The sequence below is a fragment of the Enterobacter sp. CC120223-11 genome, assembly GCF_900215375.1.
Lineage (GTDB): Bacteria > Pseudomonadota > Gammaproteobacteria > Enterobacterales > Enterobacteriaceae > Scandinavium.
On sequence record NZ_OBEF01000010.1, the window covers coordinates 56,478 to 171,820 of the forward strand.

The 115,343-nt window shown below is 57.3% G+C and carries 106 protein-coding genes (2 of these 106 cut by a window edge); 76 read left to right on the plus strand and 30 right to left on the minus strand.

From position 1 onward, the window contains the following. The 19 genes from CRO87_RS13075 to acpT all read left to right on the plus strand — a co-directional run. Positions 1-255, plus strand: partial view of an AI-2E family transporter gene (locus CRO87_RS13075; protein WP_097163382.1) — the end only. It extends 795 nt beyond the left edge of the window; 255 of the gene's 1,050 nt are visible here — the last part of the coding sequence; its start codon lies beyond the left edge, outside the window; it ends in the stop codon at positions 253-255. Between the two features lie 362 nt (positions 256-617). Then, the gene (locus CRO87_RS13080; protein ID WP_097163383.1) at positions 618-1,010 is read left to right on the plus strand and encodes a hypothetical protein; all 393 of its coding nucleotides are present in this window, start codon (positions 618-620) and stop codon (positions 1,008-1,010) included. Positions 1,011-1,243: 233 nt separating this feature from the next. Next, the gene (locus CRO87_RS13085) at positions 1,244-1,966 is read left to right on the plus strand and encodes a beta-ketoacyl synthase chain length factor (RefSeq protein ID WP_097163384.1); all 723 of its coding nucleotides are present in this window, start codon (positions 1,244-1,246) and stop codon (positions 1,964-1,966) included. After that, positions 1,945-2,748 carry a 1-acyl-sn-glycerol-3-phosphate acyltransferase gene (locus CRO87_RS13090; RefSeq protein WP_097163385.1) on the plus strand — a complete coding sequence of 268 codons (804 nt, stop codon included), beginning with the start codon at positions 1,945-1,947 and terminating at the stop codon, positions 2,746-2,748. The genes CRO87_RS13085 and CRO87_RS13090 overlap by 22 nt, the downstream gene beginning before the upstream one ends. A 32-nt stretch (positions 2,749-2,780) precedes the next feature. Beyond that, positions 2,781-3,038 (plus strand): phosphopantetheine-binding protein, encoded by a 258-nt coding sequence (locus CRO87_RS13095; RefSeq protein ID WP_097163386.1) that lies wholly within the window; start codon positions 2,781-2,783, stop codon positions 3,036-3,038. Positions 3,039-3,051: 13 nt separating this feature from the next. Then, entirely contained in the window at positions 3,052-3,303 is a 252-nt protein-coding gene (locus CRO87_RS13100) for an acyl carrier protein (RefSeq protein ID WP_097163387.1), read from the plus strand. 5 nt (positions 3,304-3,308) lie between these two features. Next, positions 3,309-3,890, plus strand: a complete 582-nt coding sequence (locus CRO87_RS13105) for a hypothetical protein (protein WP_097163388.1) — start codon at positions 3,309-3,311, stop codon at positions 3,888-3,890. Beyond that, positions 3,887-5,236: an AMP-binding protein gene (locus CRO87_RS13110; RefSeq protein WP_097163389.1), complete on the plus strand. Its 1,350-nt coding sequence runs from the start codon at positions 3,887-3,889 to the stop codon at positions 5,234-5,236. Before CRO87_RS13105 ends, CRO87_RS13110 begins: the two co-directional genes overlap by 4 nt. Then, positions 5,233-5,586, plus strand: a complete 354-nt coding sequence (locus CRO87_RS13115; protein WP_097163390.1) for a beta-hydroxyacyl-ACP dehydratase — start codon at positions 5,233-5,235, stop codon at positions 5,584-5,586. The genes CRO87_RS13110 and CRO87_RS13115 overlap by 4 nt, the downstream gene beginning before the upstream one ends. After that, positions 5,577-7,256 (plus strand): glycosyltransferase, encoded by a 1,680-nt coding sequence (locus CRO87_RS13120; RefSeq protein WP_097163391.1) that lies wholly within the window; start codon positions 5,577-5,579, stop codon positions 7,254-7,256. Before CRO87_RS13115 ends, CRO87_RS13120 begins: the two co-directional genes overlap by 10 nt. Before the next feature lie 3 nt (positions 7,257-7,259). Continuing rightward, positions 7,260-7,682: a thioesterase family protein gene (locus CRO87_RS13125; RefSeq protein WP_097163392.1), complete on the plus strand. Its 423-nt coding sequence runs from the start codon at positions 7,260-7,262 to the stop codon at positions 7,680-7,682. Next, a complete protein-coding gene (locus CRO87_RS13130) occupies positions 7,679-8,284 on the plus strand; it encodes an outer membrane lipoprotein carrier protein LolA (RefSeq protein ID WP_097163393.1) in 606 nt (201 codons plus the stop codon). Before CRO87_RS13125 ends, CRO87_RS13130 begins: the two co-directional genes overlap by 4 nt. After that, on the plus strand, positions 8,253-10,574 hold the full coding sequence (locus tag CRO87_RS13135; protein ID WP_097163394.1) for an MMPL family transporter: 2,322 nt from the start codon (positions 8,253-8,255) through the stop codon (positions 10,572-10,574). The genes CRO87_RS13130 and CRO87_RS13135 overlap by 32 nt, the downstream gene beginning before the upstream one ends. A 130-nt stretch (positions 10,575-10,704) precedes the next feature. Beyond that, positions 10,705-11,289: a DUF3261 domain-containing protein gene (locus CRO87_RS13140; RefSeq protein WP_097163395.1), complete on the plus strand. Its 585-nt coding sequence runs from the start codon at positions 10,705-10,707 to the stop codon at positions 11,287-11,289. A 1-nt stretch (position 11,290) separates the two neighbouring features. Further along, positions 11,291-12,460, plus strand: coding sequence for a beta-ketoacyl-[acyl-carrier-protein] synthase family protein (locus CRO87_RS13145; RefSeq protein WP_097163396.1), 1,170 nt, complete (start codon positions 11,291-11,293; stop codon positions 12,458-12,460). Next, positions 12,457-12,933, plus strand: coding sequence for a 3-hydroxy-fatty acyl-ACP dehydratase (locus tag CRO87_RS13150; RefSeq protein ID WP_097163397.1), 477 nt, complete (start codon positions 12,457-12,459; stop codon positions 12,931-12,933). Before CRO87_RS13145 ends, CRO87_RS13150 begins: the two co-directional genes overlap by 4 nt. Beyond that, positions 12,930-13,661 (plus strand): 3-ketoacyl-ACP reductase FabG2, encoded by a 732-nt coding sequence (locus CRO87_RS13155; protein ID WP_097163398.1) that lies wholly within the window; start codon positions 12,930-12,932, stop codon positions 13,659-13,661. Before CRO87_RS13150 ends, CRO87_RS13155 begins: the two co-directional genes overlap by 4 nt. Further along, a complete protein-coding gene (locus CRO87_RS13160; RefSeq protein ID WP_097163399.1) occupies positions 13,658-14,887 on the plus strand; it encodes a beta-ketoacyl-ACP synthase in 1,230 nt (409 codons plus the stop codon). The genes CRO87_RS13155 and CRO87_RS13160 overlap by 4 nt, the downstream gene beginning before the upstream one ends. A 2-nt stretch (positions 14,888-14,889) precedes the next feature. Then, the gene (acpT, locus tag CRO87_RS13165) at positions 14,890-15,468 is read left to right on the plus strand and encodes a 4'-phosphopantetheinyl transferase AcpT (protein ID WP_097163400.1); all 579 of its coding nucleotides are present in this window, start codon (positions 14,890-14,892) and stop codon (positions 15,466-15,468) included. A 49-nt stretch (positions 15,469-15,517) separates the two neighbouring features. On the opposite strand, the gene CRO87_RS13170 is transcribed toward acpT, so the two are convergent. Beyond that, on the minus strand, positions 15,518-16,117 hold the full coding sequence (locus CRO87_RS13170) for a YhgN family NAAT transporter (protein WP_097163401.1): 600 nt from the start codon (positions 16,115-16,117) through the stop codon (positions 15,518-15,520). Between the two features lie 199 nt (positions 16,118-16,316). Here CRO87_RS13170 and asd point away from each other — a divergent pair, with 199 nt between their 5' ends. The 6 genes from asd (at position 16,317) to glgP (ending at position 27,059) form a co-directional block, all read left to right on the plus strand. Further along, complete coding sequence (asd, locus tag CRO87_RS13175) at positions 16,317-17,423, plus strand: aspartate-semialdehyde dehydrogenase (RefSeq protein WP_097163402.1); 1,107 nt, start codon at positions 16,317-16,319, stop codon at positions 17,421-17,423. A 248-nt stretch (positions 17,424-17,671) separates the two neighbouring features. Continuing rightward, positions 17,672-19,858, plus strand: a complete 2,187-nt coding sequence (gene glgB, locus CRO87_RS13180) for a 1,4-alpha-glucan branching enzyme (RefSeq protein WP_097163403.1) — start codon at positions 17,672-17,674, stop codon at positions 19,856-19,858. Beyond that, the gene (glgX, locus tag CRO87_RS13185) at positions 19,855-21,843 is read left to right on the plus strand and encodes a glycogen debranching protein GlgX (protein ID WP_097163404.1); all 1,989 of its coding nucleotides are present in this window, start codon (positions 19,855-19,857) and stop codon (positions 21,841-21,843) included. The genes glgB and glgX overlap by 4 nt, the downstream gene beginning before the upstream one ends. A gap of 22 nt (positions 21,844-21,865) precedes the next feature. Next, on the plus strand, positions 21,866-23,149 hold the full coding sequence (gene glgC, locus CRO87_RS13190; RefSeq protein ID WP_097163405.1) for a glucose-1-phosphate adenylyltransferase: 1,284 nt from the start codon (positions 21,866-21,868) through the stop codon (positions 23,147-23,149). 11 nt (positions 23,150-23,160) lie between these two features. Next, complete coding sequence (gene glgA / locus CRO87_RS13195; protein WP_097163406.1) at positions 23,161-24,594, plus strand: glycogen synthase GlgA; 1,434 nt, start codon at positions 23,161-23,163, stop codon at positions 24,592-24,594. A 17-nt stretch (positions 24,595-24,611) separates the two neighbouring features. Next, positions 24,612-27,059, plus strand: coding sequence for a glycogen phosphorylase (glgP, locus tag CRO87_RS13200; protein WP_097163407.1), 2,448 nt, complete (start codon positions 24,612-24,614; stop codon positions 27,057-27,059). Between the two features lie 115 nt (positions 27,060-27,174). On the opposite strand, the gene glpD is transcribed toward glgP, so the two are convergent. Continuing rightward, positions 27,175-28,683, minus strand: a complete 1,509-nt coding sequence (gene glpD / locus CRO87_RS13205; protein ID WP_097163496.1) for a glycerol-3-phosphate dehydrogenase — start codon at positions 28,681-28,683, stop codon at positions 27,175-27,177. Between the two features lie 297 nt (positions 28,684-28,980). Between glpD and glpE the strand changes: the two genes are divergently transcribed. The 3 genes from glpE to CRO87_RS13220 are packed head-to-tail and all read left to right on the plus strand — an operon-like array spanning position 28,981 to position 30,972. Then, positions 28,981-29,307 carry a thiosulfate sulfurtransferase GlpE gene (glpE, locus tag CRO87_RS13210; protein WP_097163408.1) on the plus strand — a complete coding sequence of 109 codons (327 nt, stop codon included), beginning with the start codon at positions 28,981-28,983 and terminating at the stop codon, positions 29,305-29,307. Between the two features lie 44 nt (positions 29,308-29,351). Then, positions 29,352-30,182, plus strand: coding sequence for a rhomboid family intramembrane serine protease GlpG (glpG, locus tag CRO87_RS13215; RefSeq protein WP_097163409.1), 831 nt, complete (start codon positions 29,352-29,354; stop codon positions 30,180-30,182). A 31-nt stretch (positions 30,183-30,213) separates the two neighbouring features. Next, positions 30,214-30,972 carry a DeoR/GlpR family transcriptional regulator gene (locus tag CRO87_RS13220; protein WP_097163410.1) on the plus strand — a complete coding sequence of 253 codons (759 nt, stop codon included), beginning with the start codon at positions 30,214-30,216 and terminating at the stop codon, positions 30,970-30,972. Positions 30,973-31,077: 105 nt separating this feature from the next. Here the strand turns inward: CRO87_RS13220 and malT are convergent, their stop codons facing one another. Then, a complete protein-coding gene (malT, locus tag CRO87_RS13225; RefSeq protein WP_097163411.1) occupies positions 31,078-33,783 on the minus strand; it encodes an HTH-type transcriptional regulator MalT in 2,706 nt (901 codons plus the stop codon). 568 nt (positions 33,784-34,351) lie between these two features. Between malT and malP the strand changes: the two genes are divergently transcribed. Then, the gene (gene malP, locus CRO87_RS13230; protein ID WP_097163412.1) at positions 34,352-36,742 is read left to right on the plus strand and encodes a maltodextrin phosphorylase; all 2,391 of its coding nucleotides are present in this window, start codon (positions 34,352-34,354) and stop codon (positions 36,740-36,742) included. Between the two features lie 9 nt (positions 36,743-36,751). Continuing rightward, positions 36,752-38,827: a 4-alpha-glucanotransferase gene (gene malQ, locus CRO87_RS13235; protein ID WP_097163413.1), complete on the plus strand. Its 2,076-nt coding sequence runs from the start codon at positions 36,752-36,754 to the stop codon at positions 38,825-38,827. Between the two features lie 124 nt (positions 38,828-38,951). Here the strand turns inward: malQ and nfuA are convergent, their stop codons facing one another. Both nfuA and gntX read right to left on the minus strand, forming a co-directional pair. Beyond that, complete coding sequence (nfuA, locus tag CRO87_RS13240; RefSeq protein WP_097163414.1) at positions 38,952-39,527, minus strand: Fe-S biogenesis protein NfuA; 576 nt, start codon at positions 39,525-39,527, stop codon at positions 38,952-38,954. A 58-nt stretch (positions 39,528-39,585) separates the two neighbouring features. After that, on the minus strand, positions 39,586-40,260 hold the full coding sequence (gene gntX / locus CRO87_RS13245; RefSeq protein WP_097163415.1) for a DNA utilization protein GntX: 675 nt from the start codon (positions 40,258-40,260) through the stop codon (positions 39,586-39,588). A gap of 37 nt (positions 40,261-40,297) precedes the next feature. On the opposite strand from gntX, the gene bioH reads away from it, so the two are divergent. Beyond that, positions 40,298-41,071 carry a pimeloyl-ACP methyl ester esterase BioH gene (gene bioH / locus CRO87_RS13250; RefSeq protein ID WP_097163416.1) on the plus strand — a complete coding sequence of 258 codons (774 nt, stop codon included), beginning with the start codon at positions 40,298-40,300 and terminating at the stop codon, positions 41,069-41,071. A gap of 118 nt (positions 41,072-41,189) precedes the next feature. Continuing rightward, complete coding sequence (locus CRO87_RS13255) at positions 41,190-41,459, plus strand: YdgH/BhsA/McbA-like domain containing protein (RefSeq protein ID WP_097163417.1); 270 nt, start codon at positions 41,190-41,192, stop codon at positions 41,457-41,459. Between the two features lie 57 nt (positions 41,460-41,516). On the opposite strand, the gene feoC is transcribed toward CRO87_RS13255, so the two are convergent. The 5 genes from feoC to greB all read right to left on the minus strand — a co-directional run bounded on the left by feoC (position 41,517) and on the right by greB (position 47,587). Further along, the gene (gene feoC / locus CRO87_RS13260; protein WP_097163418.1) at positions 41,517-41,753 is read right to left on the minus strand and encodes a [Fe-S]-dependent transcriptional repressor FeoC; all 237 of its coding nucleotides are present in this window, start codon (positions 41,751-41,753) and stop codon (positions 41,517-41,519) included. A gap of 9 nt (positions 41,754-41,762) precedes the next feature. Further along, the gene (feoB, locus tag CRO87_RS13265) at positions 41,763-44,084 is read right to left on the minus strand and encodes a Fe(2+) transporter permease subunit FeoB (protein WP_097163419.1); all 2,322 of its coding nucleotides are present in this window, start codon (positions 44,082-44,084) and stop codon (positions 41,763-41,765) included. Between the two features lie 29 nt (positions 44,085-44,113). Next, complete coding sequence (gene feoA / locus CRO87_RS13270) at positions 44,114-44,341, minus strand: ferrous iron transporter A (protein ID WP_097163420.1); 228 nt, start codon at positions 44,339-44,341, stop codon at positions 44,114-44,116. 341 nt (positions 44,342-44,682) lie between these two features. After that, positions 44,683-47,013 carry a Tex family protein gene (locus CRO87_RS13275; protein WP_097163421.1) on the minus strand — a complete coding sequence of 777 codons (2,331 nt, stop codon included), beginning with the start codon at positions 47,011-47,013 and terminating at the stop codon, positions 44,683-44,685. 100 nt (positions 47,014-47,113) lie between these two features. Then, positions 47,114-47,587, minus strand: coding sequence for a transcription elongation factor GreB (gene greB, locus CRO87_RS13280; protein ID WP_097163422.1), 474 nt, complete (start codon positions 47,585-47,587; stop codon positions 47,114-47,116). A 226-nt stretch (positions 47,588-47,813) separates the two neighbouring features. Here greB and ompR point away from each other — a divergent pair, with 226 nt between their 5' ends. Next, the gene (gene ompR, locus CRO87_RS13285) at positions 47,814-48,533 is read left to right on the plus strand and encodes a two-component system response regulator OmpR (RefSeq protein WP_001157751.1); all 720 of its coding nucleotides are present in this window, start codon (positions 47,814-47,816) and stop codon (positions 48,531-48,533) included. Beyond that, positions 48,530-49,882: a two-component system sensor histidine kinase EnvZ gene (gene envZ, locus CRO87_RS13290; RefSeq protein ID WP_097163423.1), complete on the plus strand. Its 1,353-nt coding sequence runs from the start codon at positions 48,530-48,532 to the stop codon at positions 49,880-49,882. Before ompR ends, envZ begins: the two co-directional genes overlap by 4 nt. A gap of 54 nt (positions 49,883-49,936) precedes the next feature. On the opposite strand, the gene CRO87_RS13295 is transcribed toward envZ, so the two are convergent. Beyond that, on the minus strand, positions 49,937-51,418 hold the full coding sequence (locus tag CRO87_RS13295; protein ID WP_097163424.1) for a PLP-dependent aminotransferase family protein: 1,482 nt from the start codon (positions 51,416-51,418) through the stop codon (positions 49,937-49,939). Between the two features lie 114 nt (positions 51,419-51,532). Here CRO87_RS13295 and CRO87_RS13300 point away from each other — a divergent pair, with 114 nt between their 5' ends. Together CRO87_RS13300 and CRO87_RS13305 are read left to right on the plus strand one after the other, a co-directional pair. Beyond that, positions 51,533-52,798, plus strand: a complete 1,266-nt coding sequence (locus tag CRO87_RS13300) for a 4-aminobutyrate--2-oxoglutarate transaminase (protein ID WP_097163425.1) — start codon at positions 51,533-51,535, stop codon at positions 52,796-52,798. A 206-nt stretch (positions 52,799-53,004) separates the two neighbouring features. After that, entirely contained in the window at positions 53,005-54,102 is a 1,098-nt protein-coding gene (locus CRO87_RS13305; protein ID WP_141398699.1) for a branched-chain amino acid ABC transporter substrate-binding protein, read from the plus strand. A gap of 168 nt (positions 54,103-54,270) precedes the next feature. On the opposite strand, the gene panM is transcribed toward CRO87_RS13305, so the two are convergent. Continuing rightward, complete coding sequence (gene panM / locus CRO87_RS13310) at positions 54,271-54,654, minus strand: aspartate 1-decarboxylase autocleavage activator PanM (protein ID WP_097163427.1); 384 nt, start codon at positions 54,652-54,654, stop codon at positions 54,271-54,273. A gap of 422 nt (positions 54,655-55,076) precedes the next feature. Here panM and livK point away from each other — a divergent pair, with 422 nt between their 5' ends. The 10 genes from livK (at position 55,077) to ugpQ (ending at position 65,484) form a co-directional block, all read left to right on the plus strand. Beyond that, on the plus strand, positions 55,077-56,186 hold the full coding sequence (livK, locus tag CRO87_RS13320) for a high-affinity branched-chain amino acid ABC transporter substrate-binding protein LivK (protein WP_097163429.1): 1,110 nt from the start codon (positions 55,077-55,079) through the stop codon (positions 56,184-56,186). A 51-nt stretch (positions 56,187-56,237) separates the two neighbouring features. Continuing rightward, positions 56,238-57,164, plus strand: coding sequence for a high-affinity branched-chain amino acid ABC transporter permease LivH (livH, locus tag CRO87_RS13325; protein WP_097163430.1), 927 nt, complete (start codon positions 56,238-56,240; stop codon positions 57,162-57,164). Then, positions 57,161-58,438, plus strand: coding sequence for a branched chain amino acid ABC transporter permease LivM (gene livM, locus CRO87_RS13330; protein ID WP_097163431.1), 1,278 nt, complete (start codon positions 57,161-57,163; stop codon positions 58,436-58,438). The genes livH and livM overlap by 4 nt, the downstream gene beginning before the upstream one ends. Next, positions 58,435-59,202: a high-affinity branched-chain amino acid ABC transporter ATP-binding protein LivG gene (gene livG / locus CRO87_RS13335; RefSeq protein WP_097163432.1), complete on the plus strand. Its 768-nt coding sequence runs from the start codon at positions 58,435-58,437 to the stop codon at positions 59,200-59,202. The genes livM and livG overlap by 4 nt, the downstream gene beginning before the upstream one ends. A gap of 1 nt (position 59,203) precedes the next feature. After that, a complete protein-coding gene (gene livF / locus CRO87_RS13340; protein ID WP_097163433.1) occupies positions 59,204-59,917 on the plus strand; it encodes a high-affinity branched-chain amino acid ABC transporter ATP-binding protein LivF in 714 nt (237 codons plus the stop codon). A 454-nt stretch (positions 59,918-60,371) separates the two neighbouring features. Beyond that, the gene (gene ugpB / locus CRO87_RS13350) at positions 60,372-61,688 is read left to right on the plus strand and encodes a sn-glycerol-3-phosphate ABC transporter substrate-binding protein UgpB (protein WP_097163435.1); all 1,317 of its coding nucleotides are present in this window, start codon (positions 60,372-60,374) and stop codon (positions 61,686-61,688) included. A gap of 254 nt (positions 61,689-61,942) precedes the next feature. Then, entirely contained in the window at positions 61,943-62,830 is an 888-nt protein-coding gene (ugpA, locus tag CRO87_RS13355) for a sn-glycerol-3-phosphate ABC transporter permease UgpA (protein ID WP_097163436.1), read from the plus strand. Beyond that, on the plus strand, positions 62,827-63,672 hold the full coding sequence (gene ugpE / locus CRO87_RS13360) for a sn-glycerol-3-phosphate ABC transporter permease UgpE (RefSeq protein ID WP_097163437.1): 846 nt from the start codon (positions 62,827-62,829) through the stop codon (positions 63,670-63,672). Before ugpA ends, ugpE begins: the two co-directional genes overlap by 4 nt. Before the next feature lies 1 nt (position 63,673). Beyond that, complete coding sequence (locus tag CRO87_RS13365; RefSeq protein ID WP_097163438.1) at positions 63,674-64,747, plus strand: sn-glycerol-3-phosphate import ATP-binding protein UgpC; 1,074 nt, start codon at positions 63,674-63,676, stop codon at positions 64,745-64,747. Then, the gene (gene ugpQ / locus CRO87_RS13370; RefSeq protein ID WP_097163439.1) at positions 64,744-65,484 is read left to right on the plus strand and encodes a glycerophosphodiester phosphodiesterase; all 741 of its coding nucleotides are present in this window, start codon (positions 64,744-64,746) and stop codon (positions 65,482-65,484) included. Before CRO87_RS13365 ends, ugpQ begins: the two co-directional genes overlap by 4 nt. On the opposite strand, the gene CRO87_RS13375 is transcribed toward ugpQ, so the two are convergent. Then, entirely contained in the window at positions 65,481-65,888 is a 408-nt protein-coding gene (locus CRO87_RS13375) for a DUF2756 family protein (protein WP_097163440.1), read from the minus strand. The genes ugpQ and CRO87_RS13375 overlap by 4 nt on opposite strands. 123 nt (positions 65,889-66,011) lie before the next feature. Between CRO87_RS13375 and ggt the strand changes: the two genes are divergently transcribed. After that, the gene (gene ggt, locus CRO87_RS13380) at positions 66,012-67,784 is read left to right on the plus strand and encodes a gamma-glutamyltransferase (protein ID WP_097163441.1); all 1,773 of its coding nucleotides are present in this window, start codon (positions 66,012-66,014) and stop codon (positions 67,782-67,784) included. A gap of 87 nt (positions 67,785-67,871) precedes the next feature. Here ggt and yhhY read toward each other — a convergent pair whose 3' ends face one another. Beyond that, a complete protein-coding gene (gene yhhY / locus CRO87_RS13385; RefSeq protein WP_097163442.1) occupies positions 67,872-68,372 on the minus strand; it encodes an N-acetyltransferase in 501 nt (166 codons plus the stop codon). Positions 68,373-68,813: 441 nt separating this feature from the next. On the opposite strand from yhhY, the gene CRO87_RS13390 reads away from it, so the two are divergent. The 5 genes from CRO87_RS13390 to gntU all read left to right on the plus strand — a co-directional run bounded on the left by CRO87_RS13390 (position 68,814) and on the right by gntU (position 73,771). Further along, positions 68,814-69,851 (plus strand): oxidoreductase, encoded by a 1,038-nt coding sequence (locus tag CRO87_RS13390; RefSeq protein ID WP_097163443.1) that lies wholly within the window; start codon positions 68,814-68,816, stop codon positions 69,849-69,851. A 124-nt stretch (positions 69,852-69,975) separates the two neighbouring features. After that, positions 69,976-70,671 carry a pirin family protein gene (locus CRO87_RS13395; RefSeq protein ID WP_097163444.1) on the plus strand — a complete coding sequence of 232 codons (696 nt, stop codon included), beginning with the start codon at positions 69,976-69,978 and terminating at the stop codon, positions 70,669-70,671. A 103-nt stretch (positions 70,672-70,774) separates the two neighbouring features. Then, positions 70,775-71,770, plus strand: a complete 996-nt coding sequence (gene gntR, locus CRO87_RS13400) for a gluconate operon transcriptional repressor GntR (RefSeq protein WP_097163445.1) — start codon at positions 70,775-70,777, stop codon at positions 71,768-71,770. Between the two features lie 130 nt (positions 71,771-71,900). Then, positions 71,901-72,431, plus strand: a complete 531-nt coding sequence (gene gntK, locus CRO87_RS13405; protein ID WP_097163446.1) for a gluconokinase — start codon at positions 71,901-71,903, stop codon at positions 72,429-72,431. Further along, positions 72,431-73,771 carry a gluconate transporter gene (gene gntU, locus CRO87_RS13410; protein WP_097163447.1) on the plus strand — a complete coding sequence of 447 codons (1,341 nt, stop codon included), beginning with the start codon at positions 72,431-72,433 and terminating at the stop codon, positions 73,769-73,771. The genes gntK and gntU overlap by 1 nt, the downstream gene beginning before the upstream one ends. Before the next feature lie 77 nt (positions 73,772-73,848). Here gntU and pckA read toward each other — a convergent pair whose 3' ends face one another. The 5 genes from pckA to CRO87_RS13435 form a co-directional block, all read right to left on the minus strand. Further along, complete coding sequence (pckA, locus tag CRO87_RS13415) at positions 73,849-75,465, minus strand: phosphoenolpyruvate carboxykinase (ATP) (protein WP_097163448.1); 1,617 nt, start codon at positions 75,463-75,465, stop codon at positions 73,849-73,851. Between the two features lie 470 nt (positions 75,466-75,935). Next, positions 75,936-76,814: an Hsp33 family molecular chaperone HslO gene (gene hslO / locus CRO87_RS13420; RefSeq protein ID WP_097163449.1), complete on the minus strand. Its 879-nt coding sequence runs from the start codon at positions 76,812-76,814 to the stop codon at positions 75,936-75,938. Between the two features lie 23 nt (positions 76,815-76,837). Beyond that, positions 76,838-77,239 carry a ribosome-associated heat shock protein Hsp15 gene (gene hslR / locus CRO87_RS13425; RefSeq protein ID WP_097163450.1) on the minus strand — a complete coding sequence of 134 codons (402 nt, stop codon included), beginning with the start codon at positions 77,237-77,239 and terminating at the stop codon, positions 76,838-76,840. A 10-nt stretch (positions 77,240-77,249) separates the two neighbouring features. Beyond that, positions 77,250-77,918, minus strand: a complete 669-nt coding sequence (gene yrfG / locus CRO87_RS13430) for a GMP/IMP nucleotidase (RefSeq protein ID WP_097163451.1) — start codon at positions 77,916-77,918, stop codon at positions 77,250-77,252. Positions 77,919-77,987: 69 nt separating this feature from the next. After that, positions 77,988-80,132: an intracellular growth attenuator family protein gene (locus tag CRO87_RS13435; protein WP_097163452.1), complete on the minus strand. Its 2,145-nt coding sequence runs from the start codon at positions 80,130-80,132 to the stop codon at positions 77,988-77,990. A 318-nt stretch (positions 80,133-80,450) separates the two neighbouring features. Between CRO87_RS13435 and nudE the strand changes: the two genes are divergently transcribed. Then, entirely contained in the window at positions 80,451-81,011 is a 561-nt protein-coding gene (gene nudE, locus CRO87_RS13440) for an ADP compounds hydrolase NudE (protein WP_097163453.1), read from the plus strand. 54 nt (positions 81,012-81,065) lie between these two features. On the opposite strand, the gene mrcA is transcribed toward nudE, so the two are convergent. Next, positions 81,066-83,618: a peptidoglycan glycosyltransferase/peptidoglycan DD-transpeptidase MrcA gene (gene mrcA / locus CRO87_RS13445; protein WP_097163454.1), complete on the minus strand. Its 2,553-nt coding sequence runs from the start codon at positions 83,616-83,618 to the stop codon at positions 81,066-81,068. A 118-nt stretch (positions 83,619-83,736) separates the two neighbouring features. Between mrcA and pilM the strand changes: the two genes are divergently transcribed. The 12 genes from pilM to trpS all read left to right on the plus strand — a co-directional run bounded on the left by pilM (position 83,737) and on the right by trpS (position 93,809). Further along, entirely contained in the window at positions 83,737-84,459 is a 723-nt protein-coding gene (gene pilM / locus CRO87_RS13450; RefSeq protein ID WP_097163455.1) for a pilus assembly protein PilM, read from the plus strand. A 1-nt stretch (position 84,460) separates the two neighbouring features. Next, a complete protein-coding gene (locus tag CRO87_RS13455; RefSeq protein ID WP_176504311.1) occupies positions 84,461-85,000 on the plus strand; it encodes a PilN domain-containing protein in 540 nt (179 codons plus the stop codon). Then, positions 84,984-85,415, plus strand: a complete 432-nt coding sequence (locus tag CRO87_RS13460) for a hypothetical protein (protein ID WP_097163457.1) — start codon at positions 84,984-84,986, stop codon at positions 85,413-85,415. Before CRO87_RS13455 ends, CRO87_RS13460 begins: the two co-directional genes overlap by 17 nt. Further along, entirely contained in the window at positions 85,405-85,806 is a 402-nt protein-coding gene (locus CRO87_RS13465; protein ID WP_097163458.1) for a HofP DNA utilization family protein, read from the plus strand. The genes CRO87_RS13460 and CRO87_RS13465 overlap by 11 nt, the downstream gene beginning before the upstream one ends. Then, positions 85,724-86,956, plus strand: coding sequence for a DNA uptake porin HofQ (gene hofQ, locus CRO87_RS13470; RefSeq protein WP_097163497.1), 1,233 nt, complete (start codon positions 85,724-85,726; stop codon positions 86,954-86,956). The genes CRO87_RS13465 and hofQ overlap by 83 nt, the downstream gene beginning before the upstream one ends. A 266-nt stretch (positions 86,957-87,222) precedes the next feature. Then, the gene (gene aroK, locus CRO87_RS13480) at positions 87,223-87,744 is read left to right on the plus strand and encodes a shikimate kinase AroK (RefSeq protein ID WP_097163459.1); all 522 of its coding nucleotides are present in this window, start codon (positions 87,223-87,225) and stop codon (positions 87,742-87,744) included. A gap of 170 nt (positions 87,745-87,914) precedes the next feature. Next, positions 87,915-89,003, plus strand: a complete 1,089-nt coding sequence (gene aroB / locus CRO87_RS13485) for a 3-dehydroquinate synthase (RefSeq protein ID WP_097163460.1) — start codon at positions 87,915-87,917, stop codon at positions 89,001-89,003. A gap of 89 nt (positions 89,004-89,092) precedes the next feature. Continuing rightward, entirely contained in the window at positions 89,093-90,415 is a 1,323-nt protein-coding gene (gene damX, locus CRO87_RS13490) for a cell division protein DamX (RefSeq protein ID WP_097163461.1), read from the plus strand. Between the two features lie 120 nt (positions 90,416-90,535). Continuing rightward, on the plus strand, positions 90,536-91,360 hold the full coding sequence (gene dam, locus CRO87_RS13495; protein ID WP_097163462.1) for an adenine-specific DNA-methyltransferase: 825 nt from the start codon (positions 90,536-90,538) through the stop codon (positions 91,358-91,360). A gap of 20 nt (positions 91,361-91,380) precedes the next feature. Continuing rightward, positions 91,381-92,058 carry a ribulose-phosphate 3-epimerase gene (gene rpe / locus CRO87_RS13500; protein WP_097163463.1) on the plus strand — a complete coding sequence of 226 codons (678 nt, stop codon included), beginning with the start codon at positions 91,381-91,383 and terminating at the stop codon, positions 92,056-92,058. Continuing rightward, positions 92,051-92,812 carry a phosphoglycolate phosphatase gene (gph, locus tag CRO87_RS13505; RefSeq protein ID WP_097163464.1) on the plus strand — a complete coding sequence of 254 codons (762 nt, stop codon included), beginning with the start codon at positions 92,051-92,053 and terminating at the stop codon, positions 92,810-92,812. The genes rpe and gph overlap by 8 nt, the downstream gene beginning before the upstream one ends. Beyond that, positions 92,805-93,809 carry a tryptophan--tRNA ligase gene (gene trpS, locus CRO87_RS13510; RefSeq protein WP_097163465.1) on the plus strand — a complete coding sequence of 335 codons (1,005 nt, stop codon included), beginning with the start codon at positions 92,805-92,807 and terminating at the stop codon, positions 93,807-93,809. The genes gph and trpS overlap by 8 nt, the downstream gene beginning before the upstream one ends. A 159-nt stretch (positions 93,810-93,968) precedes the next feature. Here the strand turns inward: trpS and cysG are convergent, their stop codons facing one another. The 3 genes from cysG to nirB all read right to left on the minus strand — a co-directional run bounded on the left by cysG (position 93,969) and on the right by nirB (position 98,275). Beyond that, positions 93,969-95,342 (minus strand): siroheme synthase CysG, encoded by a 1,374-nt coding sequence (gene cysG, locus CRO87_RS13515; protein WP_097163466.1) that lies wholly within the window; start codon positions 95,340-95,342, stop codon positions 93,969-93,971. A 66-nt stretch (positions 95,343-95,408) separates the two neighbouring features. Next, entirely contained in the window at positions 95,409-95,735 is a 327-nt protein-coding gene (gene nirD / locus CRO87_RS13520; protein ID WP_097163467.1) for a nitrite reductase small subunit NirD, read from the minus strand. Beyond that, entirely contained in the window at positions 95,732-98,275 is a 2,544-nt protein-coding gene (gene nirB / locus CRO87_RS13525) for a nitrite reductase large subunit NirB (protein ID WP_097163468.1), read from the minus strand. The genes nirD and nirB overlap by 4 nt, the downstream gene beginning before the upstream one ends. A gap of 240 nt (positions 98,276-98,515) precedes the next feature. Here nirB and CRO87_RS13530 point away from each other — a divergent pair, with 240 nt between their 5' ends. After that, positions 98,516-99,832, plus strand: coding sequence for a cytosine deaminase (locus CRO87_RS13530; protein ID WP_097163498.1), 1,317 nt, complete (start codon positions 98,516-98,518; stop codon positions 99,830-99,832). An 8-nt stretch (positions 99,833-99,840) separates the two neighbouring features. Here CRO87_RS13530 and tsgA read toward each other — a convergent pair whose 3' ends face one another. After that, positions 99,841-101,025: an MFS transporter TsgA gene (gene tsgA / locus CRO87_RS13535; RefSeq protein WP_097163469.1), complete on the minus strand. Its 1,185-nt coding sequence runs from the start codon at positions 101,023-101,025 to the stop codon at positions 99,841-99,843. 279 nt (positions 101,026-101,304) lie between these two features. On the opposite strand from tsgA, the gene ppiA reads away from it, so the two are divergent. The 5 genes from ppiA to CRO87_RS13560 all read left to right on the plus strand — a co-directional run bounded on the left by ppiA (position 101,305) and on the right by CRO87_RS13560 (position 104,635). Further along, positions 101,305-101,877: a peptidylprolyl isomerase A gene (ppiA, locus tag CRO87_RS13540; RefSeq protein ID WP_097163470.1), complete on the plus strand. Its 573-nt coding sequence runs from the start codon at positions 101,305-101,307 to the stop codon at positions 101,875-101,877. A gap of 106 nt (positions 101,878-101,983) precedes the next feature. After that, positions 101,984-102,151, plus strand: coding sequence for a YhfG family protein (locus CRO87_RS13545; RefSeq protein WP_097163471.1), 168 nt, complete (start codon positions 101,984-101,986; stop codon positions 102,149-102,151). Next, entirely contained in the window at positions 102,141-102,743 is a 603-nt protein-coding gene (locus tag CRO87_RS13550; protein ID WP_097163472.1) for a putative adenosine monophosphate-protein transferase Fic, read from the plus strand. Before CRO87_RS13545 ends, CRO87_RS13550 begins: the two co-directional genes overlap by 11 nt. A gap of 31 nt (positions 102,744-102,774) precedes the next feature. After that, positions 102,775-103,338, plus strand: coding sequence for an aminodeoxychorismate synthase component 2 (pabA, locus tag CRO87_RS13555; protein WP_097163473.1), 564 nt, complete (start codon positions 102,775-102,777; stop codon positions 103,336-103,338). Between the two features lie 79 nt (positions 103,339-103,417). Continuing rightward, positions 103,418-104,635: an aspartate aminotransferase family protein gene (locus CRO87_RS13560; protein ID WP_097163474.1), complete on the plus strand. Its 1,218-nt coding sequence runs from the start codon at positions 103,418-103,420 to the stop codon at positions 104,633-104,635. On the opposite strand, the gene CRO87_RS13565 is transcribed toward CRO87_RS13560, so the two are convergent. Both CRO87_RS13565 and crp read right to left on the minus strand, forming a co-directional pair. Beyond that, positions 104,636-106,708 (minus strand): YccS/YhfK family putative transporter, encoded by a 2,073-nt coding sequence (locus CRO87_RS13565; RefSeq protein WP_097163475.1) that lies wholly within the window; start codon positions 106,706-106,708, stop codon positions 104,636-104,638. 53 nt (positions 106,709-106,761) lie between these two features. Continuing rightward, positions 106,762-107,394, minus strand: a complete 633-nt coding sequence (gene crp / locus CRO87_RS13570) for a cAMP-activated global transcriptional regulator CRP (RefSeq protein ID WP_049839093.1) — start codon at positions 107,392-107,394, stop codon at positions 106,762-106,764. A gap of 305 nt (positions 107,395-107,699) precedes the next feature. Between crp and CRO87_RS13585 the strand changes: the two genes are divergently transcribed. Next, entirely contained in the window at positions 107,700-108,104 is a 405-nt protein-coding gene (locus tag CRO87_RS13585; protein WP_097163476.1) for an OsmC family protein, read from the plus strand. An 80-nt stretch (positions 108,105-108,184) separates the two neighbouring features. Here the strand turns inward: CRO87_RS13585 and CRO87_RS13590 are convergent, their stop codons facing one another. From CRO87_RS13590 to CRO87_RS13605, 4 genes are all read right to left on the minus strand, one after another. Further along, the gene (locus CRO87_RS13590) at positions 108,185-109,048 is read right to left on the minus strand and encodes a phosphoribulokinase (protein WP_097163477.1); all 864 of its coding nucleotides are present in this window, start codon (positions 109,046-109,048) and stop codon (positions 108,185-108,187) included. 36 nt (positions 109,049-109,084) lie between these two features. Then, complete coding sequence (locus CRO87_RS13595; protein WP_097163478.1) at positions 109,085-109,303, minus strand: YheU family protein; 219 nt, start codon at positions 109,301-109,303, stop codon at positions 109,085-109,087. Further along, complete coding sequence (locus tag CRO87_RS13600) at positions 109,300-110,322, minus strand: hydrolase (protein ID WP_097163479.1); 1,023 nt, start codon at positions 110,320-110,322, stop codon at positions 109,300-109,302. Before CRO87_RS13600 ends, CRO87_RS13595 begins: the two co-directional genes overlap by 4 nt. Before the next feature lie 98 nt (positions 110,323-110,420). Next, positions 110,421-112,325 (minus strand): ABC transporter ATP-binding protein, encoded by a 1,905-nt coding sequence (locus tag CRO87_RS13605; protein WP_097163480.1) that lies wholly within the window; start codon positions 112,323-112,325, stop codon positions 110,421-110,423. Positions 112,326-112,505: 180 nt separating this feature from the next. On the opposite strand from CRO87_RS13605, the gene kefG reads away from it, so the two are divergent. The 4 genes from kefG to slyD form a co-directional block, all read left to right on the plus strand. Next, positions 112,506-113,057 (plus strand): glutathione-regulated potassium-efflux system ancillary protein KefG, encoded by a 552-nt coding sequence (kefG, locus tag CRO87_RS13610; protein WP_141398702.1) that lies wholly within the window; start codon positions 112,506-112,508, stop codon positions 113,055-113,057. Continuing rightward, a complete protein-coding gene (kefB, locus tag CRO87_RS13615) occupies positions 113,057-114,862 on the plus strand; it encodes a glutathione-regulated potassium-efflux system protein KefB (RefSeq protein WP_097163482.1) in 1,806 nt (601 codons plus the stop codon). Before kefG ends, kefB begins: the two co-directional genes overlap by 1 nt. Before the next feature lie 11 nt (positions 114,863-114,873). Then, positions 114,874-115,074 (plus strand): YheV family putative zinc ribbon protein, encoded by a 201-nt coding sequence (locus CRO87_RS13620; protein ID WP_097163483.1) that lies wholly within the window; start codon positions 114,874-114,876, stop codon positions 115,072-115,074. 94 nt (positions 115,075-115,168) lie between these two features. Then, positions 115,169-115,343 carry the 5' portion of a peptidylprolyl isomerase gene (gene slyD, locus CRO87_RS13625; RefSeq protein WP_097163484.1) on the plus strand. 407 nt of this gene lie beyond the right edge of the window, so the window shows 175 of its 582 coding nt (coding positions 1-175); its start codon is at positions 115,169-115,171; its stop codon lies beyond the right edge, outside the window.

Sequence of the window (115,343 nt, forward strand, 5' to 3'; positions counted from 1 at the left end):
GCTCTGTTCCTCGCGGTGCACATGGTGCTCGGTAATATCCTCGAACCGCGGATGATGGGCCATCGCCTCGGCATGTCGACGCTGGTGGTGTTTCTGTCGTTGCTGATCTGGGGCTGGCTGCTCGGGCCGGTGGGTATGCTGCTGTCGGTGCCGCTCACCAGCGTGTGTAAAATCTGGATGGAAACGACCCAGGGCGGCAGCAAGCTGGCAATCCTGCTGGGGCCCGGACGACCGAAAAGCCGACTGCCCGGTTAGTGACCCGCCAGCCTATAAAACTACCCAATCGGGTAGTTTTATTTTTTAATCTGCCACAAATTAATATCAGCCTAACTAAAATTCCGGCCCAATAATTCAGCGCATACGTAATATTAATGGCAAGAAATATTATCATCATATTAACACCCATTTTGGTTGCAGCACGGCAGGTACTCCCTTATCATTTTACAACTCATCACTATTAACAACGGCGGCTTAAAAAGCGCATCCGTATTTAACGTTAAAATAACGAACTCACGCTCAAATAATGTAAAACCAGGAATTTCCGCTCACGTTGACGTCTGGTTTGAATATCGCTTGTTTTAATCACGCATCGAATTGCGTATTGAATGGAGTAAATGATGAAGAAGTTTGTGAAGTGGTTAGCGGCTGCGGCCGTTGTGGGTGCGCTGGCAGGGTGCGTCTCCCGCACCGCCCCGATCGAAACCGTGCAGAGCCCGGTTGCGTCCGGTCATACTGAAGCCCAGGTGCGTAATGCTATTTTAAAAGCCGGTCTTAACCGCCAGTGGATTATGACTGATGCAGGCCCGGGTGTGATTAAAGGCCGCCAGCAGGCGCGCGACCATACCGCCAATATTCTTGTGCAGTATTCCGCCAACAGCTACATCATCAAATATGACGGCAGCACCAATCTGATGGCGTCAGGTGGTCAGATCCATAAAAACTACAATCGTTGGGTGCATAATCTCGATAAAGATATTCAGATTAGTCTTTCCAGCGCGGTACAGCAGTAATCATTATCGCGGGATATCCGTCTGTATCAGGCTGATATCCCCGCTGTATTGTTCGTTCTTGAGTGAAAATGTCTTAATTTGAGAACACTCTGCCTTACAGATATTCGCCAGCCTGCCGACAACATTGTAGGATGTGCGCGTCAGCAGCGGCCTCCCTGCAACTTGCCGCGTGAATAAAACCATAATTAATGGCATAACCTTCTTTAAAAGACTCGACAGACCAGGCTGCACAAATGAATTTTGCATTACATCTTATCGACTGGCAGGCCCGCGCGCCTGGCTTAAGCGACGCCGCACAGTGGCTCGAATGGGCGACTCACGTCCGGCCAATTGACCCGCAGGCACCCCAGGCAAAACTCACTGCGCTGCCGATGATGACCGCACGTCGTCTGAGCTCCGGCAGCAAGCTTGCCGTGGAATGCGGGCTGTCGATGCTGCAAAAACACGCCATTGATGCAGTGCTCTACACCAGCCGCCACGGCGAGCTGGAGCGTAACTACCGCATTCTGGAAGCGCTGGCCACAGAACAAGCCGTTTCACCGACCGATTTTGCGCTCTCCGTCCACAATTCCGCCGTCGGCAATCTGACGATCGCCGCGAAGCAGCCCGTTGTCTCTTCGTCACTGGCCGCCGGGAAAGACACATTCCAGCAGGGATTGTGCGAAGTCATCAGCCTGTTGCAGGCAGGCTATCAGCGGGTTCTGATGGTCGATTTTGACGGTACGCTGCCCGCGTTTTATCACGCCAGCGTCCACGCCGAAATGCCCACCTGGGCTTACGCCTGCGCAATGGTGTTTGAAGCGGGGGAGACCCTCAGCTGTAACACGCAGCCCGGCGGAAGCGAAGCAGAAAGTGGTCTGCCGCAAAGCCTGACGTTTTTGCGTCACTATCTGAATAACGATCGCCAGTTCGCCATTGACGGTGAGGTGGCGCAATGGTGCTGGAGCCGCAAATGACAACCGTCAGCTCCCGTCTGAACCGTCTTTGGCGTATTTTCGCCACCGGGTTTTGCTTCTCGCTGTTCGGCCTTGGTGGCCTGCTGCTGTCGCTCATCTGGTTTAATATCCTGTTAGTTTGCGTGCGCAATCCCTCGCGCCGCCGACGCATTGCCCGGCGCAGCATCTCGCAGAGTTTTCGCTTTTTCCTGTGGGTCACGAAAGTGATGGGAGTGCTGGATTACCGCTTCCACGGCGAAGCGATTTTGCGTCAGGAAAAAGGCTGCCTGGTGATCGCCAATCACCCGTCGCTGCTCGATTACGTCATGCTCGCTTCGGTGATGCCGGAAACCGACTGCATGGTGAAAGCGGCGCTCTTGCACAACCCGTTTATGAGCGGGGTGATTCGCAGCGCGGATTATTTAATTAACAGCCAGGCCGACAGCCTGCTGCCCGCCTGCCAGCAGCGCCTGGCCAAAGGCGACACCATTTTGATTTTCCCGGAAGGGACCCGCACCCGCTACGGTGAACCGATGACGCTCCAGCGCGGTGCGGCAAATATCGCCGTCCGCTGCGCAAGCGATGTCCGAATTGTGACGATCGGCTGTAGCGAACGTATGCTCGATAAACAGAGCAAGTGGTATGATGTGCCACCGGTGAAGCCCGTATTCGACGTGACGGTAGGCGACCGCCTCGCCATCACCGATTATTATGATGCAAACTTACAAGAACCGGCGCTGGCTGCCCGGCAGCTTAACCGGCTGTTTTTATCGCAGTTACAGCAGTCCCACCCGGAAACCTGACCGGGAAAGATCTCTTTTGGCAGGAATTAATGATGCAAGCTCTCTATCTTGAAATAAAAAACCTCATCATTCAGACCCTGAATCTTGATGAGTTGTCAGCGGATGATATCGACACCGATGCCCCTCTCTTTGGCGACGGCTTAGGCCTGGATTCCATCGATGCGCTGGAGCTGGGACTGGCGGTAAAAAATCAGTACGGCGTGGTGCTTTCAGCAGAAAGTGAAGAGATGCGCCAGCATTTCTATTCCGTCGCCACACTGGCGTCCTTTATTCACGCCCAACGCGCGTAAAGACGAGTCCGTTATGACTGAACAAGAAACCATTTACCAGGAAGTCACTGAACTTCTGCACAAACTCTTTGAAATCGATCCTCAGGAAGTCACCCCTGAGTCCCGGCTGTATGAAGATCTGGAACTCGACAGCATCGATGCCGTCGACATGGTCGTCCATCTGCAGAAAAAAACCGGCAAGAAAATTAAGCCTGAAGAGTTTAAATCTGTGCGCACCGTTCAGGATGTGGTCGACGCCGTCAGCCGCCTGCTGCACGGCGAGTAACCTGCGTGTCCGGCTTACGTTCGCTGCCGCTGATGCGGCTGGCGACAGGCGCCATTGTGCTGGCCTGGCCGCTGCTGGTCGGCTTCGGGCTGGCGCATAACGGCCTGCACTGGCTGCTGCCGGTGATGGCGGCGCTGCTGCTTCTGCGTCTGTTTCAGGTACGCAAACAGGCCGGGCCGATGCGCCGGGTGCTGCAAAGCGTGGCGCTGGCAGGCATTGCCCTTTGCGTCGCAAGCAGCGTGCTGAAGGCACACCAGCTGCTGCTGTTCTATCCGGTGGTAGTGAACCTGGTGATGCTGACGGTGTTTGGCGGCTCGCTGTGGAGCGCAATGCCGCTGGTGGAGCGCCTGGCGCGCTTGCGCGAGCCGAATCTGCCGCCGGAAGGCGTGCGCTACACCCGTCAGGTGACGCGCATCTGGTGCCTGTTTTTTATTGTGAATGGCTCCGTCGCCCTGTTCACCGCGCTGTACGGTGATATGCGGCTATGGACCGCGTGGAACGGCGTTATCGCCTACCTGCTGATGGGCAGCCTGATGGCCGGAGAATGGCTGGTTCGCCGACGCTTGATGAAAAGAGAACAACCATGAAACACCCCCTTCCGCTGTCACAGTGGCTGAACCCTTCACGCCCCGACGATACCTGCATAGCGTGGCTGGGCGCACGCGAATGGCGGCTGGGCGAACTGCGCCATGACGTAGTGACGTTACTGCAAGCGCTGGAGAATCAGCCCGGCGAGCGCTGGGCGCTCTGTTTCGAAAACAGCTACCTGTTTATTGTCGCGCTGCTGGCCACGCTGCATGCGGGCAAAATTCCAGTGATCCCCGGCCACTGCCGCGCCTCGCTGCTGAACGAACAGCAGGCGTTGTTCGACGGCATCCTGAGCGAAGCGTGGCTCGACTGCGAATGTCCACAGCTGGTTGTCGCTTCCGCAGAAGATGCACCGCACAACGACATCACGCTGCCGCAGATAGCGGCCGACAGTTACGTGGAACTGTTTACCTCCGGCTCCACGGGGCAGCCGAAGAGGATCATCAAGCCGGTTGCCCTGCTCGATGCGGAAGCCAGAATGCTTCACGCGCGCTTTGAGCCGCGCCTCGAAGGCTGCCGGGTGGTGGCCTCCGTCGTGCCGCAGCATCTTTATGGCCTGACGTTCCGCATATTTTTGCCGATGGCCTGCGGTCTGCCGCTGCATGCCGCCATGCTTTATTACGCCGAACAGCTGAGCGCGCTGCCGGCGGAACATCGCTATGTCTTTATCAGCAGCCCGGCGTTTCTCAAACGGCTCGACCCGCAGCTCACGCCGCCGCCGGTGGGGATGATCCTTTCCGCAGGCGGCATGCTGCCGTGGAAAGAGGTGAAAGAGACGCAAAGCTGGATCAACGTCTGGCTCGATGAAATCTACGGCAGCACTGAAACCGGGATCATTGCCTGGCGTCAGCGCATCGACAACGGCACCTCGTGGCAGCTATTCCCGGACGTAACGCTGCGGGCCGAAGGCGAAGAATGGCGCTTGCTTTCGCCGCTGCTGAATGATGAATCAGGCCTGCTGCTCGACGATATGATTGAACTGGTCGACGACGGATTCCGTCTCGCCGGACGCCGTGGCCGCGTTGTAAAAATCGAAGAGAAGCGTGTTTCCCTGAGCGAAGTGGAAAAGCGGCTGATGGCGCTGGAAGGCATTGTGGATGCCGCTGCGCTGCCCGTGTCGCGTGGCGGTCGTCAGGGCATCGGCGTGGTGCTGGTGCTCACCGAAAGTGCGCGTCAGCAGTGGCTCTCTACGGGCGGCAAAGCCCAGGAGCAAGCGTGGCGTCTGGCGCTGCTCCCGTGGCTGGAATCCGTCGCGGTGCCGCGCTACTGGCGGGTAGTTGATGAAATCCCGGTTAACAGTATGAATAAGCGCGTTTACGCGCAGTTGCAGGAGTTATTTTCGTGAAGCCTCGTGTACTTGAGCATCAGCAAGCAGAGCCGCAGTCGCTCTCCCTGACGCTGTTCCTGGACCCGGACCTGTTCTGGTTTCAGGGCCATTTTGAGGTGCAGCCGCTGCTGCCCGGCGTGGCGCAGCTCGACTGGGTGATGCACTACGCCACCACGCTGCTGGCCCCCGGCTTTCGCTTTCACAGCATTCAGAACGTGAAGTTCCAGGCCCCTTTGCTGCCGGAAACGACCGTCACGCTCCAGCTTACCTGGCAGACGGAAAAGCAAATTCTGACCTTCAGCTATGCACGCCACGAAGGCGAAGCGCGTCACACCGCCAGCAGCGGAAAGATTCGGTTATGTCGATAACCTTTGCTCCCTGCATTCTGATCCCCTGCTACAACCACGGCGCGATGATGGCGGGTGTGCTGGCGCGGCTGTCCGGGTTTCAGCTGCCCTGCATCATCGTGGATGACGGCAGCGACAGCGCCACGCGCGAGGCGCTTGACGCACTCGCAGCAGATAATGAGCACGTCACGCTGGTGCGCCTGCCTGAAAACGCAGGCAAAGGTGCCGCCGTGATTCGCGGGCTGGAAGAGGCACAGCGCGCAGGCTTCAGCCATGCGGTGCAGGTGGACGCCGACGGCCAGCATGCGATCGAAGATATCCCGCGCCTGCTCGCGCTTGCTGAAAAACACCCGGACACGCTGATTTCCGGCCGGCCGGTTTACGATGACTCCGTGCCGCGCTCACGCCTTTACGGGCGCTACGTGACGCACGTCTGGGTATGGATCGAGACGCTTTCTCTCCAGCTGAAAGACAGCATGTGCGGCTTTCGCGTTTACCCGGTCGAGCCCACGCTGAAGCTTGCCCGCCGCGTGCCGCTCGGTAAGCGGATGGATTTCGACACCGAAGTGATGGTGCGTCTCTACTGGCAGGGCAACACCAGCTATTTTGTGCCGACTCGCGTGACCTATCCCGAAGATGGCCTGTCGCATTTCGATGCCCTGAAGGACAACCTGCGCATCTCCTGGATGCACACGCGCCTGTTCTTCGGCATGCTGCCGCGCATTCCCTCTTTGCTGATGCGCCGCCGCACGCAGCACTGGGCGAAACAGCCTGAAGCCAAAGGCTTATGGGGCATGCGCCTGATGATTTGGGTGTGGAAAACTTTTGGCCGCGGTGCCTTTTCGCTGCTGCTGTGGCCGGTGATTGCCGTGTTCTGGCTCACCGCAAGCGCCCCTCGTCGCGCGTCGCAGCAGTGGATTGACCGAGTGAAGAGAGAGCTCGCCACCCGCAATCTGCCGCAGCCCGCCCGCTTTAACAGCTTTCATCACTTTATGGGCTTCGGTCACGCCATCCTCGACAAAATCGCCAGCTGGCGCGGGGAGCTGAAGCCGGGCCGCGATATCGTTTTTGCGCCAGGTGCGCAGGACGCGCTGGATATGTCCGCCCCCAAAGGCAAGCTGCTGCTGGCCTCGCACCTCGGTGATGTCGAAGCCTGCCGCGCGCTCTCCACGCGGACCATTAACGCGCTGGTGTTTAACGAAAATGCCCAGCGTTTTAAGCAGGTGATGGAAGAGAACGCCCCGCAGTCGGGCATCAACCTGATCTCCGTCACCGACGTTGGCCCGGACACCGCGATGCTGCTGAAAGAGAAGCTGGATCAGGGCGAATGGGTGGCGATCGTCGGTGACAGAATTGCGGTCAACCCGCAGCGTGGCGGCGACTGGCGCGTTATCTGGAGCGAATTTATGGGCTCGCCTGCGCCGTTCCCGCAGGGGCCGTTCATTCTGGCCTCGGTGCTGAAGTGCCCGGTGCTGATGATTTTTGCCCTCAAGCAGCAGGGCAAGCTGCACGTGCACTGCGAGCCTTTCGCCGACCCGCTGGTGTTGCCGCGCGGTGAACGCCAGCAGGCCTTGCAGAATACCGTCGACCGCTATGCGCAGCGCCTGGAGCATTACGCGCTCTCGTCGCCGCTCGACTGGTTTAACTTTTTTGATTTCTGGCAGCTGCCGGACGCGACCGAGAAGGAGTGACGGGTGCTCAACGATCCCCGCTTTACCACCGAAGTTGAAATTACCGTGCCGTTTCACGACGTCGATATGATGGGCGTGGTGTGGCACGGCAACTACTTCCGCTATTTCGAAATCGCCCGTGAGGCGCTGCTCAATCAGTTCGACTACGGCTATCGCCAGATGAAAGAGTCTGGCTATGTCTGGCCCGTCGTGGATACGCGCGTGAAGTACCGCGACGTGGTGACCTTTGAGCAGACCATTCGCGTGCGCGCGAAGCTCGAAGAGTATGAAAACCGCCTGCGCATCGGCTATGAAATCTTCGACGCCGCCAGCGGCAAACGCACCACCACTGGCTATACCATTCAGGTGGCAGTGGAGGAAAAAACCAAAGAGCTGTGCTTCGTCAGCCCGGCGGTTCTGTTTGAACGAATGGGAGTGGAATCATGAAGCTCTGGCCTCTCGTTGTCCTGCTATTAGCGCCATTGGCCCACGCCATCACGCTCGAAGATTTGCAGCAACGCTTTACCGAACAGCCGCTGGTGCGCGCCCATTTCGACCAGACCCGCACCATCAAAGAGATGCCGCAGCCGCTGCGCTCGCAGGGCGAAATGCTGATCGCCCGTGACACCGGGCTGCTGTGGGACCAGGCTTCGCCGTTCCCGATGCGCCTGATGCTCAACGACTCGCGGATGGTGCAAATCGTTAACGGCCAGCCGCCGCAGACCATCACCGCCGATAACAATCCGCAGATGTTCCAGTTCAACCATCTGCTGCGCGCGCTGTTCCAGGCGGACCGCAAAGTGCTGGAGCAGAACTTCCGCATTGATTTTCAGGACAAAGGTAACGACCGCTGGACCCTGAAACTGACGCCGACCACCACGCCGCTGGACAAGATTTTTACCTCCATCGACCTGGCAGGGAAAACCTATCTGGAAAGCATCCAGCTGAACGATAAGCAGGGTGACCGCACCGATATCACTTTGAGCAACCAGCGCCTGACGCCAGCGACTTTGACCGATGACGAACGTAAGCGCTTTGTCGCCGAGTAACGCCCGCCGCGCGGCCTTCGGCTGGCTGGCGCTGTGCCTGATTCTGCTGGTCGCCCTGGCGCTGATGCTGCCACGCGCTCGCCTGAACAGCAGCGTGCTGGCGATGTTGCCTGCCCAAAGCCTGGGTGCGATCCCACCTGCGCTCAGCGACGGCTTTATCCAGCGCCTCGACGGCCAGCTGGTGTGGATGGTCAGCCCCGGAAAAACCGCCGATCCGTCAGTGGCAGCACGCTGGCAGACACTGCTGGCAGGCTCCGGTGCGCTGAGGGAAGTCAAAGGCCAGATGGATGCCCAAAGCCAGCAGGCCTGGGGCACCTTTTTCTTTCAGCACCGTAACGGCCTGATTGACCCAGCGACGCGCGCGCGTCTGGAACAGGGCGGCGAAGCTCAGGCGCAGTGGATTTTGTCCCAGCTTTACTCGGCGTTTTCCGGCGTCAGCGGCAAAGAGCTAAACAACGACCCGCTGATGCTGATGCGCGGCTCGCAGCTGGCGCTGGCGCAGAACGGTCAGAAGCTGCGGCTGATGGACGGCTGGCTGGTGGCGCAGGATAAGGCGGGCAACTACTGGTATCTGCTGCACGGCGAGCTGAAAGGATCGTCGTTCGACATGCAGCAAACCCACCAGCGCGTGAAGGAATTTGCCGCGCTGGAAGCGGAGCTGAAAACCCAGTTCCCGCAGGCGAAGGTGCTGTCGCGCGGCACGATGTTCTACAGCGACTACGCCAGCCAGCAGGCAAAGCATGACGTTTCCACCCTTGGTTTGGCGACAATTCTCGGCGTGATCCTGCTGATTGTACTGGTCTTCCGCTCGCTGCTGCCGCTGCTGCTGTGCCTGATTTCCATCGGCATCGGCGCTGCCGCTGGCACGGTCGTCACGCTGCTGCTGTTCGGCGAACTGCATCTGATGACGCTGGTGATGAGCATGAGCATCATCGGCATCTCCGCCGACTATACGCTTTACTATCTCACCGAACGGATGGTGCACGGTGAGCAAAGTTCACCGTGGGAAAGCCTGCTCAAGGTACGCAATGCGCTGCTGCTGGCGCTGCTGACCACCGTGGCGGCGTATCTGATCATGATGCTGGCCCCGTTCCCCGGCATTCGTCAGATGGCGGTGTTCGCGGCGGTGGGCCTGAGCGCCTCCTGCCTGACGGTGATTTTCTGGCATCCGTGGCTGTGCCGCGGCCTGCCGGTGCGTCCGGTGCCGCTGATGACCCTGATGCTGCGCTGGCTGGCGGCATGGCGGCGCAATAAAACGCTCTCCGTTGGCCTGCCGGTGGCGCTGACGCTGTTCGCGCTGGCGGGGCTTTCCCAACTGCGAGTGAACGATGATATTTCGCAGCTTCAGGCGCTGCCGCCGCACCTGCTGGCGCAGGAGCAAAAGATTACTGCGCTCACCGGGCAAAGCGTCGATCAGAAGTGGTTCGTGGTGTACGGCGACTCCGCGCAGCAGACGCTGGAACGGCTGGAAGCCTTCACGCCGCAGCTTGAGAAAGCGCGCGCCGCCGGTGATTTTGCTCAGTTCCGCACGCTGCCGCTCAACTCTGTCGCGCGCCAGCAGCAGGATTTGGCTTTACTGAAAGAAGCTGCGCCTGCGGTGGTAAAAGCGCTGAACAGCGCCGGGCTGCAGGCCGTCACTCCGGATTTGTCGCCGATGCCGGTAAGCGTGGAAGCGTGGCTGAAAAGCCCGGCCAGCGAAGGCTGGCGGCTGCTTTGGCTGACGTTGCCTGACGGCAAAAGCGGCGTGCTGGTGCCGGTGGACGGCGTGAAGAACAGTGCCGCGCTGCAAAAACTTGCCGATAACAGCCAAGGTGTGGCGTGGAACGATCGCAAAGCCTCGTTCGACAGTCTGTTTACGCTCTACCGCACTATTCTAACGGCGCTGCTCGGCGTAGCGCTGGCGGTGATTGCACTTGGCGCGATGCTGCGTCTGGGCTGGCGCAAAGGGCTGATTAGCCTTGTGCCGTCGCTGTTGTCGCTCGGCTGCGGGCTGGCTGTGCTGGCATTCACCGGGCATACGGTGAACCTGTTCTCCCTGCTGGCGCTGGTGTTAGTGCTCGGCATTGGCATCAACTACACCCTGTTTTTCAGCAACCCGCGCGGCACGCCGCTGACGTCGCTGCTGGCGATTACTTTGGCGATGATCACCACTTTGCTGACGCTCGGCATGCTGGTTTTCAGCGCTACTCAGGCCATCAGCAGCTTCGGCATTGTGCTGGTGAGCGGCATATTCACCGCCTTTCTGCTGTCGCCGCTGGCGATGCCGGGCAAGAAACGCAAGAAAACATGAGTTTTGCCCGGCGGCGCTTCGCTTGCACGGGCCTACAAAATAATCGAACCCCGTAGGCCGGGTTTGTAGGCCGGGTAAGCGCCAGCGCCACCCGGCAATCGCGCCATCCGGCAACACTGTTTTGAGGTAAATGATGATTCGCACTTTTTTAAAGCTCGCAGCCCTGGCGGCGATGCTTATCCTGACCGGCTGCAGCCATTCATCACAAAATGAAAATGGCCGCCCGCAGGCGTGGCTCCAGCCAGGCACGCAGGTCACGCTGCCTGCTCCCGGTATTACGCCTGCTGTCACCTCACAGCAGCTGCTGACCGGCAGCTTCAACGGCAAAACGCAGTCGCTGCTGGTGATGCTGAACGCCGATGACAAAAAGCTGACGCTGGCGGGCCTGTCATCCGTCGGCATTCGCCTGTTCCTTGTCACCTATGACGAGCAGGGCATTCACACCGAGCAGTCCATCGTGGTACCGCAGCTGCCACCGGCAAGCCAGGTGCTGGCCGACGTCATGCTGAGCCACTGGCCGCTCAGCGCCTGGACGCCGCAGCTGCCGAAAGGCTGGACGCTGACCGACCGGGGTGATAAACGTGAGCTTCGCAACGCAGGCGGCAAACTGGTGACTGAAATCACCTATATGCAGCGCAAAGGCAAACGCGAACCGATCAGCATCGAACAGCACGTCTTCAATTACCACATCACCATTCAATACCTGGGTGACTGAGATGATCTACATAGCTGCCGCAGGCATGATTAACGCGCTGGGTAACACGGCGGACGAAATTGCCGTCAACCTCTGTGCGGGCACCGCGCCGGGGATGCGCTCGCGTGAAGGCTGGCTACAGGGTGACGTTGCCGCCGTGCTTGGCGGCGTGGACGGCGAGCTGCCTGTCATTCACGATGCGTTTGCCGCACACCGCTCCCGCAATAACCAGCTGCTGCTGGCGGCGCTGGCGCAGATTCAGTCGCAGGTGGACGAGGCCATCGCCCGCTTTGGTCGCGACCGTGTGGCGGTGATCATGGGCACCAGCACCTCCGGGCTTGATGAAGGCGACATCCACGCCAACCTGACGCTGAACGGTCAGGAGAGCAGCGAATGGCGCTACGCACAGCAGGAGCTCGGCGACCCGTCACGCTTCCTGCGCAACTGGCTGAAGCTGGAAGGCCCGGCCTATACGCTCTCCACGGCCTGTTCCTCCAGCGCTCGGGCGATGATCAGCGGCCGTCGCCTGATTGAGGCGGGCCTGGTCGACGTGGCGATTGTCGGCGGGGCCGACACGCTGAGCCGCATGCCGGTGAACGGTTTCAATAGCTTAGAGTCGCTCTCGACGACGCTGTGCCAGCCGTTTGGCCGCGACCGCTGCGGTATCACCATTGGCGAAGGCGCAGCGCTGATGCTGCTCACCCGCGAGCCGCAGCCCGTGGCGCTGCTGGGCGTTGGCGAATCCAGCGATGCGCACCATATTTCTGCCCCGCATCCTGAAGGGGAAGGGGCCATTCGCGCCATTCAGCAGGCGCTGAGTGATGCGAACCTTCAACCACAGGACGTGGGCTATATCAACCTGCACGGGACCGCCACGCCGCTCAACGATCAGGTGGAATCCACCGTCGTCCACGCGCTGTTTGGCGAAAGCGTGCCGTGCAGTTCCACCAAACATCTGACCGGGCACACGCTGGGTGCGGCAGGCATTACCGAAGCGGCGCTGAGCTGGCTGATTCTGCAGCGTAGCCTGCCGCTTCCGCCGCAGGATTTCAGCCGCTCGCCTGCTGATCCGACGCTTCCGGCCTGCGGCATTCTGACCGCGCCGCAGCCGCTGGCCCGGCCGGTTATTCTGTCGAATTCATTCGCCTTTGGCGGCAACAACGCCAGCATCCTGCTGGGGAGAACGGCATGAGCCACTACTTATCACCGGGCGCTTATCTGCCCCACGACGCGCCGATGCTGCTGCTTGAAACGGTGCTTAACGTCACCGACGAACAGGCCGTTTGTCAGGTTACAGTGAGTCGCCACGGCGTGCTCGCGCCGTTCCTCGACGCCAGTGGCAACCTGCCGGGCTGGTATGCGCTGGAGCTGATGGCGCAGACCGTCGGCGTCTGGTCCGGCTGGCATCGCCAGCAGCGCGGCGAGGCACAAATTTCATTAGGCATGGTGCTGGGCGCGCGCGAGCTGAAATGCACGTCCGGGGAAATGAGTGCCGACAGCGTGCTCGACATTACCGTCACCCTGCTGATGCAGGACGAGCGTTTCGGCAGCTTCGACTGTCTCATCACCGCAGGCGGCGAGACGCTTGCCTGCGGGCGCGTGAACACCTTCCAGCCAACGCCAGAAGAATTAACCACACTGTTTCAACAGGGAGCGTCATCATGAGTCGTTCAGTTCTGGTCACCGGGGCCAGCAAGGGCATTGGCCGCGCGATCGCGCTGAAGCTTGCCGCCGACGGGTTTACCGTGGGCGTGCATTATCACAGCGACAAACAAGGCGCGCAGGACACTCTCTCAGCCATTGAGGGCGCGGGCGGTACAGGCCGTGTGTTGCAGTTTGACGTGGGCAACCGCGAGCAGTGCCGCGATGTGCTGGAAGCGGATATCGAGCAGCATGGAGCGTGGTACGGCGTGGTCAGCAACGCGGGCATCACCCGCGACGGCGCGTTCCCGGCGCTGAGCGAAGACGACTGGGATAGCGTGATCCACACCAACCTGGACAGTTTCTACAACGTCATTCACCCGTGTATCATGCCGATGATTTCAGGCCGCAAAGGCGGGCGCATCATTACGCTCTCTTCGGTGTCCGGCGTGATGGGCAACCGCGGCCAGGTGAACTACAGCGCGGCGAAGGCGGGGATTATTGGCGCGACGAAAGCGCTGGCCATCGAGCTTGCGAAGCGCAAAATCACCGTCAATTGCATTGCGCCGGGGCTTATCGACACCGGCATGATCGAGATGGAAGAAGCGGCGCTGAAGGAGGCGATGAGCATCATTCCAATGAAACGCATGGGTCAGGCCGACGAAGTGGCCGGGCTCGCCAGCTATCTGATGTCCGACATTGCGGGCTACGTCACCCGTCAGGTGATTTCCATTAACGGAGGCATGTTATGAGTCGTCGCGTAGTCATAACCGGCATGGGCGGCGTGACCGCCTTTGGTGAAAGCTGGGATGCGGTTTCTGCGCGCCTGCGCAGCTATCAGAATGCGGTACGCAAAATGCCGGAATGGCAGGTTTATGACGGGCTGCACACGCTGCTCGGCGCGCCAATTGATGATTTTACGCTGCCTGCGCACTACACCCGCAAGCGCATCCGCGCGATGGGCCGCGTCTCGCTGATGTCCACCCGCGCGAGTGAACTGGCGCTGGAGCAGGCCGGGCTGATTGACGAAAGCGTGCTGACCAACGGCGAAACCGGCATTGCCTACGGCTCCTCAACCGGCAGCACCGGCCCGGTGAGCGAGTTCGCCACCATGCTGACCGAGAAGCACACCAACAACATCACCGGCACCACCTATGTGCAGATGATGCCGCACACTACTGCCGTCAACACCGGGCTGTTCTTTGGCCTGCGCGGACGCGTGATCCCCACCTCCAGCGCCTGTACTTCAGGCAGCCAGGCGATTGGCTACGCGTACGAAGCGATTCGCCACGGCTATCAGACCGTCATGGTCGCAGGCGGTGCGGAGGAGCTTTGCCCGTCGGAAGCGGCGGTGTTTGACACGCTGTTCGCCACCAGCCAACGCAACGACGCACCAACGACCACGCCATCGCCGTTTGACGTCAACCGTGACGGGCTGGTGATTGGCGAAGGCGCGGGGACACTGGTGCTGGAAGAGCTGGAGCACGCCAAAGCGCGCGGCGCGACAATTTACGGCGAAATTGTCGGCTTCGCCACCAACTGCGATGCGGCCCATATCACTCAGCCGCAGAAGGAAACGATGCAGATCTGTATGGAGCAGTCGCTGCGTCAGGCGGGTCTTGCGCCGTCGGATATCGGCTATATCTCCGCCCACGGCACGGCGACCGACCGCGGTGATATCGCGGAAAGCCAGGCCACGGCGGCGGTCTATGGCAACAGCACACCGATTTCATCGCTGAAAAGCTACTTCGGGCATACGCTTGGGGCCTGCGGCGCGCTGGAGGCCTGGATGAGCCTGCAAATGATGCGCGAGGGGTGGTTTGCGCCAACTCTGAACCTGCAACAGCCTGACGAACAATGTGGCAATCTGGACTACATTATGGGAGAGTCACGGGCGATTGACTGCGAGTTTTTGCAGAGCAACAACTTCGCCTTCGGTGGGATCAACACCTCGATAGTTATTAGACGCTGGGAGTAACGATGTATCGGCTGTTCCTCGGGAATATTTCAACCCTCAGTCTGGCCACGCTGCCTTCGGCGCTCGCAGAGAGTGCGCCCGAGGGGACGCGCCGCAGCGCCTGGCTTGCCGGGCGTGCGCTGCTGTGCCATGCCGTCTCGCCGCTGCCCGAAATACAGCTTGGCGATCAGGGAAAACCGGGGTTCGACGAGCGTCACGCGCTGTGGTTCAACCTGAGCCACAGCGGCGATAACATCGCCCTGTTGGTCAGCGACGAAGGCGAGGTGGGCTGCGACATTGAAATGCTCCGCCCGCGCCCGCAGTGGCAGCAGCTGGCTAACGCCACCTTTACCGGCAACGAACATATTGAGATTGAGCGTGAAGCTGAGGAGCACCGCCTGACGGCGTTCTGGCGCATCTGGACGCGTAAAGAAGCGATGGTCAAACAGCGCGGCGGCAGCGCCTGGCAGATTGTCAGCTACGACAGCACCGCGCCGCTGAATCTGCACCTCAGCGATTTGCAGCATGAAGGTTTAAGCCTGGCGGTCTGCACGCCAACGCCGTTTACGGTGAGTACAGAGGTGATTGAGCGGGTGGGTTAACGCATCTCGCCCGAATAACAGAACGGCAGCCCGAAGGCTGCCGTTTTGCTTAGGCCTGGCCTTTCATCCACACCCGAATGCCGTCGAGGAACATCTGGGTGGCGAGCATCACCAGAATCAGCCCCATCAGGCGCTCCAGCGCGTTCACGCCTTTCTCGCCGAGCAGGCGCAAAAAGAGCCCCGACTGCAGCAAAATAACAAAGGTGCCGCCCCAGGCGAGCATCAGCGCGATAATTAAATGCCCCATCTGATTCGGATACTGGTGCGACAGCAGCATCAAGGTTGCCAGCAGCGACGGCCCGGCAACCAGTGGGATGGCCAGCGGCACAATAAAGGGTTCTTCACCCGCCGGTAAGCCGTTGCTGCTGCCCTCGTTGCCGGGAAAAATCATCTTTATGGCAATCAGGAACAGAATAATCCCTCCGGAGATAGAAACGGTCTCTGCGCTCAGGTTCAGGAAGGCGAGAATTTTCTCTCCGGCGAAGAGGAAAATGAGCATTATCACTATTGCAATCAATAGCTCACGTATCATGATCGCCCGGCGGCGCCTGGGTTCCGTATGTTTCAGCACCGACATAAAAATCGGTAAATTTCCCAGGGGATCCATAATCAGGATCAATAAAACCGCCGCGGAAAGGATTTCACTCATGAGATTGTTCCCTGATAATTGCGCTTCATGCTAAGAGTAATGAGCGCGTTAAATAAGTTGCTTTACTTAATGATGACGAATCATTGAATTTTTTCACTTGCGACTTTGGCTGCATTTTGTAATGTGTGAGAACCCCTGCGTCCAGCAATGGAAAATGGGGCCAGACACAACAGCACACACCTCTGCAGGAAAATACGTTATGAAAAATGTTGGTTTTATCGGCTGGCGTGGAATGGTCGGCTCTGTACTCATGCAACGCATGGTAGAAGAGCGCGATTTTGACGCCATCCGCCCGGTCTTCTTCTCCACCTCTCAGCTTGGTCAGGCTGCGCCTGCGTTCGGCACCCATAGCGGTGGAACATTGCAGGATGCTTTCGATCTGGAGGCGCTGAAGGCTCTCGACATTATTGTCACCTGCCAGGGCGGCGATTATACCAACGAAATCTATCCAAAGCTGCGTGAAAGCGGCTGGCAGGGCTACTGGATTGATGCGGCCTCGTCGCTGCGCATGAAAGATGACGCCATTATCATTCTGGACCCGGTCAACCAGGCTGTCATTACCGACGGCCTCAACAAAGGCGTGAAAACCTTTGTCGGCGGTAACTGCACCGTCAGCCTGATGCTGATGTCGCTGGGCGGCCTGTTCGCCAACGACCTGGTCGAGTGGGCCTCTGTGGCAACCTATCAGGCAGCCTCCGGCGGCGGCGCGCGCCACATGCGCGAACTGTTGAGCCAGATGGGCGGCCTGTATAACTACGTTTCGGACGAGCTGGCAAACCCGGCATCGGCCATTCTGGATATCGAACGCAAAGTCACCCAACTGACCCGCAGCGGCGATCTGCCGGTGGACAACTTCGGTGTACCGCTGGCGGGCAGCCTGATCCCATGGATCGACAAGCAGCTCGACAACGGCCAGAGCCGCGAAGAGTGGAAAGGCCAGGCGGAAACCAACAAAATTCTCGCCACGCAGAATATTATTCCGGTTGACGGCCTGTGCGTGCGCATCGGCGCGCTGCGCTGCCACAGCCAGGCATTCACCCTGAAGCTGAAAAAAGACGTCTCTGTCCAGACCATCGAAGAGATGCTGGCGGCGCACAACCCGTGGGCTAAAGTGGTGCCAAACGATCGTGAAATCACCATGCGCGAGCTGACGCCAGCGGCAGTCACCGGCACGCTGACCACGCCGGTCGGGCGCTTGCGTAAGCTGAATATGGGGCCGGAGTACCTCTCCGCCTTCACCGTCGGCGATCAGCTCCTCTGGGGAGCCGCAGAGCCGTTAAGACGCATGCTGAGACAATTAGCGTAACAAAATGAAAGACGGGGTGCTGAGTCACCCCTTTTTTACGCCTGTCACTTATACGTATAACAAGGAGCTATTACGTATGTATCAACTTTTACCCGGAGTCAGATAAAGCCTTGGCTATGCTTTAAGGGAGAGGTTTTCCCTGAAGGTGGGATGGCGCGAAAAGGAAGCTCGTTTTTACCGCGCCGTTCAGGTCAAAAAAAGTCGCTACAGAGAAACAAAACAGCGACACCTATAACAGGATGAATAGCATGTCCGAACGTATCGACAGAGACGTGGTTAATGCTCTGATTGCCGGCCATTTTGCGGATCCCTTTTCCGTGCTTGGCATGCACTGCACCGCCGCAGGGCTGGAAGTCCGCGCACTGTTACCTGACGCGACTGAAGTGTGGGTCATCGAACCAAAGACCGGGCGTAAAGTCGGGCAGCTCGACTGCCTAGACTCGCGCGGTTTCTTCTGCGGCGTGATGCCGCGGCGTAAAAATCCTTTCCGCTATCAGCTGGCCGTCATCTGGCACGGCCAGCAAAACCTGATTGACGATCCGTACCGCTTCGGCCCGCTGCTGCAGGAGATGGACGCCTGGCTGCTGTCGGAAGGTACGCACCTGCGCCCGTATGAGACGCTGGGTGCGCATGCCGATACCATGGATGGCGTAACGGGTACGCGTTTTTCCGTCTGGGCACCGAACGCACGTCGCGTGTCGGTGGTTGGGCAGTTCAACTACTGGGACGGTCGCCGTCACCCGATGCGCCTGCGGGCGGAGTCAGGTATCTGGGAGCTGTTTGTTCCCGGGGCGCACAACGGTCAGCTCTATAAATTCGAGATGATCGACGCCCACGGCAAGCTGCGCATCAAGGCGGACCCGTATGCCTTCGAAGCGCAGATGCGCCCTGAAACCGCGTCGCTGATTTGCGGTCTGCCGGAAAAAATCGAGCAGCCGGAATCGCGCAGGCAGGCGAATAATTTCGACGCGCCCATCGCCATTTATGAGGTGCATCTCGGCTCCTGGCGGCGTCATACCGACAACAACTTCTGGCTGAGCTACCGCGAGCTGGCAGACCAGCTGGTGCCGTATGCCAAATGGATGGGGTTCACCCATCTGGAACTGCTGCCGATCAATGAGCATCCGTTCGACGGCAGCTGGGGCTATCAGCCGACGGGCCTGTACGCGCCGACGCGTCGTTTTGGCACCCGCGAAGATTTCCGCTATTTCATTAACGCGGCCCATAACGCCGGGCTGAACGTCATTCTTGACTGGGTGCCGGGCCACTTCCCGTCGGACGATTTTGCGCTGGCGAAGTTCGACGGCACCGAGCTGTACGAGCACAGCGATCCTAAGGAAGGCTACCATCAGGACTGGAACACCCTGATTTATAACTATGGCCGCCGCGAAGTGCAGAATTACCTGGTCGGCAATGCGCTGTACTGGATTGAGCGTTTCGGCATTGATGCCCTGCGCGTGGATGCGGTGGCCTCAATGATTTACCGCGACTACAGCCGCAAAGAGGGCGAGTGGGTGCCTAACGAGCACGGCGGGCGTGAAAATCTCGAAGCAATTGAGTTCCTGCGCAGCACCAACCGTATTCTCGGCGAGCAGGTGCCGGGCGCGGTGAGCATGGCGGAAGAGTCGACGGACTTCGCGGGCGTTTCAAGGCCGCCTGAGATGGGCGGGCTCGGCTTCTGGTACAAGTGGAACCTGGGCTGGATGCACGACACCCTCGATTATTTCAAACTTGACCCGGTTTATCGCAAACATCATCACGACAAGCTGACCTTCGGCATGTTGTACAACGGCACAGAAAACTTCGTCCTGCCGCTGTCGCACGATGAAGTGGTGCACGGCAAAAAATCGATTCTCGACAGAATGCCGGGCGATGCCTGGCAGAAGTTCGCCAACCTGCGCGCCTATTACGGCTGGCTGTACGCTTTTCCGGGCAAAAAGCTGCTGTTTATGGGCAACGAATTTGCCCAGGGCCGCGAGTGGAACCACGACACCAGCCTCGACTGGCATCTGCTGAGCGGCGGCGACAACTGGCACCACGGCGTGCAGCGGCTGGTGCGGGATCTCAACCTGACCTATCGTCACCACAAAGCGATGCATGAGCTGGACTACGACTCTTACGGCTTCGAATGGCTGGTGGTCGATGACCACGAGCGCTCGGTGTTTGTCTTTGTGCGCCGCGACAGGCAGGGCAACGAAATCATCGTCGCCAGCAACTTCACGCCGGTGCCGCGCGAACATTATCGTTTCGGCATCAATCAGTCGGGCCGCTGGCGTGAAATCCTGAATACCGACTCCATGCACTACCACGGCAGCAATGCCGGGAACGCTGGGGCGGTGCACAGTGATGCCATTGAGAGCCACGGACGCCCGAACTCGCTCTCCATCACGCTGCCGCCGCTGTCGACCATCTGGCTGGTCCGGGAGGGAGAATGAGCAAACTCACGGCAGGAAAACCCGCGCCGCTCGGCGCAAGCTACGACGGCAAAGGCGTGAACTTCACCCTTTTCTCCGCCCATGCGGAGCGGGTTGAACTCTGTGTGTTTGATAAACATGGCAACGAGCGACGCTCCGATTTACCCGAGCGCACCGGCGACGTGTGGCACGGCTATCTGCCTGAAGCGCGCCCTGGCCTGCGTTACGGTTTTCGCGTGCATGGGCCATGGGATCCGCATCAGGGGCATCGCTATAACCCGGCGAAGCTGCTGCTCGATCCCTGCGCCTATCGCGTGGACGGTGAGGCGATTGATGACCCCATTCTTCACGGCGGCCATGACACGCCAGACGATCGCGACAGTGCGAGCGTCGCACCTCGCTCCGTGGTGGTGGATCTCCGCTACGACTGGGAAGACGACGAGCTACCGCGCACGCCTTGGAGCAACACTATTATTTACGAGGCGCACGTCAAAGGGCTGACGTATCTGCATCCAGGTATTCCGAAAGATCTGGCCGGAACCTACGGTGCCCTTGCTCATCCGCTGATGATCGCCTATTTCAAAAAGCTCGGTATTACGGCGCTGGAGCTGCTGCCCGTCGCGCACTTCGCCAGCGAGCCGCGCCTGCAACGGCTGGGGCTCACTAACTACTGGGGCTACAACCCGCTGGCGATGTTTGCCGTCGATCCGCGCTATGCCACCTCGCCGAAGACGGCGCTGAAGGAGTTTCGCGATGCGGTGAAGGCGCTGCATGCGGCGGGCATTGAGGTGATTCTCGACATCGTGCTGAACCACAGCGCGGAGGTCGACCTCGACGGCCCGACCTTCTCCCTGCGCGGAATCGACAACCGTAGCTATTATTGGATAAGGGACGATGGCGATTACCACAACTGGACCGGCTGCGGTAACACCCTGAATCTCAGCACGCCAGGCTCGGTGGAATACGCTCACCGGTGCCTGCGCTTTTGGGTTGATGAGTGTCACGTGGACGGCTTCCGCTTTGACCTGGCCTCGGTAATGGGCCGCACGCCGGAATTTCGTCAGGATGCGCCCCTGTTTGAGGCGATCAAAAACGATCCGCACTTAAGCGCCGTGAAGCTGATTGCGGAGCCCTGGGATATTGGTGACGGCGGCTATCAGGTCGGCAACTTCCCGCCGCTGTTCGCCGAATGGAACGACCATTTCCGCGATGCTACGCGCCGCTTCTGGCTGCAGCAAAGCCTGTCGCTCGGCGAATTTGCCCGCCGTTTTGCAGGCTCCAGCGATGTGTTCAACTTCAACGGACGCCTGCCGTCGGCGTCGGTGAATCTGGTCACGGCGCACGACGGTTTTACCCTACAGGACTGCGTCAGTTTCAATCAGAAACACAATGAGGCAAACGGTGAAGAAAACCGCGACGGCACGAACAATAACCACAGCTGCAACCATGGTATAGAAGGATTAGACGGCAGTCTTGATGTGACTGAACGGCGGCGGGCCAGCGTCCATGCCCTGATGGCCTCGCTGCTTTTATCACAAGGGACGCCGATGATACTGGCCGGGGATGAACACGGCCATAGTCAGCACGGCAATAACAATGCGTACTGTCAGGACAACGCCTTAACCTGGCTCGACTGGGAAAAGGCCAACGCTGGCCTGACCGCGTTTACCGCAGCCCTCATTCGCCTGCGCCAGCAGATCCCGGCTTTGACCGAAGACCGCTGGTGGCAGGAGGGTGATGGCCGCGTTTGCTGGCTGAACGAGAACGCGCAGCCTCTGAGCGTTGAAGCGTGGCAACAGGGAAGCCCCCGGATGCAGATTCTGCTTTCAGGCACCTGGCTTATCACGCTGAACGGCTCGCAGGAGGTTGCAGAGATGGCATTACCTGAAGGGGAGTGGCGCGCCATTCCTCCATTCGCCGGAGAGGATAATCCGGTCATCCTGGCTGTCTGGCATGGGCCCGCGCACGGAGTGTGCGTATTCGAAAAGGTCCGCTCGGACGTGTAACGAGCGAGAAAAGGAGTTAATCATGGTTAGACTTGAAAAGAACGATCCTCTGATGTTAGCGCGCCAGTTGCCGATCAAATCGGTGGCGCTGATCCTCGCCGGTGGGCGCGGAACCCGACTGAAAGACCTGACCACCACCCGCGCAAAACCGGCGGTGCACTTTGGTGGCAAATTCCGCATCATTGATTTTGCCCTCTCTAATTGCATTAACTCAGGTATTCGCCGCATCGGCGTAATCACTCAGTATCAGTCCCACACGCTGGTGCAGCACATTCAGCGCGGCTGGTCCTTCTTTAGCGAAGAGATGAACGAGTTCGTCGACATTCTGCCTGCGCAGCAGCGCGTCAGCGGCCAGAACTGGTATCGCGGCACCGCCGATGCGGTCACCCAGAACCTCGACATCATTCGCCGCTACAAAGCCGAGTACATTGTGATCCTCGCCGGGGACCACATCTACAAGCAGGATTACTCGCGCATGCTTATCGATCACGTCGAAAAAGGCGCACGTTGCACCGTGGCCTGCATGCCGGTGCCCGTTGAAGAGGCAACGGCGTTTGGCGTGATGGCGGTGGATAACGAAGAAAAGATTATCGAATTCGTCGAAAAACCGGCGAAGCCGCCAACCATGCCGGGCGACGACAGCAAATCCCTCGCCAGCATGGGCATCTATATCTTTGATGCAGATTACCTTTACGACCTGCTGACCGAAGACGACGCCGAGGAGAACTCCAGCCACGACTTCGGCAAAGACATCATCCCGAAAATTGTCAAATCTGGCATGGCGTATGCACATCCCTTCCCGTTGTCCTGCGTTCAGTCCGACCCGGAATCCGAACCTTACTGGCGCGATGTGGGTACGCTTGAGGCGTACTGGAAGGCAAACCTCGACCTGGCTTCCGTCACGCCTGAGCTGGATATGTACGATCAGAACTGGCCGATTCGTACGCATATGGAATCGCTGCCGCCCGCGAAGTTTGTACAGGACCGTTCGGGCAGCCACGGCATGACCCTGAACTCGCTGGTTTCCGGCGGCTGCATTATCTCCGGCTCGGTGGTAGTGCAGTCGGTGCTGTTCCCGCGCGTGAGGATTAACTCGTTCTGTAACATTGATTCGGCAGTCTTACTGCCAGACGTCTGGGTTGGACGTTCGTGTCGCCTGCGTCGCTGCGTTATCGACCGTGCCTGCGTGATACCAGAGGGCATGGTCATTGGGGAGAATGCGGAAGAGGACGCGCGTCGTTTCTACCGTTCTGAGGAAGGTATTGTGCTGGTCACGCGTGAAATGCTGCGCAAACTGCAGGGCTGACAGGAGCGATAATGCAGGTTTTACATGTATGTTCAGAGATGTTCCCGCTGCTGAAAACCGGCGGTCTGGCAGATGTGATTGGCGCGTTACCGGCGGCGCAGATTGCCGATGGGGTGGATACCCGAGTGCTGCTGCCAGCCTTCCCGGATATTCGCCGTGGCGTGACGGATGCTCAGGTCGTGACCCGTCGCGACACCTTCGCCGGGCGCATCACGCTGCTGTTTGGTCGCTACAACGGCGTGGGTATCTATCTGATTGATGCACCACATCTTTATGACCGACCGGGCAGCCCGTATCACGATACGAACCAGTTTGCCTATACCGATAACGTGCAACGTTTTGCGCTGCTCGGCTGGGTAGGCGCTGAAATGGCCGTGGGGCTCGATCCGTTCTGGCGCCCGGAAATCGTGCACGCGCACGACTGGCACGCGGGCCTGGCTCCAGCGTACCTTGCGGCGCGCGGCCACCCGGCAAAGTCGGTCTTTACGGTGCATAACCTGGCCTACCAGGGCATGTTTTACGCCCATCACATGAATGAGATTGATCTGCCGTGGTCGTTCTACAACATGCACGGGCTGGAGTTTAACGGGCAGATTTCGTTCCTGAAGGCGGGGCTCTATTACGCCGATCACATCACGGCGGTTAGCCCGACCTACGCCCGCGAAATCACCGAGCCGCAGTTCGCCTACGGCATGGAAGGTTTGCTGCGTCAGCGTCATCAGGAAGGGCGACTGTCGGGGATATTGAACGGCGTGGATGCGCACATCTGGAGCCCGGAGAATGACCTGCTGCTGGCATCGCGCTACACCCGCGATCAGCTGGAAGAGAAGGCAGAGAACAAACGCCAGCTGCAGATTGCGATGGGGCTTAAGGTCAACGATAAGGTGCCGCTGTTTGCGGTGGTCAGTCGGCTGACGCATCAGAAAGGCCTGGATTTGGTGCTCGAAGCGCTGCCGGGCCTGCTCGAACAGGGCGGTCAACTGGCGCTTTTAGGCGCGGGCGACCCGGTATTGCAGGAAGGGTTCCTCGCCGCCGCCGCCGAACATCCGGGGCAGGTTGGCGTGCAGATTGGCTATCACGAAGCCTTCTCGCACCGCATTATGGGCGGGGCGGACGTGATTCTGGTGCCTTCCCGCTTTGAGCCGTGCGGCTTAACGCAATTATACGGCCTGAAATACGGCACGCTGCCGCTGGTGCGGCGCACCGGAGGGCTGGCGGACACCGTTTCCGACAGCTCGCTGGAAAACCTGGCCGACGGCGTCGCCAGCGGCTTCGTGTTTGAAGACAGTAATGCCTGGTCGCTGCTGAGAGCTATCCGGCGTGCTTTCGTGTTGTGGTCACGCCCGTCACTCTGGCGCTACGTTCAGCGTCAGGCGATGAGCATGGATTTTAGCTGGCAAGTCGCGGCGACCTCTTACCGCGAGCTTTATCAACGCTTGATGTAATCACAGGAACCATTTCTATGAATGCACCCTTTACTTACGCGTCGCCGACACTCAGCGTTGAGGCACTGAAACACTCGATTGCCTATAAGCTGATGTTCACCATCGGGAAGGACCCGGCCATCGCCAACAAGCACGAATGGCTGAACGCCACGCTGTTTGCGGTACGTGACCGCCTGGTTGAACGCTGGCTGCGCTCGAACCGCGCCCAGCTGTCGCAGGAAGGTCGTCAGGTCTATTACCTGTCGATGGAGTTTTTGATTGGTCGCACCCTTTCTAATGCGCTGTTGTCACTCGGGATTTATGAGGACGTAAAAAGCGCGCTGGAAGGGATGGGGCTGGAGCTTGAAGAGCTTATCGACGAAGAGAACGATCCAGGCCTCGGCAACGGCGGCCTCGGGCGTCTGGCGGCCTGCTTCCTTGACTCGCTGGCGACGCTCGGCCTGCCGGGGCGCGGCTACGGCATCCGCTATGACTACGGCATGTTCAAGCAGAACATCGTCGACGGGCGGCAGAAGGAATCCCCTGATTACTGGCTGGAGTACGGTAACCCGTGGGAGTTTAAGCGTCACAACACCCGCTATGCCGTGCGCTTCGGCGGCCGCATTCAGCAGGAGGGCAAGAAATCCCGCTGGGTGGAAACCGAAGAGATTCTGGCCGTGGCCTACGACCAGATCATTCCGGGCTATGACACCGATGCCACCAACACTCTGCGTCTGTGGAACGCCCAGGCCAGCAGTGAAATCAACCTCGGGAAGTTCAACCAGGGCGACTACTTCGCGGCGGTGGAGGATAAAAACCACTCCGAGAACGTCTCCCGTGTGCTGTACCCGGACGACTCGACCTATTCCGGGCGTGAGCTGCGCCTGCGCCAGGAGTATTTCCTGGTCTCGGCCACCGTGCAGGACATTCTGAGCCGTCACTATCAGCTGCATAAAACCTACAGCAACCTGGCGGAGAAAATTGCCATTCACCTGAATGACACGCACCCGGTGCTGTCGATTCCGGAGCTGATGCGCCTGCTCATCGATGAGCATAAATTCAGCTGGGATGATGCCTTTAACGTGACCTGTCAGGTCTTCTCCTACACCAACCACACGCTGATGAGCGAAGCGCTGGAGTCCTGGCCGGTGGAAATGCTCGGCAAAATTCTGCCGCGCCATCTGCAAATTATCTTCGAGATTAACGACTACTTCCTGAAAACGCTTCAGGATCAGTACCCGAACGACACTGGCCTGCTTAGCCGCACGTCGATCATTGACGAGTCTAACGGTCGTCGGGTGCGTATGGCGTGGCTGGCGGTGGTGATCAGTCACAAGGTCAACGGCGTTTCGGAGCTGCACTCGAACCTGATGGTGCAGTCGCTGTTCGCCGATTTCGCGAAGATTTTCCCGATGCGCTTCACCAACGTGACCAACGGCGTGACGCCGCGTCGCTGGCTGGCGCTGGCGAACCCGTCACTTTCTGAAGTGCTGGATGAAAACATTGGCCGCACCTGGCGCACGGACCTCAGCCAGCTGACCGAACTGGAGCAGCATCTTGATTATCCGCTGGTCAATCAGGCGGTGCATCACGCCAAGCTGGAGAATAAAAAGCGGCTGGCGGAGTACATCGCCCAGCAGCTGAACGTGGTGGTGAGCCCGAAATCGCTGTTCGACGTGCAAATCAAACGCATTCACGAATACAAACGTCAGCTGATGAACGTGCTGCATGTGATCACGCGCTACAACCGCATAAAAGCTGATCCGAAAGCCGACTGGGTGCCGCGCGTGAATATCTTCGCCGGGAAAGCCGCGTCGGCTTACTACATGGCAAAGCACATCATCCATCTTATCAACGACGTGGCGAAGGTGGTCAACAACGACCCGCAGATTGGCGACAAGCTGAAGGTGGTGTTTATCCCGAACTACAGCGTGAGCCTGGCGCAGGTGATCATTCCGGCGGCGGATCTCTCCGAGCAGATCTCATTGGCGGGAACCGAAGCCTCCGGCACCAGTAACATGAAGTTTGCCCTCAACGGTGCGTTGACCATCGGCACCCTGGATGGGGCAAACGTCGAGATGCTGGAGCATGTGGGTGCAGAGAATATCTTTATCTTCGGTAACACGGCGGAAGAAGTCGAAGCGCTGCGCGCCAAAGGCTACAAGCCGCGGGATTACTACGATAAGGATGAAGAACTGCATCAGGTGCTGACGCAAATCGCGACTGGCCTGTTCAGCCCGGAAGAGCCGGGGCGCTACCGTGACCTGGTGGATTCGCTGATTAACTTTGGTGATCACTATCAGGTGCTGGCGGATTACCGCAGCTACGTGGACTGTCAGGACAGCGTTGATGAGCTGTACCGCAACCCGGAAGAGTGGACCACCAAAGCGATGCGCAACATCGCCAACATGGGCTACTTCTCGTCAGACAGGACCATTCAGGAGTATGCGGATCATATCTGGCATATTGATCCAGTGAGGTTGTAGTCGTTGCCCTCTCCCTAACCCTCTCCCGCAGGGAGAGGGAACTATTCAGCGCAGGTTTGTTTTTCTCCCTCTCCTTTCGGGAGAGGGCCGGGGAGAGGGGAAATTCAGATCTGGATTAAGACGCTAACGACAATTCATGCTTTCCCGCGTGCTGTACCAGCCACTGTGCGACGCGGGATTGCTCTTCGGCATTCAGCCACATACCCTGCTTGGTCCGACGCCAGATAGCATCGTCAAGGCGACGCACCCACTCATGCTCCACCAGATAGCGCAGCTCCGCTTCGTAAAACTCATGGCCGAAATGCTCGCCTAAATCGGCAATCTCTTTTGCTTCACCCAAAATCCACTCGCTGTTGCTGCCGTAGGTGCGGGCAAAATGGCGCGCCATGCCTTCGCTGATAAACGGATAGCGGCGGCGCAGCTTCGCGGCGTAATCGTCGCGGTCACCTTCAAGTTCTCCACCCGGCAGCACCGAACCTTTGGTCCACGCCGGACCGATGCCTTTGTAGTACGGCGTCAGTTTTTCCAGTGCGTGCTCGGCGAGCTTACGATAGGTGGTGAGCTTGCCACCAAAGACCGACAACAGCGGTGCCTGGCCGTCAACATCGTGGATATCCAGGGTGTAATCGCGGGTGATGGCCTGCGGAGAATCAGACTCGTCGTCGCACAGCGGACGCACGCCAGAGTAGGTCCAGACGATGTCATCGCGCCCCAGCTGTTTTTTGAAGTGAGCGTTGTGCACCTTCAGCAGGTAGTTAATTTCGCTCTCGTCTATTTCGACATTTTTCGGATCGCCTTTGTACTCAACGTCGGTGGTACCGATGATCGAGAACTCATCCATCCAGGGAATGACAAACACGATGCGCTTATCTTCGTTTTGCAGGATGTAGGCCTGCTTCTGGGTGTGCACGCGTGGCACCACAATGTGGCTGCCTTTGATCAGGCGAATACCGTAGGGTGACGGCAGATGCATGCCGTCGTCGAAGAACTGTTTTACCCACGGGCCGGTGGCATTGACCAGGCCGCGCGCCTGCCAGCTGAATTTCTCGCCGGTATCAATGTCTTCCGCTTCGACAATCCACAGGCCGTTTTCGCGACGGGCGGAGGTGGCGCGGGTACGGGTCAGCACTTCACCGCCTTTTTTCACCACCATCTGCGCGTTGGCGAGCACCAGACGCGCGTCGTCTACCCAGCAGTCGGAATATTCGAAACCGCGCACAATTTCCGGCTTCAGTACCGAGTCCGCGCCAAAACGCAACCCGGCCGAACCCGGCAGGCTGGTGCGTTTACCGAGATGATCATACATAAACAGGCCGATTCGAATCATCCACGCCGGGCGCAGATGCGGGCGATGCGGTAGACGAAAGCGCATCGGGAAGGCGATGTGCGGCGCCATCTTCAGCAACACTTCACGCTCGGCCAGCGCTTCGCTCACCAGGCGGAATTCGTAGTGTTCGAGATAGCGCAGCCCGCCGTGAATCAGCTTGGAGCTGGCGCTGGAGGTTGCGCAGGCCAAATCCTGCGCCTCCAGCATCAGCACGGATAAACCACGCCCTGCGGCGTCTGCCGCGATACCGGCACCGTTGATGCCACCGCCTATCACAATCAGATCTTTGGTTTCCATGCTGCGCCCTCGTGCACTTTCGTTAAAGTTCATAAATGTTCGTTATCGCTCAATATAGCAAACAAACGCGCATCTGGTAACAACAAAAAAACATTTCAGAGTGATGCATGTAACAAATTAGCGTTTAGCTATGTTGAAGACGCACGCCAGGCGGTAAAATAGCGCGGACATTTTCCCCTCACCCTGACCCTCTCCCCAAAGGGGCGAGGGAATGATTAGCTCCCTCTCCCTTTCAGGGAGAGGGCCGGGGTGAGGGTAGAAACAGCGCACATCACCCAAAGAATAAAAGAGAGCACCATGGATCAATTTGAATGTATCAACGTAGAAGAAGCGCACCAGAAACTGCACCAGGGGCTGGCGGTGATGGTGGATATCCGCGATCCGCAAAGTTACGCAATGGGCCACACGCCGGACGCGTTTCATCTGACCAACGATACGCTGGGTGCGTTTATGCACGACGTTGATTTTGGTACGCCGGTGATGGTGATGTGCTATCACGGCAACAGCAGCAAAGGTGCTGCGCAGTATCTGCTAACGCAGGGCTACGACAACGTGTACAGCGTGGACGGCGGCTTCGACGCCTGGCACCGCCATTTCCCGGCCGAAGTGGCGCACGGAAGCTGAGCAGGTATACTGTCCTCCTTTGTGTGGAATAAGCGACGCCCCGTATGTTGATGATTACCTCCTTTACTAACCCGCGCGTCGCCCAGGCGTTTGTTGACTATATGGCAACGCAGGGCGTTATCCTGACCCTTCAGCAACATACTCAAACGGATGTCTGGCTGGCCGACGAGTCTCAGGCCGCGCGCGTTCAGAACGAGCTGGCCCGCTTCCTTGAGAACCCCGCCGATCCCCGCTATCTGGCGGCGAGCTGGCAGTCAGGCCATACCAACAGCGGGCTGCACTATCAGCGCTATCCGTTTCTCGCCACGTTGAAAAGCAACGCCGGACCTTTGACCTGGCTCATCCTGTGCGCCTGTATTCTGGTGTTTATTGTGATGAATGTGGTGGGCGATCAGGCGGTAATGCTGGCGCTGGCCTGGCCTTACGACGCGTCCCAGCAGTTTGAAATCTGGCGCTATTTCAGCCATGCGTTTATGCACTTCTCGCTGATGCATATCCTTTTCAACCTGCTATGGTGGTGGTACCTCGGCGGGTTGGTGGAAAAGCGCATTGGCAGCGGCAAGCTGCTGGTGATTACCCTGATCAGCGCGCTGCTGAGCGGCTTTATACAGCATAAATTTAGCGGCCCGTGGTTTGGTGGTTTGTCGGGTGTGGTTTACGCCTTGATGGGCTACGCCTGGCTGCGCGGAGAGCGGGACCCGCAAAGTGGCATTTACCTCCAGCGCGGCCTGATTATTTTCTCGCTGCTCTGGCTGGTGGTGGGCTGGCTGGATCTTTTCGGTATGTCGATTGCCAACGGCGCGCACGTCACGGGTCTGGCCGTTGGGCTGGCGATGGCGTTCGCCGACACGCAGAATGTGCGAAAACGAATATAGCTATTGATCTAACGGATTCCAGGGATCTTGCATGAAACAAACACAACGTCATGACGCGATTATTGAACGGGTAAAACAGCAGGGTTATGTCAGCACGGAAGAACTGGTGGAGCAGTTTGCCGTCAGCCCGCAAACCATTCGTCGCGATCTCAACGACCTTGCTGAGCAGAAGATGATCCTGCGCCATCACGGCGGGGCGGCGCTGCCGTCGAGTGCGGTGAACACCTCCTGGCAGGACAGACGAGCGAATCAGGCCGCAGAAAAAGAGCGCATCGCCCGAAAAGTGGCGAGTCAGATCCCCAACGGTGCCGCGCTGTTTATTGACATCGGCACCACGCCGGAGGCGGTGGCCCACGCGCTGCTGGAGCACTCCGACCTGCGCATCGTCACCAATAACCTCAACGTGGCGAACACGTTAATGGCGAAAGAGGATTTCCGCGTCATTCTGGCGGGCGGCGAATTGCGCAGTCGTGACGGCGGCATCATTGGCGAAGCGACCCTCGATTTCATCTCTCAGTTCCGCCTCGACTACGGCATTCTCGGCATCAGTGGGATCGACAGCGACGGTTCACTGCTGGAGTTCGACTATCACGAAGTGCGCACCAAGCGGGCGATCATTGAAAACTCGCGCCACGTCATGCTGGTGGTGGATCACTCCAAATTTGGCCGTAACGCGATGGTGAACATGGGCAGCATCAGCATGGTCGATGCGGTCTACACCGACGTGATGCCGCCGGCGGGCGTGATGCAGGTGATTGCGGAGCATAACATTCAGCTGGAGCTGTGCTGATTCTCCTCACCCTAACCCTCTCCTCAGAGAGGAGAGGGAACTGATTCGAGCACGCTTTTCTCCCTCGCCCCTTTGGGGAGAGGGCCGGGGTGAGGGGAAAATTCTTTAAACCCCATACCCCATCATTTTCAGCAGCTGCTGGGCATGCTGCACGGCATCCTGGCGGTGCGCCACGCCTAGCTTCTGATACAAATTACGGATATGCGTCTTGATGGTGGTGGCGGCAACATCCAGCTCACCTGCAATCTGATCGTTGCTGTAGCCGGAATAGATAAGCCCCAGCACCTGCCATTCACGCTGGGTCAGCGGGCTGGTGCGAATCAGTTCCGGCACTTCCGGGTGATTTAACAGCCGTTCAACGAAGTTCTCGTCAAAATGCGCAAACTTATGTCGATGATGCTGGTTGATCTCCCGCAGAATACGCTGGGCACGATGCTGTTCCAGTTCTGGCAAGGTATTGAGCTGTAAGAGCTGACGCAGCTGCTGCGCCATCGCTTCCCCTTCAATGACGAAGTGGCTGATAAACCCGGTGCGGTTAGAGAGTTTCAGCGCTTCCATCAGCACGCGCTGGGCGTCGTTCTTTTGGTTAGCCTGCCAGTACAGCTGATTGAGCAGCAGCAGGTTACGGTTGAGATCGCTCATCAGCCGCAGCGAACGAGCATTCTCATTGAGTTCTTCCAGTACCATTTCCGCCGACTCAAATTCGCCAAGCAGGATCTGCGCGCGGGCGATGTTACGCCACTGGCTTTGCAGGAAGTGATTGTTGGCAAAGGCCGGTTTTGGCGTCTGGCGCAGCCAGTTGGCGGCGGATTTCTTATCGCCAGTCATCTGCCAGTATATGACCCGCACTTTGTCAGCGTTGGAAACCCAGTCGCTGTGGTACTGACCGTTGCCGAGCAGGTTTTCGAGGCGGTTCAGGTGATTGCGGGCGTTGTCGAGATCGCCACGCGCCAGAGAGCTTTGCACCAGCAGCGCCAGGCATTGCAGCTGCTGCTGCGGCTGATAGGTGGCGAGCACGCTCATGCCGTGACGGGCGCTCATTTCCGCTTCATCAAGGCGGGCCCAGGCCCAGAGCAGCTGCGCGCGAATGCGCAGCAGGAACTCATGCATCGGCAGCTGTTCCAGATGCTGTTCGCGAATGAGCTGGAACGCTTTCTCCTGATTTTCCCATGCGGCTTGCAAAAAGCCCTGCGCGAACAGGATTTCGCTTTGCTGAATCAGGCTCCACAGCGCGTAGTGCCAGACCTCATGGCGGCGCGCCATCTGTTCGGTCTGCTGCATGACCGCCAGCGATTGACTGAGTTTGCCCTGGCAGTGCAGCACTTCACCGTGCACTGAAGTTGCCACGATGCGGCTGTAGTAGTTGGCGAGCGGCAGCTCATCCAGCGCCACCATGGCCAGACGTTCAGCCTCTTCCGGGTCGCCGTCGTTAATCGCAACCTGTGCACGCAGGGCGTTAAAATCGCCGTGCAATGCTGCGTCCATCTCGCCGTTGGCTTCTTCTTCCACGCGGGCGAGCAGGGTGTTGACCTCGCTGTAGCGGTGCTGGCTTTGCATTAGCCAGGCCTGTAACAGCACCAGGCGTGGATTATCCAGAAGGCTGTCCCACGGCAGCGCCGCCAGCGACTCTTCAAGCAGTGCCAGTTCGCTATGGTGGAACAGGCCCCATGCGTGATTGAGCAATATATCGCGCAGCATGCTGGCGTCGCCCGCCGACAATGCGTGATGAATGGCTTCACTCGGGAAACCCTGCGCCATCCAGCTTTCGGCGGCAGCGCGGTGAATATCAGGCAGCTCGGTCGCCAGCTCCCACTGACAGCGCTGGCGCAGGAAACTGCCGAACAGTGGGTGGAAGCTGAACCATTCGCCGGTGTTGTCCATGCGTTGCAGGAACAGCCCCTGGCGTTCAATCTCTTCGAGGCGCATCTGGCCGTTATCTTCCCCGGTCACTCGCACGATCAGCGCGTCGTTCATCGAGCGCAGCAGGGAGCTTTTCAGCAGGAAGTGGCGGGTGGAAAGGTCCACGTTATCCAGCACTTCGTCTACCAGATAGTCAGACAGGTGGCTGGCGTTGATGCCCGAGAGGCGGCGCGCGGAGTGGTGCGCGGCGCTGGTATTCTGGCGTGCGGAGAGGGCTATCAGCTGTAGCGCCGTGGCCCAGCCCGCAACGTCATCACACATGCGGCTGCTTTCGGTGGCTTCAATAGGTGACGTCAGGCGGCAGTCGAAAAACTGCTTCGCTTCCTGATGGTTGAACGCCAGCTGCTGGCTGCCGATCTCCAGCAGTTGATCGCGCACGCGCAGGTTAGCGATACCGAGCTGTGGCAGGTTGCGAGACAACACAACCAGGGTCATATTTTCCGGCTGATGGCGCAGGAAGAAGCGCATGGCATCGTGAATCACCGGGTTGGTGATGAGATGGTAATCATCAATGACCAGCAGCAGTGGGCGCTGCCACGCGTTCAGCTCGATAAACAGCTGAGCAAACAGCGAGGTAAGGCTGGCGTATTGCCGCTTATGCACCATGGTTTCGCTGGCGGAGCAGTGGCCGCCGGTGGCCTGCTGGATGGCGGCAATCAGATAGCTGGCGAAACGTTCCTGTTGGTTATCTCCCTCATCCAGAGAGAACCATCCCAGGTCTTTTTTTCCTGCAGCCCACTGTGAAATGAGAGTGGTTTTTCCGTAACCTGCCGGGCTGGTTACCAGCGCGAGACGGTAATTGTTCGCGCCGGAAAGTTTCGCCAGTAATCTGTCGCGAACCACGGTGTGTTCAAGACGGACGGGACGACTTAATTTAGACGGAATCAACATAGGGTTATCACTTCACTGTGAGGGAAAGAATTTGTTTTTTTCGGGCTTCGTAATTAATAGGTATTAAATTCGGACATACGCTTAATTATTGCAAGTTATGTCCGAATTTTATGCTTATGATTTTGCACTCTGTCACAAATATCAATGAAGCGTAAACGGCGTCACTGAAACCGGTGCCAGTGCTCATGGCGCCTGGGTTCGGTAATTTGTTAAAACGTGCTTATAAGTTATTTTTGATGGATGGAGCACAAGTTAAGAAAGCTAAATAAAAGCAAAGTTATTCCAGCAAATAAGCATTTCGAATGAAAGGGATTAGATAATTATTATTACACGTAAGTAATCATTTCCTCCCTCCGCCCTGATTTACAAAACGTCTTTTCATTTTCGCGATCGAGACGGGTATAAAGTGAGCAGAACCGCCGTTAACGGCTAACGTTATAGTGGCGAAGATCACACTTTTCGCTCATCCCTGCTACTCCTCCCTGGCTAATCCCCGCCGGGATGAGGACGGTAAACAGGTAGCCCGGCACACTAGCGCCAACGTTTTAGCTAACAGGATTGGATCCTTATGTCTCAGCCGACCTTCGACAAAGCACAGTTTCAGGCAGCACTGACGCGTCAGTGGCAGCGAATTGGCCTGCAGGCCGCAAACGAAATGACCCCGCATCAATGGTGGCAAGCGGTGAGCGGTGCGCTGGCCGAACTGCTGGCGGCTCAGCCGGTGGCGAAACCGGAGAAAGGGCAGCGTCATGTGAACTACATTTCAATGGAGTTCCTGATTGGCCGCCTGACCGGCAACAATCTGCTGAACCTGGGCTGGTATCAGGAAGTGAGCGACGTGCTGAAGGCGCATGACGTCTCCCTGACGGATTTGCTGGAGCAGGAGCGCGACCCGGGCCTCGGCAACGGCGGTCTTGGGCGTCTGGCAGCCTGCTTCCTCGACTCGATGGCAACCGTCGGCCAGGCGGGCACCGGCTACGGTCTGAACTATCAGTACGGCTTGTTCCGTCAGTCCTTTGACGATGGTCAGCAAATTGAAGCACCGGACGACTGGCAGCGCGGCAGCTATCCGTGGTTCCGCCATAACGCCGCGCTGGATGTGCAGGTCGGTATCGGCGGTAAAGTCGTGAAAGGTGACTGGCAGCCTGCGTTCACTATGGTCGGCCAGGCCTGGGATTTACCGGTGCTCGGCTACCGCAACGGCGTGGCGCAGCCGCTGCGCCTGTGGCAGGCCACCCATGCCCATCCATTTAACCTGACCAAATTCAACGACGGCGATTTCCTGCGTGCTGAACAGCAGGGCATCGATGCCGACAAGCTGACCAAAGTCCTCTACCCCAACGACAATCATCTGGCGGGCAAAAAGCTGCGCCTGATGCAGCAGTATTTCCAGTGCGCCTGCTCGGTGGCGGATATCCTGCGCCGTCATCACCTGGCGGGCCGCAAGCTGGCCGAACTGCCGAAGTTTGAGGTCATTCAGCTCAACGACACGCACCCGACCATCGCCATTCCTGAACTGCTGCGCGTGCTGCTCGATGAGCATCAGCTGAGCTGGGACGACGCCTGGGCCATCACCAGCAAGACCTTTGCCTACACCAACCACACCCTGATGCCGGAAGCGCTCGAGTGCTGGGATGAAAAACTGGTGAAGGCGCTGCTGCCGCGACACATGCAAATCATCAATGAAATCAACAAGCTCTTCAAAGTGCTGGTCGATAAAACCTGGCCGGGCGATGAGGCGGTATGGGCCAAACTGGCGGTGGTGCATGACAAACAAGTGCGCATGGCAAACATGTGCGTGGTGAGCGGCTTTGCGGTAAATGGCGTGGCTGCGCTGCACTCCGACCTGGTGGTGAAGGATCTGTTCCCGGAATATCATCAGCTGTGGCCGAACAAGTTCCATAACGTCACTAACGGCATCACACCGCGCCGCTGGATCAAGCAGTGCAACCCGGCGCTGGCGGCGCTGTTCGACAAAACGCTGAAGAAAGAGTGGGCCAACGATCTCGACCAGCTGATCAAGCTGGAAAAACAGGCCGACGACGCGAAGTTCCGCAAAACCTGGCGCGACATCAAGCTTGCCAACAAGCAGCGCCTGGCCGCGTTTGTGAAGCAGCGCACCGGGATCGAAATCAACCCGGAAGCCATTTTCGACATTCAGATTAAACGTCTGCATGAGTACAAGCGTCAGCACCTGAACCTGCTGCACATCCTCGCGCTCTATAAAGAGATCCGTGAGAACCCGAAAGCAGACCGCGTGCCGCGCGTGTTCCTGTTCGGTGCGAAAGCCGCGCCTGGCTACTACCTGGCGAAGAACATCATTTACGCCATCAACAAAGTGGCGGAAGCGGTCAACAACGACCCGAAAGTGGGCGACAAGCTGAAGGTAGTATTCCTGCCGGACTACTGCGTGTCGGCGGCAGAGCTGCTGATCCCGGCGGCGGACGTCTCCGAGCAGATTTCAACGGCGGGTAAAGAGGCCTCTGGTACCGGCAACATGAAGCTTGCGCTGAACGGCGCGCTGACGGTCGGCACGCTGGACGGGGCGAACGTCGAAATCGCCGAACAGGTTGGCGACGAGAACATCTTCATCTTCGGTCATACCGTGGAAGAAGTGAAAGCGCTGAAGGCCAAAGGCTATGACCCGGTGAAATGGCGCAAGAAAGACAAAGTGCTGGATGCCGTGCTGAAAGAGCTGGAGAGCGGCAAATACAGCGGCGGCGACAAGCACGCGTTTGACCGGATGCTGCACAGCATCGGCAAGCAGGGCGGCGACCCGTACCTGGTGCTGGCTGACTTTGCGGCCTACGTGGAAGCGCAGAAGCAGGTGGACGTGCTTTATCGTGACCAGGAGGCCTGGACCCGCGCGGCAATTCTCAACAGCGCACGCTGCGGTATGTTCAGCTCGGATCGTTCGATTCGCGATTATCAGAGCCGTATCTGGCAGGCAAAACGCTAAGGGAGCGCTATGGAGAGCAAACGTCTGGACAATGCCGCGCAGGCGGCGGGCATCAGCCCAAGCTACATCAATGCCCACGGCAAACCGCAGTCAATTGGTGCTGACACCAAGCGGCGTTTGCTCGATGCGATGCATCACACGGCCGCGAAAGTGGCCGTCACGCCGGTGCCGAACGTGCTGGTGTTCACCCACGGTAAGAAAATGTCGCTGCCGGTGGAAGGCAGCGGTGAGTATCACTGGATGCTGACCACCGAAGAGGGGGTGCAGCATCAGGGTAATGCGACGGCGGGCAAAGCGTTGAATCTGCCGACGCGGCTGCCGGAGGGCTATCACACCCTGACGCTGACCCAGAGCGACCACCGCTGGCACTGCCGGGTGATCGTCGCCCCGGAGCGCTGCTATGAGCCGCAGGCGCTCAAAGAAGGGAAAAAGTTGTGGGGCAGCTGCGTGCAGCTCTACACCCTGCGCTCTGAAAAAAACTGGGGTATTGGCGACTTTGGCGATCTGAAGGTGATGCTGCCGGAGATCGCCCGCCGCGGTGGGTCGTTTATCGGCCTGAACCCGATTCACGCGCTTTACCCGGCAAACCCGGAGAGCGCCAGCCCGTACAGCCCTTCTTCCCGCCGCTGGCTGAACGTCATTTATATCGACGTAAATGCGGTGGACGATTTTGGCCTCAGCAAAGAGGCGCAGGCGTGGTGGAAACTGCCCACCACGCAGCAGGCGCTGAAGTCTGCGCGTGATGCCGAATGGGTTGATTACGCCACTGTGACCGCGCTGAAAATCACCGCGCTGCGCATGGCGTGGAAAGGTTTCTCGAAGCGTGATGATGACCAGATGGCGGCGTTTCGTCAGTTCGCGCTCAATGAGGGCGAAAGCCTCTACTGGCAGGCGGCGTTTGACGCCCTGCACGCGTATCAGGTGAAAGAGGACGAAATGCGCTGGGGCTGGCCAGCCTGGTCGGAGGCGTATCAGAATATCGACAGCCCGGAAGTGAAGGCGTTTTGCCAGAAGCACGCCGATGAGGTCGATTTCTTCCTTTGGCTGCAGTGGCTGGCGTACTGCCAGTTTGCCGCCTGCTGGAACGAATGCCAGCAGCATGAGATGCCGATTGGCCTCTATCGTGACCTGGCGGTAGGCGTGGCCGAAGGTGGGTCCGAAACCTGGTGCGACCGCGAACTCTACTGCCTGAAAGCCTCCGTGGGCGCACCGCCGGACATTCTCGGCCCGCTAGGGCAGAACTGGGGCCTGCCGCCGATGGATCCGCACATCATCGCCGCGCGAGCCTACGAGCCCTTTATCGACCTGCTGCGCGCCAATATGCAAAACTGCGGCGCGCTGCGTATCGACCACGTGATGTCAGTGCTGCGCCTGTGGTGGATCCCCTATGGCGAAACCGCCGATCACGGCGCGTATGTGCATTACCCTGTGGACGATCTGCTGTCGATCCTGGCGCTGGAAAGTAAACGCCATCAGTGCATGGTGATCGGCGAAGATCTGGGTACCGTGCCGGTGGAAATCGTCGGCAAGCTACGTAAAAGCGGCGTCTACTCCTACAAGGTGCTCTATTTCGAAAGCGACCATGAGAAGACCTTCCGCGCGCCGAAGGCGTATCCGGAACAGTCGATGGCGGTTGCCACCACCCACGATCTTCCAACGCTGCGAGGCTACTGGGAAAGCGGTGATTTAACGCTGGGCAAAACGCTGGGTCTCTATCCTGATGAAGTTGTGCTGCGCGGCTTGTATCAGGATCGTGAACTGGCCAAGCAAGGCCTGCTGGACGCGCTGCACAAGTATGGCTGTTTGCCAAAACGTGCCGGGCATAAGGCATCGCTGATGAGCATGACCGACACCCTGAATCGTGGCATGCAGCGCTATATCGCCGACAGTCACAGCGCGCTGCTGGGCCTGCAGCCGGAAGATTGGCTCGACATGGCCGGGCCGGTGAACATTCCGGGCACCAGCTATCAGTACAAAAACTGGCGTCGCAAGCTCTCCACCTCGCTTGAGGCGATGTTTGCGGATGAAACCGTGAACAGGCTGATTAAGGATCTGGATAAGCGCAGGAAAGCGGTGGGGAAATAACAGGATTGTTCCCCTCTCCCGAATCCTCTCCCGGAGGGAGAGGGAACATACCAGGCTCGTTGCAGGTAACGTTTTTCGCCCTCTCCCTATGGGAGAGGGCAGGGGTGAGGGGAATCAAATAATCTTAGTAGTAAGAGTGCTCACCGCGCTGGTGCTCGGTCAGATCGCGAACGCCTTTCAGCTCCGGGAATTCGTTCAGCAGCTGCTTTTCAATCCCTTCTTTCAGCGTGACGTCGACCATGGAACAGCCGTTGCAGCCGCCGCCAAATTGCAGAATGGCGAGGCCGTCTTCGGTGATTTCCATCAGCGATACGCGGCCACCGTGGCCGGCGAGCTGTGGGTTAACCGTCGACTGCAGCATGTACTCCACGCGCTCCATGAGCGGCGCATCGTCGGAGACTTTACGCATTTTGGCGTTCGGCGCTTTCAGCGTCAGCTGGGAACCTAACTGATCGGTCACGAAGTCGATTTCAGCATCGTCCAGATAGGGCGCGCTCAGCTCATCGACGTAGGCGGTCAGCAGGTCAAATTTCAGGGCAGTGTCACTCGCTTCCACCGCATCCGGCGGGCAGTAAGAAACGCCACATTCAGCATTCGGGGTGCCAGGGTTAATCACAAATACGCGGATTTGCGTCCCTTCTTCCTGATTTGCCAGCAGTTTGGCAAAGTGCGCTTGTGCAGCATCGGAAATATTGATCATAGCTTTGGCCTAATAGTTGACTACTTTAGTCGGTTATAATACGCCCATCACAGAGGGTCTACAAGGTGCGACACAGGCACCATACCTGAACTGACGCCGCGCCGTTTTGCAAAAGCAGGCGGGAAAGTTCGGCCACGGTGGCACCGGTCGTGACGACATCGTCCACCAGGACGATATGGAGCCCCGCGACTGGAATTTCAAGACGAAACGCATTTTTCAGGTTCTGTTTGCGCCGCTTAGCTGAAAGCTGATGCTGCGTAGCGGTGGGGCGAACACGGCGTATCGCTTCGCGGGCGTAACAAATGCCTGACCAGCGGGCGAGCGGGCGGCAAAGCTCATCGGCCTGATTATAGCCACGGCGCCAGTGACGTTTCTGCCACAGCGGCACGGCGATCAGTAAATCGGGTTTGGCGCGGCCTGGCGTTTGCCTGAGGCGTAACAGCAGCAGGCGGGCGAGGGCATTTGTCAGTTCGGGGCGACGGTGAAACTTCCAGCGTTTAACCAGACCCGAAAGTGGGATGTCGTAATCATTTACCGCAACCAGCCATTGCCACGGCGGCTCGTGGCGCAGGCAGCGTCCACAGGGGAGCTGCTCGTGAGCGGCGGGTAAACCGCACTGTGGGCAGAGCGATGGACGGGAGCTGACGGCGCGGGTGCAGCAGGAGCAAATCCCCCAGTGCGCCAACCTCAGCGGCATTTCGCATAGCCAGCATAAGCCGTGGGCTGTTAGCATACTTCCCCTCCTGTTCAAAGAATGAGAACCATAACGGATGAATGACCTCTGGTGGCAAACCCTGGGCGAAGGAAAGTGTCATCTTGTGCTGCTGCACGGATGGGGGCTGAACGCCGGGGTGTGGGATTGCATCACGCCTGAACTGAGCTCGCACTTTACGCTGCATCTGGTGGATCTGCCGGGCTTCGGGCGCAGCGGCGGCTTCGGGGCCTTAACGCTGGAAGAGATGACGAGCCTGGTGTTAGCCAAAGCCCCGGAAAAAGCGCTCTGGCTGGGGTGGAGTCTCGGTGGGCTGGTGGCAAGCCTCGCGGCGCTGACGGCCCCCCATCGTGTGCTGGGGCTGGTGACCGTGGCTTCTTCGCCCTGTTTTACCGCGCAGGAAGCGTGGCCGGGCATCAAGCCGGATGTGCTGTCGGGTTTTCAGCGGCAGCTCAGTGAAGATTTTCAGCGCACGGTGGAGCGCTTTCTGGCGCTGCAAACGCTCGGCACGGAAAGCGCCCGTCAGGATGCGCGCAGGCTGAAAAGTGCGGTGCTGGCGCAGCCGATGCCTTCGGTTGAGGTGCTTAACGGTGGGCTGGAGATCCTGAAAACGGCCGATCTGCGTGAAGCGCTCGTCGGGCTGAAGATCCCTTTCCTGCGGCTTTACGGTCATCTCGACGGGCTGGTTCCACGCAAGGTGGCAGCGCTGCTGGATACGCAGTGGCCGGAGAGCTCATCTTATATTTTCCCGAAAGCGGCACATGCGCCATTCATCTCTCATCCGGAAGTGTTTTGTCAGCAGCTACTCGCTTTCAGGCAGGTGATTCTCTGATTTTTAAGGCAAACGGGCGCAATTTCTCTTGCTGTGTCTATACTGAAATGGCCGCTGCGACGGGGGTGTTTCGTCCATCGCAGTACAAACACTAAATGGTCATATGGAGAGTTCGGCTATGAAAATTGCTACAGGTATTGTTGCGGCACTGGTTATGGGTTCCCTGTCTTTTGGTGCATTCGCTGCGAAGGAAATCACCAAAGAAGATCTGGCAAAAATGAACCTGACGAAAATCGGTTCGATCACCACGTCGCAAGGCACCGCGCCGATGGATGCGAAACGCGATCTGTCGAAAAAAGCTGATGAAATGGGCGGCACCTATTTTGTGGTGATCGCGGGTGAGAAGAACGAGAAAACCGTTCACGCCAACGCTGACGTCTACAAATAAGTTAGCGAGCACTGATAAGTAAGAAGCGGGCCACTGGCCCGCTTCTTCATTTCTGACTTACTGTAAAATCCACCATTCCCGCAGGCAGGCTTTGCCCTCCGGGCAGCTTTTACAGCTGCCGCTCAGACAATCATCGGGTTCTTCCGCTATGCGTTTCGCTTTGCCCATGGCCTCCATGCGCATCAGCATGGCGTCAATCATTGGCTGCGGCGTGTGCAGTACGCGGCTCAGCTGCTGTGCTTCCATGCGGCCCTGTAAGGCCAGCACGTCACGCAATTCAATCATTGAGGCCATCTGCGCTCCTTAGTGACAGTCGCCAGCCGGGCTGCTACAGCAGCTTTCAACGGTTTTACGCGTTGCCAGCAGATTCACGTTAACGCGACTGCGGGCGCGGCGTAACAGACCCAGTACGACCACGTTAAACAGCACCACAGTCAGAATGCAGACCAGGCTGTAGCGCGGATGCTGGTGGAAGCTCGATACCTGGTAGAACAGCGTGGACAGCGAATAAGCAATATTCAGCCCCCACAGAATCGAGAAGCCCATCCAGCCGCGGCTGGATTCACGGGCAATTGCGCCCATCACTGAGATGCACGGAATGTAGAGCAGAACGAAAATCAGGTAGCTGTAAGCCGCCGCCGCGCTGCCGAATTTGCTACTCATGACGCCCATCGCACCCGTCGCCATTTCGCCGTCGCCTTTGCTGGCCTCAATCGGGTTGGCCAGTACGCTCAGGCTGAAGGTGTCTTTCAGGCTCTGCCAGGTTTCCTGCGCCGCGCCGCCGAGCTCATCCAGCAGATTGAATTCCGCCGGGTTGAATTCCTCCTGCTGGATATTTTCAGCGGTATAGAGGGTGTTCAGCGTGCCGACCACCACTTCTTTCGCCATGGCGCCGGTAAACAGCCCGACGGTGGCCTGCCAGTTATCTTCATGCACGCCAATCGGCTTGAACAGTGGGGTGATGACGCGGCTGACTGAGGCCAGCGCAGAGTCATTGATGTTGTCCGCCGCTTTGCCGCTCAGGGTGAAGCTGTTCAGCGCGCTGAGGAAAATACTGACGATAACGATGACTTTACCGGCGCGCAGGACAAAGCCTTTCAGGCGCTGCCAGGTCTGGATGACCAGGCTTTTCAGGTGCGGCACGTGGTAGACCGGCAGCTCCATCACGAACGGCGATGCTTCGCCACGCATGATGGTGTGCTTCAACATCAGCCCGGTGAGAATAGCCATCACGATGCCGAGGACGTACAGCGAGAACACCGCCAGCGCGCCTTCCTGCCCGAAGAAGGCAGCGGCAAAGACCGCGAAGATCGCCAGACGTGCGCCACAGGACATAAACGGCGCCATCATAATGGTCATCAGGCGCTCACGCGGGGCATCCAGCGTGCGGGCACCCATCACCGACGGCACGTTACAGCCGAAGCCAACAATCAGCGGCACGAACGATTTCCCCGGCAGGCCTAGCGACTGCATCAGACGATCCATGACGAACGCCGCGCGGGCCATATAGCCGGAATCTTCAAGGAAGGAGAGGAACAGGTACATCATCCCGATTTGCGGCACCAGCGGCAGCACGGTGTTGATCCCGCCGCCAATCCCCTGAGCGAGGAAAATGGTCAGCCATTCCGGGAAGTGCAGCGTCGCGCCGAGCCACTGGATGCCGTGAATGAATATCGCCACCGAACCAACATCGAAAATGGGCTGCAACGCGCCGCCAATGTTAATCGCCAGCAGGAACATCAGGTACATGACAAACAGGAAGACCGGCAGGCCAAGGAAGCGGTTGAGAATGATTTTGTCGACGGCGGTGGTGAAGCGGCTCGGTTCGGCGGTCAGCGTGTTGCTCACCAGGTCGCACACAGCGGCGATGGACTGATAGCGGGCATCGGCAATATGCAGGGCAGGGTCGTCCATATCTTTATTCAGGCGACTCATTACGTGACTGAGCTGCTGCTGTGCGGCATCGCCCGCATAGGTCAGGCTGTAGATATCGCCCTCCAGCATTTGCAGACCCAGCCAGTGGCGCTGTTTTGAGGACATGTTCTGAGGCATGACTTTTGCGAGTTCGTCCGCTTCACGCAGCAGCGGCTGCGCGTACTGCACCAGCTCTAAATCATCGTTGCTTTGATGGCGGTCGATAGCCATTTTCAGCGCTTCAATCCCGCGCCCGCGGGTGGACACCAGCGGAATGACCGGGCAGCCGAGACGTTTTGCCAGCGCGTCCACTTCGATGCGTATTTGCTGCTTCTCGGCGATATCCAGCATGTTCAGTGCGACCACGCACGGAATACCGAGCTCCAGCAGCTGCAGCGTCAGGTAGAGGTTACGCTCAAGGTTGGAGGCATCGACCACGTTGATCAGCAGGTCAGCATCGCCGCTCAGAATATAGTGGCAGGCAATCTGCTCATCGAGCGAAGTCTGTGAGGAAATGGTGGTAAGAGAATAAGTCCCCGGTAAGTCAACAAGCGTCACCTGATTATCGGTGGTGGCGAACTGGCCTTCTTTACGCTCAACCGTCACGCCTGCCCAGTTGCCCACGCGCTGACGTGCGCCGGTGAGCTGATTAAATAAGGTGGTCTTCCCGGAATTTGGGTTACCAATTAAGCCAATGGTTAATTTCTTCATTTTACTGGACTCGCGCTGTCAGGCAGGAATTAACGGGTAAGCGTTTCAATTTCAATTAACGCCAGGTCTTTTTTGCGTAATACGAGGCTGACGCGACGAGTTTCAATATGCACCGGGTCGCCAAGCGGGGCGACGCGAACCACGTGAAAAGAAGAACCCGGCAGCATGCCGAGCGAAAGTAATTTCTGCCGATAGGCCGGGCTGATATCGCGAGAAAACCCGGTGATCTTCCACGTGCTGTCAGGAGTGAATTGCATAGAGCCTGCTTGTGTCGTTAACCGAAAAAACCTTCATCCGCGCGGAGTGGCGCATGAAACCAACGATGATGCCAACAAGGAAAGGATAAAATATCAACAGTGACGATGATAATGAGAATGGTTTCCACCTTCAATCAATAAAATGTGAACGGATGTTCATTTCGTGAATAGTTCATCGCAATTTGACCTTGCGCAATATTTATTGCGAGGGGAACTGTTTTGCAAAATGCAGAGTTGTTATCAAAGTGAAAATAAAATATTGGATAATTCAAGAAAGGGTAAAAAAATAAGGCTGAAATAAAAAGGCCCTCTGATATTAGAGGGCCGAATAAGATGCGGGCTTACTTTTTCTTCATCGCTGCGGCAAGCGCATCCATCATTGCGCTGTTCCCGGCAGGCTGGGTTTCACGCCCGCGAGGCTTCGCGGCTTTGGCTGCCGGGCGACTGCCCTGATCGCGGTTGCCACCGCCGCTGCCACGACGGGCGTTGGTGTCGCCTGGCTGCTCGTCAAGGCGCATGGTGAGCGCGATACGCTTACGCTGCAGATCGACTTCCAGCACTTTGACCTTCACGATGTCTCCCGCCTTCACCACGGTGTGCGGGTCTTCCACGAACTTGTCGGCCAGCGATGAGATGTGCACCAGACCGTCCTGATGCACGCCGATATCGACAAACGCGCCGAAGTTGGTGACGTTGGTGACCGCGCCTTCGAGCACCATGCCCGGCAGCAGATCGTTCATCGTTTCCACGCCGTCGGCAAACTTCGCGGTTTTGAACTCAGGACGCGGGTCGCGGCCCGGCTTTTCCAGTTCTTTGATGATGTCGGTGACCGTCGGCAGGCCGAAACGCTCGTCGGTAAAATCGACCGCTTTCACGTTGCGCAGTTCGCTGCTGTTACCCATCAGATCCTTCAGCGCCTGCTGCGTGGCGGCGAGAATACGTTCCACCACCGGATAGGATTCCGGGTGAACGGTGGAGGCATCGAGCGGGTTGTCGCCGTGGTTAATACGCAGGAAGCCCGCGCACTGTTCGAAGGCTTTTGGCCCCAGACGGCTCACCTTTAGCAACTGCTGGCGGTTCTGGAACTGACCGTTTTCATCACGCCAGGTCACGATATTCTGCGCCATCATGCGCGTCAGGCCCGCCACGCGGGTCAGCAACGGCACGGAGGCGGTGTTCAGATCCACGCCGACGGCGTTCACGCAGTCTTCCACCACCGCATCGAGCTTACGCGCCAGCTGTGACTGGCTGACGTCGTGCTGATACTGGCCCACGCCGATGGATTTCGGGTCGATTTTCACCAGTTCAGCCAGCGGATCCTGCAAGCGACGGGCGATAGACACCGCGCCACGGATGGACACGTCCAGATTCGGGAACTCCAGTGCTGCCAGTTCAGAAGCGGAGTAAACGGATGCGCCCGCTTCGCTGACAATCACCTTTTGCGCGGTGACTTTCGGGAACTGCTTCTGCACGTCGAGGTAGAAACGCTCTGTTTCGCGCGAGGCGGTACCGTTACCAATCGCAACCAGTTCGACGTTGTGTTTTTCACACAGCGCTGCCACAGCAACGGCGGCTTTCGCGGCCTGCCCGGTGTGCGGGTAAATGGTGTCGGTGGCGACCAGTCTGCCGGTGCCGTCGACAACGGCGACTTTCACCCCGGTACGCAGGCCCGGATCGAGACCCATAGTGGCGCGCAGGCCCGCAGGTGCCGCCATCAGCAGGTCGTGCAGGTTGCGGGCAAAGACGTTGATCGCCTCGTCTTCGGCGCGTTCGCGCACGGTGCCCATCAGTTCGGTTTCGAGGTGCATCAGCACTTTGATGCGCCAGGTCCAGCTCACCACGCCTTTGCGCCAGCTGTCCGCCGGGGCATTGTTCAGGCGCAGGCCGAGGTGGTCGGTAATAATCTGCTCGCAGTGGCTCTCTTTCGGCGGCTCATCGAACTGAGGATCGGCATTCAGCGCCAGCTGCAAAATACCTTCGTTGCGGCCACGGAACATGGCTAACGCTCGGTGAGAAGGGGCGGTGGCAATCGGCTCGTGGTGGTCGAAGTAGTCGCGGAACTTCGCGCCTTCTTCCTCTTTGCCGCTGACGACTGTCGCCACCAGATGGGCGTTCTTCCACAGGTAATCACGCACTTTCGCCAGCAGCTGTGCATCTTCTGCGAAGCGCTCCATCAGGATGTAGCGCGCGCCATCGAGGGCGGCTTTGGTGTCGGCGACGCCGTTGTCCGCATTGATGAACTTCGCGGCTTCCTCTTCCGGCGAGTGCGACGGCTCGTTCCACAGCAGGTCGGCCAGCGGCTCCAGGCCTGCTTCTATGGCAATCTGCCCGCGGGTGCGGCGTTTTGGTTTGTACGGCAGATAGAGGTCTTCAAGTTCGGTTTTGCTGAGCGTGCCGTTAATGGCTTTGGCCAGATCGTCGGTCAGTTTGCCCTGATCGTCGATGGACTTCAGAATCGACTGGCGGCGCTCTTCCAGCTCGCGCAGGTAGCCCAGACGGGTTTCCAGGTTACGCAGCTGCGTGTCATCCAGACCGCCGGTGACTTCCTTACGATAACGTGCAATAAACGGCACGGTGTTCCCTTCATCAAGCAGGCGAACGGCCGCTTCGACCTGTTCGTTTCTGGCCTGAAGTTCACCCGCAATAATGCGGCAGAGCGAATCTTTCATCATGGCAATATTCATCTGGTGGAGTAAAAAACAGGGGATAGTTATACGGATTGAGGGGCGAAAATGCCATCCCTCAGCCCGTAATCAGAGTGTTCCGGACGCGCTATTTCACGTACTCGATCTCATTGACGTACCAGGTCGCTTCGCCGCCGGGCGTCTGCACCAGCGCCAGGTCACCCACTTCTTTTTTTAGCAACGCGCGGGCCATGGGCGAGTCGATGGAGATGTAATCTTTACGGCCAAAGATTTCGTCATAGCCGACAATGCGAAAGCGCTTGGTGTCGCCGTCGTCGTTTTCAATTTCGACCCACGCCCCGAAGAAGACTTTGCCTTCCTGCTGCGGCGAGTAATCGACAATTTTTAAGTTTTCCAGACACTTGGTCAGGTAGCGAACCCGGCGGTCAATTTCGCGCAACCGCTTTTTGTTGTACTGGTAATCGGCGTTTTCGCTGCGATCGCCGAGGCTCGCCGCCCAGGTGACCTTTTTAGTGACTTCAGGACGTTCTTCGCGCCAGAGATAATCCAGCTCTTTCTTTAACTTCTCGTACCCTTCACGGGTGATTAGCGGCGTTTTCATTGTGATGCTACCTTGTGACTACCTGAGCTTGCGTACATTTTGCCTCACAGAACGCCACTGGTGGTCAAAAAAGCGTATTCTGTGATGAAATGTACAGATAAGCTGCTGTAAAATATGCTTTGTAACAATTTCGGCTAGAATCTATACCAGATTTCGCTGGAGCGTAGCCCGGGCTTTTTTGAGAATACGCACTCATATTGTTACGAACCTTCTGGGAGTAAAAACAATGCAAGAGAATTATAAGATTCTTGTTGTGGATGACGACATGCGCCTGCGTGCGCTGCTCGAGCGTTATCTGACCGAGCAAGGCTTCCAGGTTCGCAGCGTCGCTAACGCCGAACAAATGGACCGCCTGCTGACCCGTGAATCCTTCCACCTGATGGTGCTGGATCTTATGCTGCCTGGCGAAGATGGTCTCTCTATCTGCCGCCGTCTGCGCAGTCAGAGCAACCCGATGCCCATCATCATGGTGACGGCGAAGGGCGAAGAAGTTGACCGTATCGTGGGCCTGGAAATTGGCGCCGACGACTACATTCCAAAACCGTTCAACCCGCGCGAGCTGCTGGCCCGTATCCGTGCCGTGCTGCGTCGTCAGGCGAACGAACTGCCGGGTGCGCCGTCTCAGGAAGAAGCGGTGATTGCCTTCGGTAAGTTTAAGCTGAACCTCGGCACCCGCGAAATGTTCCGCGAAGATGAGCCAATGCCGCTCACCAGTGGGGAATTTGCCGTGCTCAAAGCGCTGGTCAGCCACCCGCGCGAGCCGCTCTCCCGTGATAAACTGATGAACCTGGCGCGCGGCCGTGAATACTCCGCAATGGAACGCTCCATCGACGTGCAGATCTCTCGCCTGCGCCGTATGGTGGAAGAAGATCCGGCGCATCCTCGCTACATTCAGACCGTGTGGGGTCTGGGCTACGTGTTCGTGCCGGACGGCTCTAAAGCATGAGGCGAATGCGCTTCTCACCCCGAAGTTCGTTTGCCCGCACGCTGCTCTTAATCGTCACCTTGCTGTTCGTCAGCCTGGTGACGACGTATCTGGTGGTGCTGAACTTCGCGATTTTGCCGAGCCTTCAGCAGTTCAATAAAGTGCTGGCGTACGAAGTGCGTATGCTGATGACCGATAAGCTGCAGCTTGAAGATGGCACCCAACTGGTGGTGCCGCCGGCCTTTCGACGTGAGATTTACCGCGAGCTTGGCATTTCGCTCTATTCCGATGAAGCAGCGGAAGATGCCGGGCTACGCTGGGCGCAGCATTACGAATTTTTAAGCCAGCAGATGGCGACGCAGCTGGGTGGCCCGACGGAAGTACGCGTTGAGGTCAACAAAAGCTCGCCGGTGGTCTGGCTGAAAACCTGGCTGTCACCCAATATCTGGGTGCGCGTGCCGCTGACCGAAATCCATCAGGGCGATTTCTCGCCGCTGTTCCGCTACACCCTGGCGATAATGCTGCTGGCCATCGGGGGGGCGTGGCTGTTTATTCGTATTCAGAACCGACCCCTTGTCGATCTCGAGCATGCCGCCCTGCAGGTCGGGAAAGGCATTATTCCGCCTCCGCTGCGTGAATATGGCGCGTCGGAAGTACGTTCCGTGACTCGTGCCTTCAACCATATGGCTGCAGGTGTGAAGCAGCTTGCTGACGACCGAACGCTGTTGATGGCGGGCGTGAGTCATGATTTACGCACGCCGCTCACGCGTATTCGTCTTGCCACCGAGATGATGGGCGAAGAAGACGGCTATCTCGCCGAGTCCATCAACAAGGACATCGAAGAGTGCAACGCCATCATCGAGCAGTTTATCGACTACCTGCGCACCGGGCAGGAGATGCCGATGGAGTTGGCCGATTTGAACGCAGTGCTCGGCGAAGTGGTGGCGGCAGAAAGCGGCTACGAGCGTGAAATTGAAACGGACATGCAGCCCGGTGAAATTCCGGTGCGGATGCATCCGCTGTCCATCAAACGAGCGCTGGCCAATATGGTGGTGAACGCCGCCCGCTACGGCAACGGCTGGATAAAAGTCAGCAGCGGCAGCGAACACAACCGCGTCTGGTTCCAGGTGGAAGATGATGGCCCGGGCATCAAGCCGGAACAGCGCAAGCATCTGTTCCAGCCGTTCGTCCGCGGCGACAGCGCGCGCAGCACCAGCGGCACCGGGCTGGGGCTGGCCATCGTGCAGCGTATTATCGACAACCACAACGGGCTGTTGGAGATTGATACCAGCCAGCGCGGTGGGCTGTTGATTCGCGCCTGGCTGCCGGTACCGGTTGTGCGTACATCAAGCAGCACGAAGGAAAGCTAAGAAAATGCCCGGTGGCGCTGATGCTTACCGGGCCTTCATAGACAAGCCCGAAGGTTAATCCCTCGGGCTTTCGTTCTTCATACACTGCACCAGCACCTTAAACGCGCCTTCCATTTCCTCTTCGCGCATCGCCGCAAAACCCATCAGCAGCCCGCGCTGAGTGGCTTCGTTGAGGTAATAGCGAGAGAGCGGCCGCACGAGCACGCCTTTTTCATTGGCCTTTTTCGCCAGCGCCACGTCGTCACAGTCGGCGGCGAGTTTCAACACCAGGTGCAGGCCCGCATTGTCGTTAAATTCGCTGAGCGCTTCCTTGCCGAGGTAATCCGTAATCAAACCCGCCAGCCGCTGACGCCTGCGGGCATACAGCAGCCGCATGCGGCGGATATGTGCGGTGTAATGCCCTTCGCGAATGAACAGCGCCAGCGCCTCCTGATCGAGTAGCCGCCCGCTGCGATAGAGTTCGGCATGGGCGGTGCGCAATGCCTGTGCCAGCGGGCGCGGGAGCACGACATAGCCGAGACGCATGCCCGGCCACATCGTTTTACTGAAGGTGCCGATGTAGATCACCGGCGCATCTTCAACCAGCCCCTGCAACGCCGGGATCGGCTGACCGGAGAAGCGAAACTCACTGTCGTAGTCGTCTTCCACAATCCAGCTGCCGGTTTGCCGGGCCAGCGCCAGCAGGCGCTGGCGGCGCTCGAGGCTCATCACGCAGCCGAGCGGATACTGGTGAGAGGGCGTGACGAACATCAGGCGCGGGGGGATATCACCCGGCTCGGGCGGATTCATACCGCTGAGATCGACATCGATCGCCCGCAAATTGACGCCGTTCATCTGCAATACGTTGCGAATCCCCCAGTAGGCGGGCTCTTCGATCCAGGCGCTGTCCCCGGGGTTGCAGAGCATCCGTGATACCAGATCGATAGCCTGATGGATCCCTTCGGTGATGAGGATCTGGTCCGGCGTACAGCGCACCGAACGGGCCACGCGCAGATACTCCATCAGCGCCTGTTGCAGCGCCTGGCTGCCGCCTGAAGGGCTGTAAGAGAGCTGCACAGCCTGCGGTTTGCGGCTGACGCGGGTGTGAATTTTACGCAGCAGCGCGTGGGGGAACTCGTTGACGTCCGGCACGCCCGGTAAGAATGCGCCCCACTGGCGAGGGCTGGCGCTGATATGCGTCAGAAGCGCCTGGCCGCGCTCAGAGAAATTGACGGTTGCCGGAGCGCTGTTGCGTTCTTCGTGAGCGCCGGGGGCGAACAGCAGGGCGTCCGGCACGGTTTTCGCCACGAAGGTGCCGCTGCCGGAGCGTGAAACAATATAGCCTTCCGCCAGCAGCTGCTCGTACACCGTCAGCACCGTGTTGCGCGACAGCTGCAGCTGGCTGGCGAGATCGCGCGACGGCGGCAGGCGACTCTGCGGCGGCAGGCTGCCGTCGAGGATCGACAGACGCACGGCGTTATACAACTTCTTGTGCAATTTATCGTCGGCTTGTTCATCCAGACGCAGTTGCAGGAGATCGCACACTAAAGAGCGCAATTGGATCCCTCAATTATTCAAAACTGGTACTCGATTATAGGACCGCTCAGGCGGTAAAACTATCGTATGTTTCAAAGTTGTTAATACAAACGAATCTGTGATGGGGTAAGGTCGATGAAAAATAATGAACTGAATCAGCGCCGTTTACAGGCGACACCGCGCGGCATTGGCGTCATGTGCGGCTTCTATGCCGAAAAAGCAGAAAACGCCACGCTCTGGGATGTGGAAGGCAACGAAGTGATTGATTTCGCAGCCGGGATCGCAGTGCTGAACACCGGGCATCGCCACCCAAAAATCGTTGCGGCGATTGAAAAACAGCTGCAGGCATTTACCCACACCGCTTACCAGATTGTTCCTTACGAAAGCTACGTGTCGCTGGCTGAGCGCATTAACGACCGCGTGCCAGTGAACGGCCCGGCGAAAACCGCTTTCTTCTCAACCGGTGCTGAAGCGGTTGAGAACGCAGTGAAAATTGCACGTGCCTATACTCAGCGTCCAGGGCTCATCACCTTCGGCGGCGGCTTCCACGGTCGTACCTTTATGACCATGGCGCTGACCGGCAAAGTGGCACCTTACAAAATCGGCTTCGGTCCTTTCCCGGGCTCCGTGTATCACGGCCAGTATCCGAACGCGGCCCACGGCGTGACCACGGAAGACGCGATGAAAAGCCTGGATCGTATCTTTAAAGCGGATATCGCGCCGAATCAGGTTGCGGCCATTATTCTCGAACCCGTGCAGGGCGAAGGCGGTTTCAACGTGGCCCCGCCAGAGTTTATGCAGGCGCTGCGCAAGCTGTGCGACACCCACGGTATTCTGCTGATTGCCGACGAAGTGCAGACCGGTTTTGCCCGTACCGGCAAGCTGTTCGCGATGGAACATTACGACGTGAAGCCAGATCTGATCACCATGGCGAAAAGCCTGGCAGGCGGGATGCCGCTTTCGGCCGTCGCGGGCCGGGCTGAAGTGATGGATGCGCCTGCGCCTGGCGGTCTCGGTGGCACCTACGCCGGTAACCCGCTGGCGGTGGCCTCCGCGCATGCGGTGCTCGACATCATTGATGAAGAAAAATTGTGTTCCCGCGCTTCCGAGCTGGGCCATCACCTGGTGGAAGTGCTGAACAACGCCAAAGCCGATTGCCCTTATATCGTTGACGTGCGTGCTCAGGGCTCAATGGTGGCGGTGGAGTTCAACGATCCGCAGACCGGCGAGCCGTCGCCAGAGTTCACCAAGCAGGTGCAGGAGAAGGCGCTGAAAGAAGGCCTGCTGCTGCTGAGCTGTGGCGTCTATGGCAACGTGATCCGCTTCCTTTACCCTCTGACCATCCCTGAAGCCCAGTTCCGCAAGGCGCTGGAGATTATTCGACACTCCCTCAGCCACTAATGGCGAAGCCGCTCTCAGGAGCGGCTTTTTTTTGTCACGAATCTGTTACATCGCCCTCAAATTTCTGGTTCCAAAAGAGAAAAAATCGGGTATGTTTTTAGCAGAGTATGCTGTCATGGCGCGAACAGTAGACCTAAAACCGAAATAAAGCGCTACATAACAACATCACAACAAAAGCAATCACCATAACAATGGGGAATATCAGGATGAAAATGAAGGGCAAAGCATTACTGGCAGGATGTATCGCGCTGGCGTTCAGCTCAATGGCACAGGCCGATATTAAAGTGGCCGTTGTCGGCGCAATGTCCGGTCCGGTAGCGCAGTATGGCGACCAGGAGTTCACCGGAGCTGAACAGGCTGTTGCCGACATCAATGCCAAAGGCGGCATCAAAGGCGAAAAAATCCAGATCGTAAAATATGACGATGCCTGCGACCCGAAACAGGCCGTAGCGGTAGCCAACAAAGTGGTTAACGACGGTATCAAATACGTGATCGGCCACCTGTGTTCCTCTTCCACTCAGCCAGCGTCTGATATCTACGAAGACGAAGGCATTCTGATGATCACCCCGGCGGCAACCGCACCAGAGCTGACTGCACGTGGCTATAACCTGATTCTGCGCACCACCGGCCTGGATTCCGATCAGGGCCCGACTGCGGCGAAATACATTCTGAACACCGTGAAGCCTAAACGTATCGCGATCGTTCATGACAAACAGCAGTACGGCGAAGGCCTGGCTCGCTCCGTTCAGGACGCGCTGAAGGGCAAAGCTGACGTGGTGTTCTTCGACGGTATCACTGCCGGTGAGAAAGATTTCTCCACGCTGGTGGCGCGCCTGAAGAAAGAGAACATCGACTTCGTTTACTACGGCGGTTACCACCCGGAAATGGGTCAGATCCTGCGTCAGTCTCGTGCAGCCGGCCTGAAAACCCAGTTCATGGGCCCGGAAGGCGTGGCGAACGTGTCGCTGTCTAACATCGCGGGCGATTCTGCAGAAGGTCTGTTAGTGACCAAGCCGAAGAACTACGATCAGGTTCCGGCGAACAAACCGATTGTGGATGCAATCAAAGCCAAGAAACAGGATCCAAGTGGCGCATTCGTGTGGACCACCTATGCGGCACTGCAATCGCTGTCTGCGGGTCTGAACCAGACCGACGACCCGGCAAAAATTGCTGAGTGGCTGAAGGCGAATAAAGTCGACACCGTAATGGGCCCGCTGAGCTGGGATAAGAAAGGCGACCTGAAAGGCTTCGAGTTCGGCGTCTTCGACTGGCATGCGAACGGCACAGCGACCGACGCAAAATAAACAGCAAACGGCAACCTCTGGTTGCCGTTTTAGTGTTTGCCCCCTCTCCCTGTGGGAGAGGGCCGGGGTGAGGGCATCAGGCCGCACGAATCTCCCCTCTCCTGAGCGAGAGGGAACCGATAGGCGAGGAGTACAGGCCGATTGAGCGTCAGCGCCATCCGGCATTTTTTAACGCTTCTCCCACCCATTTCCCCGAGCCGCAAAGCCGAGCGCCTGCATAAAGGCGGCCATCGCATCACGATCCTCTACGCCGACGTCCGCCATCCACCAACTGCCGATCTCCGGGTTGCTGCGAATAACTTCTTCAATCAGATACTGGCCGACGCCGCGGCGACGCGTCACTTCCCGGATACGCAGAGAATCCAGCGCACCCTGGCCTTCTTTCATTGTTACGCGCACCGCGCCAAGTAGCCTTTCGTTAAACCGTGCGGCATAGATCCGGTGCTCCTCATCGATCTGCAAAGACGCGGCGGTGTACTCCGGCCAGATCTTGCTGAGATCGATAATGTCCTGTTCGCTGAGCGCTGTCAGTCTGACGATCGTCAGTTTCATGTGAAGCCATCCTTAAAAATATTTTGCCCCGAGTTTATCTAATTTCACGATGAACCGATTTCTATTTTTATGCTGAATGGCAGGGGATTCGTTTTCCCCGGCAAACGGCAGCAGAGCAATGCGTCATGGATCGAAAAACAGGCAGAATTTTACCCTGGAAGGCAGTGATTTATTCGGCTCTTTGTACCCTTATTTTATGCTGAAAACCGCGCTTTTTTTTGTTTATCTCCAGCAAAATACAGAATATTATCTTTGCTTAATCGACTGAAAAATAGAGATTTTAGTCAGGTTTTTGGCAAAAGGCATCGCTAAACCATTAAAGAGACTGGCAAAAATAGCGTTGTACAGTAAAAGTACAGAATGCTTTTTAACCAGAAAAATACAATATTTATACAAATTACATCACGAGTGGGGATTGAAAGATGAAACGGAATGCAAAAACATTGATTGCAGGAATGGTCGCGTTGGCAATGACGCAGTCCGCTTTCGCTAAAGACATTAAGGTTGCGGTGATTGGCGCGATGTCCGGCCCGGTTGCCCAGTGGGGCGACATGGAATTTAACGGTGCGCGCCAGGCGATCAAAGACATCAACGCCAAAGGCGGAATCAAAGGCGACAAGCTGGTTGCGGTGGAGTATGACGACGCCTGCGATCCAAAACAGGCCGTGGCGGTCGCTAACAAAGTGGTTAACGACGGCATCAAATACGTGATCGGCCACCTGTGTTCTTCTTCTACTCAGCCTGCGTCTGACATCTACGAAGACGAAGGCATTCTGATGATCACCCCCGGCGCCACCAACCCGGAGCTGACCCAGCGTGGTTACCAGTACATCATGCGCACCGCGGGCCTCGACTCCTCTCAGGGGCCGACCGCCGCGAAATACATTCTGGATAAAGTGAAGCCGCAGCGCATCGCCATCATCCACGACAAGCAGCAGTACGGCGAAGGCCTGGCGCGTTCCGTTCAGAACAACCTGAAGAAAGCGGGTGCCAACGTGGTGTTCTTCGACGGCATTACCGCCGGGGAGAAAGACTTCTCCGCGCTGGTGGCCCGTCTGCAAAAAGAAAATATCGACTTCGTTTACTACGGCGGCTACTACCCGGAAATGGGACAGATCCTGCGCCAGGCGCGTTCCGTGGGTCTGAAAACCCAATTTATGGGCCCGGAAGGCGTGGGTAACGCATCGCTTTCCAACATCGCGGGTGCTGCGGGCGAAGGCATGCTGGTGACGATGCCAAAACGCTATGACCAGGATCCGGCTAACAAAGGTATCGTCGATGCGCTGAAGGCCGAGAAGAAAGATCCGAGCGGCCCGTACGTGTGGATCACCTATGCCGCCGTACAGTCTCTGGCAACCGCTATGGACCGCACCGGCAGCCAGGATCCGCTGGCGCTGATTAAAGATTTGAAAGCAAACGGGGCAAAAACCGTGATTGGGCCGCTGAACTGGGATGAGAAAGGCGATCTGAAGGGATTTGAGTTTGGTGTCTTCCAGTGGCATGCGGACGGCTCGTCCACCGTCGCCAAATAATAAGAACCCACCGCCCGTTCACCTGCCGGGCGGTTATAAAAAGGTTATTTTATGTCCGAGCAGTTTCTCTATTTTCTCCAGCAGATGTTTAACGGCATCACGCTGGGCAGCACCTATGCGCTGATAGCCATCGGCTACACCATGGTTTACGGCATCATCGGGATGATCAACTTCGCCCACGGTGAGGTCTACATGATCGGCAGCTATGTGTCGTTCATGATCATCGCTGCCTTAATGATGATGGGCATCGACACCAGCTGGCTGCTGGTCGGCGCCGGGTTCGTGGGGGCGATTATCATCGCCAGCGCCTACGGCTGGAGTATCGAACGGGTGGCCTATCGCCCGGTGCGCAGCTCCAAGCGCCTGATTGCGCTTATCTCCGCCATCGGGATGTCCATCTTCCTGCAAAACTACGTCAGCCTGACGGAAGGCTCGCGCGACATCGCGTTGCCGAGCCTGTTCAACGGCCAGTGGATTGTGGGCGCAAGTGACAACTTCTCTGCCTCTATCACCACCATGCAGCTGGTTATCTGGATTGTCACCTTCGTGGCGATGCTGGCGCTGACCCTGTTTATCCGCTACTCCCGCATGGGCCGCGCGTGCCGCGCCTGTGCTGAAGACCTGAAAATGGCGAGCCTGCTCGGCATTAACACTGACCGCGTCATCGCGCTGACGTTCGTGATCGGTGCGGCAATGGCGGCTGTGGCGGGCGTGCTGCTCGGTCAGTTCTACGGCGTGATCAACCCTTACATCGGCTTTATGGCAGGGATGAAAGCCTTCACCGCAGCGGTTCTTGGCGGTATCGGCAGCATTCCTGGGGCGATGATCGGCGGCCTGATTCTGGGCGTTGCCGAAGCGCTGTCCTCCGCTTATCTGAGTACTGAATACAAAGATGTTGTGTCGTTCGCGCTGCTGATCGTGGTGCTGCTGGTGATGCCGACCGGGATTCTGGGTCGTCCGGAGGTAGAGAAAGTATGAAACCGATGCATTTTGCGATGGCACTGCTCTCTGCCGCGATGTTCTTCGTGCTGGCGGGCGTCTTTATGGGCGTTCAGTTGGAGTTAAGCGGTACCAAACTGGTGGTTGATACCGCCGCAGACATCCGCTGGCAGTGGATTTTCATCGGCACCGCCGTGGTTTTCTTCTTCCAGCTGCTGCGTCCGATTTTCCAGAAGGGCCTGAAAAGCGTCTCCGGGCCGAAGTTTATCCTGCCGGCAATTGATGGCTCCACCGTTAAGCAGAAATTGTTCCTGATTGCGCTGCTGGTGATTGCCGTCGCCTGGCCGTTTATGGTCTCCCGCGGCACCGTGGACATCGCGACCCTGACGATGATCTACATCATTCTCGGCCTCGGTCTGAACGTCGTTGTAGGTCTGTCCGGCCTGCTGGTGCTTGGCTACGGTGGTTTCTATGCCATCGGTGCGTACACCTTTGCGCTGCTGAACCACTATTACGGTCTCGGCTTCTGGACCTGTCTGCCTCTGGCGGGCCTCGTGTCTGCCGCTGCGGGCTTCCTGCTTGGCTTCCCGGTGTTGCGCCTGCGCGGTGACTATCTGGCGATTGTGACCCTGGGCTTCGGTGAAATCGTGCGTATTCTGCTGCTGAACAACACCGAAGTGACCGGCGGCCCGAACGGCATCAGCCAGATCCCGAAACCGACCTTCTTCGGCCTGGAGTTCAGCCGCACGCCGCGTGAGGGCGGCTGGGATACCTTCAGCAACTTCTTCGGCATGAAGTATGACCCTTCTGACCGCATTATCTGGCTCTACCTGGTGGCGCTGCTGCTGGTGGTGTTCTCCCTGTTTGTTATCAACCGCCTGCTGCGTATGCCGCTGGGCCGCGCGTGGGAAGCGCTGCGTGAAGATGAAATCGCCTGTCGCTCGCTGGGCCTGAGCCCGACGCGCATCAAGCTGACGGCGTTCACCATCAGCGCCGCATTCGCCGGTTTTGCCGGCACGCTGTTTGCCGCCCGTCAGGGATTCGTCAGCCCGGAATCCTTCACCTTCGCCGAGTCGGCGTTCGTGTTGGCGATTGTGGTGCTCGGCGGCATGGGCTCGCAGTTCGCGGTGATTCTGGCGGCTATTCTGCTGGTGGTGTCGCGTGAGCTGATGCGCGATTTCAATGAATACAGCATGTTAATGCTGGGTGGTTTGATGGTTCTGATGATGATCTGGCGTCCACAAGGCTTGCTGCCGATGACCCGTCCACAGCTGAAACTGAAAAACGGGCAGAGTAAAGGAGAGCAGGCATGAGTCAGCCATTATTATCCGTAAGCGGCCTGATGATGCGTTTTGGCGGCCTGCTGGCGGTCAACAACGTCAATCTCGAGCTGCATCCACAAGAGATCGTCTCGCTGATTGGGCCAAACGGTGCAGGCAAAACCACCGTGTTTAACTGCCTGACCGGTTTTTATAAGCCGACGGGCGGCACCATCATGCTGGGCGACAAGCACCTCGAAGGCCTGCCGGGCCAGCAGATTGCACAGATGGGCGTGGTGCGTACTTTCCAGCACGTGCGTCTGTTCCGTGAAATGACGGTGATTGAAAACCTGCTGGTGGCACAGCATCAACAGCTGAAAACCGGCGTCTTTTCCGGCTTGCTGAAAACGCCGTCCTTCCGCAAAGCGCAGAGCGAAGCGCTGGACAGGGCTGCTACCTGGCTTGAGCGTATCGGCCTGCTTGAGCATGCCAACCGTCAGGCGAGCAACCTGGCCTACGGCGATCAGCGTCGCCTGGAGATTGCGCGCTGCATGGTGACGCAGCCGGAAATCCTGATGCTTGATGAACCGGCGGCGGGGCTTAACCCGAAGGAAACCAAAGAGCTTGATGAGCTGATCGCCGAGCTGCGCAGCCATCACAACACCACCATTCTGTTGATTGAACACGACATGAAGCTGGTCATGGGCATTTCCGATCGCATTTATGTGGTAAACCAGGGCACGCCGCTGGCGAACGGTACGCCGGAAGAAATTCGTAACAACCCGGACGTGATCCGCGCATACCTTGGTGAGGCATAAAATGGAAAAAGTGATGTTGTCTTTTGACAAGGTAAGCGCCCACTACGGCAAAATTCAGGCGCTGCACGACGTCAGCCTGCATATCAACCAGGGCGAAATCGTCACCCTGATTGGTGCCAACGGCGCGGGCAAAACCACGCTGCTCGGTACGCTGTGCGGCGACCCGCGCGCGACCAGCGGGCGCGTGACCTTCGATGGCAAAGATATTACCGAATGGCAGACCGCAAAAATCATGCGCGAAGCCGTGGCGATTGTGCCGGAAGGGCGTCGCGTATTCTCCCGCATGACCGTGGAAGAGAACCTGGCGATGGGCGGCTTCTTCGCCGACCGCAGCCAGTATCAGGACCGCATCAAGTGGGTTTACGAACTGTTCCCGCGCCTGTGGGAGCGTCGTATTCAGCGTGCGGGCACCATGTCCGGCGGCGAACAGCAGATGCTGGCGATTGGCCGTGCGCTGATGAGCCAGCCGCGCCTGCTGCTGCTGGATGAGCCATCGCTGGGCCTTGCGCCCATCATCATTCAGCAGATTTTCGACACCATCGAACAGCTGCGTAAAGAAGGGATGACCATCTTCCTCGTCGAGCAGAACGCCAACCAGGCGCTGAAGCTCGCCGACCGCGGCTACGTGCTGGAGAACGGCCACGTGGTGCTGGAAGATACCGGCGATGCGCTGCTGGCGAACGAAGCGGTGCGCAGCGCTTATCTGGGCGGCTAGGTAAACTGCAAAACCTTCTCTTCGGAGAAGGTTTTTTATGTTTGCACCCTCTCCCTGTGGGAGAGGGCCGGGGTGAGGGCATCAGGCCACTCCGTCTTTCTTTCCCCTCTCCCTAACCCTCTCCCTAGGGAGAGGGAAATGTTCTGAGCCGCCTTTCTCCTTCTCCCCAGGGAGAGGGCATTGTCCTGGGCCGCCTTTCTCCTTCTCCCCAGGGAGAGGGAATTGTCCTGATCCACCTTTTTTCTCCCTCTCCCCGTGGGAGAGGGTCGGGGAGAGGGCATCACTCCGCACAAAATTTAATTCGCACCTTCATCATTCCATCACCTCCCTGAAGCCTGGCTGTCACCGCTTCGTCATCTTTCGGTTATTTTTCTGTCATTCGCGCATGTCATGTTACCTCGCGAGCATAAAACGCGTGATTTCGCGCATCCGGCACAACAAGAGAGATAACCGAATGACATCGTTACGACACACCGCTTTAGCCGTCACGCTGGGCATGGCATTTGCCAGCCAGGCGATGGCTGTCACCACCATTCCGTTCTGGCATTCCATGGAAGGCGAACTGGGGAAAGAAGTTGATTCTCTGGCGCAGCGTTTTAACGACACGCACCCTGATTACAAAATTGTGCCTGTCTACAAAGGCAACTACGAGCAGAGCCTGGCGGCAGGCATTGCCGCGTTCCGCACCGGCAACGCGCCTGCCATTTTGCAGGTGTATGAAGTGGGCACGGCGACCATGATGGCCTCGAAAGCCATCAAGCCAGTCTATGAAGTTTTCAACGATGCGGGCATCAAGTTTGATGAATCGCAGTTCGTGCCGACCGTTTCCGGTTACTACACCGATTCCAAAACCGGCCACCTGCTGAGCCAGCCGTTTAACAGCTCCACGCCGGTGCTCTACTACAACAAAGACGCCTTCAAAAAGGCCGGTTTAGATCCGGAGCAGCCGCCGAAAACCTGGCAGGATCTGGCGGCATATACCGCGAAGCTGAAAGCAGCAGGGATGAAGTGCGGCTACGCCAGCGGCTGGCAGGGCTGGATCCAACTGGAGAACTTCAGCGCCTGGAACGGCCTGCCGTTCGCCACGAAGAACAACGGCTTTGATGGCACTGACGCCGTGCTGGAATTTAACAAGCCGGAGCAGGTGAAACACATCGCGATGCTTGAAGAACTGAACAAGAAGGGCGATTTCAGCTACTTCGGGCGTAAGGATGAGTCCACCGAGAAGTTCTACAACGGCGACTGCGCCATTACGACAGCCTCTTCCGGATCGCTGGCCGACATTCGTCAGTACGCCAAATTCAACTATGGCGTGGGCATGATGCCATACGACGCTGACGCAAAAGGTGCGCCGCAGAACGCCATCATCGGCGGGGCGAGCCTGTGGGTGATGCAGGGCAAGGACAAAGAATCCTACAAAGGCGTGGCAGAGTTCCTCGACTTCCTGACCCAGCCGGAAATCGCCGCCGAATGGCATCAGAAAACGGGTTATCTGCCGATCACCAAAGCCGCATATGACCTGACCCGTCAGCAGGGCTTCTATGACAAGAACCCGGGGGCTGATATTGCGACTCGTCAGATGCTGAACAAGCCGCCGTTGCCGTTCACCAAAGGCCTGCGTCTGGGCAACATGCCGCAGATCCGCACCATCGTGGACGAAGAGCTGGAGTCAGTGTGGACCGGCAAGAAAACCCCTCAGCAGGCGCTGGATGCCGCCGTCGAGCGTGGGAATCAGCTGCTGCGCCGCTTTGAGAAGTCAACGAAGTCTTAATTCAAAAACCCCTCACCCCGGCCCTCTCCCCAGAGGGGCGAGGGAGAAAACCTTGTCCGGTGCTTACTTTATCCCAATGGGGGAGAACACTCGGTCGGAGCCGTCTTTCTCCCTCTCCGGAGGGAGAGGGAATCTGTCCGGTGCTTTCTTTTTCCCAGTGGGGGAGAACATTTGGTCGGAGCCGTCTTTCTCCCTCTCCCTTTGGGAGAGGGCAGGGGAGAGGGGAATGTGGCACATCTATTTTGAGTAAACCTATGTCATCATCCCGTCCGGTATTTCGTTCGCGCTGGCTGCCTTATCTGCTGGTGGCCCCGCAGCTCGCCATTACCGTTATTTTCTTTATCTGGCCTGCGGGCGAAGCGCTGTGGTACTCGCTGCAAAGCGTCGATCCCTTTGGGCTTTCCAGTGAATTTGTCGGCCTCGATAACTTTATTGCCCTGTTCCACGACAGCTACTACCTCGACGCCTTCTGGACCACCATGAAGTTCAGCGGTCTTGTCACGCTGAGCGGCCTGCTGGTGTCGCTGTTTTTCGCCGCACTGGTCGATTACGTGGTGCGCGGCAGCCGTATTTATCAGACGCTGATGCTGCTGCCTTACGCCGTGGCGCCTGCCATCGCCGCCGTGCTGTGGATTTTCCTTTTTAACCCTGGACGCGGCCTGATCACCCACTGGCTGGAGCTGATGGGCTACAGCTGGAACCACGCGCAGAACAGCGGCCAGGCGATGTTCCTGGTGGTGTTCGCCTCGGTCTGGAAGCAGATCAGCTACAACTTCCTGTTCTTCTTCGCCGCGCTGCAATCCATTCCTCGATCGCTGGTTGAAGCCGCCGCCATTGACGGTGCAGGCCCGGTGCGGCGCTTCTTTTCCATCGCCCTGCCGCTGATTGCCCCGGTGAGCTTCTTCCTGCTGGTGGTGAACCTGGTGTACGCCTTCTTCGACACCTTCCCGGTGATCGACGCGGCGACCGCGGGCGGCCCGGTGCAGGCCACCACCACGCTTATCTACAAAATTTACCGCGAAGGCTTTGCCGGGCTGGATCTGTCGGCGTCTGCCGCGCAGTCCGTCGTGCTGATGGGGCTGGTGATCGTGCTGACGGTGGTTCAGTTCCGCTATGTGGAAAGTAAGGTGCGCTATCAATGATTGAACATCGTCGCGGGCTGACCTGGTTCAGCCACATTATGTTGATTCTCGGCATTGCGGTGATCCTCTTCCCGCTGTACGTCGCGTTTGTGGCGGCGACGCTGGATGACAAAGCCGTCTTCGCCACGCCGATGACGCTGCTGCCCGGCTCGCACCTGCTGGAGAATATGAAAACCATCTGGACGCAGGGTGTGGGAGCCAACAGCGCGCCGTTCTGGCTGATGCTGGTCAACAGCTTTGTCATGGCGCTGACCATTACGGTGGGCAAAATCGCGGTGTCGATGCTCTCGGCCTTCGCCATCGTCTGGTTCCGCTTCCCTCTGCGTAACCTCTTCTTCTGGATGATTTTTATCACCCTGATGCTGCCGGTTGAAGTGCGTATTTTCCCGACGGTGGAGGTGATTGCCAACCTTAAGCTGCTCGACAGCTACACCGGGCTGACGCTGCCGCTGATGGCTTCGGCCACCGCCACCTTCCTGTTCCGCCAGTTCTTTATGACGCTGCCGGATGAGCTGATGGAAGCGGCCCGTATTGACGGCGCTTCGCCGATGCGCTTTTTTCGCGACATCGTGCTGCCGCTGTCAAAAACCAACCTCGCGGCGCTGTTCGTGATCACCTTTATCTACGGCTGGAATCAGTACCTGTGGCCGCTGCTTATCGTCACCGACGTCAATCTCGGCACGGCGGTAGCGGGCATCAAAGGGATGATTGCCACCGGGGAAGGCACCACGGCGTGGAATCAGGTGATGGCGGCGATGCTGCTGACCCTTACCCCGCCCGTTATTATCGTTTTAGCCATGCAGCGCGCGTTTGTCCGCGGCCTGGTCGACAGTGAGAAATAAGATGGCAGGACTGAAATTACAGGCAGTAACCAAGAGCTGGGACAGCGGCAAAACCCAGGTGATCCAGCCGCTGACGCTGGACGTGTCCGACGGTGAGTTTATCGTGATGGTCGGCCCGTCCGGCTGTGGTAAATCGACCTTATTACGGATGGTGGCGGGGCTGGAGCGCGTCTCCGGCGGTGACATCTGGATCGATCGCCAGCGCGTAACTGAACTTGAGCCAAAAGAGCGTGGCATTGCGATGGTGTTTCAGAACTACGCTCTCTATCCGCACATGACCGTGGAAGAGAACATGGCTTGGGGCCTGAAAATTCGCGGCATGGGTAAAGGGCATATCGCAGAGAAGGTGAAAGAAGCGGCGCGTATTCTGGAGCTGGACGGGTTACTCAAACGCCGCCCACGTGAGCTTTCCGGCGGCCAACGCCAGCGCGTGGCGATGGGCCGTGCGATTGTGCGAGACCCGGCAGTGTTCCTGTTCGACGAGCCGCTCTCCAACCTCGATGCCAAGCTGCGCGTACAGATGCGTCTTGAGCTTCAGCAGCTGCATCATCGGCTGAACACAACCTCGCTGTACGTGACCCACGATCAGGTGGAGGCGATGACGCTGGCGCAGCGTGTGATGGTGATGAACAAAGGCATCGCTGAGCAAATCGGCACGCCGGTAGAGGTTTACGAGAAGCCCGCGACGCGCTTTGTGGCGAGTTTTATCGGCAGTCCGGCGATGAACCTGCTCGACGGCCGCGTGAGCGTCACTGGCACCCATTTCGAACTGGACAGCGGCATGGCGCTGCCGCTGAACTGGCTGTATCGCGGATACGCCGGACGCAAAATGACGTTGGGTATCCGCCCGGAGCATATTGCGCTAAGCTCGCAGGCCGAAGGCGGTATCCCGCTGGTGATGGATACGCTGGAAATTTTAGGTGCAGATAACCTCGCGCATGGCCGCTGGGGTGAGCAAAAAATGGTGGTGCGGCTGCCGCATCAGCAGCGCCCACAGGCAGGCACCACGCTGTGGCTGCATTTAGCGGAAAATCATCTGCACCTGTTTGATGGCGAAACAGGACAACGCGTATGAGCAACTGGCCTTACCCCCGCATTGTCGCCCACCGTGGCGGCGGTAAGCGGGCTCCGGAAAATACCCTTGCGGCGATCGACGTGGGCGCGCGCTACGGCCACACCATGATTGAGTTTGACGCCAAGCTGTCAAAAGACGGGCAGATTTTCCTGCTGCACGACGACAACCTCGAGCGCACCAGCAACGGCTGGGGCGTGGCGGGCGATCTTATGTGGCAAGAGCTTCTGCACGTTGATGCCGGAAGTTGGTTCGCCGGTGAGTTCAAAGGCGAACCACTGCCGCTGCTCTCGCAGGTGGCGGGGCGCTGTCGCGAGCACGGCATGATGGCGAATATCGAAATCAAACCGACATCCGGCACCGGCGAGCTTACGGGCAAAGTCGTGGCGCTCGCGGCCCGTGAGCTGTGGGCGGGCATGACCCCACCATTGCTGTCATCCTTTGAAATCGACGCGCTGGAAGCGGCACAGGCTGCCGTGCCAGAGCTGCCGCGGGGGCTGCTGCTCGATGAGTGGCGTGATGACTGGCAGGCATTGACCACGCGACTGGGCTGCGTGTCGATTCACCTGAATCATAAGCTGCTGGATGAGGCGCGGGTGACAATCCTGAAGGCGGCGGGGCTGCATATTCTGGTATATACCGTCAACAGACCCCAGCGTGCGGCAGAGCTGCTGCGCTGGGGCGTGGACTGCATCTGTACCGATGCGATTGACGTTATCGGGCCTGACTTTAGCTTTTAGCGGGAAAGCGGCTGCGGATTGGACGGCGTGCTTAACAGGTCGCCGTTCTGAGTCTGCGGCAGCATATGCTCCTGCGAACCGCCGAGCATTTTGTCGCTATTGCCGCCGCTCAGCATGCCGCCGCCGTTGTTCGGCAGAACCTGCTGGCCCGGCTGCGCATTCAGCACGCGCTGCTGGCTGTTGTTCATCTGCGTTTGCAGATGCTGTTGCTGCATCTGAGTCTGGGTCTGCAACTGCTGGTTCAGCATTCCTTTCTGCTGGATTTGCTGCGACTGCATCTGCGTCTGCATCCGCTGCTGGCTGGGGATCACGTACCCCGGCTGGTTGGGGTTGTTGGTGGTGTTAAACGGCTGTGCTAAAACGGCAAACGGCGTCAGCGCTGCCAGAAAGAGTATCGTTTTCATCTTTTCCTCCTGCCCTTTCGGGGCTTCCTTAAGTTTACCCCCAATTCGCCATTGCGATGATTTTTTAGGAATTCTGAACCAGGCTTAAGCGGGAGCATAAAACCCTTCACCTGGAGAAGAACAATGACAGAAACGCATTTTTGGCGCAGGGCAGCCCTCGCGGCTCTGCTGGCAGGAAGCACGTTCAGCGTGGCGGCAACTCCGCCGCCCGCTTCGGCGCCATCGGTATCGGCACCTGCACCGGCTGTTTCCTACGGCGTTGAGGAAGATGTTTTCCATCCTGTGCGTGCTCAAAAGGGCATGGTGTCATCAGTGGATGCGATGGCGACAAAGGTCGGCGTCGATATTCTGAAAGAGGGCGGTAACGCGGTGGATGCGGCGGTGGCCGTGGGATACGCGCTGGCGGTGACCCATCCGCAGGCAGGGAACCTGGGTGGCGGTGGCTTTATGATGCTGCGTACCAAAGACGGCAAAACAACGGCGATCGACTTCCGTGAAATGGCACCTTCACAGGCCACGCGCGACATGTTCCTCGACGATCAGGGCAATCCGGACAGTAAAAAATCACTCACCTCCCATCTCGCTTCCGGCACACCAGGCACCGTGGCAGGCTTCTCGCTGGCGCTGAAAGAGTACGGCACGATGCCGCTCAACAAAGTGGTGCGTCCGGCGATTAAGCTTGCGAAAGAGGGCTTTACCGTTAACGACGCGCTGGCCGATGACCTGAAAACCTACGGCAGCGAGGTCATTCCGAATCACGAAAACAGTAAGGCTATCTTCTGGAAGGACGGTGAGCCGCTGAAAAAGGGCGACAAGCTGGTGCAGGCCAATTTAGCAAAAAGCCTTGAGTTGATTGCCGAAAACGGTCCGGATGCGTTTTATAAAGGTCCGATTGCCGATCAGATTGCCGAGGAGATGAAGAAGAACGGCGGGCTGATGACCAAAGAAGATTTAGCGAGTTACAAAGCCGTGGAGCGGGAGCCGATCAGCGGTGATTACCGTGGCTATCAGGTTTATTCCATGCCGCCGCCGTCTTCCGGTGGGATCCACATCGTGCAAATCCTCAATATTCTGGAAAATTTCGATATGCAGAAGTACGGCTTTGGCAGCGCCGATGCGATGCAAATCATGGCGGAAGCCGAGAAGCACGCCTATGCCGACCGTTCAGAATACCTCGGTGACCCGGACTTCGTGAAGGTGCCGTGGCAGGCTCTGACCAGTAAAGCCTACGCAAAATCCATCGCGCAGGAGATTGACGTCAATAAGGCGAAGCCGTCGAGCCAGATCCGCCCCGGCAAGCTGGCGCCGTATGAAAGCAATCAGACTACGCACTTCTCGGTGGTGGATAAAGACGGCAACGCGGTGGCGGTGACCTATACGCTCAACACCACTTTCGGCACCGGTATTGTGGCGGGCAACACCGGTATTCTGATGAACAATGAAATGGATGACTTCTCGGCGAAACCGGGCGTGCCGAACGTCTACGGGCTGGTGGGCGGCGATGCCAACGCCGTCGGGCCGAAAAAGCGTCCGCTGTCGTCAATGTCGCCGACCATTGTGGTGAAGGACGGCAAAACCTGGCTGGTGACCGGCAGTCCAGGCGGGAGCCGTATTATCACCACCGTGCTGCAAATGGTGGTGAATACCATAGATTTTGGGATGAACGTCGCCGAAGCGACCAATGCGCCGCGCTTCCACCATCAGTGGCTGCCGGACGAGCTGCGGGTGGAGAAGGGCTTCAGTCCGGACACGCTGAAGCTGCTTGAGGAAAAAGGCCAGAAGGTGGCGGTGAAAGAGGCGATGGGCAGCACCCAAAGCATTATGGTCGGCCCGGACGGTGCGCTGTATGGCGCATCGGACCCACGCACTGTGGATGACTTAACGGCGGGGTATTGATTTTGTTGCCGGGTGGCGGCTGCGCCTTACCCGGCCTACGTTAGTGCAATTGTAGGCCCGGTAAGCGAAGCGCCACCGGGCACTTTCTTAAACCGATTTCATTCGCGCCATATAGTAGGCATCCACGTACTCACCGTTGCGCAGGGCAAATTTTTTCCCGGTGCCTTCTACTTCGAAACCGAATTTGCGGTACAGCGCGATGCCCAGTGGGTTATCGGTAAATACCGTCAATTCAATGCGTTCGACGCGCAGCCAGTTATCGCACAGGTTCACCATCTCGCGCATCAGTGCGCTGCCCACGCCCCGGTTCTGGAACTCAGAGGCGATGCTGATCCCAAAGGTTGCCACGTGGCTGCGGCGCGGATTTTCCATGACGTCCAGCGCCAGATGGCCAACGACACGTTCGTCAATGCACGCAACTAGCTGTTTTCTGCCGGGCTTGCTCTTCACGCGCTCGTGCCACATGTCCATGGAAGGATGAGGAATTTGTAGCGTGGAGTGATAAACGTCGTGATGAATGTGCATCTGCTGCAAAGCTTCGGCATCGGCGGCTGCAACGTGGCGTATCACTATCTCACTTGTACTCATTCCTCATCTCCTGTTGTGGGTTGTCCCTTTAAACATCCCTGAATCACAAAAATTCGTCAACGGCTGATTTTTGCAAAAAAAGAGGTAGACAAGTGCGAATGATAATGATTATTATTGTCATGCGTTCAGGGAGACCCCTTACGGAGAACCTGAAAGCACGACATTGCTCACATTGCTTCCAGTATTATTTTATAGCCAGCCGGGTGCTGGCTTTTTTTTTGTCCTTCTTATTTGACGCTGTAGCTGCGTTGGCTGCACTCACTTACCCCAGTCACTTACTGAAGTAAGCTCCTGGGGATAAGCTCCCTTGCCGCCTTGCTACAACGCCAACTAATTTGGACAAAGGCTAAAGTGGGTTGGAAAACCAGTCTGAGCAAATCTTTAACCTCAACACAAACTTGCGCTATGGTAGGCAGCAGCAACCTTAACAAGGACTGAGCCATGACCCTACACTGCGCATTTATTGGTTTCGGAAAGAGCACCACCCGCTATCACCTCCCTTACGTTCTCAACCGCAAAAACAGCTGGCACGTGGCGCACATCTACCGCCGCAGCGCGAAGCCGGAAGAGCAGCATCCGCAGTATCAGCACATTCATTTCACCAGCTCACTCGATGAAGTCCTGAACGATCCGCAGGTCAAACTGGTGGTGGTTTGTACGCATGCCGACAGCCATTTCGACTATGCGAAACGCGCGCTGGAAGCAGGTAAAAACGTGCTGGTCGAAAAGCCGTTCACGCCGACGCTTGCGGAAGCGAAAGAGCTGTTCGCGTTGGCGAACGCGAAAGGGCTGACGATCACGCCCTATCAGAACCGCCGCTTTGACTCCTGCTTCCTGACCGCCAAAAAAGTGATTGAGAGCGGCAAGCTTGGGCAGTTGGTCGAAATTGAAAGCCATTTCGACATGTATCGCCCGATCGCTGAGACGAAGCCAGGGCTGCCGCAGGATGGCGCATTTTACGGCCTCGGCGTGCATACGATGGATCAGATCATTTCCCTGTTTGGCCGCCCGGACCACGTGGCGTACGACATTCGTAGCCTGCGTAACAAGGCCAACCCGGACGATACCTTCGAGGCACAGCTTTTCTACGGTGATCTGAAAGCCATCGTCAAAACCAGCCATCTGGTGAAAATCGATTATCCGAAATTTATCCTTCACGGCACCAAAGGCTCGTACGTGAAATACGGTATCGACCAGCAGGAAACCAGCCTCAAAGCCAACATCATGCCGGGTGAGCCAGGCTTTGGGGCGGACGACAGCCTCGGCCAGCTGGAGTATATGAACGCTGAAGGCGTGACGGTGCGTGAAGAGGTGAAACCGGAAGTAGGCGACTACGGCCGCGTGTACGACGCCCTGTACGAAACGCTAAAAAACGGCGCGCCGAATTTCGTCAAGGAATCTGAAGCTCTGACCAACCTTGAGATCCTCGAGCGGGGCTTTGAACAGGCTTCTCCCGCCACGATAACCCTCGCAAAATAAGCGAATTAGGCTCCTCTGTACTTGTTCATAAATTTTGAACAGAGGAGTCAATTTTCACCCACTATCATCCCTGCGCATTCGAGTCCACACTGTATCCATCGCAACGAACAAGGACTCAGACATCATGATTTACTTACGCAAAGCAAACGATCGTGGCCATGCAAATCACGGCTGGCTGGACTCCTGGCACACTTTCTCTTTCGCCAACTATTACGACGCGAACTTTATGGGGTTCTCTGCCCTTCGCGTGATTAATGACGACGTGATCGATGCCGGTCAGGGCTTTGGCACCCATCCGCACAAAGACATGGAAATCCTGACCTACGTGCTGGAAGGCGCCGTTGAGCACCAGGACAGCATGGGTAACAAAGAGCAGGTGCCTGCCGGGGAATTTCAGATCATGAGCGCCGGGACGGGGATCCGTCACTCGGAGTACAACCCGAGCAACACGGAGAAGCTGCACCTGTATCAAATCTGGATCATTCCGGAAGATACCGGGATCACCCCACGCTACGAGCAGCGCCGCTTTGATGCCGCGCAGGGCAAACAGTTGGTGCTGTCGCCGGACGCACGTGACGGTTCGCTGAAGGTTTACCAGGATATGGAACTGTATCGCTGGGCGCTGGCAAAAGACGAGCAGTCGGTTCATCAGATTGCCGCCGATCGCAAAGTGTGGATCCAGGTCGTGAAAGGTGAAGTCTCTATCAACGGCACCAAAGCCACTGCCGCAGACGGCCTGGCTATCTGGGATGAGCAGGCGATTTCGGTTCATGCCGACAGCGAAGCGGAAATTCTGCTGTTTGATCTGCCGCCAGTATGATCCTGATTAAATAAAACTGACAACCTTCCTGCGAAAGCGGGAAGGTTCCACCACGTCCATGATAAACTGGTGAAATGATTCCCTCTTTATCACCCTCTGGACGATGAAAAAGAAAAGACCCGTACTTCAGGATGTGGCCGATCGCGTCGGCGTGACCAAAATGACGGTCAGCCGTTTTCTGCGCAACCCGGAACAGGTGTCCGTCGCGCTGCGTGGCAAGATTGCCGTCGCCCTGGATGAACTGGGTTACATTCCCAATCGCGCTCCCGATATTCTTTCCAATTCCACCAGTCGGGCGATAGGCGTGCTGCTGCCTTCCTTAACCAACCAGGTGTTCGCCGAAGTGCTGAAAGGCATTGAGAGCGTGACCGATATCTACGGTTATCAGGCGATGCTTGCCCACTACGGCTATAAGCCAGAAATGGAAGAGGAGCGTCTGGAATCGATGCTTTCCTGGAACATTGATGGCCTGATCCTGTCGGAACGTACCCACACGGCGCGCACCCGCAAGATGATTGAAGTGGCGGGCATTCCGGTCGTCGAACTGATGGACAGCCAGTCGCCGTGCATTGATATCGCCGTCGGCTTCGATAACTTTGAAGCCGCCCGCCAGATGACCGCCACCATTATTTCGCGCGGCCATCGCCATATTGCCTATCTCGGCGCACGTCTGGATGAGCGTACTATCATCAAACAGCAGGGCTATGAGCAGGCGATGCATGATGCGGGCCTGACGCCCTACAGCGTGATGGTGGAGCAATCTTCATCCTACTCTTCCGGCATCGAGTTGATGCGTCAGGCGCGTCGTGAATACCCTCAGCTCGACGGTATTTTCTGTACCAACGATGACCTTGCGGTCGGTGCCGCGTTTGAGTGTCAGCGCCTGGGCCTGAAGATCCCTGATGATATGGCGATTGCCGGTTTCCACGGGCATGACATTGGCCAGGTCATGGAACCGCGTCTCGCCAGCGTGCTGACGCCGCGTGAGCGGATGGGGCGAATTGGTGCCGAGCGCCTGTTGGCCCGTATTCGGGGTGAAATTGTTACACCTAAGATGTTAGATTTAGGTTTCACATTGTCACCAGGCGGATCTATTTAAACCTGCAACTTTGAAGTAGATCACACAACGCAGTTTCTCGTCCGGATGCTTATTGCTTCCCCACTGGTCTGGCAGGACAATGTTACCGATAACAGTTACCCGTAACAAATGACCTTGTGGGAGTATCGCTTTGAGCACGACTAACCATGATCACCATGTCTACGTTCTGATGGGCGTTTCTGGCAGCGGAAAATCCGCCGTCGCCAGTGAAGTGGCGTATCGGCTGCATGCCGCGTTTCTTGATGGCGACTTCCTCCATCCTCGCAGCAACATCGTCAAAATGTCCTCCGGCGAACCGCTGAACGACGACGATCGTAAACCCTGGCTTCAGGCCCTGAACGACGCCGCATTCGCGATGCAGCGCACCAATAAAGTGTCGCTGATTGTCTGTTCTGCCCTGAAGAAAAGCTACCGTGACCTTCTGCGCGAAGGGAATCCCAACCTCTCCTTTATCTACATGAAGGGCGATTTTGACGTGATCGAAAGCCGTCTGAAAGCGCGTAAAGGGCACTTCTTTAAAACTCAGATGTTGGTCACCCAGTTCGAAACATTGCAAGAGCCAGGCGCGGATGAGCCGGACGTACTGGCGGTCAATATCGACCAGCCGCTGGACGGCGTCGTCGCCAGCACCATTGAGTTAATCAACAAAGGCAGTAAGTAGTGAGTACATTAACGCTTGTTTTAACGGCAGTCGGCTCAGTATTGCTGCTGCTGTTTTTAGTCATGAAGGCGCGTATGCACGCCTTCGTGGCTTTGATGGTGGTTTCTATTGGTGCAGGGCTGTTCTCCGGGATGCCGCTCGACAAAATCGCGGCTACCATGGAAAAAGGAATGGGCGGCACGCTCGGCTTCCTGGCGATTGTGGTCGCTTTAGGGGCTATGTTCGGCAAAGTGCTGCATGAAACCGGCGCGGTCGATCAGATTGCCGTGAAGATGCTGAAATCTTTCGGCCACAGCCGGGCGCACTACGCCATTGGCCTGGCAGGCCTGATTTGCGCGCTGCCGCTGTTCTTTGAAGTGGCAATTGTGCTGCTGATTAGCGTCGCATTTTCTATGGCGCGCCACACGGGCACCAACCTGGTGAAGCTGGTTATTCCTCTGTTTGCGGGCGTGGCAGCCGCCGCGGCGTTCCTGCTGCCAGGGCCTGCGCCAATGCTGCTGGCTTCGCAAATGCACGCCGATTTCGGCTGGATGATTCTGATTGGCCTGTGTGCGGCGATCCCGGGCATGATTATCGCCGGGCCGCTGTGGGGCAACTTCATTAGCCGTTACGTTGAGCTGCACATTCCGGACGATATCTCTGAGCCGCATCTGGGCGAGGGCAAAATGCCGTCATTCGGCTTCAGCCTCGCGCTGATCCTGCTGCCGCTGGTGCTGGTTGGCCTGAAAACCATCGCCGCCCGCTTTGTGGCGCCGGGTTCAGAAGCCTATGAGTGGTTTGAATTTATCGGTCACCCGTTCACCGCGATTCTGGTGGCGTGTCTGGTGGCGATTTACGGCCTGGCAATGCGTCAGGGCATGCCGAAAGACCGCGTGATGGAAATCTGCGGCGCGGCGCTGCAGCCTGCGGGGATTATCCTGCTGGTTATCGGTGCGGGCGGTGTGTTCAAACAGGTGCTGGTGGATTCCGGTGTGGGTCCGGCGCTGGGTGAAGCGCTGACCGGCATGGGGCTGCCGATTGCGATTACCTGCTTCGTGCTGGCCGCGGCGGTGCGTATCATCCAGGGTTCTGCAACGGTCGCTTGCCTGACAGCCGTTGGTCTGGTGATGCCGGTTATCGAACAGCTGCACTACAGCGGCGCGCAGATGGCGGCGCTCTCTATCTGTATCGCTGGTGGTTCGATTGTGGTGAGTCACGTAAACGACGCAGGTTTCTGGCTGTTCGGTAAGTTTACTGGCGCCACCGAAGCGCAAACCCTGAAAACCTGGACGCTGATGGAAACCATTCTGGGTACCGTTGGCGCGATTGTCGGGATGATTGCGTTTACGCTGCTGAGCTGATTGAAGATGAATGCGCCCCCCTCCTGACAGAAGGGGCCGCAAAAAGTGAAAAGCCTTCCGAGTGGAAGGCTTTTTTTTTATCGAGGTCCGGCCGCCACCAGCGCTGCACCTGCTGGTGTATCGGTGTACTTCTCGAAGTTCTCAACGAACAGCTTCGCCAGCGCTTGTGCTTTTTCCTGCCACTGTTCCGGAGAGCCGTAGGTGTTACGCGGATCCAGAATATGCGTATCCACGCCCGGCAGAGCGGTCGGGATTTGCAGGTCGAACAGTGGCAGCGTGAAGGTTTCTGCGTTATCCAGCGTGCCGTCGAGGATGGCGTCGATAATCGCGCGCGTATCTTTAATGGAGATACGTTTGCCGGTGCCGTTCCAGCCGGTGTTCACCAGATAAGCCTGCGCACCCGAATCCTGCATGCGCTTCACCAGCACTTCTGCGTACTGCGTTGGGTGCAGAGAGAGGAATGCCGCACCGAAGCAGGCGGAGAAGGTTGGGGTTGGCTCCGTCACGCCGCGCTCGGTACCCGCCAGTTTGGCGGTAAAACCAGACAGGAAGTGATACTGCGTCTGGTTCGCCGTCAGGCGTGAAACCGGCGGCAGTACGCCGAACGCATCCGCCGTCAGGAAAATCACCTTCGTGGCATGACCTGCTTTCGACACTGGCTTCACGATATTGTCGATGTGGTATATCGGGTAGGAAACGCGGGTGTTTTCGGTTTTAGACGCATCGTCGAAATCGATAGTGCCGTCGGACAGCACGCTGACGTTTTCGAGCAGCGCATCGCGGCGAATGGCGTGATAGATATCCGGCTCTGCTTCTTCCGACAGGCGAATGGTCTTCGCATAGCAGCCGCCTTCGAAGTTAAAGACGCCATCGTCGTCCCAACCGTGTTCGTCATCGCCAATCAGGCGGCGTTTCGGATCGGTCGAGAGCGTGGTTTTCCCCGTACCGGAAAGGCCGAAGAACACCGCCACGTCGCCTTTCTCGCCAACGTTCGCCGAACAGTGCATGGAGGCAATGCCCTTCAGCGGCAGCAGGTAGTTCATGATAGAGAACATACCCTTTTTCATTTCGCCGCCGTACCAGGTTCCGCCAATCAGCTGGATGCGTTCGGTCAGATTGAAGGCGACAAAGTTCTCGGAGTTGAGCCCTTGCTCCTGCCAGTTCGGGTTGGTGCATTTCGCGCCGTTCATCACCACAAAGTCAGGCTTGAAGGTGGCCAGCTCCGCGTCGGTCGGGCGAATGAACATGTTTTTGACGAAGTGTGCCTGCCAGGCCACTTCAGTGATGAAGCGCACGCACAGACGGGTGTCGGCATTGGCGCCACAGTAAGCATCGATAATAAACAGGCGCTTACCGGAAAGCTGCTGTGTGACAAGGCCTTTGAGCTGCTGCCAGGTTTCAGGCGAGAGCGGCTTGTTGTCGTTCTTGCCTTTGCCTTTATCAGCCCACCAGACGGTGTCGCGGGTGGTGTCGTCGCGGACAATGTACTTATCCTTCGGCGAACGGCCGGTGAAAATACCGGTGTCGACGGCGACAGCCCCCAGATTTGTCAGTACGCCACGCTCGTATCCTTCCAGACTGGGACTGAGCTCTTCTTCAAAAAGTGTGTCGTAATCGGGGTTGTAAACGATATCCTGGACGTCGTTGATACCATAAGCCTTGAGATCCTGCGGGGTAATACCATTAACACGCATGTCACTGCTCCTTAGCCAATATGTACTGCCAATCATTGTAGGGTTTTTCGTGGGTTTTTGACCGCGACCAGGCTCATAGATTTGCGTATCCGGACTCTCGTCAAACTAACGGAAAACACGGTGACTCCTGTCACGAGGCGAGACAGATTATGGCAGGAAACGTTTTTGATTGGGGGGAAATGTTCTTAAACGGTTAAAAAATGGTTTAATGAACTGATGGAATGTGAATGTAATCGCATTCTTGAAAGAAAGTTACGAAAGAGTTACAGCAAAAATCGATTCACTTCTCAAGGTAAACAGCAAAACGGCAGCTTCAGTTGCCGTTTTTAGTGTTTGCCCCCTCTCCCTGTGGGAGAGGGTCGGGGTGAGGGCATCAGGCCGCACAGCGCCGAAAGCAAAACGGCAACAGGGTTGCCGTTTTTAGTGTTTGCACCCTCTCCCAAAGGGAGAGGGGATTGCACGTAATCGAATCAATGCACCTGCGGATCTGCCGGAGAAGCGTTGTTACGGATCTCGGCGATGTCCATGGCATTAAACACGTAATGGCTGCCGCAGTAGTCGCAGTGCATGTCGATTTCACCGTCGTCTGCCAGGATGCTGTCTACTTCTTCATCCGGCAGGGTTTTCAGCGCACCGGCGCAGCGTTCGCGGGAGCAGGTGCATTTGAACTCGACCGCCTGAGGCTCGTATACCGTCACCTCTTCTTCGTGATAGAGGCGCCACAGCACATCGTTCGCCGGCAGGCTGAACAGCTCTTCGCCTTTGATGGTGTCGGTCAGCGTCGCGAGATGTTCGAAGTCGGCAGCCTGGGCGTCCTGGGCAGGCATCACCTGCAACAGGATCCCACCTGCGGCCATTTTACCTTCATGCTCGCCGGTACGGATCACAAGGCGAGTCGGCAGCTGCTCTGAGCGCAGGAAGTAATCTTCCAGGCAGGCGGCCAGCGTATCGCCTTCAAGCCCCACCACGCCCTGATAGCGCTCGCCTTCTTCCGGCGCAATGGTGATCACCAGATAGCCGTTACCGACCAGCGTTTTCAGATCGGCGTTTTCCGGGATCTCACCCTGAACACGCGCCACACCGCGTAGCTGCTGATGGTTGTTACCATTGATCACCGCCAGAGACATCGGGCCATCGCCCTGCAGCTGCACGGTAATATCACCATCGAACTTCAGCGTGGCAGTCAGCAGACTGGTGGCAACCAGTAGTTCAGCCAGCACGTTTTTGACCGGCTGCGGGTAGCTGTGGTTGGCCAGCACCTGCTCCAGCGTTTCGGAGACGGTGACCAGTTCGCCGCGGACGGCCACGTTTTCAAACAGATAGCGGTGTAATTGATCGTGTTGAATCATCTTTTTCTCTCTTAAGGGAACCGTTACTCACTGTCCCCATGTTTAAATCTCATCAGGTCGCGTCGCTCTTTTTTATCGGGGCGACGGTCCGGGTGCGGCATGGTCAGCGCATTAAGCTTGCGGGCAAGCGCCATCTTTTCCCGCTTTTCGATGCTTTCAGCCGTCTCTTCATAAAGCAAAACAGCTTCCGTGGCCGGACGACGCTGCTCGGTGATACCTCTGATAATAACGGTGCGCTCGTCGTTGCCCTGCCGCAGCGTCAGCGTGGCATTCATCTCCACCACTTTGCTCGGTTTGCTGCGCTGGCCGTTGTAGTGCACCTTGCCGCCTTCCACCATTTCGCGTGCGACCGCACGGGTTTTGTAAAAGCGAGCTGCCCAGAGCCACTTATCCAGTCGGACGGCCTCAGCGGAGTTCTCTTTCATGGTTTCTCCTTCACCGGATCGCAGGGATCAGGCGACGATAATCATTCAGTGCCGGATGTCGCTGGTACTGCTTTTCCGCGACGCTGGAGTCAGGATTCGTTACGCCAAGGCAGTAGCGGATCCCGAACTGCGCGGCGGCGTCGAGAATCGGTTCGCTGTCATCGATAAACAGCGTTTTGTGCGCGTCCAGCGCGGTTTCTTCGGCAACGGCCTGCCATAAACGCTGATCTTCTTTCGGATAACCAAATGTGTGGGTGGAAAGCAATAAATCAAGGTGCGAGGCCAGACCGGTGTGTTCCAGCTTCACCGCCAGGTTATGCGGATGGGCGTTGGTCAGCAGAATGCGCCTTTTGCCGCACGCTTTGAGTGAATCCAGAAACGGCACGGTGTCTTCGCGCAGCACGGCACGTGGGCCCTGTTGGGTCGTCATGGCGCAGATATCCAGCCCCAGGCGTTCGCTCCAGTAATCCAGACAGTACCAGTTTAGCGTATGCTGCACGGCATGATACTCCTGGCTGATGCGCAGGCGAGCTTCCGCGAGGCTCAGGCCATTTTGTGTGCCGTAAGTTTCTGGCACCAGCTGCTGCCAGAAATAGCTGTCGAAGGCGAGATCGAGAAGGGTGCCGTCCATATCCAGCAGGACGGTGTCGATCTCCTGCCAGGCGATATCAAAATGCATGCTGCGTCTCCTGCCGAAAGAATGCGCGTCAGGGTACCACAGCGGCCGCCTCAGCGGGAGCAGGGGCGTTTAGCGGTCTGTGGCATCCTGAGGCAGCAGGTCCTGAGAGGTGAGCAGGCTCGGGTTGAGGCTGCTTTCGTAGTAGGCGTGGATCTCCGCCATACGCATGCGGTGGCGCTGATAGCGGCGAATCGCCTGGAACCCATTCCAGACACAGCACGCCAGCATCGTCAGCATCAGCAAAGTGGTGCTGATATAGCGCCAGAGCCCGGCGCTGTCCGGAATGCGGTGCAGATTAACGTGTTTGGTGCCGTTGGCATCGGTGGTGATGTTGGTGACAATCCCTTCCGCGGTGAACGGCGTATGCATCAACATGCCCGCCAGACGCTGGAACTCGCCCCACTGCTCATGGGCCGGGTAATCGTACAGGCTGACCGACGGCCAGGGCTGCGTGACCAGGTCGCTGCCTTCGTCGCTGGCAATCAGAAAACCGCCCGGCGCCGGGCTGTTTAACGCCTGGGCGGCGCGGGCCGTTTCACGCATCACAAACGGTGCGGTTGATGTTGTCACCAGATTATCCAGTGATTCAGCGCTAACAGGGCGTAACAGGACGTTCACGCCATCCAGCTTGCCGGAGCTGGCTCGCTTCGTGAGCGCTTCCCAGTCCCGGGTATTGCCGAGGTTTACCAGCGCCGTTTTCAGGCGGGAGCAGTCATCCTCAGCGGAGCAGAGATCCTGCGTTTTCAGCACAATATCGGCAAAATCATCCAGCAGCACCATGCCCGATTTTTGAATGGCGGAGCGCAGGGCCGGGCTGACGCGGGAACTGTCGTCCGGGGTTGGGTGAAGCTGGCGGTTCACTGCCTGAATCAGTGCGGTGGCTTTGGTGACAATATCGGATTCCGGCAGCGGCAGCGGTGGTGCCTCGTTCCAGATTATCTGCGAACAATCAAACGGCGTGAACGGCGAGTTATCCTGTGCCGTCCAGGTCCCCTGGGAGCGGATATTACACATGCCGGTGCCGGAGATGTGCAGCGTATCGCCAACCCGAATATTCGCCCGATCGAGCTGGCTGACGGTGGTCGCCTCAATGGTTTGCGCACCCTGCAGCCAGAAAAGCGTAAATTTGAACGGCATACTGAGCGGCACGCTAATCCACAGCATGGCACCTATCAGCAGCGCGCCGATGGCAATGATGGCGCTGCGCAGCCAGTGCTGAAGCGGAAAATGTTTTACTTCGTTATGCAGCGATAAGAATCGGCCCTGACGGACCACGTGGCGATCGAGGTAAATATCAATATCCGTTTGCTGGCCAAGATCCTGAGCAATAAAGGGTTGCCAGTGGCGTGGATAGATAAGATCGATAATGCCGAGCGAAATGTTGTTGATTTGCTCCTGGTCATTCTCGCCAAACAGCCCCCAGCGTTTTGGGGTTCCTCGCAGGCAGTGAATCTCGCGTAACGCGGTTTTGGACGGCGGAGCAAACACGCCCCAAAGACCAAAGCCCAGTAACAAAATAGCGATGCCGGTTATCCACGGAACAAAGACCTCGGGCACCATCAGCGCGCAGAAAAACAGGAAAAATGCGCTTACGATAAGCAGTGCCTCACGCAAACCGTCCGGGCGACTGAGCGCATACTCTTCGCGGGTTTCCTGACGAATATTCAGCAGCTCAATCTGCTCACTCTCTTCGCCGCGAATGGAGGCTTGTGTCGATGAGCGTTGCTCTAGCGCGAAGCCTTTGGCTTCCTGTTTATGGTCGCGCAGGCTGTGGCCGTTCAGGGCGATGACCAGCGGCAGGGAATCGGTGTGGATCAGTTCGACTTCGTTTTCATCATTGATGTACTGCTCCCAGAAGGGCGGCAGGTGGATTTCAACGGAGTCGAGGAAGTAGCGCCATTTGTTCAGATCGTCAGTCGTGATGCCGTAGCGAGTGATTGACTGCGTGAGGGTGTAAACGGTATTGCTCTGGGCGTTCAGCGTGATGGCGCCAGGGGCACCAGAGGTACCGGAAGCGGGCACTTCCAGAATGCGGGTCTGGCCTTCCAGATAATTATCGACAGCCGCTCGTTCATCCAGAGTCAGTTTGCGCGTGGTCGCGCCGCTGAATGCATGCAGGCGAGGAAGTCGGCGCTGCTTGTGCTGTCGATAAAACCACCCTGCAAGCAATGCGCAGGCCAGCATAGCAGCGAAAAAAATCAAAAAGGTGCCCATGCTTTTCCCATCAAACTTATTCTTACAGGTATCGTCGGTTGCTCGTTAACACAGAACGCGAGCCCGTAGTGAGCTATCGGCACACATCACTCAGATCTTGAAAGATTTCTTACGTTCAGATGCAACTTTTGAGCATATCAAAGGTCAATGCAAGCGAATATCAGCAAATTCTCAAATCCATTGCAAGGTCTTGACTTTTTATTCAAATAGTCGTCAATACCGGAAGTTGCGCAAATGTAAATACATGACGCCAGGAATTGCCTAAACTGTGCGGCATGTCGCACAATTACCCTGTTACCACAGCAAACACAGGTCATCATGGATAAACCATTAATAAAACCCATCATCCACAAAGTTGAAACAGTTGCGCGTTCCCGGCTGTTTACCGTGGAGAGTGTGGAGCTGGAATTCAGCAATGGCGAGCGCCGCATCTACGAAAGGATGCGTCCTTCCACGCGTGAAGCGGTGATGATTATCCCGATTGTTGACGATCATCTGATTCTAATCCGCGAATATGCCGTGGGCACGGAGTCGTACGAGCTCGGCTTTTCCAAAGGGCTTATCGACCCGGGTGAAAGCGTCTTTGAAGCTGCCAATCGTGAGCTGAAAGAAGAAGTGGGCTTTGGTGCTCATAATCTGACGTTTCTGCAGAAGCTCAGCATGGCTCCCTCGTACTTCTCCAGCAAAATGAACATTGTGGTGGCAGAGAATCTCTACCCTGAATCGCTGCCCGGAGATGAGCCCGAACCCTTACCGCAGGTGCGGTGGCCGCTGTCGCAGCTGCTGGATCTGTTGGCAGAACCGGACTTCAACGAAGCGCGCAACGTCAGCGCGCTGTTTCTGGTGCGGGAATGGCTGAAAGAGCAGGGCAGGCTGTAGCGTCAGGTGATAAATGCTTCCCGATAAAAAAAGCGCCCGAAGGCGCTTTTTTTATCAGAACAGCTCGTGGGTTTCGCCGTTGTCCATCAGCGTGGTGCCCACTTCATGCACCGCCTGTTGGGTGGGCTGTGTGCCCTCAATAAAGAACTCTTCACGGCTGTTGCCGCCGTTGGCCAACTGTCCGGTACCCCGGTCGATATTGACGGTCACCACGCCCGGCGGCGGTGTCAGCGGCTGTTCAGGCACGCCATCGAGCGCCATCTTCATAAACAAATCCCAGGCAGGCTGTGCACTCTTAGCGCCGCCTTCATAACCGGAGATCTGATCTTTGATCGCTCCGGATGCGCTGGTGCGACCGAGATCGCGACGGTGATCGTCAAAACCAATCCACACTGACGTCACCACGCCCGGGCCGTAACCTGAGAACCAGGCATCTTTCGAGCTGTTGGTGGTGCCGGTTTTACCGCCGATATCATGACGTTTCAGATCGCGTCCTGCACGCCAGCCCGTACCCTGCCAGCCTGGTTCGCCGAAGATGTTGGTGTTCAGCGCGCTTTTAATCAGGAAGGAGAGCGGCGTGCTGATCACGTGCGGGGCGTACTCCTGCCCACCGCTGCGGGCTACCAGCGCCTGGTTGGCCTGTTCAAGGCTTGGCATTGGCACGCTGGAGTTTTGCGGCGTCTGGGAGGTGGCGACGTTTTCAACGTCTTTATTTTCCAGCACGTCAGATTTTGGTGTATCGCCGTAAATCACTGGTATGTCGCATTCAGCGCAGGCAATTTTAGGCTTAGCCTCAAAAATCACGCCGCCCATATCGTTCTCGATTTTACTGATAAAGAACGGATCGATGAGGAAGCCGCCGTTGGCCATTACCGAGTAACCGCGCGCCACCTGGAGCGGCGTGAAGGAGGCCGAGCCCAGCGCCAGCGATTCGGTACGCACGATGTTTTCAGCAGGGAAACCGAAGCGTTGCAGATACTCCGCCGCGTAGTCCACGCCCATTGCGCGCATGGCACGCACCATAACCACGTTTTTCGACTGACCCAGACCCTGACGTAAACGAATCGGGCCTGAATACTCCGGCGGTGAGTTCTTCGGACTCCAGTCGGAGCCTGCGCCGGCATCCCAGCGGGAGATCGGCACGTCGTTCAGAATACTTGCCAGCGTCAGGCCCTTGTCCATCGCGGCGGTGTATAAGAACGGTTTGATGTTGGAGCCGACCTGGCGTAGCGCCTGAGTTGCACGGTTAAATTTGCTTTGGTTGAAGTCAAACCCACCGACCAGGGCAATGATTGCACCGTTTTGCGGGTTGATGGACACCAGGGCGGAGTTGACGTCCGGCACCTGCGCCAGCCACCAGGCGTCGTTCACCTGGCGAACCCAGATTTGCTGGCCGGTCTGGACCACATCGGCCACTTTGCGTGGCGTCGGGCCTTGCTGAGTGTCTGAGCGGTAAGCTCGTGCCCAGCGCATGCCATCCATAGCCATCGAAACTGACGTGCCGTCTGCCAGCATCGCCGTGGCTTCCTGTGGACTGCTCGCCGTCACAACGGCTGGCATCAGCGGCCCGTAGGTCGGCAGGCTTTTCAGCGAGTCAGTGATTTTTTTGCTGTCCCATGGGGTTTCACCCACTTTCCACAGCACGTTGGCCGGGCCGCGATAGCCGTGGCGCATATCATAATCCATCACGTTGGTGCGCAGGGCCGTTTGCGCCGCCAGCTGATCTTTACGGCTGATAGTGGTGTAAACGCGGTAGCCGTCTTCGTAGGCTTTATCACCGTAGCGGGTCACCATCTCCTGGCGCACCATTTCCGTCAGATACGGGGCGGAGAAGGCAATTTCAGGCGCGTGATATTTGGCATCAATCGGCTCGCGGATAGCGTCGTTGTACTGCGCCTGAGTGATGTCGTTTTCACTCAGCATGCGGGAAAGCACTACGTTACGACGCGAGGTCGCCCTGTCCAGGGAATACAACGGGTTGAAGGTTGATGGTGCTTTCGGCAGGCCGGCGATCACCGCCATTTCGCTCAGCGTCAGCTGATCGACCGATTTTCCAAAGTAAACCTGCGCAGCGGCACCCACACCGTAAGCACGGTAGCCGAGGTAAATTTTGTTCAGATAGAGATCGAGAATTTCGTCCTTACTGAGCAGTTGCTCAATACGGATAGCCAGGAAGACCTCTTTGATTTTGCGCGTCAGCGTCTTTTCTGGGCTCAGGAAGAAGTTACGCGCCAGCTGCTGGGTAATGGTGCTCGCGCCCTGCGAGGCATGGCCAGAGAACAGCGCCACGCTCGCGGCACGGAAAATCCCGACAGGATCGATGCCGTGATGCTCGTAAAAGCGGCTGTCTTCCGTGGCGATAAACGCTTTGGTCAGCTCAGGCGGCATCTGGCTCAGGGTGACAGGGATACGGCGTTTTTCACCATATTGCGCAATCAGTTCGCCGTCGGCGCTGTAGATTTGCATTGGGATCTGCAGGCGCACATCCCTGAGCGTGGCCACGTCTGGCAGCTGCGGCTCAATAAATTTGTAGAGGCCATAAATCGAGCCTGCTCCCAGCAGAATGCAACAGACTGCAAGGATGAATAAATACTTTACGAACTTCACCGGAGATTTCCCATTTAGTGGCGATTGGGCAGTTTATAAACAAACGCGCGGTAGTATAAAGGCAAGCCAGAAGCATTGATATAGCTCGAATGGGTTGATGGATAAGGAGATCGTAAGAATGGCTTACAGTCAGTGGCTTTCAGGATTGCATTTCCAGCAGGATAACCTTGTCTGCGTTGCGTTGCAGAAATCACGCTCTGGTTACGCACTTCGGCGCTGGTGGCAGCTGCCGCTCGCACGGGATGCCAGCGAAGAGGAACAGTCGGCGGCACTGCGCCGCATTCAGCGCGAAATGCCACGATTTCATCGGGTTGCGGTGGCGCTCCCTGCGTCAGACACCCTGCAAAAACAGCTGCCGTCACCGCAGATGGCGCTTCGGGAAAGTGAACGGGCGCTTTGGGTGGCTGGCACCGTCGCAAAGCAGCTCGAAATGCCCATCGACACCCTCACGTTTGATTATCAAAGCACAGAAACGAATATTTACAGCGTCACCGCCGCCAGACGAAGGGACGTGGCCGCTTTGCAAAAGCGCCTCCATACGGCGGGCCTGAACGTGGAGGCCATAACCCCCGATGCCAGCGCGCTGCAAAGCTTTTTCACGTGGATGGCCAAAGACGAGCAGGGCCTTTGCTGGCAGGAGCAACATCATTGGCTATGGGCAACGCGAAACGCCTGGGGCAGTGGCGCAGAACCACCGGAAGGGCTGTTGCGCTGTACCACGCAGCCGCATAACGGCCCGAGCTTCAATCCCTGGTTTCCGTTGACTCAGCTCCAGCCTCCTTTACCCGAGCGCGGGGATGACTTTGCCATTGCGCTGGCGCTTGCTTTGGGCGTGCGCTGATATGGGCCGCCCCATCAATTTACTGGACTGGCGTGAAAGGCGTCGCCGTGAATGCCTGCGCTTCTGGGGCCTGCTGTTTGCCGGTGCCTGGCTGATTGCCCTGGCTTTGATGGCTGCACTTCGGGCCGAAGCATCGTCTTCGCTGCGCGGGCAAAACCTGCGCCAGGAGAATGACAGGGCAGTTCATCAAGCCCTGGTACAGCGCGAGCAGCCGCTCAGAGCCGAACAACAGCGAAGGATGCGGAGGCTGGCGAGTGAGCAAAAACGCGAGGCAACCCGTCGCTGGCAGTCCATGCTGCTGGCCCTGTCCGAGCAGATACCGCAGCAGGCATGGCTGAAAACGCTGCAGTGGCAGGGGGAAGCGCTGAGCTTTTCAGGGCTGGCGAACCGTTTTACCGCGCTGGCGCAACTCGCTACGGCTGTGAGTCAGCTTGAAGGGGTTCGTGCAGCAGAATCGGGCCCTGTCCGCCGCGATCGGGAAGGACGATGGCAGTTCAGCTACGAGCTGCTGATGGAGGCCAACAATGGCTCTCTTCGCTGAACGCTGGTGTGATCATGCCCCGGGCATGCGCCTCGGCGCAGGGCTACTGATGGTTCTGCTGCTGACGGGCGTGGTGATTTTCTTTACGCATAACCCGGGCAACAGGCCAGCGGCAGTCCCGCTCAAGGCGCAGTGGAAAAAGGTGATGCTGCTGCGCGGCCCTGCTGGCGAGGTTTCGTCTCACCTTGCTAAACCTTTTTCCGCTCTCGACTTTGATGGCGTGAAGAGTCGTCTGCTGAGCTGGGAACCTTCGGGGAAGCGCGGGGAGCTCATCCTGGAAGCCGACTGGCTGGCTATTCCCTCTCTGTTTAACCAACTGGCGGAACGTAACCAGGCCGTCCGGGCGTTCAGCATTTTGCCCGGGGTGCCGCGTCTGACGCTGAGGCTCCAGCTTGAGGCAATTGATGATGACTGACTGGCGACTGTACCTCGGGCTGCTTTTTCCTTTACTGCTTGGGATGCGTAACCCGTTTTTGCCCCCGGAAGATCGCTGCTTTGGCGCCCAGATAACCCTCTGGCAGTACCGGGGGATGGTCAGCCACGGCGATGAGCGTACCGGCATTGTGAGGGATGCAAAAGGGAAATGGCGGCGTCTGTCGCAAGGCCTGACGCTGGACAACGGCTGGACGGTCGCGGGCATAGCGCCAGATCACATAGAGATGACCGCTGGCTCAGACTGCGAGCCTTCACAGTGGCATTGGCTAAGAAAAGGAACGCAACATGATGCGAAGGACGATGCTGGGGCTAGTGCTAATGGTCTTCGGCGTACTGGCCAAAGAGAAACCCGTCACCCTGACGGTGGATGACGTCCCGGTGGCTCAGGTGCTGCAGGCTCTGGCGACGCTTGGCGAGCGGAATATTGTTATCTCGCCAGATGTCAGCGGACAAATATCGCTGCAGCTGAATAACCTTCCCTGGAAGCAGGCATTGCAGACGGTGGCAGGCAGCGCGGGGCTGGCGCTTGAAACCCAGGCGAACGTGCTCTTTGTCCACAGCAAAACCTGGCTTACGGAAAAGAATGCGCGTAAGGAAGCAGAGCAGCAAAAGCGCATGCAGGCATTGCCGTTACGGAGCAAAAGTATCGCCCTGCATTACGCCGACGCCGCGGAACTTGCGAAAGCAGGGGCGTCGTTGCTAAGCGCCCGGGGCGCGCTGACCGTCGATAAGCGCACTAACCGGCTGCTGATTCGTGATGACGCAGAACACCTCTCTGCGCTACAGGCCTGGGCCGAAGAGATGGATTTGCCGGTCGGGCAGGTCGAGCTAAGGGCGCATATCGTCACAATTAATGAAAAGAGCCTGCGCGAATTGGGCGTGAAATGGAGCCTTGGTGATGCGCAGGAGAGTGCCGGAAGCGGCAAAGTCACGACGCTGGGTAGTGACCTTTCGGTGGCGGCGGCGTCAACGCATGCAGGGTTTAATATTGGCAAAATCAGTGGCCGACTTCTGGAGCTGGAGCTTTCTGCCCTCGAACAAAAGCAGCAGCTGGAGATTATCGCCAGTCCGCATTTGCTGGCCTCGCATTTACAGCCTGCCAGCATCAAACAGGGAACGGAGATCCCTTATCAGGTGTCCAGCGGTGAGAGCGGCGCGACTTCGGTCGAGTTTAAAGAGGCTGTGCTGGGTATGGAGGTGACGCCCACGGTGCTGCAAAAGAACCGGGTTCGCCTCAAGCTGAAGATAACTGAGGATATGCCCGGCCAGGTGTTACAGCAGGCAAACGGTGAAGTGCTGGCGATTGATAAGCAGGAAATAGAGACGCAGGTGGAAGTTAAAAGCGGTGAAACCCTGGCGCTCGGCGGCATCTTCTCACAAAAGAACAAGTCCGCCCGCAATGGTATTCCGCTGCTGGGCGACATTCCCTGGCTTGGGCAGCTGTTCCGCCATGACAGTAAAGACCGCGAGCGGCGCGAGTTGGTGGTGTTCATCACGCCGCGTATTATTTCTGCACAATAAGGTTTTACGGGCCACCTTTTCTTAGTGAACACGTTTCAGGTGTTTGACGTGGGACCGGATTTAGCATACAAGGAGTACCGATTTGAGAGTCGGGCCCTGCAAAATCCGGTAATGATTAGAGTTGCCAAACCTGCCGGAGTATTGAGATAATTTTCCGTCTGACTCTCGCACTATCGCATATGAGGTTTCAGTTCATGCCTGGCGTCGCTCTGTGGTTCGCGTCGCGGGTTTATTATTAACGAAATAGTCTTAGTAGTACCGAAAAAATGGCAGAGAAACGCAATATCTTTCTGGTTGGGCCTATGGGTGCCGGCAAAAGCACTATTGGGCGCCAGTTAGCTCAACAGCTCAACATGGAATTCTACGATTCTGATCAAGAGATTGAGAAACGCACTGGCGCTGACGTGGGCTGGGTCTTCGATGTCGAAGGCGAAGAAGGTTTCCGTGACCGCGAAGAAAAAATCATCAACGAGTTGACGGAAAAACAGGGTATTGTGCTGGCGACTGGCGGCGGCTCTGTAAAATCACGTGAAACGCGCAATCGTCTCTCCGCCCGCGGCGTCGTGGTGTATCTGGAAACGACGATCGAAAAACAGCTGGCGCGCACGCAGCGTGATAAAAAACGTCCCCTGCTGCAGGTTGAAACGCCTCCGCGTGAAGTCCTGGAAGCACTGGCAGGCGAGCGTAATCCTTTGTACGAAGAAATTGCCGATGTCACTATCCGCACTGACGATCAGAGCGCGAAGGTGGTGGCAAACCAGATCATTCATATGCTGGAAAGTAACTGAGTCTGGTCAAGGCTATACGACATCGTTCAGGCTGCATCCGGGCGGCAATGGCGTGAACTCTTGCAGACGATGGTCTGCAACCGGGCGCGAAAGCCGCCAACTAGCAAGCAGCCTGAAGGATGGCGTGTACATCACCAGAGAATGCAAGTAACTAAGGTGGACGTCGCGTTATGGAGAGGCTTACAGTAACTCTTGGGGAACGTAGTTACCCGATTACCATCGCGGCTGGTTTGTTTAACGATCCAGCTTCCTTCCTGCCACTCAAATCTGGCGATCAGGCGATGCTGGTCACTAACGAAACGCTGGCCCCCATCTATCTCGACAAAGTTCGCGCAGTGCTTGAACAGGCTGGTGTGAAAGTCGACAGCGTGATCATTCCGGACGGCGAGCAGTACAAAACCTTAGCCGTGATGGACACCGTATTCACCGCGTTACTGCAAAAACCTCATGGTCGCGACACTACGCTGATTGCCCTTGGTGGCGGCGTGGTCGGCGATCTCACCGGCTTTGCGGCGGCGAGCTATCAGCGCGGCATTCGCTTTATTCAGGTGCCGACCACGCTTCTGTCGCAGGTCGACTCCTCCGTTGGCGGTAAAACGGCCGTTAACCATCCCCTCGGCAAAAACATGATCGGTGCCTTCTGGCAGCCGGTGAACGTGGTTGTCGATCTCGATTGTCTGAAAACGCTGCCTGCGCGCGAACTCTCTTCGGGCCTGGCGGAGGTTATCAAGTACGGCATCATCCTCGATGCGGAATTCTTCTCCTGGCTTGAAAACAACATTGACGCGCTGATGGCGCTTGATGAGAAAACCATGGCGTACTGTATTCGTCGTTGCTGTGAGCTGAAAGCCGAAGTTGTTGCCGCAGACGAGCGAGAAACAGGCTTACGTGCTTTACTGAATCTGGGACATACCTTTGGGCACGCTATCGAAGCAGAAATGGGCTACGGTAACTGGCTCCACGGGGAAGCGGTTGCCGCCGGTATGGTGATGGCTGCGCGTGCTTCAGAGCGCCTCGGTCAGTTTGAGGCCAAAGAGACTCAGCGGATTATTGCCCTGTTACAACGGGCGAAGCTACCGGTTACCGGCCCGCGTGAAATGTCTCCTGACGCGTACCTGCCGCATATGATGCGCGATAAAAAGGTACTCGCCGGTGAGATGCGTTTGATTTTGCCGCTCGCTATTGGCAAAAGTGAGGTGCGTGGTGGTGTTGCGCACGATGTCGTTCTTGGCGCTATTGCTGATTGTCAGCAGGCGTAACTAATAAGAAAGGTCATGCCGCTGTTGCGGCGTTTAGCTTCAGGTGATGTGCAAGTGTTGTTGGCATAAGCCTTTGAGTGGGGTGTTAAATGGATGAATTCAAACCAGAAGACGATCTGAAACCCGATCCCAGCGATCGTCGTGCTGGTCGTTCCCGTCAATCTTCCGATCGTGAAAACGATCCGCAGATAAACTTCGATGACGTCGATCTCGACGCCGATGAGCGCCGCCCGGCGCGTGCCCGTAAAGCACGCGATGAGCACGAAGAAGAGCGGGACGAAGAAGCGTATTACGAGTCTGAGGAAGACGAAGAGGCAGAAGAACAGCCTGCGCGTCGCCAACGTAAACGTAAAAAGGCACCAGCGAAACCCGCTTCCCGCCAGTACATCATGATGGGCGTGGGCATTCTGGTTCTGCTGCTGCTGATTGTCGGGATTGGCTCTGCGCTTAAAGCGCCGTCCTCTTCTTCCAGCGAGCAGGCCTCCAGCGATGCGAAAAACATCGATCTTTCCGGCAATAGCGCCGGTCAGAGCAATGGTCAGGTAGCCGATCAGGCAAATGGTGCTCAGCCAGCGCCAGGTGCCGCCCCTGCAAATCAGACTGCCGCGAATCAGCAGCAGGATGTTTCCCTGCCACCGATTTCCTCTACGCCAACTCAGGGACAAAACACCGTCGCACCTGATGGCCAGCAGCGTGTCGAAGTACAGGGCGACCTGAACAATGCGCTGACCCAGCAGCAGGGCCAGATTGACAGCGCCGTGGCAAACTCCACCCTGCCAACTGAGCCAGCAACGGTCGCCCCGATCCGTGGTGGCAGCACGCCTCGTCAGGCGACGACTAACACCGCAGAAACCGCACCAGCTGCTACAGCGCGTCCGGAACGTAAGCATGCTGTGATTGAGCCGAAGCCGCAGAGCAAACCGCAGGCAACGGTAAAAGCAACCGAGCCAAAACCTGTTGCGGCGCAGCCTAAAGCGACCGCTGCTACTGCGCCTGCCAAATCGACGGCTCCGGTAGCAGAAGCGGCGAAGCCTGCCGCTACAGCCAGCGCAGCAAAACCTGCAGCGACCACCGCGGCACCTGCCGCCACGGCAAGCACAGCAACGGCTGCGGGCAAAGAAACCGGTGATGTTAGCTCGCTGAAAACGGCACCAGGCAGCCACTACACCCTGCAGCTCAGCAGTTCGTCAAACTACGACAACCTGAATAAGTGGGCGAAGAAAGAGAACATTCAGAAGTATGTGGTTTATCAGACCACCCGTAACGGTCAGCCATGGTATGTGCTGGTCAGCGGCCTGTATGCAACGAAAGACGATGCGAAACGCGCCGTCACCGCGCTGCCAGCCGATGTCCAGGCAAAAAACCCATGGGCGAAGCCGCTGCATCAGGTGCAGTCCGATCTGAAACAATAGCAGTACATGACACAGCGCCTTCAGCCTGCCAGCGCGGGCTGAAGGCGAATGTGTTTTAAGCGCAGGATGCTGCAGGAGCGTTTTCTCCTCAGCCGGAGAAAGTGTAAGTTGCCAGACAGCATGAAAAAAAATCGCGCTTTTTTGAAATGGGCGGGGGGGAAATACCCTCTGCTGAACGATATTGAAAAACATTTGCCGAACGGCGAATGTCTGATCGAGCCCTTCGTCGGGGCCGGTTCTGTGTTCCTCAATACCCAATACAATCGTTACATCCTCGCGGATATCAATAGCGATCTGATTGATCTCTATAACATCGTCAAAACGCGCACCGGTGACTATATCGATCAGGCGAGAGCGATGTTTGTGCCAGCCAATAACGATGCCGAAATCTATTATCAGCTGCGGGCCGAGTTCAATCAGTGCAGGGACAAACTGCGCCGCGCGGTGCTGTTCCTCTACCTTAATCGCCACGGCTACAACGGCCTGTGCCGTTACAACCTGAAGGGCGAGTTCAACGTGCCGTTTGGCCGTTACAAAAAGCCTTACTTCCCGGAAGCGGAGCTGAACCATTTTGCGCAGAAGGCGCAGAATGCCCAGTTCCTTTGCATGTCTTATGAAGAGTGCATGGAGAAGGCGAATAAGCATTCCGTGGTGTACTGCGACCCGCCGTATGCGCCTCTATCCGCAACGGCGAATTTTACCGCTTACCACACCAACAGCTTCACGCCGGACCAGCAAAAGCATCTGGCAGAAATGGCGGAAAAACTGGTCAGCAAGCAAATTCCGGTGTTAATTTCGAACCATGACACGCCCGATACGCGTGAGTGGTACAAAGCCGCAACCGACCATTTTAAGGTCAAAGTCCGGCGCAGCATTAGCAGCAACGGCGGTACGCGCAAAAAGGTGGATGAGCTGCTGGCGCTCTATCGCCCGACCCCACCATAAACGTTTTCAAGGAGATGCGGATGAAACAGTATTTGATTGCCCCTTCGATTCTGTCGGCCGATTTTGCCCGCCTGGGAGAAGATACCGCGAAAGCCCTGGCGGCAGGCGGCGATGTGGTCCACTTCGACGTCATGGATAACCACTACGTGCCGAATCTGACGATGGGTCCGATGGTCCTCAAATCGCTGCGTAAATACGGCATCACCGCCCCGATAGACGTACATCTGATGGTGAAACCCGTTGACCGCATCATTCCCGATTTTGCCGCCGCGGGTGCCAGTATTATCACCTTCCATCCCGAAGCCTCTGAGCACGTCGACCGCTCCCTGCAGCTGATTAAAGAGCACGGATGTAAAGCGGGCCTGGTGCTGAATCCAGCCACGCCGCTCAGCTATCTGGATCACGTGATGGATAAACTGGACGTGATTTTGCTGATGTCCGTGAACCCTGGCTTTGGCGGACAATCTTTCATTCCTCATACGCTCGATAAGCTGCGCGAAGTCCGCCGTCGTATTGAGGCTTCCGGCCGTGACATCCGCCTGGAAGTCGATGGCGGCGTGAAGGCGAACAACATTGCTGAGATTGCGGCCGCGGGTGCGGATATGTTCGTTGCCGGGTCGGCGATTTTCGACCAGCCGGACTACAAAAAAGTGATTGATGAAATGCGCAGCGAGCTGGCAAAGGTAAGTCATGAGTAAATCAGAAACGATTCGGGGCGTAGCATTTGACCTCGACGGCACGCTGGTCGACAGCGCGCCAGGCCTGACCGCTGCGGTGGACAACGCATTGTATGCGCTTGAATTGCCCACTGCAGGCGAAGATCGCGTGATTACGTGGATCGGCAACGGTGCCGATGTGCTGATGGAGCGCGCGCTGAAGTGGGCTCGTCAGGAGCGCGCCACGTTGCGCAATCAGCAGGGTAAACCGTCGGTCGATCATGCTGATATCCCTCAGGAAGAGCAGCTGCGCGTGCTGCGTAAACTGTTCGACCGCTACTACGCTGAATTTGCCGAAGAGGGGAGCTATCTGTTCCCGTCGGTGGCTGAAACGCTGGCAGCACTGTATGCGAAAGGCCTGCCGCTGGCGCTGGTGACCAACAAGCCGTCGCCGTTTGTGGCACCGATTCTGGAAGCATTAGATATCGCGAAGTACTTCTCCGTTGTGGTCGGTGGCGACGACGTGCAGAACAAAAAGCCGCATCCGGAACCGCTGCTGCTGGTGGCCGACAAACTGGGCCTCAGCCCCGACGAGCTGCTGTTCGTCGGCGACTCCCGCAATGATATTCTCGCCGCTTCCGCGGCCGGTTGCTGCTCAGTCGGCCTGACGTATGGTTACAACTACGGTGAAGCCATTGCCGACAGCAACCCAGACTTCGTCTTTGACCGTTTTAACGATTTGTTGCCCGTGCTCGGGCTCCCGCACAGTGAAACTCAGGAAGTGAAAAATGACTAAGCCCATCGTATTTAGTGGCGCACAGCCGTCCGGTGAATTGACCATTGGTAACTACATGGGTGCGCTGCGTCAGTGGGTGAACATGCAGGACGACTACCATTGCATCTACTGCATCGTTGACCTGCACGCCATCACCGCCCGTCAGGATCCGGAAAAGCTGCGTAAGGCGACGCTGGACACGCTGGCGCTGTACCTGGCCTGCGGGATCGACCCGCAAAAGAGCACCATTTTCGTTCAGTCTCACGTGCCGGAGCACGCACAGCTCGGCTGGGCGCTGAACTGCTACACCTACTTCGGCGAACTGAGCCGCATGACGCAGTTCAAGGACAAATCCGCACGCTATTCTGAAAACATTAACGCTGGACTGTTTGACTACCCGGTGCTGATGGCGGCAGACATTCTGCTGTATCAGACCAACCAGGTCCCGGTTGGTGAAGATCAGAAACAGCACCTGGAGCTGAGCCGCGATATCGCCCAGCGCTTCAACGCCCTGTACGGCGACGTGTTCAAAGTGCCAGAGCCGTTCATTCCGAAGTCCGGTGCGCGCGTGATGTCGCTGCTGGAGCCGACCAAAAAGATGTCCAAGTCGGACGACAATCGCAACAACGTGATCGGCCTGCTGGAAGATCCGAAGTCCGTGGTGAAGAAAATCAAACGTGCCATGACCGACGGCGACGAGCCGCCAGTGGTGCGCTACGACGTGCAGAACAAAGCGGGTGTTTCGAACCTGCTGGATATTCTCTCCGGCGTGACCGGTCAGAGCATTTCTGAGCTGGAGCAGCACTTTGAAGGCAAAATGTACGGCCATCTGAAGGGTGAAGTGGCCGAAGCGGTATCCGGCATGCTGACCGAGCTGCAGGAGCGCTATCACCGCTTCCGCAACGACGAAGCGCTGCTGCAGCAGATCATGCGCGACGGCGCGCAGAAGGCGAGCGCTCAGGCTTCAGAAACGCTGAAAGCGGTTTACGAAGCGATTGGTTTTGTTGCTAAGCCGTAATCGTAGTGAAATTGCCCGGCGGCACTTCGTTTGCACGGGCATTGCCGGATGGCGCTACGCTTATCCGGCCTACGTTTGACGACGATAGCCAACTTCCATGATGGCGTGCGTCAGCGCCACCCGGCAATAAAAAAGCAGGGAAACCTGCCTTTTTGCGTTTTAGTGGTTTGAGAACCAGTTCAGCTTTTCTCTTAGCGCCACCACGCGCCCCACGATAATCAACGCTGGGCTTGCCACCTGCTGCGCCAGTTCGCTGAGCTGCGACAGTTCGCCGCTCACTACGCGCTGGCTGATAGCCGTGCCATTTTCCACCAGCGCGACGGGCATATCGGCTGGCATACCGTGTTCCAGCAGTTTTGCCTGAATGGTTGCCGCCTGATTTAGCCCCATGTAGAACACCAGCGTTTGCTTTTCGGCGGCCATGTTGTGCCAGTCGAGTTCAGCCCCGGTTTTCAGGTGGCCGGTAACCAGCCGCACGCTTTGCGCGTAATCACGGTGGGTCAGCGGAATACCTGCATAGGCTGAACAGCCGGACGCGGCAGTAATACCTGGCACTACTGAGAAGGGAATGCCAGCGTCGCACAGCGTTTCCAGCTCTTCACCGCCGCGACCAAAGATAAACGGATCGCCGCCTTTCAGGCGCACCACGCGTTTTCCCTTTTGCGCCTCGCGCAGCAGGATTTGGTTGATCTCTTCCTGCGGCACGCAGTGATAGCCCGCTCGTTTGCCCACAAACACGCGATCGGCATCGCGGCGAACGAGGTTCATAATGTCGTCTGACACCAGACGGTCGTAAACCACGATGTCCGCCTGCTGGATCTGCTGCAAGCCTTTGAGCGTCAGCAGCCCGGCATCGCCCGGCCCCGCGCCAACCAGCACCACTTCACCCCGGTTGTCCAGCGGTTCGCTGAGCAGACGTTCCGTGGTTTCAGCCACTGCCTGTTCATCCTGATTCGCCAGCGATTGCGCCAGGCGGTCGTTCACAAACAGCTTCTCCCAGAAGCGACGACGCTCGCTCATGCTGGCAAACTGCTGCTTCACTCGCCCACGCAGCTTGCCTGCGTACTGTGCAACCTGACCAAGATGCTGAGGCAGGATAGCTTCCAGCTTTTCGCGCAGCAGGCGCGCCAGCACCGGCGAAGTGCCGCCGGACGAGACGGCCACCATCAGCGGGGAGCGGTCGATAATCGACGGCATGATAAAGCTCGCCTGCTTTGGCGCATCGACCACGTTACAGAAAATGCGGCGCTGTTCCGCTTCCGCGCTGACGCGGGCGTTAACTGCATCGTCGTCAGTGGCGGCGATAGCGAGCCAGCAAATATCGAGCAAGGTGGCATCAAACTCACCTTCTACCAGCTGCAGCATCCCTGCTTCGGCCCAGACGCGAAACTGGGGGACGAATTCGAGTGCGTTGACCGTCAGGCGTGCGCCCGCGTCCAGCAGCAAACGGGCTTTGCGTTCAGCAACGTCGCCGCCGCCCACGAGCAGGCAGTCGCGATCTCGCAGCTGGCAGAAAATGGGTAAGTGATCCATAGGAATCTCGCCGTCAGAAGGGGAAAACAATTCCGGCGGCAGAGCGCCGCCGGAAGGGACAGGACATCAGGGTTTTAATTGTACCTGACCGTCTTTGACGCGCACATCGAAATGCGCGACGGAGTGGCTTTCATCTTCCATGCACAGGCCATCGCTGAGGCGGAAGCGCTGCTTTTTCAGCGGGCTGGCGACCCACAGCTCGCCGTTGTGCTCGGCGATAAGGCCGCGGGAGAGCACGCTTGCGCGGAAGAACGGGTCAATGTTGCTGATGGCGAAGACCTGCTCGTCATGGTGCGGGCGGAAAATCGCCACCTGCTCGTGACCAAGCTTCGCGCACACGCCGGTTTGCGGCAGGATATCGTTAATATCGCAGATATTTATCCACTGGCTCATGCGTTTTCCTCCACCAGAGTAACCGGGATACGTTCGTACGGCGTGGCCGGACGATGCTGTTCACGTTCAGGGACGATCTGCACGTTCGGGTCACGCTGTTTGCTGTTCACAAAGTGCTGGAAGCGGCCTTGCGCAGCCGGGTTGTTGACGGTTTCTGTCCACTCGCAGGCGAAGGCGTCACGCAGGCGCACCAGCTCTTCTTCCAGGTGATCGTTCAGGCCGAGTTTGTCGTCGATAATGACCGCTTTCAGGTAGTCGATACCGCCTTCGAGATTGTCGAGCCACGGTGCAGTACGCGTCAGTTTGTCGGCGGTACGGATGTAGAACATCATGAAGCGATCGAGGTATTTGATCAGCGTTTCTTTGTCGAGATCTGCCGCCAGCAGGTCTGCGTGACGTGGCTTCATGCCGCCGTTGCCGCAAACGTACAGGTTCCAGCCTTTCTCTGTGGCGATAATGCCCACGTCTTTGCCCTGCGCTTCCGCACATTCGCGGGTACAACCGGAGACGCCAAACTTCATTTTGTGCGGCGTGCGGATACCTTTGTAGCGGTTTTCCAGCTCAACGCCGAAGCCGACGCTGTCGCCCACGCCATAGCGGCACCAGGTGCTGCCGACGCAGGTTTTCGCCATGCGCAGCGCTTTCGCGTAGGCGTGGCCGGTTTCGAAGCCTGCTTCAATCAGCTGACGCCAGATTTCCGGCAGGTCGTCCTTCTGCGCGCCGAACAGGCCGATACGCTGGGAACCGGTGATCTTGGTGTACAGATTAAATTGCTGTGCAATCTGACCCACGGCCATCAGGCCGTCCGGGGTGATTTCGCCGCCAGCGGAACGTGGGATCACCGAGTAGGTGCCGTCTTTCTGAATGTTGGCGAGGAAGTTGTCGTTGGTGTCCTGCAGCGGCGTGTGTTGCGGCTTGAGGATGTACTCATTCCAGCAGGAGGCCAGCAGGGAACCTACGGTTGGCTTACAGACTTCGCAGCCGTAGCCTTTGCCGTATTTTTTCAGCAGCTCGTCGTAGGTTTTGATGCCTTCGACGCGGATCAGGTGGTACAGCTCCTGGCGGGAGAACGCGAAGTGCTCGCACAGGTTGTTGTTCACTTCGATGCCCTGTTTCGCCAGTTCGGCGTTAAGCACCTGAGTCACCAACGGAATACAGCCGCCGCAGCCGGTTCCGGCTTTGGTTTCTGCTTTCAGCGCGGCAACCGTGTGGCAGCCTTTATTGATGGCGCTGACCAGGTCGCCTTTGGTCACGTCGAAGCAGGAGCAAATCTGCGCGCTGTCCGGCAGCTTATCGACGCCGATAGCCGGTTTGCCGCTTGCGGCATGGGCTGGCAGGATCAGCGCATCCGGGTTTTCCGGCAGTTCGATGGCGTTCAGCACCAGCTGCAGCAGGTTGCCGAAGTCGCTGGTGTCGCCCACCAGTACGGCACCGAGCAGCGTTTTGTTGTCGGGGCTGACAATCAGGCGTTTGTAGACTTCTTTGCTTTCGTCGAGATAGACGTAGCTGCGTGCGCCCGGCGTGCGACCATGTGCATCGCCAATGCCGCCCACGTCTACGCCGAGCAGCTTCAGCTTAGCGCTGAGGTCTGCGCCTGCAAACGCATTCGGCGTGCCAAGGATATGGTTGACCGCAACCTGCGCCATTTTGTAGCCAGGTGCCACCAGGCCGTAAACGCGGTTGTTCCAGCTGGCGCATTCACCGATGGCGTAGATATCCGGGTCGGAGGTCTGGCAGGTGTCATTGACCATGATGCCGCCGCGCTCGCCCGTTGCCAGGCCGCACTGAGTGGCCAGTTTGTCGCGCGGGCGAATGCCGGTTGAGAAGACGATGAAGTCGATTTCGAGTTCGCTGCCGTCGGCAAAGCGCATGGTTTTACGTGCTTCGGTGCCTTCCTGAACGATCTCTTTGGTGTTTTTGCCGGTGTGAACCTTCACGCCCATGCTTTCGATTTTGCGCTTCAGCTGATCGCCACCCATCGGGTCGAGCTGCTCTGCCATCAGCATTGGGGCAAATTCGATCACGTGGGTTTCAACGCCGAGGTTTTTCAGCGCGCCTGCCGCTTCGAGGCCAAGCAGGCCGCCGCCAACAACTGCGCCGCGTTTGCTGCGACGGGCACAGGATTCGATGGCGTTCAGATCTTCGATGGTGCGGTAAACGAAGCAGTCCTGAGTTTCAGAGCCTTTGATCGGCGGGATCCACGGGTAAGACCCGGTGGCCATGATCAGTTTGTCGTAAAACACGGAGCGACCCGCACTTGAGTGAATCACCTTTTCCTGACGGTTAATGGTGATAGCGCGTTCGCCAATCAGCACCTTGATGCCATGCTTCTCATAAAATCCTTCACGTACCAGCGAAAGTTCTTCTGCGGTATGGTGAGAGAAGTAAGATGAGAGATGGACGCGGTCGTAGGCGATACGGGGTTCTTCACAGAAGACGGTAATCTCAAACTGGTCGGCGGGGGCTTTATCGAGAAGATCCTCAATAAAGCGGTGACCGACCATGCCGTTACCGATAATTGCGAGTCTGACTTTGCTCATTTTTGCCTCGATTTCTTTTCTATTACTGCCTACCTTAACGATTCAGCATGGTGACTTATTGATATGCATCAATTACGCCTTTACCTACTCCTTAATGAGTAGTCGATTGATTTGTCAGGATTTTTATAAGTTACGGAAATGCCAGAGTTTTCTGTGTTGCTGAAATAATGTACAAAAAGTGCGGGTTTTGACCTACAAATGGATCAGGGCGTGCTGCGCGACGATTACGGGAGAATGAAGATGGGTACGACACCGTTATGGCTGATTGAAAACGTGCGTTTGCCTGGACGCGAGGGATTGTGGCAACTGGGCATTGAGGATGGGCGTTTCCATTCGATTACCCCAATGGGGGAAACCCGGCATGACAGTTTGGAAGTGCTTAACGCGCGAGGTGGCCTCGCCGTTCCTCCGTTTATCGAGCCACATATTCATCTGGATACCACTCAGACTGCCGGAGAGCCGAACTGGAATCAGTCCGGGACGCTGTTCGAAGGCATCGAGCGCTGGGCGGAGCGCAAAGCGATGCTCACCCATGAGGACGTCAAAGCGCGGGCCTGGAAAACCCTGAAGTGGCAGATGGCCAACGGGATCCAGTTTGTGCGCACTCACGTGGACGTGTCAGACCCGACGCTTACGGCGCTGAAGGCCATGCTGGAAGTGAAGAAAGAGGTCGCGCCGTGGATTGACGTGCAGATCGTGGCCTTTCCGCAGGAGGGGATCCTTTCCTACCCGGACGGCGCGGCGCTGCTGGAAAAAGCGCTTCAGCTTGGTGCGGATGTGGTTGGCGCTATTCCGCATTTCGAATTTACGCGCGAATACGGCGTGGAGTCGCTGCATATCGCCTTCGCGCTCGCGAAAAAATACGATCGCCCGCTCGATATTCACTGTGATGAAATCGACGACGAGCAGTCGCGTTTTGTCGAAACGGTTGCCGCGCTGGCGCTGAAGGAGGGCATTGGCCCGCGCGTGACCGCCAGCCATACCACCGCGATGCATTCGTACAACGGCGCCTATACCTCGCGTTTGTTCCGCCTGCTGAAGATGTCGGGCATCAACTTTGTGGCGAACCCGCTGGTGAATATTCATCTGCAAGGCCGGTTTGACGATTACCCGAAAAGGCGGGGCATCACTCGCGTGAAGGAGCTGCTCGACGCAGGGATTAACGTCTGTTTTGGCCATGATGACGTGTTTGACCCGTGGTATCCGCTCGGGACAGGGAACATGTTGCAGGTGCTGCATATGGGCCTGCACGTTTGCCAGATGATGGGCTATCAGCAGATTAACGACGGCCTGAATCTGATTACTCACAACAGCGCCCGGACGTTCGGCCTGACGGATTACGGAATCGAAGTGGGGAACACGGCAAACCTGATTATTCTGCCTGCGGAAAACGGCTTTGAAGCGGTGCGCTGCCAGGTGCCGGTGCGCTGGTCGATTCGTCAGGGAAGGGTGATTGCGACAACGCAGCTGGCGCAAACCTGGGTACAGATGGATAACGGCGGGGAGGAGCTGTTCTTTACCCGAAACAGCCCCTTCACGGGTAGCAAAGGGGCGTAGGTGACTGCTTAGTGGTTCGCTGCCGCCGCGCTGTGCTGGCGGTGGCGGCTGATAAAGCCGAGAACGAAGCACATCACGAAGACCACAGCGTAGAGACCGTTCGCGGTATGCAGCGCCGCCAACGGGCCGCTGTGGGCAACAATCGGGCCGGTGACCACGAAGGTCAGCATGGTGCCGATGGTGCCGCAGGTAAGAATGAAGTTCACCAGTTTTGGCGAAGCGACTTTGGTCTGCAACGAGCCCAGCGTAATGATTGAGGTGTAAATCGCGCTGGAGAAGAAGCCGAGCGTCAGAATGAACCACGGCATGTGCGCAGGCGTGCCGTTAATGAACAGATACATCAGCACGGCAGCAAGCCCCGCCAGCACGGTCAGAATGCGCTGCAAATCGAAGAAACGCAGAATGAAGCTGAAGGCCCACATGCCGAACATGTAGGACATCCAGAACTTACTCACCAGTTCACCCGCTTCGCTGAGGCTCATGCCCAGACCTTTCGCATACTCCGGAACCCAGGCAATAAAGCCCAGCTGGCCGAGGATGTAGCACATCGCGGCGACGGACAGGAACAGCACGCCGATACCCCATTTTTCTTTGGCGACCGGCTGCGCATTCGGCTCTGCTTTTTTGCCCAGCACCGGGAATTCACACCCGAAGGTCAGAATGAAAATCGCCACGTAAACCAGCCCGATGCAGGCATAGACCCAGTACCATTCGATCGTGCGCGCCAGCAGGTAAGCGGCAACCATCGGGAAGATCATGCCCGCCATGCTGAAGAAGGAGTCGGTAAACAGCAGACGCGCGCCGCGCTGACGACCTTCGTACATGTGAGTGATCAGGAAGGTCCCGATAGACATGGTAATCCCGCTGACCAGCCCGAGTACGAACATCGAAGCAGAGAACAGCGCCAGGCTGTGGCTGGTCATCAGACCGGCAATGGCCAGCAGCATCAGAATAAAGCCGAAGCGCAGCTGGGTTTTCAGCGGCACAATTTCCATCAGCCAGGCGTTGAGGAAGATAGAAATCAGGATCCCGGCGTTCAGGAAGGTGAAGGTGTTACTCATGCTGGAAACCGGCAGATGGAAATAATCGGCGATATTTCCCATCACCATACCGGTGACGATCACCAGCGCCCCGGTCAGGGCGTAGGAGAAGAAGCTGATCCATGTGAGCTTGATGCGATTGCTGTTAGTCATGACTGGCCTGTGAATAGAACGGTAAAGCGCATTGACAATGCGCGGGGCGGACAGATCTTAAGCATTATTGTGACGAGGGCAAATGTTTATTATGAAATCTATGAAATTAATCTGAGTGTGAAGTGACGCGTATCACATTCATTAACTATGAGCCCTGTGCACTGACCGGTAACAACTGTTTCTATTGCGTAAACTTAAGTAAAAGGCTGGTCTGCACGTCGAGAGCCTTTTAGAATCAAGCGATTCGCAGACACTCTCGTTCCCGTTTAAGGAATTCATATGCTCAAATCAACTCTGGCTGCCGTGGCGGCTGTATTTGCAATCTCGGCGATTACCCCTGCTGCACTGGCGGCAAAAGCCGATCCGCACGTTCTGCTGACCACGTCTGCCGGTAATATTGAGCTTGAGCTGAACAGCGCGAAAGCGCCTGTATCCGTAGAAAACTTCGTGAACTACGTCAACAATGGGTTCTACAGCAACACCACCTTCCACCGCGTGATCCCGGGCTTTATGATCCAGGGCGGCGGTTTCACCGAACAGATGCAGCAGAAGCAGCCAAACCCGCCGATCAAAAACGAAGCGGACAACGGCCTGCGTAACACCCGTGGCACCATTTCTATGGCGCGTACCGCCGATAAAGACAGCGCGACCAGCCAGTTCTTTATCAACGTGGCAGACAACGCTTTCCTCGACCACGGCCAGCGTGATTTTGGCTACGCGGTATTTGGTAAAGTTGTGAAAGGTATGGACGTGGCCGATAAGATTTCTCAGGTGGCTTCACATAACGTGGGTCCTTACCAGAATGTGCCAACAAAACCGGTAGTTATCCTCTCTGCGAAAGTCCTGCCGTAAATCCTCCCGGCGCGGGCCGTTCAGCCCGCATCGTGCTGGCCTCTCTGCGTAACCTGAAATTGCTGCTTATACTTGTGGCAAAAGGGGAACCGTCAGGGAGGTCCAGATGAAAAAGCTCACCGACAAACAAAAGTCCCGCCTCTGGGAGAAAAGCCGTAATGCCAATTTTCAGGCCAGCCGCCGCCTGGAAGGCGTTGACACGCCGCTGGTCACGCTGAGCAGCGACGAGGCGCTGGCGCGTATTGAGGCGCTCAGGAGGCACTATGAGCGATAAAATGGGCGACGACCGCGACCCCTATCTGTTCTCCGGTCTTAATGTGATGCGCAACCGTCTGAATATTCACGAGTCGCATCGGCTGGAGCAGGCCGCTTATGAGCTGACATCTCTGCGTGCGGCGACGCTCAAGCTCGGTCCACCGGCTCGGGGCTTGCCTTATCTGTGCACTATCCATCATCAGCTCTATCAGGACGTGTTCGACTGGGCGGGGAAATACCGTGAAGTCGATATTTATCAGGGTGATACCCCGTTCTGCCATTTCGCCTGGATCGAAAAAGAGGGTAATGCGCTGATGCGCGACCTCGAAGAAGAGGCCTATCTGACGGGGCTCGGGCATGAGGAGTTTGTCGCCAGGCTTGCCCATTACTACTGCGAAATTAATGTCCTGCATCCTTTCCGCCTGGGCAATGGGCTGGCGCAGCGGATCTTCTTTGAGCAGCTGGCGATCCACGCCGGATACGTGCTGCGCTGGGGTGATATCACGCCTGAAACCTGGAGCCAGGCAAACCAAAGCGGGGCGATGGGAGATTTACAGCCGTTGATAGCCTTGTTCACTAAAGTGGTCAACGAAGCGCAGGAAACTGAGTAGAATAGCGCGGTTTGCCGTTACCGGAGCCGCCATGATCCTGCTTATTGATAACTACGATTCGTTTACCTGGAACCTCTACCAGTATTTTTGCGAACTGGGGGCGGAGGTGCTGGTCAGGCGCAACGATGAGATCACGCTCGATGAGATAGCGTCGCTGGCCCCGGCCAAAATCGTGATTTCCCCCGGACCCTGCACGCCCGATGAGTCAGGCATTTCGTTGGATGTTATCCGCCATTTTGCTGGAAAAACGCCGATTCTTGGCGTCTGCCTCGGTCACCAGGCCATTGCGCAGGTGTTTGGCGCGACTATCGTGCGGGCGGCAAAAGTGATGCATGGCAAAACCTCACCAATTACGCATAACGGCCAGGGCGTTTTCAGCGGGCTGAATAATCCGCTCACCGTTACACGCTACCATTCTCTGGTCATCGATCCGCCCACGTTACCTGATTGCTTTGATGTTACCGCCAGAAGCGAAACCGATGAAATTATGGGGATCTGCCACCGGGAGTGGGATCTGGAAGGCGTGCAGTTCCATCCTGAAAGCATTCTCAGCGAACAGGGGCATGCCCTGCTGGAAAACTTCCTGAAGCGATAATTTGCCTTGCCACGATCTGATTTATTATGCATATTTCGTGATTATATTTTCATAATCATTGCTGCGTAAGAGGATTGTCATGGCGACTGAACAAGCTGCAATTACCCGTGCCACGTTTGATGAAGTGATCCTGCCCATTTATGCACCGGCGGAATTTATTCCGGTTAAGGGCAAGGGCAGCCGCATATGGGATCAGCAGGGGAAAGAGTACGTTGATTTCGCTGGCGGCATTGCGGTGACCGCGCTGGGGCACTGCCATCCGGCACTGGTAGAGGCGCTGAAAACGCAGGGTGAAACGCTGTGGCATACCAGCAATGTGTTTACCAACGAGCCTGCATTGCGCCTGGGCCGCAAGCTGGTGGCTTCGACGTTTGCCGAGCGTGTGGTGTTTATGAACTCCGGCACCGAGGCCAATGAAACGGCTTTCAAGCTGGCGCGTCATTATGCCTGCGTGCGTCACAGCCCGTTCAAAACCAAAATTATCGCCTTCCACAACGCCTTCCACGGCCGCTCGCTGTTTACCGTTTCCGTAGGCGGGCAGCCGAAATACTCTGACGGTTTTGGGCCCAAGCCTGCCGATATCATTCATGTCCCGTTCAACGATCTGCATGCGGTGAAAGCGGTGATGGATGACCATACCTGCGCGGTTGTCGTCGAGCCGATTCAGGGGGAAGGCGGCGTCACCGCAGCCACGCCAGAATTTCTTAAAGGCCTGCGCGAACTGTGCGATGAGCATCAGGCGCTGCTGGTATTTGATGAAGTGCAGTGCGGCATGGGCCGTACCGGTTCGCTGTTCGCTTATCAGCATTACGGCGTGACGCCGGACATTCTGACCAGTGCTAAAGCGCTGGGCGGTGGTTTCCCGGTGAGCGCGATGCTGACTACCGAAGAGATTGCGAGTGCGTTCCATGTGGGTTCCCACGGTTCAACCTATGGCGGCAATCCGCTCGCCTGCGCGGTGGCCGAAGCGGCCTTCGATATTATCAACACGCCAGACGTGCTGAACGGCGTGAATGCGAAGCGTGAGCTGTTTGTGAGGCATCTTCAGCAGATTGACGCCGAACTGGACGTCTTCAGCGACGTGCGCGGTATGGGCCTGCTGATTGGTGCCGAACTGAAGCCGCAGTACAAAGGCCGGGCGCGTGATTTCCTGCACGCCGCCGCGCATGAAGGCGTGATGGTGCTTAACGCCGGGCCGGACGTGATGCGTTTCGCGCCTTCGCTGGTGGTTGATAACGCGGATATCGAAGAAGGGATGAAGCGTTTTGCCACGGCGGTGAAGAAGATCGTTGGCTGATTACGCCTGACGCTTCAGCCAAATTCCATGATGCGGGCGCTGACGCCATGCCACTGACGAAATGGTGTGCATGGTACTGAGGTGCCCCAGAATCCGCTGTAAATGCTGCTCCACGGTGCTTAACGGCCCGTGAGTCAGCGCCTCTGGCGACTCCATGATGTTGGCATCGCCACTGCCTCCCGGTTCGTCATACTCCAGCCGTTGCTGGCAGCGCTGGAGCGCTATCTCACAGGATTGCAGATACCTTTCGGCCAAATCTTCCGTCAGCATGTTGTGCTCGCGCGCCAGCGTGGTCATCGCGTTGATGTGCTCGACGATAAACTGGCTGTGCGTCACCCACAGCTTCATGTCTGCCAGATAGTGCGAGTTGAACCCCGGCTCCTGCATCGCCTGATTCAGTGAGTTAAACAGCGCGTTATGCGCCTGATTCACCCGCATACGCTGATACGCCAACGCCGGAGCCTGCGGGTCATTGCTGAGGATGAGGCGAATGGCGTCCTGGTCCGCTTCCAGCGCCTGCTGGGCGTTTTTCCGCAGCAGTCCGCTCTGCCACTGCGGCCAGAGCCAGACCATGCCTCCAAAGGCAATCAGGCAGCCGATCAGCGTGTCTATCAGACGGGCGACGATGAACTGCTCGCCGTTTAACGTCAACAACTGGATGGTGTACACGGCAGTGACGGTGAAACCCACCGTCGCCCAGCCGTAGCTTTTACGGATGATCAGATAGCTGACCAGCGTAATAATCAGCATCGCCGCCAGCGCGTAGCCTTCAGGTGCGTGGAAGTGCAGGGTCACACCGGCAATGACCAGCCCGGCAAGCGTGCCTGCCGCTCGGTGAAAAATGCGTACCCGCGTTGCACCGTAGCCGTTCTGCGTGACCAGCAGCACCGTCATCAGGATCCAGTAGGGTTTTGGCAAATGCAGGGCGGATCCCATCAGGCTGGCGATGCTCAGCATGACGCTGATGCGTGCGGCATTGCGTAGCGCAGGAGACTTGAGCGAAAGATAGCTTTTCAGGGCGGCAAATACCGGCAGACGACGCTCGTTGTCGGCCATCAGGTTGCGCGGGTAGAGTGGACGCTGAAGCCGTAATACTCGGGCAATGCGGCCAAAATGCCAGACGCAGAACTGCCCGACGGGGTTGTCCGGATGCTGGCGGGCGATCTTTTCCAGCGCGCCGAGCTGTTTATCCATGCTGAAACGCTGCGGAAAGCGGTGGTAGAGAATGTCGTCGGCCATTACCCGCAGGCGTGCGGCGATGGTTTGGGCGTTCCAGCGTATTACCGCTTCGGCGTGGCTGCGCTCGACCAGCTTCTGCACTTCGGCAGGCTGATGCAGGCTGACGGAGATGTGCTCCTGTAAATCGAGGCCCATCTGAAATGCACGTAGCAGGCGTTTGTATTCGTGATTCTTATTCGCGGCGAGCATGTGCATCTGCTGATAGCACTGGGTGATCAGGTCGACGGCCTTTTGCTGACGATTAAGCAGCGGCGGTAGCGCTTTTTCAGGATCGGTGTGCTGAGTCAGCAGGCTGTATTTGGCCTCGCAGTAATCGGCAAGCTGACGGTAGAGCAGGCTCAGGGATTCGCGCAGCGGCTGTTCGCGCCACATCCAGAACCAGAACCAGTTGAACAGGCCGTACCACAGGGTGCCTAGCGCATAGATGAGAAGCGGCTGCCAGACCGGCATATTCCCCGCGAGGCTCAGCGTGAAGATGGAGGCGATCAGCGAGGCGGGTAGCAGGCGCGCATGCAGCGAACTGATTTCCGCAGTCACCCCAAGCGTCAGCGCGAGCCCGGTCAGGATAAGCGGCAGGGGGACAGTGTGCTCCAACAGTAACTGTACCGCCAGGCTGCAGCCCGCGAACAGTGAACCGCCGATAATCAGGCGTTTAAAGAAGCGCTTGTGGGGCGTGTCGAGACCGGCAATGTTGCAGCAGGCAGGCACTAAGGAGAACAGCAGACCGTACTTGAGATACCCTAACACCAGGCCGATAGCCACAGGGGTGCATAACACCAGGGTTTGCCGCAGTGCGTAGTTAATTTCCGGGTGATAAATTAGCCTGCGCCACATAGCGGTAGAGACAAAAACGGCGTACTGCGGGAGCAATACGCCGTCAAGCGAACTTAGCGGGTGCCGTAAACGACGATGGTTTTGCCGTGAGCGGAAATCAGGCTCTGATCTTCCAGCATCTTCAGAATACGGCCAACGGTTTCACGGGAGCAGCCAACAATCTGACCGATTTCCTGACGGGTGATTTTAATTTGCATACCGTCCGGGTGGGTCATGGCATCGGGTTGTTTCGCAAGGTTCAGCAGGGTCTGTGCGATACGACCGGTGACGTCCAGGAAGGCAAGGTTGCCGACTTTTTCAGAGGTAACCTGCAGGCGACGTGCCATCTGAGAAGACAGACGCATCAGAATATCCGGGTTAACCTGAATAAGCTGACGGAATTTTTTGTAGGAGATTTCGGCCACTTCACAGGCGGTTTTCGCCCGAACCCAGGCACTACGCTCCTGACCTTCTTCAAACAGGCCAAGCTCACCGATGAAATCACCCTGGTTGAGGTAGGAGAGGATCATCTCTTTACCTTCTTCATCCTTGATGAGTACAGCCACAGAGCCTTTCACGATGTAATACAGCGTTTCTGCTTTTTCACCCTGGTGAATCAGCGTGCTCTTTGAGGGGTACTTATGAATATGGCAATGAGACAAGAACCATTCGAGGGTAGGGTCTGTTTGCGGTTTGCCAAGCACCATGCGCGGTTATCCTCTGTTATAAGCTGACTCCAGCGGCAGACACGACACTGCCACTGGCTTTGCATTCGTATTCTTCCCTGTACCTGGGAAGTCGGCTGTCGAATTTGACTGCAGCCTGTGTGTGATGTCCTCTGCATACATGCATTACGTCAATGTATTACTGTAGCATCCCGACTGTTTTAGCATAGCTTTTGCCGCCTGTCTCCTGGTGTCTCGCTTCAGCATGATGCACGTCGCCTTCCGTTGCGAGATTTGTTATGTGCGCGTAATCTGTCAGGAAATTTGATACTCAGGAGTTAACGATTATGCAAGCACGTGTGAAATGGGTTGAGGGGTTAACCTTCCTGGGCGAGTCCGCTTCCGGCCACCAGATCCTGATGGACGGCAACTCCGGGGACAAAGCACCAAGTCCGATGGAAATGGTGCTGATGGCGGCGGGTGGATGCAGCGCGATTGACGTGGTATCCATTCTGCAAAAAGGGCGTCATGACGTCACGGATTGCGAAGTGAAGCTGACCTCAGAGCGCCGCGAAGAAGCGCCGCGCTTGTTTACTCACATTAATCTGCACTTCATCGTGACCGGGAAAGATCTGAAAGAAGCCGCGGTATCCCGTGCGGTCGATCTCTCTGCGGAGAAATATTGCTCTGTGGCGCTGATGCTGGAGAAAGCTGCGAAGATCACCCACTCGTTTGAGGTGGTTGAAGGGTAATAGCGTGCGGCCTGCTGCCCTCTTTCACGGGGAGAGGGCGTAAAGACTAAAAACCTTCTCACAAGAGAAGGTTTTGCAGTTTACTTCCGGCCTTCCATCAGCCGCTCGACCAGCGGCGTCATAATCAGCTCCATCGCCAGCCCCATCTTCCCACCCGGCACGACCAAAGTATTCATATGAGAAATGAATGAGCCCTGCAGCATGGCCAGCAGCCAGGGGAAATCAATGTCGCCCAGATTCTGGAAATGGATGACCACAAAGCTTTCGTCGAGCGACGGAATGCTTTTGGCGGCGAACGGATTTGAAGTGTCGACCGTTGGCACTCGCTGGAAGTTGATGTGCGTGCGTGAGAACTGTGGCGTGATGTAGTTGATGTAGTCTTCCATCGAACGGACCACGGAATCCATCACTGCCTCGCGGGAATGCCCGCGCTCGCTCATGTCGCGGGTGAGCTTCTGGATCCATTCAAGGTTGACGATAGGCACCACGCCGACCAGTAAATCGACATGTTTCGCTACATCATGCTGAGGCGTTACCACGCCGCCGTGCAGTCCTTCATAAAACAGCACATCGGTGGGTTCAGGAAGCGGCTGCCACGGCGTGAAGGTTCCGGGCACCTGATTCCACGGCACCGCCTCATCGTAGGTGTGCAGGTATTTTCGCGACTGGCCTCGTCCGCTCTGGCCGTAGGTCAAAAACGTCTGTTCCAGCAGGCCAAAGTCGTTGGCATCCGGGCCAAAGTAGCTAATGTGACGGCCCATATCGCGCGCTTTGCGGATAGCCATGTCCATTTCAGGGCGGGTGTATCGGTGGAAGCTGTCGCCTTCCACTTCTGCGGCCCGCAGGCCGAGCTGAGCGAAGATTTTACGAAAGGCGAGGCTGGTGGTGGTGGTTCCTGCGCCGCTGGAGCCGGTCACGGCGATCACCGGGTGTTTGGCAGACATATCGACTCCCTGAATCAGCAATAGTGTTGAGTATAGTCAGCCGTGGAACTGGGTACGGGGCATGATATTCACCGTCTCGTGCAGTTCGGACCACACCAGAACGACGTCCCCACGCTGCAATTGTTGTTTTACGTCGGCGACTTTGTCTTCGAGCGAACGTTCATGTTCACCATAATCGGTGCCTTCGCGCAACACAAAGCTTTCAATCAGGTTTTCGAGCGTTTCGGGAGCCAGATCCTGCCAGGGAATAATCACAGGGCTTTCCCCAGAAAACGCATCAGCCAGTCGGGGATCCGCTTTTCGAGCCACATTTCAGGGTGACGCAGGGTGCCGCCGATAAAGCCAACGTGGCCGCCGTATTCTGTCAGCTGATACTGAATGTTTGTCGGGAGCTCTTCCTGGGCCGGAATAGAGTGATGATCCATAAAGGGATCGTCTTTGGCGTGAATGATCAGCGTCGGTTTGGTTATCTGACTCAGTACGGGCATGGCGCTGCACTGACGATAGTAGTCAATCGCATCGGCAAAACCGTGGATTTTCGAGGTGATCAGATCGTCAAACTCACGAATGCGGCGCACGCTTTTCAGGCGCTTCAAATCCACCGGCAGCGTGCCGGGGTAGGCTTTCAGCTTGCGTGCCGCATTGGCTTTTAGCAGGTTCAGCAGATAGCGCTGATACACCCGGGAGAAACCTTTGTCGATGTGATAACTACAGGCTTCCAGCATAAAGGGCGCGGAGACGATAACCGCGGCATCCAGCGGCGTATTGTCGCCTTCTTTCGCCAACAGGCACCCAAGCATGTTGCCGCCGAGGGAATAACCCACCGCTGCGGTCGGTACTTCGCCAAACTCTCTGCGCATCCAGGAGAGGAACCAGGTGCCATCTTCGGTTTCGCCGGAATGGTAGATACGCTCTTTGCGATTTGGCTCACCGCTGCAGCCGCGAAAATGCATCACCACACCGAGCCAGCCGCGCTGCTTTGCCGCGTTAATCAGGCCGTGCGCGTAAGGGCTGTAGAGGCTTCCTTCCAGGCCGTGAAAGACCACAAGGCGAGGCTTATGACGGGCTTGTTCAGGGTCTTCACTCCAGGCCAGATCGACAAAATCCCCGTCCGGCAACTCAAGGCGCTGCCAGTGCGGCGTGAACAGGACTTTACGGCGAATCAGGCGCGGCAGCATCGTCTGCAGGTGGCAGTTGCTGACGCCTTTCATCGGCACAAAGGTGTCACTCTCCTGAGGAGGGATGTCAAAATCTACTGGGGTGATTTGAGCCATTACTCTTACGCTACTGTGGTGAAAAACCCGTCTACTATACCGTCATGACGGTTTCGTGTTTATGAAAATGAGCCGCGGTATGCTTTTATCGAACTTTTTCACTCTTCCTGAAGCATGTTTTCCAGCTGCTCGTGCGCGTCAAGCCACGCCATTTCACACTCTTCCAGCCCCGATTTCGCGCTGGCCTGCTGCTGCAGACACTCGGTCAGTTCCGCTTTACGCGACTGATCGTACAGGCCGCTGTCGCCAAGCTTTTCTTCCGCGGCGGCAAGTTTGGTGTTGAGCTTCTCCATCTCTTTTTCCAGACGGGTGATCTCTTTGCGCAGCGGCTGCGTCAGGGTTCGGAGTTCCGCTTCACGCCGCTTCTGATCTTTACGCGCCTGAGCGCTGTTGGCGTTATCTTTTGGCGCTTCGTCAGGCTGATTTTCCTGCTTTTGCACGTCAGTCAGCCACTGTTGGTAGTCTTCCAGATCGCCGTCAAAAGGTTCCACTTTCGCATCGTGAACCAGATAGAGGTCGTCGGTGGTGGAACGCAGCAGATGGCGATCGTGCGAAACCACGACCAGCGCGCCTTCAAATTCGATTAATGCCTCGGTCAGCGCCTGGCGCATATCGAGATCGAGGTGGTTGGTCGGTTCATCGAGCAGCAGCAGGTTCGGGCGCTGCCAGACGATCAGCGCCAGCACCAGGCGGGCCTTCTCACCGCCAGAGAAACGGCGCGTTTCTTCACTGACTTTATCGCCCTGGAAGCCGAAGCCCCCGAGGTAATCGCGCAGCTGCTGTTCCAGTACCTGCGGCGCCATGCGTGCGAGATGCTGAAGCGGGGATTCGTCGGCGCGTAAAAATTCCAGCTGATGCTGGGCGAAGTAGCCGAGCTTGATGCCTTTCGCCAGACCAATCTCGCCGCTCTGCGCGGCCAGTTCACCCGCCAGCAGTTTAATCAGCGTGGATTTACCGGCCCCGTTTCGGCCTAACAGACCGATACGTGAACCCGGCACCAGGTTGAGCTTAATGGAGTCCAGAATGGTGCGGTCGCCATACCCGGCACTCACTTTTTCCATTTTCAACAGCGGGTTCGGCAGGCTTTCCGGCTGGCGGAAGCTGAACTGGAATGGGTTATCGACGTGAGCCGGGGCAATCAGCTCCATGCGTTCCAGCATTTTCACGCGGCTTTGCGCCTGTTTGGCTTTTGAGGCTTTGGCCTTAAAGCGGTCGATAAAGCTTTGCAGGTGCGCCACTTTTTGCTGCTGGCTTTCATACATCGACTGCTGCTGAGACAGGCGCGTGGCGCGCTGGATCTCAAACGAGGAATAGTTGCCGGTGTACTCAAACATCGACTGCTGCTCGATATGAATAATTTTGCCGACCACCGGATCGAGGAAATCACGGTCGTGGGAAATCAGGATCAGCGTGCCCTGATAGCTTTTCAGCCACTTCTCAAGCCAGATAACCGCATCGAGATCGAGGTGGTTTGTTGGCTCATCGAGCAGCAGCAGGTCAGAGCGGCAAATCAGCGCCTGGGCCAGGTTCAGACGCATCCGCCAGCCGCCGGAGAAATCGCTGGTTGGACGTTCCAGTTGTTCATTGCTGAAGCCCAGGCCGTGCAGAAGGCTGGAGGCTCGGGAGCGAATGGTCCAGGCATCGATGGCGTCCAGCTTGCCGTGAACGGTGGCGATGGCGTGGCCGTCATTGCGTTCGTTGGCGGCGTTCAGCTCAGCTTCCAGCTGGCGATATTCGCGGTCGCCGTCGATCACATAGTCGAGTGCGGGCTGCGGCAGTGCCGGAGTTTCCTGGTTCACCCAGGCCAGCTGCCAGTTGCCGGGATAGGTGAAGCTCCCGCCGTCGGCGCTAATCTCGTTCTTTAACAGCGACAGCAGCGTGGATTTGCCGCAGCCGTTTTTTCCCACCAGGCCAACTTTTTGCCCGGGGTTAATGGTGGCTGTGGCGTTATCCAGCAGGACACGCACGCCGCGACGAATTTGTAACGAGGAGAAAACAATCATAAGGCGCCGTATGTTCAGACTATGTTAAATTGTCATTATGATAATGTAGTGTGGTGACGCAGCGCGACACCGGGCGGCAATGGTAGCCCAAAACAATAACGTCAGACAAAAGTATTCAGGCTCCTTCGGGAACGTACCAGAGGAAAAAGGCCTGATTGTTCTTATACCGGGAGGGGAATGATGTCAGAGCCAGCAAAAGTTTTGCTGCTGTATGCCCATCCGGAATCTCAGGACTCGGTGGCCAACCGGGTTTTGCTCAAACCGGCACAACAGCTTGAAAATGTGACCGTACACGACCTGTACGCGCACTATCCTGATTTTTTTATCGACATTCCGCGCGAGCAAAAGCTGCTCCAGGAACATGATGTGATCGTGTTCCAGCACCCGCTTTATACCTACAGCTGCCCGGCGCTGCTGAAAGAGTGGCTCGACCGCGTGCTGAGCCGTGGCTTTGCCAGCGGGCCGGGTGGGAATCAGCTGGCGGGAAAGTACTGGCGTAGCGTCATCACCACCGGGGAACCGGAGAGTGCCTATCGCCACGATTCCCTGAACCGCTACTCAATGAATGACATTTTGCGGCCGTTCGAGCTCACGGCAGGGCTGTGCCGCATGCACTGGATGAATCCGATTATTGTCTACTGGGCGCGTCGTCAGCCTCCGGAAGAGCTGGCGAGTCACGCCAGAGCTTACGGCGACTGGCTGGCTAATCCTGTTAATGCGGGAGGCCGCTAATGGAAGGCTCAGATCTGTTACTGGCCGGGGTGCTTTTCCTCTTTGCCGCCGTGGCTGCCGTACCGCTGGCTTCTCGCCTGGGTATTGGCCCGGTGCTGGGTTACCTGCTGGCGGGCATTGCCATCGGCCCGTGGGGATTAGGTTTCATCAGCGACGTGGACGAAATTCTGCATTTCTCCGAGCTCGGCGTGGTGTTCCTGATGTTTATCATCGGGCTGGAGCTGAATCCGTCGAAGCTGTGGCAGCTGCGGCGTTCCATTTTTGGTATCGGTGCGGCGCAGGTTTTGCTGAGTGCCGCGCTGCTTGCCGCTTTGCTAATGCTGACAAAATTCTCCTGGCAGGCGGCGGTTATTGGCGGTATTGGCCTGGCGATGTCGTCGACCGCCATGGCGCTGCAGCTGATGCGCGAAAAGGGCATGAACCGCAACGAAGGCGGGCAGCTTGGCTTTTCCGTCCTGCTGTTCCAGGATCTGGCGGTGATCCCGGCGTTGGCACTGGTGCCGCTGTTGGCCGGGGCCGGGGATGAACATCCTGACTGGATCAAGCTTGGCATGAAGGTGCTGGCGTTTGCCGGAATGTTGATTGGCGGGCGTTATCTGCTGCGTCCGGTGTTTCGTTTCATCGCCGGTTCAGGCGTGCGTGAAGTGTTCACGGCGGCGACGTTGCTGCTGGTACTGGGCTCCGCGTTATTTATGGATTCTCTTGGCCTGTCGATGGCCCTCGGCACCTTTATCGCAGGTGTGTTGCTGGCAGAAAGCGAATACCGACATGAACTGGAGATCGCCATCGAGCCGTTCAAGGGGCTTCTGCTGGGGCTGTTCTTTATTTCTGTCGGGATGGCGCTCAATCTGGGTATCCTTTATACCCACCTCCTGCTGGTGCTGGCGGGCGTGATTGTGCTGGTAGCGGTGAAATATCTGGTGCTGTATCTGCTGGCGCGGCTGTACGGTTTACGGAGTTCGGAGCGCACGCAGTTTGCTGGCGTCCTGAGCCAGGGCGGGGAGTTTGCCTTCGTGCTGTTTTCTACGGCGTCGTCGCAGCGCCTTTTCGACCACGATCAAATGGCGCTGCTGCTGGTGACGGTCACGCTGTCGATGATGACCACGCCGCTGCTGATGAAAATTGTCGATAAAGTCCTGTCACGTCGCTTCAACGGCCCGGAAGATGAAGACGAAGCGCCGTGGGTGGAAGACGATAAGCCGCAGGTGATTGTGGTCGGTTTTGGACGTTTTGGGCAGGTGATTGGTCGCCTGCTGATGGCGAATAAAATGCGCATTACCGTGCTGGAGCGAGATATCAGCGCGGTTAACCTGATGCGCAAGTATGGGTATAAAGTCTATTACGGCGACGCTACGCAGATTGAGCTGCTACGTTCGGCGGGTGCAGAAGAGGCGGAGTCGATAGTGATCACCTGTAATGCACCGGAAGACACCATGAAGCTGGTGGAGATTTGCCAGCAGCATTTCCCGCATTTGCACATACTGGCCCGCGCACGAGGCCGTGTTGAAGCCCACGAACTCTTGCAGGCAGGCGTGAAGCAGTTCTCCCGTGAAACATTTTCCAGTGCGCTGGAGTTGGGGCGCAAAGCACTCATTACGTTAGGCATGCACCCGCATCAGGCGCATCGCGCGCAACAGCATTTCCGTCGTCTGGATATGCGCATGCTACGTGAGCTAATGCCGATTCATACTGATACGCAGCAAATCTCCCGAGTGCGAGAGGCACGGCGCGAGCTGGAAGAGATTTTCCAACGCGAAATGCAGCAGGAACGACGCCAGCTGGACGGCTGGGACGAATTTGAATAAGAAGGTGAGCAATGGCAATCCGAAAACGATTTATCGCCGGGGCAAAATGCCCCTCGTGCCAGGAGCAGGATACGCTGGCGATGTGGCGCGAGAATAATGTCGATATTGTTGAATGCGTTAAGTGCGGTCACCAGATGCGGGAGGCGGATAAGCAGGCCCGCGAGCACGTGCGCAAAGACGAGCAAGTGATAGGCATTTTCCATCCCGAGTAGCGATCCGTGCTGTCTTTTTTTAAGCTTAGGGGTACACGGGTGCAGAATTCCGCTACAATCTGCGCCACTATTCTTCCCATGCTCAGGAGATATCATGAAAGTAGCAAAAGACCTGGTGGTCAGCCTGGCCTATCAGGTACGTACAGAAGACGGTGTGTTGGTTGATGAGTCTCCGGTAAGCGCGCCGCTCGACTACCTGCATGGTCACGGTTCCCTGATCTCTGGCCTGGAAAAAGCGCTGGAAGGTCACGAAGTAGGTGATAAATTCG

Excerpts from the sequence above, each read along its gene's own strand:
- CRO87_RS13080 (WP_097163383.1), top strand. The coding sequence starts at position 618 with ATGAAGAAGTTTGTGAAGTGGTTAGCGGCTGCGGCCGTTGTGGGTGCG.
- CRO87_RS13085 (WP_097163384.1), top strand. The coding sequence starts at position 1,244 with ATGAATTTTGCATTACATCTTATCGACTGGCAGGCCCGCGCGCCTGGC.
- CRO87_RS13090 (WP_097163385.1), top strand. The coding sequence starts at position 1,945 with ATGGTGCTGGAGCCGCAAATGACAACCGTCAGCTCCCGTCTGAACCGT.
- CRO87_RS13095 (WP_097163386.1), top strand. The coding sequence starts at position 2,781 with ATGCAAGCTCTCTATCTTGAAATAAAAAACCTCATCATTCAGACCCTG.
- CRO87_RS13100 (WP_097163387.1), top strand. The coding sequence starts at position 3,052 with ATGACTGAACAAGAAACCATTTACCAGGAAGTCACTGAACTTCTGCAC.
- CRO87_RS13110 (WP_097163389.1), top strand. The coding sequence starts at position 3,887 with ATGAAACACCCCCTTCCGCTGTCACAGTGGCTGAACCCTTCACGCCCC.
- CRO87_RS13120 (WP_097163391.1), top strand. The coding sequence starts at position 5,577 with ATGTCGATAACCTTTGCTCCCTGCATTCTGATCCCCTGCTACAACCAC.
- CRO87_RS13130 (WP_097163393.1), top strand. The coding sequence starts at position 7,679 with ATGAAGCTCTGGCCTCTCGTTGTCCTGCTATTAGCGCCATTGGCCCAC.
- CRO87_RS13135 (WP_097163394.1), top strand. The coding sequence starts at position 8,253 with ATGACGAACGTAAGCGCTTTGTCGCCGAGTAACGCCCGCCGCGCGGCC.
- CRO87_RS13140 (WP_097163395.1), top strand. The coding sequence starts at position 10,705 with ATGATGATTCGCACTTTTTTAAAGCTCGCAGCCCTGGCGGCGATGCTT.
- CRO87_RS13145 (WP_097163396.1), top strand. The coding sequence starts at position 11,291 with ATGATCTACATAGCTGCCGCAGGCATGATTAACGCGCTGGGTAACACG.
- CRO87_RS13150 (WP_097163397.1), top strand. The coding sequence starts at position 12,457 with ATGAGCCACTACTTATCACCGGGCGCTTATCTGCCCCACGACGCGCCG.
- CRO87_RS13155 (WP_097163398.1), top strand. The coding sequence starts at position 12,930 with ATGAGTCGTTCAGTTCTGGTCACCGGGGCCAGCAAGGGCATTGGCCGC.
- CRO87_RS13160 (WP_097163399.1), top strand. The coding sequence starts at position 13,658 with ATGAGTCGTCGCGTAGTCATAACCGGCATGGGCGGCGTGACCGCCTTT.
- acpT (WP_097163400.1), top strand. The coding sequence starts at position 14,890 with ATGTATCGGCTGTTCCTCGGGAATATTTCAACCCTCAGTCTGGCCACG.
- CRO87_RS13170 (WP_097163401.1), bottom strand. The coding sequence starts at position 16,117 with ATGAGTGAAATCCTTTCCGCGGCGGTTTTATTGATCCTGATTATGGAT.
- asd (WP_097163402.1), top strand. The coding sequence starts at position 16,317 with ATGAAAAATGTTGGTTTTATCGGCTGGCGTGGAATGGTCGGCTCTGTA.
- glgB (WP_097163403.1), top strand. The coding sequence starts at position 17,672 with ATGTCCGAACGTATCGACAGAGACGTGGTTAATGCTCTGATTGCCGGC.
- glgX (WP_097163404.1), top strand. The coding sequence starts at position 19,855 with ATGAGCAAACTCACGGCAGGAAAACCCGCGCCGCTCGGCGCAAGCTAC.
- glgC (WP_097163405.1), top strand. The coding sequence starts at position 21,866 with ATGGTTAGACTTGAAAAGAACGATCCTCTGATGTTAGCGCGCCAGTTG.
- glgA (WP_097163406.1), top strand. The coding sequence starts at position 23,161 with ATGCAGGTTTTACATGTATGTTCAGAGATGTTCCCGCTGCTGAAAACC.
- glgP (WP_097163407.1), top strand. The coding sequence starts at position 24,612 with ATGAATGCACCCTTTACTTACGCGTCGCCGACACTCAGCGTTGAGGCA.
- glpD (WP_097163496.1), bottom strand. The coding sequence starts at position 28,683 with ATGGAAACCAAAGATCTGATTGTGATAGGCGGTGGCATCAACGGTGCC.
- glpE (WP_097163408.1), top strand. The coding sequence starts at position 28,981 with ATGGATCAATTTGAATGTATCAACGTAGAAGAAGCGCACCAGAAACTG.
- glpG (WP_097163409.1), top strand. The coding sequence starts at position 29,352 with ATGTTGATGATTACCTCCTTTACTAACCCGCGCGTCGCCCAGGCGTTT.
- CRO87_RS13220 (WP_097163410.1), top strand. The coding sequence starts at position 30,214 with ATGAAACAAACACAACGTCATGACGCGATTATTGAACGGGTAAAACAG.
- malT (WP_097163411.1), bottom strand. The coding sequence starts at position 33,783 with ATGTTGATTCCGTCTAAATTAAGTCGTCCCGTCCGTCTTGAACACACC.
- malP (WP_097163412.1), top strand. The coding sequence starts at position 34,352 with ATGTCTCAGCCGACCTTCGACAAAGCACAGTTTCAGGCAGCACTGACG.
- malQ (WP_097163413.1), top strand. The coding sequence starts at position 36,752 with ATGGAGAGCAAACGTCTGGACAATGCCGCGCAGGCGGCGGGCATCAGC.
- nfuA (WP_097163414.1), bottom strand. The coding sequence starts at position 39,527 with ATGATCAATATTTCCGATGCTGCACAAGCGCACTTTGCCAAACTGCTG.
- gntX (WP_097163415.1), bottom strand. The coding sequence starts at position 40,260 with ATGCTAACAGCCCACGGCTTATGCTGGCTATGCGAAATGCCGCTGAGG.
- bioH (WP_097163416.1), top strand. The coding sequence starts at position 40,298 with ATGAATGACCTCTGGTGGCAAACCCTGGGCGAAGGAAAGTGTCATCTT.
- CRO87_RS13255 (WP_097163417.1), top strand. The coding sequence starts at position 41,190 with ATGAAAATTGCTACAGGTATTGTTGCGGCACTGGTTATGGGTTCCCTG.
- feoC (WP_097163418.1), bottom strand. The coding sequence starts at position 41,753 with ATGGCCTCAATGATTGAATTGCGTGACGTGCTGGCCTTACAGGGCCGC.
- feoB (WP_097163419.1), bottom strand. The coding sequence starts at position 44,084 with ATGAAGAAATTAACCATTGGCTTAATTGGTAACCCAAATTCCGGGAAG.
- feoA (WP_097163420.1), bottom strand. The coding sequence starts at position 44,341 with ATGCAATTCACTCCTGACAGCACGTGGAAGATCACCGGGTTTTCTCGC.
- CRO87_RS13275 (WP_097163421.1), bottom strand. The coding sequence starts at position 47,013 with ATGATGAAAGATTCGCTCTGCCGCATTATTGCGGGTGAACTTCAGGCC.
- greB (WP_097163422.1), bottom strand. The coding sequence starts at position 47,587 with ATGAAAACGCCGCTAATCACCCGTGAAGGGTACGAGAAGTTAAAGAAA.
- ompR (WP_001157751.1), top strand. The coding sequence starts at position 47,814 with ATGCAAGAGAATTATAAGATTCTTGTTGTGGATGACGACATGCGCCTG.
- envZ (WP_097163423.1), top strand. The coding sequence starts at position 48,530 with ATGAGGCGAATGCGCTTCTCACCCCGAAGTTCGTTTGCCCGCACGCTG.
- CRO87_RS13300 (WP_097163425.1), top strand. The coding sequence starts at position 51,533 with ATGAAAAATAATGAACTGAATCAGCGCCGTTTACAGGCGACACCGCGC.
- CRO87_RS13305 (WP_141398699.1), top strand. The coding sequence starts at position 53,005 with ATGAAAATGAAGGGCAAAGCATTACTGGCAGGATGTATCGCGCTGGCG.
- panM (WP_097163427.1), bottom strand. The coding sequence starts at position 54,654 with ATGAAACTGACGATCGTCAGACTGACAGCGCTCAGCGAACAGGACATT.
- livK (WP_097163429.1), top strand. The coding sequence starts at position 55,077 with ATGAAACGGAATGCAAAAACATTGATTGCAGGAATGGTCGCGTTGGCA.
- livH (WP_097163430.1), top strand. The coding sequence starts at position 56,238 with ATGTCCGAGCAGTTTCTCTATTTTCTCCAGCAGATGTTTAACGGCATC.
- livM (WP_097163431.1), top strand. The coding sequence starts at position 57,161 with ATGAAACCGATGCATTTTGCGATGGCACTGCTCTCTGCCGCGATGTTC.
- livG (WP_097163432.1), top strand. The coding sequence starts at position 58,435 with ATGAGTCAGCCATTATTATCCGTAAGCGGCCTGATGATGCGTTTTGGC.
- livF (WP_097163433.1), top strand. The coding sequence starts at position 59,204 with ATGGAAAAAGTGATGTTGTCTTTTGACAAGGTAAGCGCCCACTACGGC.
- ugpB (WP_097163435.1), top strand. The coding sequence starts at position 60,372 with ATGACATCGTTACGACACACCGCTTTAGCCGTCACGCTGGGCATGGCA.
- ugpA (WP_097163436.1), top strand. The coding sequence starts at position 61,943 with ATGTCATCATCCCGTCCGGTATTTCGTTCGCGCTGGCTGCCTTATCTG.
- ugpE (WP_097163437.1), top strand. The coding sequence starts at position 62,827 with ATGATTGAACATCGTCGCGGGCTGACCTGGTTCAGCCACATTATGTTG.
- CRO87_RS13365 (WP_097163438.1), top strand. The coding sequence starts at position 63,674 with ATGGCAGGACTGAAATTACAGGCAGTAACCAAGAGCTGGGACAGCGGC.
- ugpQ (WP_097163439.1), top strand. The coding sequence starts at position 64,744 with ATGAGCAACTGGCCTTACCCCCGCATTGTCGCCCACCGTGGCGGCGGT.
- CRO87_RS13375 (WP_097163440.1), bottom strand. The coding sequence starts at position 65,888 with ATGAAAACGATACTCTTTCTGGCAGCGCTGACGCCGTTTGCCGTTTTA.
- ggt (WP_097163441.1), top strand. The coding sequence starts at position 66,012 with ATGACAGAAACGCATTTTTGGCGCAGGGCAGCCCTCGCGGCTCTGCTG.
- yhhY (WP_097163442.1), bottom strand. The coding sequence starts at position 68,372 with ATGAGTACAAGTGAGATAGTGATACGCCACGTTGCAGCCGCCGATGCC.
- CRO87_RS13390 (WP_097163443.1), top strand. The coding sequence starts at position 68,814 with ATGACCCTACACTGCGCATTTATTGGTTTCGGAAAGAGCACCACCCGC.
- CRO87_RS13395 (WP_097163444.1), top strand. The coding sequence starts at position 69,976 with ATGATTTACTTACGCAAAGCAAACGATCGTGGCCATGCAAATCACGGC.
- gntR (WP_097163445.1), top strand. The coding sequence starts at position 70,775 with ATGAAAAAGAAAAGACCCGTACTTCAGGATGTGGCCGATCGCGTCGGC.
- pckA (WP_097163448.1), bottom strand. The coding sequence starts at position 75,465 with ATGCGTGTTAATGGTATTACCCCGCAGGATCTCAAGGCTTATGGTATC.
- hslO (WP_097163449.1), bottom strand. The coding sequence starts at position 76,814 with ATGATTCAACACGATCAATTACACCGCTATCTGTTTGAAAACGTGGCC.
- hslR (WP_097163450.1), bottom strand. The coding sequence starts at position 77,239 with ATGAAAGAGAACTCCGCTGAGGCCGTCCGACTGGATAAGTGGCTCTGG.
- yrfG (WP_097163451.1), bottom strand. The coding sequence starts at position 77,918 with ATGCATTTTGATATCGCCTGGCAGGAGATCGACACCGTCCTGCTGGAT.
- CRO87_RS13435 (WP_097163452.1), bottom strand. The coding sequence starts at position 80,132 with ATGGGCACCTTTTTGATTTTTTTCGCTGCTATGCTGGCCTGCGCATTG.
- nudE (WP_097163453.1), top strand. The coding sequence starts at position 80,451 with ATGGATAAACCATTAATAAAACCCATCATCCACAAAGTTGAAACAGTT.
- pilM (WP_097163455.1), top strand. The coding sequence starts at position 83,737 with ATGGCTTACAGTCAGTGGCTTTCAGGATTGCATTTCCAGCAGGATAAC.
- CRO87_RS13455 (WP_176504311.1), top strand. The coding sequence starts at position 84,461 with ATGGGCCGCCCCATCAATTTACTGGACTGGCGTGAAAGGCGTCGCCGT.
- CRO87_RS13460 (WP_097163457.1), top strand. The coding sequence starts at position 84,984 with ATGGCTCTCTTCGCTGAACGCTGGTGTGATCATGCCCCGGGCATGCGC.
- CRO87_RS13465 (WP_097163458.1), top strand. The coding sequence starts at position 85,405 with ATGATGACTGACTGGCGACTGTACCTCGGGCTGCTTTTTCCTTTACTG.
- hofQ (WP_097163497.1), top strand. The coding sequence starts at position 85,724 with ATGCGAAGGACGATGCTGGGGCTAGTGCTAATGGTCTTCGGCGTACTG.
- aroK (WP_097163459.1), top strand. The coding sequence starts at position 87,223 with ATGGCAGAGAAACGCAATATCTTTCTGGTTGGGCCTATGGGTGCCGGC.
- aroB (WP_097163460.1), top strand. The coding sequence starts at position 87,915 with ATGGAGAGGCTTACAGTAACTCTTGGGGAACGTAGTTACCCGATTACC.
- damX (WP_097163461.1), top strand. The coding sequence starts at position 89,093 with ATGGATGAATTCAAACCAGAAGACGATCTGAAACCCGATCCCAGCGAT.
- dam (WP_097163462.1), top strand. The coding sequence starts at position 90,536 with ATGAAAAAAAATCGCGCTTTTTTGAAATGGGCGGGGGGGAAATACCCT.
- rpe (WP_097163463.1), top strand. The coding sequence starts at position 91,381 with ATGAAACAGTATTTGATTGCCCCTTCGATTCTGTCGGCCGATTTTGCC.
- gph (WP_097163464.1), top strand. The coding sequence starts at position 92,051 with ATGAGTAAATCAGAAACGATTCGGGGCGTAGCATTTGACCTCGACGGC.
- trpS (WP_097163465.1), top strand. The coding sequence starts at position 92,805 with ATGACTAAGCCCATCGTATTTAGTGGCGCACAGCCGTCCGGTGAATTG.
- cysG (WP_097163466.1), bottom strand. The coding sequence starts at position 95,342 with ATGGATCACTTACCCATTTTCTGCCAGCTGCGAGATCGCGACTGCCTG.
- nirD (WP_097163467.1), bottom strand. The coding sequence starts at position 95,735 with ATGAGCCAGTGGATAAATATCTGCGATATTAACGATATCCTGCCGCAA.
- nirB (WP_097163468.1), bottom strand. The coding sequence starts at position 98,275 with ATGAGCAAAGTCAGACTCGCAATTATCGGTAACGGCATGGTCGGTCAC.
- CRO87_RS13530 (WP_097163498.1), top strand. The coding sequence starts at position 98,516 with ATGGGTACGACACCGTTATGGCTGATTGAAAACGTGCGTTTGCCTGGA.
- tsgA (WP_097163469.1), bottom strand. The coding sequence starts at position 101,025 with ATGACTAACAGCAATCGCATCAAGCTCACATGGATCAGCTTCTTCTCC.
- ppiA (WP_097163470.1), top strand. The coding sequence starts at position 101,305 with ATGCTCAAATCAACTCTGGCTGCCGTGGCGGCTGTATTTGCAATCTCG.
- CRO87_RS13545 (WP_097163471.1), top strand. The coding sequence starts at position 101,984 with ATGAAAAAGCTCACCGACAAACAAAAGTCCCGCCTCTGGGAGAAAAGC.
- CRO87_RS13550 (WP_097163472.1), top strand. The coding sequence starts at position 102,141 with ATGAGCGATAAAATGGGCGACGACCGCGACCCCTATCTGTTCTCCGGT.
- pabA (WP_097163473.1), top strand. The coding sequence starts at position 102,775 with ATGATCCTGCTTATTGATAACTACGATTCGTTTACCTGGAACCTCTAC.
- CRO87_RS13560 (WP_097163474.1), top strand. The coding sequence starts at position 103,418 with ATGGCGACTGAACAAGCTGCAATTACCCGTGCCACGTTTGATGAAGTG.
- CRO87_RS13565 (WP_097163475.1), bottom strand. The coding sequence starts at position 106,708 with ATGTGGCGCAGGCTAATTTATCACCCGGAAATTAACTACGCACTGCGG.
- crp (WP_049839093.1), bottom strand. The coding sequence starts at position 107,394 with ATGGTGCTTGGCAAACCGCAAACAGACCCTACCCTCGAATGGTTCTTG.
- CRO87_RS13585 (WP_097163476.1), top strand. The coding sequence starts at position 107,700 with ATGCAAGCACGTGTGAAATGGGTTGAGGGGTTAACCTTCCTGGGCGAG.
- CRO87_RS13590 (WP_097163477.1), bottom strand. The coding sequence starts at position 109,048 with ATGTCTGCCAAACACCCGGTGATCGCCGTGACCGGCTCCAGCGGCGCA.
- CRO87_RS13600 (WP_097163479.1), bottom strand. The coding sequence starts at position 110,322 with ATGGCTCAAATCACCCCAGTAGATTTTGACATCCCTCCTCAGGAGAGT.
- CRO87_RS13605 (WP_097163480.1), bottom strand. The coding sequence starts at position 112,325 with ATGATTGTTTTCTCCTCGTTACAAATTCGTCGCGGCGTGCGTGTCCTG.
- kefG (WP_141398702.1), top strand. The coding sequence starts at position 112,506 with ATGTCAGAGCCAGCAAAAGTTTTGCTGCTGTATGCCCATCCGGAATCT.
- kefB (WP_097163482.1), top strand. The coding sequence starts at position 113,057 with ATGGAAGGCTCAGATCTGTTACTGGCCGGGGTGCTTTTCCTCTTTGCC.
- CRO87_RS13620 (WP_097163483.1), top strand. The coding sequence starts at position 114,874 with ATGGCAATCCGAAAACGATTTATCGCCGGGGCAAAATGCCCCTCGTGC.